Below are 111,735 nucleotides of genomic sequence, written 5' to 3' on the forward strand. Positions count from 1 at the left end.
GGCGATTGGCTTAATTGTGATAATTACCTTGGAAACAGTGATGGGAAACGCAGCCCGGCCCTGGCAGGGGGTTGTGCTAGCGGGCATGCTGGCCACGGCATTATCGATTGCGCTAATGCGCGTTTACCGCCGCAAACGTCACCAAAAACAGCTTGCTGAACGCAGGCGTAAGGCAGAGGAAGACGACGAGCGTTAGAAAGCGTTGCTTGTGTTTTTGCCGTTCCAGTTCCAGATTAATAGCAACCTTAGCGATTGATCGCTGGGGCAAACTAAAAAAATGCACAATTTCTTATGACACTGGGAGCGACAAATAACATGATCAATAAGCGCGCATTAGCCACCGCTGTGGCGGCCTCAACCCTGGCATTGAGCGGAGTAGCGCAGGCAGAGGTCAAAGTTGGCTTCTTGGGCGGCTTTACCGGGGGTATTGAAAGTTTAACACCCCCAATTTTTGAAGGGGCGCAACTGGCTGTTGAGCAAATCAATGAGCAGGGCGGCATCCTAGATGGCCAAACATTGGTGATGCCGACGGGGGATACTACCTGTTCCGATGCATCAGCTGCTTCTAACGCCGCTGATCGCATGGTTAACTCTGAGAATGTTACAGCGATTGTAGGGGCGCTGTGTACCGGTGCCACCATTGCCGCGGCTAACAACGCCGCCATTCCCGGTGGCGTATTGATGGTATCCCCTGCCTCTACGGCACCGGCGGTATCTGAGCTGGATGATAATGATCTTGTCTTCCGCACCGTACCGTCAGATGCTTTCCAAGGTGAAATGCTTGCCAAGCTGCTGCTCGAAAAAGGCATTGATGCGGTCGCGGTCACCTACGTGAACAACGATTATGGTCAAGGGCTTTCAGATGCCTTCAGCGCTGCGTTTGAAGCGGGCGGTGGTGAGATTACTGAGAACCTGGCCCACGAAGATAACCGCGCGGATTATCGCTCTGAGTTAGGCTCGCTCTCAGTGAGTGGTGTGGATACCCTCGTTGTATTGGCCTATGCCGATACCTCAGGTCAAACGGTACTGCGCCAAGCCTACGAAAGTGGCATGTTTAACCAATACGTGGGTGCTGACGGCATGGTCGGCGATAGCCTTGTCGAGGCGATTGGCGCTGACGTGCTGGATGGCATGATCGCCACGCGCCCTGGCAGCCCTGATCTGCCCGGCACCGATATTTTTATCGAAGCCGCCGAAGCTGCTGAGCTGGATCCAAGTGCAGTGTTTGCTGCCCAGGCTTACGATGCTGCCTTCCTGATCGCGTTGGCGATTGAACAAAACGGTAGCGCTGAGCGCGAAGGCCTTTCCGAAGCACTGCGCAGTGTTTCCAGCGCCCCTGGCGAGGTTATTCTGCCTGGCGAGTGGGAAAAAGCGGTTGAGCTGATTGCCGAAGGCACCGAGATTAACTATGAAGGCGCGTCCGGCTCGCATGAGTTTGATGATAACGGCGACGTACCTGGCGTGGTGGTAGAAATGGTCGTCGAAGATGGCAGCTTTACCAGTAAAGGTCAGGTCGATCTTTAAGCTTTCAACGCTTATTTAAAACCATAAAAAATGCCCGGCAGTTGACCCGCCGGGCATTTTTACTGGGGTAGCTTGTGTCGATCAGCTATGGCTTTTGATCTTCTCGGGAAACAGGCCTTTAGGCGCGAAGCGCAACACCATGGTGATCAATAAGCCAATCACCAGCACCCGTGCCTGCAAGGCGCGGCTATCCATATTACCAGGAGCATCCCAGCCAAAAGCGCCTTCCCCAAAGGCCACCGCTAGCTGCATTAAGAACAGCGCCAGGGGCTCAGACATAATCCAGATGATATACACCGCCACAGCGCCAAAAATGGTGCCCAGGTTATTGCCCGGTCCGCCAAGTATCACCATCACCAGCACCAGGAACGTATGGTTCAGCGGCAAATAGCCTTGAGGGTCGAAGAGGCTGTTGAAGGTGCCCAATATACCGCCGCCTAAGCCCATCAGAATGCAGCCCAGCACGAAGATTTCCAGACGCCGTTTATTGATATCCTTACCCATCGCCGCAGCCGAGACTTCATTGTCGCGAATCGCCCGAATCATACGGCCCCACGGCGCGTTGTAGGCTCGATTGAGCAGAAAGAAGATCACCGCAATGATGACCGCGGTAAACGAAAGATAGATGACTCGGGAAAGCGTGAAGCCCAGTTCAGCAGGCCCCGGCGTTGGCCAGGGGAGCGGAGACACGGTGGCAGTGCCGCGGGTAAGCCAATCAGAGTTTTTTAAGAACGCCTTAATGATTTCGGCGATGCCCAGGGTGGCAATGGCCAGGTAATCGCTGCGCAAGCCCAGGCATATATGACCGATAAAATAGCCGACGCCCCCTGCCAGCGCGCCCCCTACTATCCAACCGGTCCAAGGGGGTAAGCCTAGTCCACCGACAAAACCTGCCTGGCTTTCAATCGCTTCCGTTACCTCACGTAGCTGGCTAATCACCACGAGGTAAAGTATGACGCCCAGTACCAACGTAATACACGTACGCAGAAGCTTCGGCACGCCTAAACGGTCGAGTTTGCTGGCGCCAATAATCAAGAGGATGGCAGCAGCGCCATACAGCAGCACGCGGCCAAATTCACCGGGCAGCGCGGTGCCCCAAAAAGCATCGTTGACCGGGACGCTAAAGAACATGGCACAGAAGCCGCCCAGGGCAACAAAGCCCATTACCCCAGCGTTAAACTGGCCTGCGTAGCCCCATTGAATGGTTAATCCCAGTGCCAGGATGGCGTAGCAGGCAGCCTCTACCAGCATGCGAGTGCTGTAGGCGGCGCCCATGATGGCATAAACCGCCAAAATAGCCACGAGCAGCACACCGAACAGAATCAACTCGCGCAGCGGAAAGCGACGGGTAGGCGTGGCGTCTTGAGGAACGTAGGCAGAGTTACGTGTTTTGGCTGAATGGCTCATTAGATCACCTTGCCCTTAAAGAGTCCGGTGGGACGCCACACCAGAATGGCTATCAGAATGAAAAACGGTACGACAATTTTGTACTCGGTACCTACGAAGGCCAGATTCGACGGTAGCTCCAGCCAGGCTGGTAGGCTATCGCGGAAGGGGCGCAGCAGCACATTCCAGTTAAACACCGCCAGCGTTTCGGCAAAGCCGACTACAAAGCCCCCGGCGATGGCGCCGTAAGGGTGGCCGACACCACCGACAATGGCAGCGGCAAAAATGGGCAGCAGCAGGAAGAAGCTCAAGTCGGGCTTAAAGGTGACATCCAGGGAGAGCAACGTGCCGGCAATAGCCGCCAGCGCTCCGGCAATAATCCAGGTCACCGCCACAATGGTATTGGTATTAATACCCGATGCTTGAGCAAGCTCCGGATTATCCGACATTGCGCGCATGGCTTTACCTAACCGCGAACGGTTAAGGAAAAGATGCAGCGCGACGACCGCAACGATGGTAATCACGAACAGATAAATCTGCGGCTCGGTAACCACAATAGGTGCCCGGGCACCCTCGAAGGGCAGCGCAAGGCGGAAGATCTCCTTGCGGTCATCAACATATAAACTCTGCCCGCCGGTGCCCGAAAAGAGCCGAATCAGCCCCTGCAGAATCAACGTCACGCCTAGCGAGCCAATCACCAGCACAATGGGTTTAACACCATGAGCACGCAGCGGTTTATAAAAGGTCTTGTCGATGCCTACGGCCAAGGCAGCAGTTAGCAGCATCGCTAGCGGCAGCATCAAAACCGCTGTGGGCACACCAACGCTGGCGCCTGCCGCCGGGAAAAGCGTGGTCAGCAGTAGCACCATAAAGGCGCCAAAGGTCATCATGTCGGCATGGGCAAAGTGGGCAAAGCGCATAATGCTGAAAATTAGCGTTACCCCAATCGCCCCAATGGCGTAAATAGAGCCACTCACGCTGCCTGCAATGACCACGTTATTAATGAAAAAAGCCAGTTCGTTCACGCATTTCTCCCTGGGGCTAGCCGCCCAAAAAGCTTTTGGCGACATCGGGGTCGGCAAGTAATGCAGCCCCAGTGTCGGTAAAGCGGTTTTGGCCAGCAGCCAGCACAAAGCCCTTATCGGCTATCGCGAGTGCCTGTTTGGCGTTCTGTTCCACCATCAAAATACCCACGCCAGCGGCGTTGATCTGTTTGACGCGGTCGAAAATCTCATTCATATACAGCGGCGACAGCCCCGCGGTGGGTTCGTCCAGCAACAGCAGGCTAGGTTCGGCCATCAAAGCACGCCCCATGGCGACCATTTGACGCTGGCCACCGGAAAGCTCACCGGCAGGTTGGCGACGTTTTTCATACAGCGGTGGGAAAAACTCATACACCTGGGCCAGCATGCGTTTGACGTTTTGCGGCTTTAAAAACGCACCCATTTCCAGGTTTTCCTGCACTGAAAGGCTCGGGAAAACGTTTTTCTCCTGGGGTACAAAGCCCATGCCGCGCTGCACTAACTGGTTTGGGGGTAAGTTCTGGATCGGCTGGCCATTAAGCAATATCTCACCCTGACTGACGTTCAGCAGACCAAAGACCGCTTTGAGCATGGTCGATTTGCCCGCCCCGTTAGGGCCGACGATAACCCCGACCTCGTCGGCTTCCAGCGTCATGTTTATCCCGTTAAGGATATTCATGCCGCCATAGCCGCCGTGCACGTCGTGCGCCTCGAGTAATGGCCTGGTTGTTGATGGCATAAGAAAATATCTCAGCAAGGTCGCTTCGCAGCGACATTATCGTAATCATTGGTGGGTAGAGAAAGCATCATATTTAAGCAGCATCAGTGCCGAAGTAGGCCTCGATCACTTCAGGGTTGTTCTGGATGTCGTTGATATGCCCTTCGACCATCACGCTGCCTTGGGCGAGCACAATGACCGGGTCGCAGAGGCGGGCGATCATCTCCATATCATGCTCAATGACCAGAAATGTGTAGCCCATCTCACGGTTGAGCCGCTCAATATTGCCAATCAAATCGCCCAGCAAGGTGCGGTTCACTCCGGCTGCGATCTCATCAAGGAGCACGACCTTGGCATCGGTCATCATGGTTCGGCCAAGCTCTAATAGTTTCTTCTGCCCCCCAGATAAGTTGCCCGCCAGCTCATTGCGCACATGATGCAGGCCAACGAAGTCGATAACTTCAAGCGCGCGACGGCGCACCTCAGCTTCCTCCCGCCGCACCTTGCCAGGCTTTAACCAAGCGCTGAAAAGGTCTTCACCGGCTTGCTTGGGCGGTACCATCATGAGGTTTTCCAGCGCACTCATCTGACTGAACTCGTGGGCGATCTGAAAAGTACGCAGCAGCCCACGATGAAAGCGCTGGTCGGCGCTAAGCTCGCTAATGTCTTCGCCATTGAGCAGAATGCGACCGCTATCGGGGGCCAAGGCGCCAGCAATTAAATTAAACAGGGTCGATTTGCCCGCACCATTGGGGCCTATCATGCCGGTAATGGAGCCTTTTTCTACTTGAATAGAGCAGTCGTTAATCACCTGTAAGCCGCCGAATGCTTTGTTAACGCGTTGTACATCAATAAGGGGGGTCATGGTGTCTCCACGCGATACAGGCGGCTAATCAGCCGCCTGCGCACTGTTATTAAGTTGTTTGTCGTGGTTTTTTGAGCCACCGCTGACTGGCAGCAAAAGCGCCGACAATTAGCAGCGCGCCAAGGGTAGGGATGAGATAACCATCCACCTGAGGAATGGTGCGTAAAAAGACAAAGGCGACGGCGGCAGGAGCCACAAAGCGTACTAGAAAACGCCAGCACTTAAACCAAGAGACACTGGCACCCAGTTCTTTCATTACTTCGCTTTGTGTCAGCGCCCAGCCGGCAAATAGCGCAATTAATAAGCCGCCAACCGGCATAAAGATATTAGTGAGTAGCTCAATAAAATCGAAGGCGCTACGACCAAATAGGCTATGGAATATCGTCCCCTCGGCCCATACGTTAAAGCTGACGACCGTCAATAGGCCCATCGCCCAGGCGGCAATCACCATAATAATAACGGCCTGAGGACGCGTCATATCAAAGCGCTCTACGAGGAAAGCAGCGACGGGTTCGATCAGCGAAATAGAGGAGCTGATAGCGGCGCCAAGCACCAGAATAAAGAATACCCCGCCGACTAGAGCGCCAAACGGCATTTCGGCAAATGCCAGCGGCAGGGTGACAAACATCAGCCCAGGGCCTTGACCTGTTTCTAGGCCCGCCCCAAACACCAGGGCAAAAATAGCCAGGCCCGCCACCATCGCCACGGCGGTATCGACGATGGCGACCGCAAAGGCGGTGCGGGTCAGCGACACGTTGCTGGGCATATAGGCGCCGTAAGCCATAATGGCCCCCATGCCTAAGCTCAGGGTAAAGAACGACTGCCCCATGGCCTGTAGCCAACCCTCAAGGCTAAGGTCGGCGATATTAAAGGTAAACAGGAAATTGGCGGCGGCACCCATATCACCATTAATTGCGCCGTAAGCCAGTACTACCAGCAGGATGATAAACAGTGCAGGCATCATAATTCGTAGTCCAGACTCGATGCCTTTATGGATACCCATACCCACGATCAGCGCTGATGCTGCAATGAAAAGTGTGTGATAGAGCGTCATCAAGCCAGGGGCAGCCAGTAAGGCATCGAAGCCATCACTAATCGTTTGGGCATCGGCCCCCATTAGCGAGCCGGTAAGCATTAGCCAGGTATAGTGGATCGCCCAGCCGGCAATCACCGAATAGAAGCTTAAAATCAAAAATGCCGAGGCGGCGCCCAGCCAGCCAATGGTTTCCCACGCGCGTGAGGTGCCATGGGTTTTAGTGAGGTGCCGCATGCCCATAATCGGGCTTTGTCGGCTGTTGCGCCCGAGCAGAATCTCAGCAATCAGAATGGGAATGCCGACCGCAAAGATGGTGAGTGCGTACACTAAAATAAACGCACCGCCGCCATTCTCACCGGCGAGATAGGGAAATCGCCACAGATTGCCTAAGCCGACCGCTGAGCCAACTGCTGCTAGAAGAAAGGTTCCTTTATGCGTCCAGACGTTATGACCGCTCATGGGAAAAGTGTCCGTGTTTGGGGGTCAGGATAGGGAAATATCCAAACACCTGTATGAATATGGCGACGACAGCGTGCCTGGGACGCGCTGAACTAGCGTTACTTTGCGATAGAACGCGCTACCTTTCCAGCGTAATAGCGTTTAGGCTGCGTTTAGGGAACTATCTTGGCAATTGGGTGGAGCGAGCTGAGGCGCTGAAAATCGCGGCGTCTAAGTATAAAAAGAGCATAAAAAAACCCGCTTGCGCGGGTTTTTTTGGATGTTAACTGCTTCGAGTGTGTTACTTCTTGCTGTAACGCTTGCGCTCGGTCTCTTTCAGCAGCTTTTTGCGCAGGCGGATATGCGCCGGCGTGACTTCGACGAGCTCGTCGGAGTCAAGAAACTCGATGGCCTGCTCCAGGGAGAACTTAACCGGTGGGGTTAGTACGATGTTTTCATCGTTACCGGTGGAGCGCATGTTGTCGAGCTTCTTGCCTTTAGTGGGGTTAACCACCATGTCGTTAGCGCGATTGTTGATGCCGATCAGCATGCCTTCGTAAACTTCCGTGGCGTGATCGATGATCAGCTTGCCGCGCTCTTGTAGCGCATACAGCGCATAGGCAAGGGCTTTACCGTCGACCATCGAAACCAGCACGCCGTTACGACGCTCGATAGAGGCTTCTGGCTTCAGCGGGCCGTAGTGATCAAAGCGGCTGGTCAGGATGCCGGTGCCCGAGGTCAGGGTCAAAAACTGGCCACGGAAGCCGATCAAGCCGCGCGCAGGGATGATGAAGTCCAGGCGAACCCGTCCTTTACCGTCCGGCAGCATGTTGGTCATCTCGCCTTTACGGTAGCCCAGCTCTTCCATGATCGAGCCCTGGTGCTGCTCTTCACAGTCGATGATGACTTCTTCGTAAGGCTCCTGCTTCTCACCGTCAATCTCTTTGATGATGACTTCGGGGCGGCCAACGGCTAGCTCAAAGCCTTCACGGCGCATGGTTTCGATCAACACCGACAGGTGCAGTTCGCCACGGCCAGACACCTTGAACTTCTCAGGAGTTTCGCCCTGTTCAACGCGTAGCGCCACGTTGTGAATCAGCTCTTGATCAAGACGGTCCTTGATATTACGGCTGGTCACGAACTTGCCGTCTTTACCGGCGAAAGGTGAGTCGTTGACCTGGAAGGTCATCGACACGGTCGGTTCGTCAACGGACAGCGGGGGGAGCGCTGCAACATTGGCCGGATCGCACAGCGTATCGGAAATCGCCAGATCGTCGATGCCGGTAATGCAGACGATATCGCCAGCGGTCGCTTCGTTGGTCTGAACGCGCTCCAGGCCCATGTGGGTCATGACCTGACCGATTTTGCCTTTACGCACATTACCGTCAACGCCGATCACAGAGATCTGCTGGTTCGGTTTTACCGAGCCGCGTTTGATGCGACCCAGACCGATAACGCCCACGTAGCTGTTGTAATCCAGTGCCGAAATCTGCATCTGGAAAGGGCCGTCGAGTTCCACCTTGGGTGGCTCGACAATATCGACGATGGCCTGGAACATGGGATCCATGTTATCCGCCAGCTCTTCAGGATCCATACCGGCAATGCCGTTCAAGGCAGAGCAGTAGATGATCGGAAAGTCGAGCTGTTCGTCAGACGCGCCGAGGTTATCAAACAGATCAAAAATCTGGTCGATAACCCAGTCAGGGCGCGCACCGGGACGGTCAATTTTGTTGACCACCACGATCGGCTTCAAGCCTTGGGCGAATGCTTTCTGGGTCACGAAGCGCGTTTGCGGCATCGGGCCATCAACGGCGTCTACGAGCAGTAGCACCGAATCAACCATCGACATGACGCGCTCAACTTCACCGCCGAAATCGGCGTGTCCAGGCGTATCCACAATGTTGATGTGGTAGCCGTTACCTTGGCTGTCTTGCCATTGGATGGCCGTATTCTTGGCCAAAATGGTAATGCCACGTTCTTTTTCCTGATCGTTCGAGTCCATGATGCGCTCTTGACCTTCTGCTTTACGGTCAAGGGTGCCGGACTGGCTCAGGAGTTTGTCGACCAGAGTGGTTTTACCATGGTCAACGTGGGCAATGATCGCGACGTTGCGCAGGTTATTAACCGCGCTGGAGTTTTGCTGGTTTTGCATGCTGAGAGAGAACTCTTGTGAACACCCGTTCGTCCACGGGTCGGAAAATGCGGGTCGCAAGGGCTGGCAATTTGCCGACCATCTTGGCTCAGGGCTTGCGTCCAAGGGGTATTCTACCATGACGAAGGCTTCGCTGATATTACTGGCGTGTTTATCGACCTTGGTCGCCCTCAGGAAAGTTTTCGCCCTGATCCTCCATCCGCTAGAATAGCGCTTTTCCCATTGGGGCAGGAGCATGACCATCGGCAATCTGATGCGTTTGTTAAGCGATGGCGAGGTTCACTCAGGCGAGCAGCTGGGTGAAACGCTGGGTATTTCTCGTGCTGCGGTGTGGAAGCAGTTAAAAAAGCTTGAGGCACTTGGGGTTGAGCTGGTGGCTGTCAAAGGGCGTGGCTATCGGTTGGCTCAGCCGCTAGAACCATTGGAAGGCGCCAAGATCGTCGAACGCCTGCCTGCCCAGGCGCGTCATCACTTGGCGCGACTATTTGTCGAAGACCAGTTACCCTCCAGTAACGAGTACTTGCGTCAACGCTTTGAGCAGGGCGCGGGGCATGGTGAGGTGTGCCTGGTTGAACTGCAAACGGCGGGGCGTGGGCGGCGTGGTCGTGTCTGGTCGACACCCTGGGGGCAGAGTTTAATGCTCTCGTTAGGCTGGCGCTTTGAATCAGGTATCGCAGTGCTGGAGGGATTGAGTCTGGCCGTGGGGGTCGTCGTCGCTCAGGTGCTAGAGCAGCATGGCGTAGCGCCTAAGCTAAAATGGCCAAACGATATCTTACTCTCCGAACAAGGTGATGCAGCGAGCGACGAGCTCGGCAAGCTGGCCGGCATTCTTATCGAAGTCACCGGTGATGCGGCAGGCCCCTGTGAAGTCGTCATTGGTATGGGAATGAATTTATGGTTGCCTGCCGCTCAGCGGGCAGCGATCGACCAGCCTGTTGCGGCGCTTTTCGAGCGGCTGCCGAATATCTCGCGGAATCAATTGGCATCGGAAGTGGTAGCAGGCCTATTGGCCATGCTGGCTGACTTTGAGCGAGTCGGCTTTAGCGCCTGGCAGGATGCGTGGAATCAGCGTCATGCCTATGCGGGGCTACCCATTCGGGTGATTCAGGGGCAGCAGACCGGCGACGCTGTCGCCGGGGAAGTAGATGAGAGTGGCAACTTATGGGTTGCCGAAAATGGTCACTCGCGACGCCTAGCCGGCGGTGAGATTAGCGTACGCAGGCGTTTATGATTCTGGATCTGGATATCGGCAACACGCTGTCAAAATGGCGGCTTAAGGATTCCGAGAGTAGTGAGATACGTTCACGTGGCGCGGTCTGGACCCGTGAGGAGTGGCGGCCTGGGGCCGATATTCCCGATCTTGACGTGGTCGAAGCGGTGCGCATATCGAGTGTAGCCAGGGCCGCCGTGCTGGAAGAAACCGTCGCTTTACTGCGTAGCCGGGTGCGCCATGTGCATGTGGCACACTCTACCCATGAGGCGCTGGGCGTCGTTAATGGCTATGAGGAGCCAGGGCGATTAGGTGTTGATCGCTGGATGGGCGCACTGGCGGGCTATCAGTTAGCGGGTGGCTGCTGCGCAGTGGATTGTGGAAGTGCGATTACTATCGACTTTGTACTGCCTGGCGGCACTCATCTCGGCGGCTTTATTATCCCGGGTCTCCGCCTTATGAAGGAGAGCTTAAAGCTTGGTACCCGCAACGTGGCTATCGACCCGGACAGTGAAGCGGATGCCTTGCTGGAGCCAGGGCGGCGGACCGTTGATGCAGTGAATCACGGTATTTACATGGCGGCAGTGAGTGCTATTAACCGCATTTACAGCGAAGTGTGCGACCAGGAGGGTGTGGCATTGCCAATGCTGCTGACGGGTGGCGATGCGCGTGTGGTATCACGGGGCGTGCAGGTGCCTCATGCGGTGTGGCCGGATATGGTATATGGCGGATTAGAGGCGTGTTTTCCAATGACCTTCGCCGAGCGTGCAGGGAAAATGTCGGGCGCGCCGCGGGTGCCTGAGCCTGTGGCGCTAGAAAAGATTCGCGCCGGACTTGCATTCTCAATGTTGCTTTGACAAAATGCAGCGCGTTCCAAGGCAGGCAGCCGGTGCTTAAACATCGCAAGCTACGATAAATTAAGTAAATATCTAGCTTGACACCGCTTTGGAGGCTGGCATAATGTGCCGCCACAGCTGGAGAGGTTCCCGAGTGGCCAAAGGGAGCAGACTGTAAATCTGCCGCGAAAGCTTCGAAGGTTCGAATCCTTCCCTCTCCACCAGAATTAAGCAGCGTCGATGCGGTCGGTGTTGCTGGATGAAAAGCCGGTAACGGGCATGGTCTACGATTTATAACTTCTTTAGTTTAGAAGGTAAGGCTATAAATCAGCGCGTAGCGGATTGTCATTCTAAGACAGGTTCTGCGGGCGTAGTTCAATGGTAGAACCTCAGCCTTCCAAGCTGATGGTGCGGGTTCGATTCCCGCCGCCCGCTCCAGTTGATGTGTTTAGCTCATGTAGCTCAGGGGTAGAGCACACCCTTGGTAAGGGTGAGGTCGACGGTTCAATTCCGTCCATGAGCTCCATATTTTGCAAGAAGAGAGTTGCAGATTAAGCGAGCGCAGCTCGCTTTTTTTGTCTTTGTGCGCAAGTGACGTTTTGCAAGGCTTGGGCGTAAGGAGGGGTTGTCAGGAGTGGATTTCTCCGCTACCATGGCGCCCGCTGTTGTATAGGCGATTGAAAAGGCGCTTATCGATAGGTGTAGATAGTCTATGTGACTGATGATCGAAGCAGAAAATCAGTACGATGATACAGGCCAGTAGCTCAATTGGCAGAGCAGCGGTCTCCAAAACCGCAGGTTGGGGGTTCGATTCCCTCCTGGCCTGCCAACCTTCCCCAGGTTGGTATGTCTTTTTTCCAAAATTCTTTTACCGTTCGCCGCACCCTGAGGAGTCTCGTTTTTATGAAGCCTGGTTCTGTAAAGCATGGCGCCGAGGTGCAACAGAAACGCCATGACGGGCTCAAGTGGGCGGCGGTCGTAGCGCTGCTTGTCGTTGCTGTCATTGGTAATACCTATTTCGCCGATATTGGCCTGCTCTACCGCGTTCTAGGCGTGGTGGTGTTGTGTGTGATTGCGGGTTTGATCGCGCTGACCACTACAAAAGGTCGTGATTTAGTGGAGCTTGCCAGAAGCGCCAAGAAAGAGATTCAGCGCGTTGTATGGCCGACCCGTGCCGAAACCATTCAAACCACAGCTATTGTGCTAGTGGCGGTTCTGGTGGTGGGGCTTATGCTGTGGTTGATCGATACTCTTCTTGGCTGGGCGATGTCCGGCGTCATTGGTTAGGAGTTTTCATGTCCAAACGTTGGTACGTCGTTCACGCTTATTCTGGGTTTGAAAAGCACGTTATGCGCTCATTGATTGAGCGCGTAAAGATGTATGGTATGGAAGATCGTTTTGGCGAGATTCTAGTGCCGACAGAAGAAGTTGTCGAAATGCGTGACGGCAAGCGCCGCAAGAGTGAGCGTAAGTTCTATCCCGGCTATGTGTTGGTCGAGATGGAGATGGCCGACGAAACATGGCATCTCGTCAATGAGACGCCCCGTGTGATGGGCTTTATTGGCGGTACCAAAGAAAAGCCAGCGCCGATTACTTCTCGTGAGGCGGACGCTATTTTGATGCGTGTTAAAGACGGCACCGATAAGCCACGGCCTAAAACCATGTTCGAGCCGGGTCAGTCAGTGCGTGTCGTCGATGGGCCGTTTGCCGATTTCAACGGCGTTGTCGAAGAAGTTAATTATGAGAAGAGCCGCCTGCACGTCAGCGTGCTGATATTTGGGCGCTCAACGCCTGTTGAGCTTGAGTTCTCACAGGTAGAGAAAGAGTAAAGTCTTCGTAAGAGGCAGTGATTAGCTGTCTCGCTAGTCCCGGGGAGCCGCAAGGCGCTATTACCCAAATGGAGTAACTACCATGGCCAAGAAAGTACAGGCTTATATCAAACTGCAGGTTGCTGCAGGTAAAGCCAATCCAAGTCCGCCGGTAGGCCCAGCACTGGGTCAGCACGGCGTGAACATCATGGAATTCTGTAAGGCGTTCAATGCCGCGACTCAAGAAATTGAGCCGGGCCTGCCGACGCCAGTCGTGATCACTGTCTACTCTGACCGTAGCTTCACGTTTGTCACCAAAACACCGCCTGCTGCCGTGCTGCTGAAAAAAGCCGCGGGTATCAAGTCCGGTTCTGGTGAGCCGAACAAGAAGAAGGTGGGTACCGTGACGCGCGAGCAGCTTGAAGAGATCGCCAAAACGAAAGAGCCTGACTTGACGGCTGCGAATCTTGATGCCGCTGTGCGCACCATTGCGGGCAGCGCTCGTAGCATGGGCCTAAACGTGGAGGGTCTCTGATCATGGCTAAACTGTCTAAGCGTGCGAAAGTAATTCGCGAGAAAGTAGACACCCGCAAGGCTTACTCTATTGAAGAGGCGGTAGCACTGCTCTCCGAGCTGTCTACGGTTAAGTTCAAAGAGTCTGTTGATGTCGCTATCAACCTTGGCGTTGACCCGCGTAAATCTGACCAGGTTGTGCGTGGCGCTACCGTCATGCCTAACGGTACTGGTAAAGACGTACGCGTTGCAGTCTTCACCCAGGGTGCCAATGCCGATGCCGCTAAAGAAGCGGGTGCGGACATCGTCGGTATGGACGACTTGGCTGAGCAAGTGAAAAAAGGCGTGATGGATTTTGACGTCGTTATCGCTTCGCCAGATGCCATGCGCGTTGTGGGTCAGCTGGGCCAGATTCTAGGTCCGCGTGGCCTGATGCCTAACCCGAAAGTAGGCACCGTGACGCCCGATGTGGCGACAGCGGTTAAAAATGCCAAAGCGGGTCAGGTACGTTTCCGTACCGACAAAAACGGCATTATTCACACTACCCTGGGTAAAGTGGATTTTGACGTCACAGCGATTAACGGCAACCTGGAAGCGCTGGTTGCTGACTTGAAGCGTCTCAAGCCGAGCTCTTCTAAAGGCATTTACTTCAAAAAAATGACCTTGTCCACTACCATGGGCCCGGGTTTAACAATCGATCATTCTGCTTTCGCGTAAAGCAGGCTATCGTTGGTTTTTTTGTAGGAACCGAGCAAGAACTTTGCGGTCCCCCGTTTGGTTATTAACACTGGCCGGGGCATCGTCAAAGACCGCAGGTGCCGCTTAGCGTTTTAATAGCGGCTTAATTGCCCTAAAAGCGCCTGCGCAGATGGTGTGGCCGCCAGTTGGTTAAGCTTAAAGGCTTTCTGGTGAGCACCATCCCCAAGGCTTCCCGTTTAGCGCTGCTGTTATTGACAAGCAGTACAAGACGGGAAGAGATGGTAACCACCGGAACCTTCTTGGGTTCCGGCACGAAGGAGTGATCACTGTGCCACTAGCACTTGAAGGCAAGAAAGCGATTGTTGCCGAGGTCAGTGAAGCGGCCAAGGGCGCACTCTCCGTCGTAGTTGCTGATTCTCGCGGCGTTACGGTTGGCAAAATGACCGATCTGCGTAAGCAGGCGCGTGAGAATGGTGTAGAGCTGCGTGTAGTTCGTAACACGCTGGCTCGCCGCGCTCTCGAGGGCACTCAGTGGGAGTGTCTGAACGATAGCTTCGTTGGTCCGACGTTATTGGCTTTCTCTACTGATCATCCGGGCGCTGCCGCTCGTCTGTTCAAAGAGTTTGCAAAAGCGGACAAGAACTTCGAAGTAAAAGCGTTGGCCTACGAAGGTGAGCTGATTCCGGCTGCTGACATCGACCGTCTGGCAACCCTACCGACACACGACGAGGCAATTGCCAAGTTGATGTCGGTAATGAAAGAAGCCTCCGCTGGCAAGCTGGTTCGTACTCTGGCCGCCCTGCGCGACCAGAAGCAAGAAGCCGAAGCTGCTTAAACAGCGCTTCTTGCAGGTGGCGTGAAGGGTTTTCCCCGTCCGCTGCCTGAGCCGAGCAATGAATCCTGAGCCCTCGGTCGACCGAGGCTCCCGCAAAGTTAGGAATGAAACAATGGCACTGTCTAAAGACGATATCATCAATGCTGTAGCCGACATGACCGTAATGGAAGTTGTCGAGCTGATCGAAGCAATGGAAGAGAAATTCGGCGTTTCTGCAGCGGCTGCAGTTGCAGCTGGTCCGGCTGCTGGCGGCGAAGTGGCTGAAGAGCAGACTGAGTTCGACGTAGTTCTGACCTCTGCTGGCGACAAGAAAGTTAACGTGATCAAGGCAGTTCGCGAGATCACCGGCCTTGGCTTGAAAGAAGCTAAAGGTGCTGTTGACGGCGCTCCGGCGACCATCAAAGAAGGTCTGTCTAAAGACGACGCTGAAGCAGCTAAAGCTAAGCTGGAAGAAGCGGGCGCAACCGTCGAGCTCAAGTAATTCTTGTGCGGACGGCTTTACGCGCTGCGTAAGCTTCCACGGCTGGCGGCGGGATATCCCGCTGCCGGCCTTTTTCTGTTGTAGCTGATGTTGAAAAGCAGCAGTTCTGCCCAGTATGAGAGCAGTCACGACAGAAACGTAAAAGCGTTATTGAAGATAGCGTATTAAAGATAGTGTTATCGACTACAGTGTTATCGACGACTGAGTTATCGAACTAGATTTTCGACGGCGAGCTACCGATTTAGGAGCTTGCTGTCTGTGTCTGACGAAGCTCGAAGGGCAGATGACCACGCATCGGTCACCCATGGTGAACAAGCTGGGGAATACAGATGGCTTACTCATATACTGAGAAAAAACGCATCCGCAAGGATTTCGGCAAACTGCCCCAAGTGATGGATGTGCCTTACTTGCTGGCGATCCAGCTTGATTCCTATTACGACTTCCTCCAGCAAGATCGTTCGCCCGACGAGCGTCACGAAGTCGGTTTGCACGCGGCTTTTAAGTCCGTGTTTCCGATTGAGAGCTTCTCCGGCAATGCAGCGCTTGAGTATGTCAGCTACCGCTTCGGCACGCCGGCGTTCGATGTTAAGGAGTGCCAGCTGCGCGGCGTGACTTACTCCGCCCCGCTGCGCGTCAAGGTTCGCTTGATCATCTATGATCGCGATTCCTCAAATAAAGCAATCAAAGATATTAAAGAGCAGGAAGTCTACATGGGGGAAATCCCCCTGATGACCGAGAACGGTACCTTTGTCATCAATGGTACTGAGCGGGTTATCGTTTCCCAGCTCCACCGGTCACCCGGTGTGTTCTTTGATCACGATAAAGGTAAGAGCCACTCTTCAGGCAAGCTGCTCTACTCAGCTCGCGTGATTCCTTACCGTGGCTCATGGTTAGACTTCGAATTCGATCCTAAAGACAATGTCTTTGTACGTATTGACCGTCGCCGCAAACTGCCGGCTTCGGTTCTTATGCGTGCCTTAGGCATGAGCACCGAAGAGATCCTGGCCGAGTTCTTTGAAACCAGCGTCTTCCACATTGAGAAATCCGGTTTCTCTGTGGAGCTGGTACCGTCGCGCCTGCGCGGCGAAACGGCGACTTTCGACATTAAAGATGGCGAAGGTAATGTAATCGTTGAAGAGGGTCGCCGGATTACCCAGAAGCACATTCGTCAGCTTGAAAAAGCCGGCCTTGAGCGCCTGGATGTGCCGATGGAGTACTTGTTCGGCAAAACCCTGGCCAAAGATCAAATCGATGCCAAAACGGGCGAGTTGATCTGCCCGTGTAACACCGAGATCACGCCAGAAGTGCTTGAGCGCATGGCGCAGGGTGGTATTACCCTGGTCGAAACGCTCTACACCAACGATCTTGACTGCGGTTCCTTTATTTCCGACACCTTGAAGTTGGATGCGACGAATTCAGCACTCGAGGCGCTGGTCGAAATTTACCGTATGATGCGCCCCGGCGAGCCGCCCACCAAAGAGTCTGCCGAGACGCTGTTTAACAATCTGTTCTTCTCTGAGGATCGCTACGACCTCTCTGGCGTTGGCCGCATGAAGTTCAACCGTCGCCTGCGTCGTGATACTGACACCGGCTCCGGCGTACTGGATCGCAAAGACATCCTGGATGTGTTGCGTGAGCTGATCAGTATTCGTAACGGCTTCGGTGATGTCGACGATATCGATCACCTGGGTAACCGCCGTATTCGCTGTGTGGGCGAAATGGCTGAGAACCAGTTCCGCGTTGGCTTGGTGCGTGTTGAGCGCGCCGTTAAAGAGCGTCTTTCCATGGCGGAAAGCGAAGGCCTGATGCCGCAAGACTTGATCAACGCCAAGCCGGTTGCGGCCGCGGTGAAAGAGTTCTTCGGTTCCAGTCAGCTTTCGCAGTTTATGGATCAGAACAACCCGCTCTCGGAAGTTACCCACAAGCGTCGTGTATCTGCACTCGGCCCCGGTGGTTTGACTCGTGAGCGCGCTGGCTTCGAAGTTCGTGACGTACACGCCACGCACTACGGCCGTCTTTGCCCGATCGAAACGCCGGAAGGCCCGAACATCGGTCTGATCAACTCGCTGGCGACTTATAGTCACACTAACAGCTACGGCTTCCTCGAAACGCCGTACCGTAAAGTGGTTGACCGTCAGTTGACCGACGACATTGTTCACCTCTCAGCGATCGAAGAGGGCGATTTCGTTATCGCTCAGGCATCGGCAGCGGTGGATGAATCCAACAAGCTAAGCGATGACCTGGTACAGGTACGTCACCGCGGTGAAACGACCTTTATGCGTCCTGAGCAAGTGACGCTGATGGACGTATCACCTCGTCAGGTTGTCTCGGTTGCCGCAGCATTGATTCCGTTCCTGGAGCACGATGACGCCAACCGCGCCTTGATGGGTTCGAACATGCAGCGTCAGGCGGTGCCGACCCTGCGTGCCGATAAGCCGCTGGTAGGTACCGGCATGGAGCGCTTTGTTGCACGTGACTCCGGTGTCTGTGCGGTGGCCAATCGCGGCGGCGTGATTGATTCCGTCGATGCGCGTCGTGTGGTGGTACGGGTCAATGAAGATGAAATTATCGGCGGTGAAGCCGGTGTTGATATCTACAACCTGACCAAATACACCCGCTCGAACCAGAACACCTGTATGAACCAGCGCCCCATCGTGCGGCCTGGCGACAACGTGGCGCGTGGCGATATTCTCGCCGACGGCCCGTCAGTCGATATGGGCGATCTGGCCCTGGGCCAGAACATGCGCATCGCGTTCATGCCCTGGAACGGTTACAACTTCGAAGACTCGATCCTGCTTTCCGAACGAGTCGTTCAAGAAGACCGTTTCACCACGATTCACATTCAAGAACTGACCTGTGTGTCTCGTGACACCAAGTTGGGCTCGGAAGAGATTACCTCCGATATTCCCAACGTGGGTGAGTCGGCGCTCTCCAAACTGGATGAGGCTGGCGTTGTTTACATCGGTGCTGAAGTTGGCCCCGGCGACATTCTGGTCGGCAAGGTAACGCCGAAAGGTGAAACCCAGCTGACGCCAGAAGAGAAGCTGCTGCGTGCCATCTTCGGTGAGAAAGCGTCAGACGTTAAAGATACTTCTCTGCGTGCCCCCACCGGCATGAAGGGAACGGTCATCGACGTTCAGGTGTTTACCCGCGACGGCGTCGATAAAGATTCCCGTGCACTTTCCATTGAGCGTACGCAGCTCGATGAAGTACGTAAGGATCTGCAAGAGACCTATCGTATCGCTGAAGACGCCACGTTTGAGCGTCTCAAGCGTACCCTTGACGGCCAAGCCGTTAACGGTGGTCCGAACCTTAAGAAAGGCGACGTGCTCGACGAAGCGTACCTTGACGAGCTGCCGCGTCAGCAGTGGTTCAAACTGCGCATGCAGGATGAATCCTACAACGAGCTGCTGGCCCAGGCTGACGAGCAGCTTGAAAACCGTCGTAAAGAGATGGACGAGCGCTTTGAAGATAAGAAGCGCAAGCTGACCCAGGGCGATGATCTCGCGCCGGGCGTGCTGAAAATCGTCAAGGTTTACATGGCGGTCAAGCGTCGCATCCAGCCAGGCGACAAGATGGCCGGTCGTCACGGTAACAAGGGTGTTATCTCCGCGATCATGCCGATCGAAGACATGCCGTTCGACGAGAAGGGTGAACCGGTCGACGTGGTACTGAACCCGCTGGGTGTTCCGTCGCGCATGAACGTCGGTCAGATTTTGGAAACCCACCTGGGCATGGCCGCCCGTGGTCTAGGGGTCAAAATCGACGCCATGCTGCGCGATGCACGCGGACAGCAGGTTGCTGAGATTCGCGACTTCTTGGGGCAGATCTACAACACGCAAGGTACGCGCGTTGAAGACCTCGATTCCCTGACTGACGATGAGGTCATTGCCCTGGCGAAGAACCTCAAAGGGGGTGTGCCGATGGCTACGCCGGTGTTTGACGGTGCCAAAGAGCACGAAATCAAACATCTGCTGAAGCTGGCGGACATTCCTGAATCGGGCCAGATGGCCCTGTTCGATGGCCGTACCGGTGACGCTTTTGACCGTCCGGTTACCGTCGGCTACATGTACATGCTGAAGCTTAACCACTTGGTAGACGACAAGATGCACGCGCGTTCTACCGGTTCTTACTCGCTGGTTACCCAGCAGCCCTTGGGTGGTAAGGCACAATTCGGTGGTCAGCGCTTCGGTGAGATGGAAGTGTGGGCGTTGGAAGCATACGGCGCCGCGTACACGCTACAAGAGATGCTCACCGTCAAGTCGGACGACGTCGAAGGCCGCACCAAGATGTACAAAAACATCGTGGATGGCGACCACACCATGCAGGCAGGCATGCCGGAATCCTTCAACGTACTCGTGAAGGAAATCCGCTCGCTGGGCATCGATATCGAGTTAGAGAGCTAGGAGCCGTCACATGAAAGATTTGGTGAAAGTACTCAAATCGCAGTCTCAGTCCGAAGAGTTCGACGCGATCAAGATTACCCTGGCGTCGCCGGACATGATTCGCTCCTGGTCGTTTGGCGAGGTGAAGAAGCCTGAGACCATTAACTACCGCACCTTTAAGCCGGAGCGGGACGGCTTGTTCTGCGCCAAGATTTTTGGCCCGGTAAAGGACTATGAGTGCTTATGCGGCAAGTATAAGCGCATGAAGCACCGCGGTATTATCTGCGAAAAGTGTGGCGTTGAAGTCACTAAAGCTGCCGTGCGCCGTGAGCGCATGGGGCATATCGAATTGGCTTCTCCGGTCGCTCACATTTGGTTCCTGAAGTCGCTGCCGTCACGGATCGGCATGTTCCTTGATATGACCCTGCGTGATATCGAGCGGGTACTGTATTTCGAAAGCTTTGTCGTTATCGATCCAGGCATGACCACGCTTGAGCGTGGTCAGCTGTTGAACGATGAGCAGTACTTTGAAGCGCTGGAAGAGTTCGGCGACGACTTCGATGCCCGTATGGGTGCCGAAGCGGTACAGGAACTGCTTAAAGACATCGATCTGGAAGAAGAGATCAATACGCTGCGTGAAGAAATTCCGCAGACCAACTCTGAAACCAAGATCAAGAAGCTTTCCAAGCGTCTGAAACTACTTGAGGCGTTCTATCACTCCGGTAACGCGCCGGCGTGGATGGTCATGGAAGTGCTGCCCGTGTTGCCGCCGGACCTTCGTCCGCTGGTACCGCTGGATGGCGGCCGCTTCGCGACCTCTGATCTCAACGACCTTTACCGTCGGGTGATCAACCGTAACAACCGCCTGAAGCGTCTGCTCGACCTCAATGCGCCGGATATCATCGTGCGCAACGAGAAGCGCATGCTGCAGGAAGCGGTCGATGCACTGCTGGATAACGGTCGTCGTGGCCGCGCGATCACGGGCTCTAACAAGCGTCCGCTGAAGTCGCTCGCCGACATGATCAAAGGTAAGCAGGGTCGTTTCCGTCAGAACCTGCTGGGTAAGCGTGTCGACTACTCGGGCCGTTCGGTGATTACCGTGGGTCCGACCCTGCGCCTGCACCAGTGTGGTCTGCCGAAGAAAATGGCGCTGGAGCTGTTCAAGCCGTTTATCTACTCCAAGCTGCAGTCGCTGGGCTACGCCTCAACGATCAAAGCCGCCAAGAAGATGGTCGAGCGCGAGCTGCCGGAAGTGTGGGACATCCTCGCCGATGTTATCCGCGAACACCCGGTGCTGCTTAACCGTGCACCGACGCTTCACCGTCTGGGTATCCAGGCCTTTGAACCGCTGCTGATCGAAGGTAAAGCGATCCAGCTGCACCCGTTGGTGTGTGCCGCTTACAACGCCGACTTCGACGGTGACCAGATGGCGGTCCACGTACCGCTAACCCTGGAAGCTCAGCTTGAAGCGCGTGCGCTGATGATGGCCACCAACAACGTGCTCTCGCCCGCTAATGGCGAGCCGATCATCGTACCGTCGCAGGACGTTGTTCTGGGTCTTTATTACATGACCCGCGAAAAGATCAATGCCAAGGGCGAAGGCATGGTGTTCTCTGACCTCAACGAGGTAGAGCGCGCGTTTGGTACTCAGTCAGTATCGCTACACGCCCGTGTCAAAGTGCGTCTGGACGAAGTGGATGTCGATGAAGAGAGCGGCGAGCGTAGCTTCCACCGCCGTATTTACGATACGACGGTAGGCCGTGCACTGCTGTTCCGCATTCTGCCCGAAGGCGTGCCCTTCGAGCTGATCGATCAGCCGATGAAGAAGAAAGCGATCTCCAGCCTGATCAACGAAGTTTATCGTCGTGCCGGCCTCAAGCCGACCGTCATCTTCGCTGACCAGCTGATGTACACCGGTTTCCGCTTGGCGACTTGGTCAGGTGCCTCTATCGGTGTTAACGACTTCGTTATCCCCGAAGCCAAAACCGAGATCGTCGATGCGGCGGAAGCCGAAGTTAAAGAGATCGAAGACCAGTTCTCTTCTGGCCTGGTAACAGCGGGTGAGAAGTACAACAAGGTTATCGATATCTGGTCAAAGGCCAACGACAAGGTCGCCAAGGCGATGATGGTCGGTATCTCGAAAGAGACGGTTGTTGATCGTGATGGCAACGAGGTTGAACAAGATTCGTTCAACAGCGTCTTCATCATGGCCGACTCCGGTGCCCGTGGTAGTGCTGCACAGATTCGTCAGCTTGCCGGTATGCGTGGCCTGATGGCCAAGCCGGATGGCTCGATCATCGAAACACCGATCGTCGCCAACTTCCGTGAAGGCCTGAACGTACTGCAGTACTTCATCTCGACCCACGGTGCACGTAAAGGTCTGGCGGATACGGCCCTGAAAACGGCCAACTCCGGTTACTTGACGCGTCGCTTGGTCGACGTAGCGCAAGACTTGGTGATCACCGAAGTCGACTGTGGTACCGAAAATGGCTTGACCCTGCACCCGATTATCGAAGGCGGCGACATCATCGTACCGCTTTCCCAGCGCGTGCTGGGCCGTGTAGTCGCTCAGGATGTGGTTCATCCGGGCAGCGGTGAAGTACTAATCGCTAAAGGTACCTTGCTCGACGAGAAATGGTGTGCCGCGCTCGACACCATGGGTGTCGACGAGATCATCGTACGCTCTACGATTACCTGTGAAACGCCGCACGGCGTGTGTGCCTCCTGTTACGGCCGTGACTTGGCCCGTGGCCATCAGGTCAACATCGGTGAAGCTGTCGGCGTTATCGCTGCACAGTCCATCGGTGAGCCGGGCACCCAGCTGACCATGCGTACCTTCCACATCGGTGGCGCAGCATCGCGTTCATCGGCCGTGGACAGTGTTCAAGTGAAGCACGGTGGTAAGGTGCGTCTGCACAACATCAAGCACGTTGAGCGCGCCGACGGCAAACTGGTAGTGGTCTCGCGTTCTAGCGCCTTGGCTGTTGCAGATGATCATGGTCGTGAGCGTGAGTACTACAAACTGCCCTACGGTGCCGAACTCTCGGTACGTGATGGTGATGTGGTTGATGCCGGTACGACAGTTGCCAAATGGGATCCGCACACTCATCCGATCGTGGCTGAAGTAGAAGGTAAGGCCCAGTTCATCGATCTTGACGAAGGTGTCACCATGCACCGCAGCGTCGATGAAATGACCGGCCTGTCTTCTATCGAGGTGATTGAGTCGGCAGCACGGCCAATGGCGGGTCGCGATAAGCGTCCGATGGTCATGCTGCAAGACAGCGCGGGTGAGTATGTTTCAGTGTCCGGTTCAAATACACCGGTCCAATACTTACTGCCGGGCAACTCGATTATTTCAGTCGATGATGGTGCCACTATTGGGGTGGGCGAAGTGGTTGCCCGTATCCCCGTTGAGGCATCGGCGAACAAAGATATCACCGGTGGTTTGCCACGGGTTGCGGACTTGTTTGAAGCGCGTAAGCCGAAAGAGTCCTCGATCCTGGCCGAGATCAGCGGTGTGATCAGCTTTGGTAAAGAGACCAAAGGTAAGCGTCGCCTGACCATTACGCCGGAGTCTGGCGATCCGTTTGAGGCGCTGATTCCGAAATGGCGCCAAATCGCGGTCTTCGAAGGTGAAACTGTCGAGAAGGGCGAAGTGATTTCCGATGGCCCGAGCAACCCGCACGACATCCTGCGCTTGCTGGGTGTTGAGGAACTCGCCAAGTACATCACTGCCGAAGTACAGGACGTTTATCGTCTGCAAGGCGTAGGCATTAACGACAAGCATATCGAAGTGATTGTGCGTCAGATGCTGCGCAAGGTGGAGATTACCGATTCGGGCGACTCTGATTTCATCACGGGCGACCAGGCAGAACTGGTTCGCGTGTTGGAACAGAACGAGCGACTTGAAAAAGAGAAGAAATTCCCAGCCAAGTATCAACGTATGTTGCTGGGTATCACGAAGGCCAGCTTGGCCACCGAGTCGTTCATCTCTGCGGCCTCCTTCCAGGAGACAACCCGCGTACTGACCGAAGCGGCGGTGACAGGCAAGCGCGATTATCTGCGCGGCCTGAAAGAAAACGTGGTAGTGGGGCGTTTGATCCCGGCAGGTACGGGCTTGACTCACCACGCAGAGCGTCGTCGCAAGCGCGAAGACGTTGAGCAACTGTTCAATCCTTCGGCAACTGAGGTAGAGCAGGAGCTAGGCGCCCAGTTGACCGCTCTCGATTCTGACGACGAGCTGTAAACAGGTGCATAAGTAAGTAAGAAAGTGAACGTAAAACGAATAGCTGATCCGAAAAGCGCTTCCTTGCCGGTAAAACCGCCGGCAAGGCTTGACGTAACCTAGGATCAGCCTTTAGAATGCGCAGCCTTTAACAGTGGGGTGGGTGCGCCCGCATCCGCTGCTTGTATTTGTTAAAAGGCTAAGGCAACCATTGGAGTCAGCTAAACACCATGGCAACGATTAATCAGCTAGTGCGCAAGCCGCGCAAGCGCCCCGTCACTAAAAGTGACGTGCCAGCGCTGCAGGCCTGTCCGCAAAAACGTGGCGTTTGTACGCGCGTTTACACCACCACCCCGAAGAAGCCTAACTCGGCCCTGCGTAAGGTTTGCCGTGTGCGCCTGACCAACGGCTTTGAAGTGTCTTCTTACATCGGTGGTGAAGGTCACAACCTTCAAGAACACTCTGTCGTTTTGATTCGTGGCGGTCGTGTAAAGGATTTGCCAGGTGTGCGTTATCACACCGTACGTGGCGCCCTTGACACCTCTGGCGTTCAAAATCGTCGTCAGGGTCGTTCTAAATACGGTACTAAGCGTCCTAAGTCCTAAGACTGGATGGCTTTACAGCGCAACCGCCATGTCGGTGTGCTGAGTAACGATTATTACGAATTTGACGGTCTGATAAGAGTAAGGTCGGACAGCGCTGGGTACCCCGTACCTATGACCAGTTCCGGGTTTACCTGAAAGATCCTTAATTGAGGGCTTATCATGCCTAGAAGAAGAGTAGTAGCTAAACGCGAAATCCTGCCGGATCCTAAGTTCGGAAGTGAGCGTCTGGCGAAGTTCATGAACCACCTGATGGTCAGCGGCAAGAAGTCCATAGCTGAGCGTATCGTCTACGGTGCGTTGGACAAGGTTGCCGAGCGTAGTAAAGAAGATCCGCTGGAGATCTTCGACAAGGCGCTGGAAGCCATCCAGCCAATGGTCGAAGTGAAGTCGCGCCGTGTTGGTGGTGCGACCTATCAGGTGCCGGTTGAAGTACGTCCGTCTCGCCGTCAAGCGCTAGCCATGCGCTGGCTGGTGGACGCGGCGCGTCGTCGCGGTGAGAAAACCATGGTGCAGCGTCTTGCGGGTGAAATGCTGGATGCCGCTGAAGGTAAAGGTTCAGCCGTTAAGAAGCGCGAAGACGTGCATCGCATGGCAGAAGCCAACAAGGCCTTCTCGCACTACCGTTTCTAAGATCAGCGTTTCTAAGATCGGCGTTTCTGAGTACGGCGTTTTTAAGTACGGCTTTATGGTTTTTATATGCACGTTGTTCAGCATGGCGAAGTGTTTGCTGAGTCGCGTCGTTGCAACAGATTAGTTGTAATACCTAACCGCTACCCTGCAAGGGTGGCGGCGGTCGCATAAGCCTCGCTTCCATACGCCGCTAAATTAACGAGCATCGCCAACAAACGGGAGTTTCACCGTGGCACGCAAGACTCCACTAAATCGATACCGCAATATTGGTATCGTCGCTCACGTTGACGCGGGTAAAACCACGACAACCGAGCGTGTATTGTTCTACACCGGCCTCTCCCATAAAGTGGGTGAGGTGCATGACGGTGCTGCGACAATGGACTGGATGGAGCAGGAGCAGGAGCGTGGTATTACTATCACCTCAGCTGCTACGACCTGTTTCTGGCAGGGCATGAGTAAACAGTTCCCTGAGCACCGCATCAATATTATCGACACGCCAGGGCACGTTGACTTCACGATCGAAGTTGAGCGTTCCTTGCGCGTACTTGACGGCGCGGTCGTTGTTCTGTGCGGTTCTTCCGGCGTTCAGCCGCAGACCGAAACAGTATGGCGCCAGGCCAACAAGTACGAAGTGCCACGTATGGTTTTCGTCAACAAGATGGACCGTACCGGTGCTGACTTCTTCATGGTTGTTAACCAGTTGAAGGAGCGTTTAGGTGCCAACGCCGTGCCGATCCAGATTAACTGGGGTACGGAAGAGGACTTTAAAGGCGTTATCGACCTGATTCAGATGAAGGCTATCCTGTGGGATGAGGAAAGCCTGGGTATGAATTATGACCTCGTGGATATTCCTGCTGATCTGCAAGAAACAGCAGAAAAATACCGCGAAGAGATGGTCGAAGCGGCTGCCGAAGGCTCTGACGAGCTGATGGAGAAGTATCTCGAAGGCGGTGAGCTGTCGATTGAAGAGATCAAGGCTGGCTTGCGTGCGCGCACCCTGGCTAACGATATCGTTCTGGTGACCTGTGGTTCGGCCTTTAAGAACAAAGGCGTTCAGGCCGTGCTGGATGGCGTTATCGAATATATGCCTTCGCCGACTGAAGTTAAGGCGATCGAAGGTGAGCTTGACGACAAAGACGGCACCGTCGATACCCGTGAGGCTGATGACAGTGCACCGTTTGCGGCGCTGGCGTTTAAAATCGCTACCGACCCCTTCGTTGGTACGCTGACCTTTATCCGTGTCTACTCGGGCGTTCTGAAATCTGGTGACGGTGTGTATAACTCCGTTAAACAGAAGAAAGAGCGCGTTGGCCGTATCGTACAGATGCACGCCAACTCCCGCGAAGAGATCAAGGAAGTTCTGGCCGGCGATATCGCGGCTTGTATCGGCCTGAAAGACGTCACTACCGGTGATACCCTGTGCGATATCGATAACAAAATTGTTCTCGAGCGCATGGAGTTCCCGGATCCGGTTATCTCGGTTGCTGTAGAGCCTAAGTCTAAAGCTGACCAAGAGAAAATGGGTGTCGCCCTGGGCAAGCTTGCTCAAGAAGATCCCTCGTTCCAGGTTAAAACCGACGAAGAAACCGGCCAGACGATCATCTCTGGTATGGGTGAGCTTCACTTGGATATCCTCGTTGACCGTATGCGTCGCGAGTTCAAGGTTGAAGCCAACATCGGTAAGCCGCAGGTGGCCTACCGCGAAACGATTCGCGGCAGCATTGAGCAGGAAGGCAAGTTTGTACGTCAGTCCGGTGGTCGTGGTCAGTACGGTCACGTTTGGCTACGTATCGAGCCGCTGACCGCAGAAGAGAAGGGTGAAGGCGAAGACGAATTGTTCTTCAAGTTCAACTCAGAGATCGTGGGTGGCACGGTTCCCAAGGAATACGTACCTGCGGTTGAGAAGGGTGCTTTTGAGCAGCTCAAAAACGGCGTCATCGCGGGTTACCCGATGATCGACGTTAAAGTAACGCTGTTTGATGGCTCCTTCCACGACGTGGACTCCAACGAGACTGCGTTTAAGATTGCTTCTTCTATGGCAGTAAAAGAAGGTGCCAGGAAGGCCAAGGCCGTGCTGCTGGAGCCGGTGATGAAGGTCGAAATCGTGACCCCCGAAGAATTTATGGGTGACGTCATGGGTGACCTGAGCCGTCGTCGCGGCCTGGTGCAGGGTATGGATGACTCCTCTTCTGGTAAAGTCATTCGTGCGACGGTGCCACTGGGCGAGATGTTCGGTTATGCAACCGATCTGCGCTCACAAACCCAGGGCCGTGCGAGCTACTCTATGGAGTTCTCGAAGTACGACGAGGCGCCCTCCAGCGTCGTTGAAGCCGTCATCAATCAAAACGGTTAACCGTTAGCTAACGTAAAGAGGTTATAGCAGTGGCTAAGGAAAAATTTGAACGTTCCAAACCGCACGTCAACGTCGGCACCATTGGTCACGTCGACCACGGTAAAACGACTCTGACGGCGGCCCTGACCCGCGTGTCTGCTGAGGTTTTCGGCGGCGACTGGCGTGAGTTTGATACCATCGATAACGCTCCTGAAGAGCGCGAGCGCGGTATCACGATCGCTACTTCTCACGTGGAATATCAGTCTGAAGAGCGTCACTACGCTCACGTTGACTGCCCAGGACACGCTGACTACGTCAAGAACATGATCACCGGTGCTGCGCAGATGGACGGCGCGATTCTGGTATGTTCTGCCGCAGACGGCCCGATGCCGCAAACGCGCGAGCACATCCTGCTGTCTCGTCAGGTTGGCGTACCGTTCATCGTTGTGTTCCTGAACAAAGCGGACATGGTCGATGACGAAGAGCTGCTTGAGCTGGTAGAGATGGAAGTTCGCGAACTCCTCGACCAGTACGACTTCCCGGGTGACGACACACCGATCATCACTGGTTCTGCGCTGATGGCGTTGAACGGCGAAGATGAGAACGGCATGGGCACCACCGCCGTTGCTAATCTGATCAAAGCTCTGGATGAGTACATCCCTGAGCCGGAGCGCGCTATCGATCAGCCGTTCCTGATGCCGATCGAAGACGTGTTCTCTATCTCTGGTCGCGGTACTGTTGTTACCGGTCGTGTAGAGCGCGGTATCGTGAAAGCGGGCGAAGAAGTGGAAATCGTGGGTATCCGCGACACCACCAAAACGATCGTTACCGGTGTTGAAATGTTCCGTAAACTGCTCGACGAAGGTCGTGCTGGTGAGAACGTTGGCGCCCTGTTGCGTGGTACTAAGCGTGATGACGTCGAGCGTGGTCAAGTATTGGCCAAGCCGGGCACCATCAACCCGCACACTACCTTCGAAGCAGAAGTTTACGTACTGTCCAAAGAAGAAGGTGGTCGTCACACGCCTTTCTTCAAGGGCTACCGTCCTCAGTTCTACTTCCGTACCACCGATGTAACCGGTACTTGTGAACTGCCGGAAGGCGTTGAAATGGTCATGCCGGGTGACAACGTTCAAATGGTTGTTACCTTGATCGCTCCGATCGCAATGGACGAAGGCTTGCGCTTCGCTATTCGTGAAGGCGGCCGTACTGTCGGTGCTGGCGTTGTGGCCAAGATCGTCAAGTAAGCATCATGCTTGAATGATGAAGGGGGCTCTGTTGAGCCCCCTTTTCTGCGCACCAACAGCAAATGTTTGACATGGGCTTTTGGCGTGCCTATAATGCGCATCCTTTGAATGCGTGGGTAGACGGCTCGCGCCGTCGACATCCATTGGAGTTTAGGGCAAATGCAGAACCAAAAGATTCGCATTCGGTTGAAAGCGTTCGACCATCGCCTGATCGACCAGTCTACAGCGGAGATTGTTGAAACCGCTAAGCGTACTGGTGCTCAGGTTCGTGGGCCGATCCCGCTGCCAACCAACCGCGAGCGTTACACCATTCTGATCTCGCCGCACGTCAACAAAGATGCGCGTGACCAGTATGAGATTCGTACGCACAAGCGTGTGCTCGACATCGTTGAGCCGACTGAAAAAACTGTTGATGCACTGATGAAGCTCGATCTCGCCGCCGGCGTTGACGTGCAAATCAAGCTCAACTAATAACACTAGTCACTTGCGGCCCAGCGCTCATCATTGTTTCGCATGAGCAGCAGCCGCCGCGCCGTGAGGCGCCATACAATGTGCTAGTGGAATGCTCTGGAAAGGGCAGCCATAGCGGGTGATAGCCCCGTACACTATAGGAGACTGAGTATGACTATCGGTTTAGTCGGTAAAAAGGCCGGGATGACCCGTGTCTTTACCGAAGACGGCGCGTCTGTGCCCGTAACCGTTATTGAAGTTGATCCTAATCGTGTTACGCGCGTTAAGTCCGTCGAGTCTGACGGTTACGCAGCGATTCAGGTCACATCTGGTTCTCGTAAAGCGAAGCACCTCACCAAAGCGCAAGCTGGACAGTTTGCCAAGGCGGGTGTTGAAGCTGGTCGTGCACTGATGGAGTTCCGTCTTGCAGAAGGCGAAGAAATTCCTGAGGTGGGCGGCGAAATCACCGTATCCCTCTTCGAAGCTGGTCAAATGGTTGACGTGACTGGCACCTCTAAGGGTAAAGGCTTCCAGGGTGCAGTTAAGCGCTGGAACTTCCGTACCCAAGACATGACTCACGGTAACTCTCTGTCGCATCGCGCGCCGGGTTCTATCGGCATGTGTCAGACGCCGGGTCGCGTTTTCAAAGGCAAAAAGATGGCCGGTCAAATGGGTAACGCCCGTTGCACCGTGCAGAGCCTTGAAATCGTCCGTGTCGACGCCGAGCGTAACCTGCTGCTGATTAAAGGCGCCGTACCGGGTGCTCCCGGTAGTGACGTTATCGTTCGCAGCGCCGTGAAAGCAGGCTGAAGGGGATAATTACCAATGAATCTGAATCTTGCTGCAGGCGCGGGTACCGTTGAAGTAGCCGACGCCACTTTTGGCAAAGAATTCAACGAAGCGCTCGTTCACCAGGTTGTCACTGCCTATTTGGCGGCTGGTCGTCAGGGAACTCGCGCACAAAAGAGTCGTTCCGACGTTCGTGGCGGTGGTAAGAAGCCGTGGCGTCAGAAAGGCACCGGTCGTGCACGTGCCGGTACCATCCGCTCTCCGCTATGGCGTAGTGGTGGCGTAACCTTCGCGGCGCGTCCGCAAGACTACACCCAGAAGGTTAACCGCAAGATGTATCGTGCAGCGATGCGCTCCATCTTGTCAGAGCTGGTACGTCAAGAGCGTTTAGTCGCGATTGAAGAATTCGTTGTCGATGCGCCTAAGACCAAGCAGGTAGCTGCCAAGCTGAAAGAGCTCAACCTTGAGAAAGTGTTGATCGTCACTGAAGAAATCGACGAGAAGCTCTATTTGGCCGCACGCAACCTTCCCCACGTTGACGTGGTGGATGTCGCGGCAGCTGACCCGGTAAGCCTGGTAGCCTTTGATAAGGTGCTGATTACCGTCTCCGCCCTGCGTAAATTCGAGGAGAAGCTGGCATGAACCAGGAACGCGTATTTAAGGTTCTGCTTGGGCCGCACGTGACCGAAAAGGCCGCAATGGCAGCCGAGCGCAACCAGTACGTTTTCAAGGTGGCATCTGATGCTACCAAGCCCGAGATCAAAAAGGCCGTTGAAGCACTCTTCGGCAAAAAGGTCGGCAGTGTTCAGGTACTGAACATGAAGGGTAAAACAAAGCGTACTGCGAACGGCGTTGGCCTGCGTAAGGGTTACCGCAAAGCGTATGTGACCCTGGCTGCGGGTGAAACGCTCGAAGACTTCTCTGGCGCCGAATAAGGGCAGGAGTACGGATAATGGCAATCGTCAAGACCAAACCCACTTCCGCCGGTCGTCGCCACGTCGTCAAGATCGTTGGCGAGGAACTGTTTAAAGGCCGTGCCTATGCACCGCTTTTGGAAAAACAGTCCAAGTCCGGCGGCCGTAACAACTACGGTCGTATCACCACCCGCCACGTGGGCGGTGGTCATCGTCACCACTATCGGTTGATCGATTTCAAACGCACCAAGGATGGCATTCCTGCCACCGTTGAGCGCCTTGAGCACGATCCCAACCGCAGTGCGCACATTGCACTGCTGAAGTATGCCGATGGTGAGCGTCGTTACATCATTGCACCGAAAGGTGTCAGCGCGGGTGACGTGCTGGAATCTGGTGTTAACGCGTCAATCAAAAAAGGCAATGCCTTGCCGCTGCGTAACGTCCCGTTGGGTTCTACGGTGCACTGCATCGAACTCAAGCCGGGTAAAGGTGCGCAGATTGCTCGCAGTGCCGGTACAAGCGCCCAGTTGGTTGCTCGTGAAGGAAACTATGCCACCCTGCGTCTTCGCTCCGGCGAAATGCGTAAAGTGTTGGCCGAGTGCCGCGCGACCTTGGGTGAAGTGAGCAACTCTGAGCACAGCCTGCGTCAACTTGGCAAGGCCGGTGCGAAGCGCTGGAGAGGCGTGCGTCCGACTGTTCGCGGTGTCGCGATGAACCCAGTCGATCACCCGCACGGTGGTGGCGAAGGCCGCACCAGTGGTGGTCGTCACCCGGTATCCCCATGGGGTGTGCCGACTAAGGGTCACAAGACGCGTAAGAACAAGCGCACCGACAAGCTGATTATTCGTCGTCGTAACAAGACGCGTTAATCGAAATTGCCAAGACATTAAGAGGTAACGGCTGTGCCACGTTCACTAAAGAAAGGTCCCTTCATTGACCTTCATCTTTTGAAGAAGGTAGAGGCTGCAGTGGAGAAGAACGATCGCAAACCGATCAAGACTTGGTCGCGTCGTTCTATGATCCTGCCCAATATGGTAGGCCTCACTATCGCGGTCCATAACGGTCGCCAACACGTCCCGGTGCATGTTTCCGAGGAAATGGTTGGCCACAAATTGGGCGAATTCGCTGCTACCCGCACTTACCGTGGGCATGCGGCGGATAAAAAAGCCAAACGGTAAGCCAGAGAGGATTGAGAGATGGAAGTCACAGCTAAGCTGCTTGGCGCTCGTTTATCCGCCCAGAAGGCCCGTTTGGTGGCTGACCAGGTGCGCGGTAAACCTGTCGCCGAGGCACTCGACCTGCTGACCTTCTCACCGAAGAAGGCTGCCAAGCTGGTTAAGAAGGTGCTGCAATCCGCGATTGCGAATGCGGAAGAAAATAACGGCATGGATATTGACGAGCTGCGTGTCTCGACCATCTGCGTCGATGAGGGCATGACGCTCAAGCGTATCAAGCCGCGTGCCAAGGGGCGTGCGGATCGTATCTTGAAGCGCACGTGCCACATCACCGTCAAGGTAGCCGAGAAGTAGGAGTCGACCGATGGGTCAGAAAGTCAATCCAACAGGCATTCGACTGGGCATCGTCAAAGACCATGCTTCTGTCTGGTATGCTGAGCGCGGCGCTTACGCCGATAAGCTCAATAACGATCTCGAAGTGCGTAGCTTCCTGGAAGAGCGTCTTAAAAGCGCCTCTGTTAGCCGCATCCACATCGAGCGTCCGGCGAACAACGCCCGCATCACCATTCACACTGCCCGTCCGGGTATCGTGATTGGTAAGAAAGGTGAAGATGTCGACCGTTTGCGTCGCGATCTCACCCAGATGATGGGTGTCCCCGTGCATGTGAACATCGAAGAAGTTCGCAAGCCGGAGCTGGATGCCAAGCTAGTCGCTGCTAACGTAGCGGGTCAGCTTGAGCGTCGCGTCATGTTCCGTCGTGCGATGAAGCGCGCGGTACAGAACGCAATGCGTCTTGGCGCTGGTGGCATCAAGATTCAGCTGTCAGGTCGTCTTGGTGGCGCTGAAATCGCACGTACCGAATGGTACCGCGAAGGTCGCGTTCCGCTGCACACGTTGCGTGCGGATATCGACTACGCCACTTACGAAGCTCACACCACCTATGGCGTTATCGGCGTCAAAGTGTGGATCTTCAAGGGTGAAATCCTCGGCGGTATCGAGGAAGTACGTGCCAAGGCTAAGCAACAGCAGCCTGCCGGCAACGCGCCCAAGAAGAAAGGTTCCAGGTAAGGGGAGAGCGAGTCGATGTTACAGCCCAAGCGTATGAAATTCCGCAAGATGATGAAAGGCCGCAACCGTGGCCTGGCGCATCGCGGAAGCAAGATCAGCTTCGGGGAATACGGCCTTAAAGCTACCGGTCGCGGCCGCATCACTGCGCGTCAGATCGAGGCAGGCCGTCGTGCGATCACACGTCACGTAAAACGTGGCGGTAAAATCTGGATCCGCGTCTTCCCTGATAAGCCGATCTCTAAGAAGCCACTCGAAGTTCGTATGGGTAAAGGTAAAGGTTCAGTTGAGTACTGGGTTGCCCAGATCCAACCGGGTCGGGTCCTGTATGAAATTGAAGGCGTGTCGGAAGAGCTTGCTCGCGAAGCGTTTGAGCTTGCCGCACAGAAAATGCCCTTATCCACCACCTTTGCGAAACGGACGGTGATGTGATGAAAGCCCAGGAAATTCGTGAAAAGTCCGCAGGAGAGCTCCAGGAGCAACTCCTCGAACTCCTCCGCGAGCAGTTTAACCTGCGCATGCAGAAGGCCACTGGCCAACTGAGCCAGACTCATCTGCTCAAGCAGGTCCGTCGGGATATCGCCCGCGTTAAGACTTTGCTCAACGAGAAGGCAGGTGATTGAGATGGCCGAAGAGAAAACAACGCGTACGCTTACCGGTAAAGTGGTGAGCGATAAGATGGACAAGTCCATCGTCGTCATGATCGAGCGGCGCGAGCGTCACCCGATCTACGGAAAATACGTTAAGCGCTCCACCAAGCTGCACGCCCATGATGAGGCGAATCAGGCGAAGGCAGGCGATACGGTTTCCATTCAGGAGTGCCGTCCGCTTTCCAAGAAGAAAGCCTGGACGCTGGTCGAGGTGGTTGAACACGCCAAGGGTTAATCCCAAGGTTTGTCAATCAGTGCAGTCAGATTAGGTTTGGAGAAAACCGATGATTCAGACTCAGACAATGCTGGATGTCGCCGACAACAGCGGAGCGCGCCGGGTGCAGTGCATCAAGGTGTTAGGCGGTTCACACCGTCGCTATGCTCGTGTTGGTGATATCATCAAGGTCACGGTTAAGGAAGCGATTCCGCGTGGCAAGGTCAAAAAAGGCCAGGTGCTAAAAGCGGTCGTGGTCCGGACCCGTAGTGGCGTCCGTCGTCCCGACGGTTCGCTCATCCGTTTCGATGGAAATGCGGCAGTTTTGTTGAATAACACCAACGAACAGCCCATCGGTACCCGTATTTTTGGGCCGGTGACTCGTGAACTTCGTAATGAAAAGTTCATGAAGATCATTTCCTTAGCGCCTGAAGTGCTGTAAGGAGCGAGGCGGATATGCAAAAGATCAAACGTGACGATGAAGTCATCGTCATCGCCGGGAAGGATAAAGGCAAACGTGGCACCGTTAAGCGGGTATTAGAAAACCGCTTTTTGGTGTCCGGTGTGAACATGATTAAACGTCACACCAAGCCAAATCCCATGGCGGGTAATCAGGGCGGTATCGTCGAGCGTGAGGCTCCGATTCACGCGTCCAACGTAGCCATCTTCAATTCGGAGACCGGTAAGGCGGATCGCGTCGGCTTCCAAGTGAAGGAAGACGGTACCAAGGTACGTATCTACAAGTCGACGCAGACGCAGATCGACGCCTAACGCGAGTCGGGTAGCACAATGGCGAACTTGAAAGAACGTTATCAAAACGAGGTAGCAGCTCAACTCAAAGAAGAGTTCAGCTATGCCAACGTTATGCAGGTACCCCGGATCACGAAAGTGACTCTGAATATGGGTATCGGCGAAGCAGTCAACGATAAAAAGTTGATTGACAATGCCATCGGCGACCTAGAGAAACTCTCTGGTCAAAAACCGTTGGTGACCAAAGCACGTAAGTCCATCGCGGGCTTCAAGGTGCGCGAAGGTTGGCCAATCGGCATCAAGGTAACGCTGCGCGCTGAGCGCATGTGGGACTTCTTGGACCGTTTGGTTTACATCGCGATTCCCCGCGTGCGTGACTTCCGTGGTCTCAACCCGAAGTCTTTCGACGGTCGTGGCAACTACTCCATGGGTGTGCGTGAGCAGATCATCTTCCCGGAGATCGAGTATGATAAAATCGATCGCATCCGGGGGTTGGACGTCACTATCACTACGACCGCCAAAACCGACGAGGAAGGTCGTGCGCTACTAACCGCACTGAACTTCCCGTTCAAGAAATAGGGGCGAGATCATGGCTAAGAAAAGTATGGTAGAGCGTGAGCTTAAGCGTACTCAGCTGGTCGCGAAGTATGCGGCCAAGCGCGCTGAACTCAAGAAGATCATCTCAGACGTGAACACGTCTGAGGAAGACCGCTTCGAGGCGACGCTGAAGCTGCAGCAACTGCCGCGCGACTCAAGCCCGGTGCGTCAGCGTAACCGCTGCCGTATCACCGGTCGTCCGCACGGTTTTTACAACAAGTTCGGTCTAGGCCGTAACAAGCTGCGTGAAGCCGCCATGCGTGGCGACGTTCCTGGACTCAAAAAGTCCAGTTGGTAACGCCACGTAGAATCATCAGGAGCGCACATTAAATGAGCATGCAAGACACTCTGGCGGATATGTTTACCCGTATCCGCAATGCGCAGATGGCCACCAAGGAGACGGCAACCATGCCGTCCTCCAAGCTGAAAGTGCAAGTGGCCCGAGTGCTAAAGGAAGAAGGCTACATTACCGACTTTACAGTGGCGGAGGGTGTTAAGCCTGAGTTGACTGTGACTCTCAAGTACTTTGAGGGTAAGCCGGTTATTGAGCACATTCAGCGGGTTTCCAAGCCGTCTTTGCGTCAATACAAAGGCAAGGACAACCTGCCTAAGGTTGCCGATGGTCTGGGCATCGCGATTGTCACCACATCCAATGGTGTCATGACCGATCGTGCCGCGCGCCAAGCGGGTGTTGGTGGCGAAGTCATCTGCACCGTATTCTAGGAGGCTGGAATGTCCCGCATAGCGAAATATCCGGTTAAAGTGCCTGCCGGCGTTGATATCAAAATCAATGCCGACCAGCTGACCGCCAAAGGCGGCCAGGGCACGCTATCTATGACGATCCACTCTGATGTAGTGGTGAATCAGGAAGATGGCCAGCTGACCTTCGCCCCGAGTGAGTCAGCCAAGAGCTGGGCAATGGCCGGTACTACCCGCGCCTTAGTTCAGAACCTGGTAACGGGCGTATCCGAGGGGTTCACACGAACTCTCGAAATTGTTGGCGTCGGTTATCGTGCCCAAGCTAAGGGCCAGACGCTCAATCTTTCACTGGGCTTCTCGCACCCGGTCGACTACGAACTGCCGAAAGGTGTTACAGCGGAAACGCCGAAAAACACCGTGATCGTGCTGAAAAGCGCGGACAAGCAGCAGCTCGGTCAGTGCGCCGCGGAAATCCGCGCTTTCCGTCCGCCCGAGCCGTATAAAGGCAAGGGTGTCCGGTACGCCGACGAGCAGGTGCGTCGCAAAGAAGCCAAGAAGAAGTAAGGCAGGGTTATGAACGCGAAGAAAGAATCTCGTCTCCGTCGTGCCCGCCGCGCTCGCGCCAAGATCCGCGAGCTGGGCGTGTATCGCCTGTGCGTCAACCGTACCCCGCGTCACATCTATGCGCAGATTATCTCGCCGGATGGTGGCAAAGTGCTAGCCAGTGCTTCTACGCTGGACAAAGCACTGCGTGAGGGTGCGACCGGTAACTCAGATGCCGCCTCTAAAGTAGGTGCACTGATTGCCGAACGCGCTAAAGAAGCAGGCATCACCCAGGTGGCCTTCGACCGTGCTGGCTTTAAGTATCACGGCCGCGTCAAGGCGCTGGCCGACGCCGCACGTGAAGGCGGCCTGGAATTCTAAAGGGTTTTACGATGGCGAAGAACGAACAGCAAAGCGGTGATCTGCAAGAGAAGTTAGTGCAGGTCAACCGCGTCGCCAAGGTGGTCAAGGGTGGTCGTATTTTCGGCTTCACCGCACTGACCGTCGTTGGTGATGGTAAAGGTCGTGTCGGTTTCGGACGTGGCAAGGCGCGTGAAGTGCCGGTCGCAATCCAGAAAGCGATGGATCAAGCTCGTCGCAACATGGTCAAGGTGAACCTTGCTGGCCATACGCTGCAGTACCCGGTCAAAGCCCGTCACGGTGCTTCCAAGGTGTACATGCAGCCGGCTTCCGAAGGTACCGGTATCATCGCCGGTGGCGCCATGCGCTCTGTACTAGAGCTCGCCGGTGTCCACGACGTACTGGCCAAGTGCTACGGTTCCACCAACCCGGTTAACGTGGTACGGGCGACTGTGAAAGGTCTCTCCTCCATGCAAGCACCGGAAGACGTGGCCGCTAAGCGCGGTCTGTCTGTCGAAGCGATCACGGGGTAAGGCACCATGGCAGCAACGATCAAGGTTACCCAGATCCGCAGCACCATCGGCATTATGCCCAAGCACAAGGCTACTATGAAAGGCTTGGGCCTGCGTCGCATCGGTCATACGGTTGAACTGGAAGACACCCCTGCCGTACGCGGCATGATCCACAAGGTTAATTACCTTGTGCGCGTTGAGGGAGAGTAATCCATGAAACTCAATAACCTAAGCCCGGCTCCGGGCTCCAAACACGCTGCAAAGCGCGTTGGTCGTGGCATCGGTTCCGGTCTTGGTAAGACCGGTGGCCGTGGTCACAAAGGTCAGAAAGCACGTAGTGGCGGCAGTGTTAAGCCCGGTTTCGAAGGCGGTCAGATGCCTTTGCAGCGTCGTTTGCCGAAATTCGGCTTTACGTCTGCAAAGTCGCTGGTCTCTGAAGAAGTACGCCTGGCAGAACTTGCTAAAGTTGCCGGTGGCGAAGTCACCATGGCTTCTTTGAAAGAAGCCAATGTGCTGAAGGATTCTACGCTACACGCGAAGATCATCCTTTCTGGCGAACTAAAAACAGCGGTTACCGTTCGCGGAATCAAGGTCACCAAAGGTGCCCGTGAAGCGATCGAAGCCGCTGGCGGCAAGGTAGAGGACTAAATGGCCAAGTCAGGAAAAATGCCGTCGATGGGCAGCGGTCTGAGTGAACTGTGGGCGCGTTTGCGCTTCGTGCTCCTCGCCATCGTGGTGTACCGTATTGGTGCCCACATTCCCGTTCCCGGTATCAATCCTGACCAGCTTGCTGCCTTGTTTAGGGAGCAACAGGGTACCATCCTAGGCATGTTTAACATGTTCTCGGGTGGCGCTCTGGAGCGCATGAGTGTCCTCGCCCTGGGTATCATGCCCTATATATCGGCGTCGATTATCATGCAGCTCATGACTGCGGTCTCCCCTCATCTTGAGCAGCTCAAGAAAGAGGGTGAGGCTGGCCGCCGCAAGATTAGCCAGTACACCCGCTACGGCACGGTGATACTGGCGTTTGTCCAGGCAACCGGTATGTCCGTCGGCCTGGCTAGCCAAGGCATCGCGTACAGTGCTGACTTCAGCTTCTACTTCACCGCCGTGATCACGTTCGTGTCGGGTGCGGTGTTTATGATGTGGCTAGGTGAGCAGATTACCGAGAAGGGCATTGGCAACGGTATTTCGTTGCTAATCTTTGCCGGTATTGTCGCTGGACTACCCAGTGCCGTGGGCCAAGCTTTCGAGCTTGCCCGTAATGAAGGGGCCTGGAATGTTCTGCCACTGTTAGCGTTGTCAGCGTTAGGTATTGCGACTGTCGCCTTCGTTGTTTTCATTGAACGTGGCCAACGCCGCCTCAAGGTGAACTACCCTCGGCGTCAAGTGGGCAATAAGATGTATGCAGGGCAAAGTAGCTACCTGCCTTTGAAGGTCAACATGGCCGGTGTTATTCCGGCGATTTTTGCCTCCAGTATTCTACTCTTCCCGGCCTCTATTGGTCAGTGGGTAGGTGCCGGTGAAGGTATGGAGTGGTTGCAGCGTGCATCTCAGGCATTAGGCCCAGGTCAACCGCTTTACATCTTGCTTTTCGCGGCGGCAGTGGTATTCTTCTGCTTCTTTTACACAGCGCTGGTCTTCAACCCCAAGGATGTGGCTGACAATCTTAAAAAGTCAGGCGCTTTCCTGCCGGGCATTCGCCCCGGCGAGCAGACCGCTCGCTATATCGACAAGGTCATGACACGCTTGACCCTGTTCGGTGCCTTGTATATCACTGCGGTTTCCTTGATGCCCCAGTTCTTGATTGTGGCGTGGAACGTGCCGTTTTTCTTCGGCGGTACCTCGTTGTTAATCGTAGTCGTGGTCATCATGGACTTCATGGCCCAGGTGCAGTCGCATCTCATGTCGCATCAGTATGACTCAGTGATGAAGAAGTCCAACCTGAAAGGCTACGGTAGCGGCGGTATCATGCGCTGAGGCGCCGTCCCCCCTGTTAAGTTAGAGAGGGCGCGCCGCGAGCCGGTTTTTGGAGAAAGATCGATGAAAGTTCGAGCTTCCGTAAAGAAAATGTGCCGTAACTGCAAGATCATTCGTCGCAATGGCGCTGTCCGCGTCATTTGCAGCGAGCCACGGCACAAACAGCGCCAGGGTTAATCCCCCTGGGTTGTATTAAGCGGGTGCCAGCATACCCCTTGCCTTAGGGCACTCAAAGGGGTATGCTGTTGCGCCTTTTGTAGATGAATAAACGAGCAAGCCGCTCAAATTTCGGAGTAAGCTGATGGCCCGTATTGCAGGCGTCAATATCCCGGACAACAAGCATGCGGCGATCTCGCTGACCTATATCTTCGGGATTGGCCGTACCCGTGCTGAGCACATCTGTGCAGCAGCCGGTATCGCGCCTACTGCCAAGATCCAGGACCTGTCTTCTGAAGAAGTCGACACCCTGCGTTCTGAAGTTGGCAAGTACACCGTAGAAGGCGACCTTCGTCGTGATGTCACGCTTAACATTAAGCGTCTCATGGACTTAGGCTGCTACCGTGGTCTGCGTCATCGTCGTAGTCTTCCGCTGCGTGGTCAGCGGACTAAGACTAATGCGCGCACCCGTAAGGGCCCGCGTAAGCCGATCCGCAAATAATACGCAGGCTCTTTAATAGAGAGCCGGCGTAACGACAGGAATAGACATCAACATGGCTAACCCGCGTAGTAACCGTAAAAAGGTTAAAAAGCAGGTAGTGGACGCAATTGCGCATATCCATGCCTCTTTTAACAACACGATCGTGACGATCACAGACCGCCAGGGCAATGCTCTTTCTTGGGCAACTGCCGGTGGTTCGGGTTTTCGTGGTTCTCGCAAGAGCACCCCGTTCGCTGCTCAAGTGGCAAGCGAACGTGCAGCAACTGCTGCAGCCGAGTATGGTGTGAAAAACGTAGACGTACTGGTTAAAGGCCCAGGTCCCGGTCGTGAATCCGCCGTGCGCGCATTGAATGCCGCAGGCTTCCGCGTGCAAAGCATCGTAGACGCGACGCCCATTCCCCATAATGGCTGCCGTCCGCCGAAGAAACGCCGCGTTTAAGGAGACAGATTCATGGCTCGTTATATTGGACCGAAGTGCAAACTGTCTCGTCGTGAAGGCACAGACCTCTTTTTGAAGAGCGGTGTGACTCCCTTCGAGAAAAAGTGTAAATCCGAGCAAATCCCGGGTGTACACGGCCAGCGTCGTCAACGTCTTTCAGACTACGGCTTGCAGCTTCGCGAGAAGCAAAAAGTACGCCGCATGTATGGCGTACTCGAAAAACAGTTCCGTAACTACTACAAAGAAGCTGCTCGCCTGAAAGGTGCGACCGGTGAGGTATTGTTGCAGTTGCTCGAATCCCGACTGGATAATGTCGTCTACCGCATGGGCTTTGGCTCGACTCGCTCTGAAGCGCGTCAGCTGGTCAGCCACAAGGCGATTTCCGTGAACGGCCGCACCGTTAACGTAGCTTCCTACCAAGTGAAGCCGGGTGACGTTGTTGCCATTCGCGAAAAGGCGAAAAACCAAGCACGTATTCAAAGCGCGTTGTCCATTGCGGCCAACCGTGGCGATATCGCTTGGATCGAAATCGACGCCAAGAAGATGGAAGGCACTTTCAAGGCTCTGCCTGAACGCGGTGACCTGACTGCCGACATCAACGAAAACCTGATCGTCGAGCTGTACTCCAAGTAAGCAGTGTTCTGTTTCTTGTCAATCTGGTGTGGGTATAACGCCCGCGCCAGGTCGTACCGAGTACCAAGTATCCGTTTGGCAGCCTGAAAGGTGTTCATATGCAGCGTTCAGTGACAGAGTTTCTCCGTCCTCGCGACATCAAGGTCGAAGAAATCAGCGCACATCACGCCAAGATCGTACTCGAACCGTTCGAGCGTGGTTTTGGTCACACCCTGGGGAATGCACTGCGTCGCATTCTGCTTTCGTCTATGCCCGGCTGTGCCGTGGTAGAGGCTGAAATTGCCGGCGTTGAGCATGAATACAGTGCGCTTGAAGGGGTGCAGGAAGATGTCATTGAAATCCTCCTGAACTTGAAAGATGTTGCGATCAAGATGCACAGCCGCGATGAGGCGGTGCTCACGCTGAACAAGCAGGGCCCAGCCGTCGTCACCGCTGGCGACATTGCGCTTGATCATAGCGTCGAAATTGTCAACCCGGACCACATCATTGCTCATGTCAATGAAGGTGCCGAGCTGAAAATTCAGCTTAAGGTAGCGCTGGGTCGTGGCTACGAACCGGCTGACGCACGCGGCTCTGATGAAGAGTCACGGGCTATTGGCCGCCTGCAGCTGGATGCCACCTTCAGCCCTGTCCGCCGTGTTTCCTATTCGGTTGAAGCCGCTCGTGTTGAGCAGCGCACCGACCTCGATAAGCTAATTATCGATCTGGAAACCGACGGTACCCTGGATCCGGAAGAGGCTATCCGTCGCAGTGCGACCATCCTGCAAGAGCAGCTGGCCGCCTTCGTCGACCTGGAAGCTGATAAAGAACAGGAAGTCGAAGAGGAAGAGGATCATGTCGATCCTATTCTATTGCGCCCCGTAGACGATCTTGAGTTGACCGTTCGCAGCGCGAACTGCCTAAAAGCCGAGAATATTTATTACATCGGTGATCTTATTCAGCGCACAGAAGTTGAGCTGTTGAAGACACCGAATCTCGGTAAAAAGTCTTTGAATGAAATCAAAGATGTATTGGCGGCGCGCGGCTTGTCCCTCGGCATGCGGTTGGAAAATTGGCCACCGGCAAGCCTGAAGGACGACAAGGCCTCCGCGTGAGCGTCGACTTGAGTCCCAGTTTGGTAAGGAATTACAACCATGCGTCATCGTAAGAGTGGTCGTCATCTGAATCGTACCAGCTCGCATCGTCAGGCCATGTTCAAGAACATGTCTGTCTCGCTGGTCGAGCATGAAGTCATTAAGACAACCCTGCCGAAAGCCAAGGAGCTGCGTCGTGTTATCGAGCCGCTGATCACCTTGTCTAAGCAGGATAGCGTTGCAAACCGTCGTTTGGCATTTGCCCGTACGCGCTCTAAAGAAGCCGTCGGCAAATTGTTCAACGAACTAGGTCCGCGTTATGCCGAGCGTCCGGGCGGTTACGTCCGTATTCTTAAGTGCGGTTTCCGCACCGGCGACAACGCCCCTATGGCGTTCGTTGAGCTAGTTGATCGTCCGGTTGTTGAAGAAGCCGCTGCAGAAGAGTAATTCTCTGCGCTAAGTTTCTTTACCAGCAAATGAAAACCGACCCTTCGTGGTCGGTTTTTTTATATCACTCATTTATCTTCTCTTTTCTATGCTTAACTGCGTATATACTCTGTTTATTATTCGCATATACTCAATTTTTATTTGATTGAGACAAGCATTGCTACGCTGAGCGGGGGAAAGCCTTGCGTTGCACTTTGAGTGTGGCAAGGTAGTTTGGCGGTAGGCTAGTCACAGCGCGTTGATAACCAGGTTAAGGGGCATGTATGTGTGCGAGGGTAAAACAAGGCGCTAGTGGAGCGTCAGCGGTATGGTCACTGAGTATGCTATTGCTACTCATGTTATCGATGATCACCAGTGCCCACGCCGAGAACCCACGCTATGCTGGTATTGTGGTAGACCTGGATAATGGCGAAGTCCTCTACGCCGAGAATATCGACGATCAGCGCTATCCCGCATCGCTGACTAAAATGATGACGCTGTACTTAACCTTTGAGGCGCTTGAAGAGGGTGAGTTGCGCCTTGATCAACCGCTACCTGTTTCCCCTTACGCAGCTGCCAAGCCCGCTGTGAAACTATGGCTTGCAGCGGGTAGTTCTATTCCTGTCGATACGGCGATACGCGCACTCGCCGTTCGCTCGGCCAATGATGTTGCCGCCGTCGTCGCCGAAGCATTAGGGGGGACGGAAGCGCGTTTTGCGCAAATGATGACCACCAAGGCACGCGAGTTAGGCATGCACGCGACGACCTTTCGCAATGCGTCAGGCTTGCCGGATGCGGGCCAGATCACCACTGCGCGGGATATGCTGACCCTCTCGGTACGCGTGATGCAGGATTTTCCACAGTACTATCACTACTTTGGCCTGCAAGAATTCACCTATCGCGGTACACGGCACACCAGCCATAATCGCTTAGTGCGTGACTATCCCGGTGCCGATGGGTTGAAAACCGGTTTTATTCGCGCATCCGGCTTTAACGTAGCGACGACAGCTATGCGTGGTAATCGACGTTTGGTCGGGGTGGTCATGGGTGGTTTTTCATCCCAGTCGCGTGATACTCATATGGCTAACTTGTTAGACCGCAGTTTCCTGCGTGCGTCGCTGCGTGATCAGCGCAGTTGGATGGCGGATACCAACTTTTCACGCGAATTTATGGCCTTTGCCCCCCCTGCTCAGCCGATTGCTCCAACCACGCCTGAAACTCGTCAGCCTGTCGTGGCAGTGGTAGAAACAACTGCACTGTCGCCGCAGGTCGCGTCAGCGGCAGCCGCAGCTGCAGATCTGGAAGAGCAATTGGCCGATTTAGCTAGCGTTCATCGCCCCGCACCCGAGGAGGAGCTGCCTCAACCAGATCCACTTCAAGCCTTTATTGAGCATGAGCAGCAGTTGGCATCGGCGAATGAAACAGTGGCAGTTTGGGGAATTCAAGTAGGCGCCTTTAGCCAAGAAATGCAGGCGCGGCAACTTGCCCAGCAGGCATCTCAACGTCTCGCGCAAAATTTAGGTGGTCGCGTAGCTATTGATACTGTCGAGGGCCAGAATCCGGTTTACCGTGCTCGCTTAATGGCATTGGACGAGCAGCGCGCTCGTCAAGCTTGCCGCCAACTGAACTCCCAAGGTATGGATTGCATGGTCGTCAACGCCAGCTTGTAGGGGGTGTGGCCTGTCATCACCCCGCCAATGGCTAATTGGCGGGGTTTTTCTTTTTTGGCACTTTCATTGACCAGTTAACAGGGAGATTGCGGTGACCACCTCGCTGAAAGGCATACTCTGCATGTGTTTGGGCGTGCTTTTTCTCGCCCTAGGCGACGCCGTTTCCAAATGGTTAGGCGAAGTGCATTCGCCGCTGCAGATTATTTTCTTCCGCGCTTTAGTCTCACTGCCATTGATTGCGCTGCTTGCCCATTTTGCCGGCGGTTTGCGTAAACTGCGTACCAAGCGGCCGGGGGTGCACCTTCTGCGCGGCTTAATCTACACCGCTACCATGGTCTGCTTCGTATTAGGGTTAACGCTTTTACCGCTAGCAGAAGCCACGGCCATTGCCTTTGTAGCACCGCTGTTTGTTACCCTGCTATCGGTACCATTATTAGGTGAGCGTATTGATCCCCCCGTGCTGATCGCTTCGTTAGTCGGGTTTGTTGGGGTGTTGATCGTCGTCCGTCCTAATGGCGATGCGCTTCAAGTTGGCGCATTGGTGTTAGTGGGGGCCGCACTGTTTTATGCACTGATGATGATTACCGCCCGTCGTTATGGCGCTCGTGAGCATCTATGGGCAATGCTGTTTTACATGACCTGTGTGCCGCTTGTCGTGACGGCCGTAACGTTGCCTTGGGTGTGGCAGGCCCCTCAGCCTTGGCATTGGGTGGGGTTTTTCGCCTCCGGGGTGCTGGGCGTTGCTGCCACCGCCTTTATTACCTTGGCTTTTCGGTTTGCGCCCGCGGCCATCGCCGCGCCGTTTGATTACACCGCCATGCTCTGGGCGGTGCTGCTGGGCTGGTGGTTCTGGGGCGAAATGCCGGATCTCTGGGTCTGGGTAGGCAGCGCCTTGATAATGGGCAGCGGGCTAGCGGTGGCATACCACGATCGAAGAACGACCCTCAAGCGTCGTCCGACGGCTTAACAAACGCCACCGAACGATTACTTTTTGATCTACGTCATCGAATTGGTCAGCTGGCCCGGACAGCGAGCTTGGGCTGGTTATAATCCAACCTTTTCGTCGCAGCACGCTGCGTACCATCGTCCTGATAACGGTGACTGTTGATGCAAGCCCCCGAACGACTCAAGCAAGCTCCCGAACTGCTTTCCCCTGCGGGTACCTTCAAGAACATGCGTTACGCGTTTGCCTATGGCGCCGATGCGGTGTATGCGGGGCAGCCGCGCTATTCTCTCCGGGTGCGCAACAACGATTTTAAAATTGATAACCTGCATCGGGGTATTGACTACGCCCATACGCGAGGCAAGCAGTTTTACGTTGCATCCAACATTGCCCCGCATAACAGCAAGCTAAAAACGTACCTACAAGATATGGAACCGGTGATTGAAGCCGGCCCCGATGCGCTGATCATGTCAGATCCAGGTTTGATAATGATGGTGCGTGACCGCTGGCCGGATCAAGTGATCCATCTGTCGGTACAGTCAAACGTCGTTAACTGGGCCGCTGCCAGGTTCTGGCAGCGCCAGGGCATTAGCCGCATTATTTTATCCCGGGAGTTATCGTTGAACGAGATCGGCGAAATACGCGCCGAGTGCCCCGATCTGGAAATTGAAACCTTTGTCCATGGTGCGCTGTGTATCGCCTATTCGGGGCGCTGTCTGCTATCGGGGTATTTCAATCATCGTGACCCCAATCAGGGCACCTGCACCAATGCTTGTCGCTGGAAGTACAACACAGTGGCCGCCAGCCACGATGATAAAGGCGACTTAATACCTGCTCAGGGTAGCGGCCCGGCTTTTGCCGCCGATCAAAACGAGCTCTCGGCGCTGATTGAAGATGTTTCCCGCCCTGGCAAGCTGATGCCCGTGTATGAAGACGAACACGGTACCTACATCATGAATTCCAAGGACCTGCGCGCGGTGCAGCACGTGGCTCGGTTGACGGAAATAGGGGTAGCATCGCTAAAGATCGAGGGGCGCACGAAATCCCATTATTACGTCGCGCGTACCGCGCAAGTTTACCGGCAAGCCATTGATGATGCGGTTGCGGGGCGTCCTTTTAATCGGGGGCTAATGGATGAGCTTGAGAACTTGGCCAATAGGGGATACACCGAAGGCTTCTACCAACGCCATGTCCATGGTGAATTCCAAAATTACGAGCAGGGGCATTCTATTGGTGTGCATCAACAGTTCGTCGGTGAAGTGTTGGGGTACGACTCGGCGCGTGGAACTTTGGAAATAGAGGTTAAAAATCGCTTCGAGGTGGGAGATAGCATGGAGCTGATGCTACCCGGGGGTAATCACCGTTTTGTGCTCACCCATATCGAGAACCAGCGGGGCGAAGCCCTATCCGCGGCACCGGGCTCTGGGCACCGTGTGCAAATCCCCGTGCTCGGTGCCAGCATTACCCCTGAACAGCTTGAGTTTGCGCTGTTAATGCGTGATCTCGCGCCTTCCAACGCAGCACACCCTGAATCGTTAGGGGTAGCGATTAGCTAAACGCATAAACGTCCATCGCAAGCACGCCGTGCTCTACGCTGTGATGCAGTTGTTTGGCGCCGTCTCCTGCCCCCATGGCCACCAGCAACGGCTGGAAGTGTTCTGGTGTCGGATGGTTTTTCTGCGCTTGTGGTGCGTTCTCCCAGTTAAGAAGCGCTTCACGGTCATTGGCGATAAGGCGGTCACTCACCCAAGTGGCAAATTCATCTACCCAGGCGGGCATAGGGCTCTCCTGGGGCATGATTTCATAAAGATTATGAGTCAGGCTGCCCGAGCCGATAATCAAGATACCCTCTTCCCTTAGCGCTGCTATTTGTTCACCCAGCGCTACAAGCTCCGCATTGCTCCAGCGGACGGGAAGTGACAGAGAAACGACCGGTACATCGGCATCAGGAAACATCAAGGAAAGAGGCACCCAAGCGCCGTGATCAAGGCCGCGCTCTACACCTTCGGCGCCCAGTAGTCCGGCTAGTCGTTCAGCCAGGTCTGGGTCCCCAGGGGCGGGGTACTGGCACTCAAACAGCGCCCGTGGGAAGCCACCAAAATCATGGATCGTTTCTGGCTTGGCACTGGCACTGACCTTGAGCGTGAGGCTCTCCCAGTGCGCCGAGACCACGACCACCGCTTTGGGTGAAAGCTGTCTGCCCAGTTCGCGTAGAAAGGCATGAGCCGGGGTTTTATTGAGTGCCAGCATGGGCGAACCATGGGAAATAAAAAGGCTGGGTAACATGGAAGTCTCCACCGCGGTGCCAGTGTTTGATAGGTTATTTATACTCTCATCTAGTGGGAGGGTGAACGGTTACCTGGGTCGGAAAAGTCCTGGTTCGAAAAAGCCTGAAAAGCGCGCGCTGCCTGGTAAGGGCTAGGTTGACCACAAATGGCCGAAATTACCGCTAAGCCCTGCGCGCCAGCCGTTCTGACGCGCTCGGCGTGCTCGGCTTTCAAGCCGCCGATAGCCACACTAGGCAGCGGGCAGGCGTTGGCTAATTGCGCGAGTCCATCAAAGCCAATGGGTTGAGCGTGGTCTTGTTTGCTAACGGTGGCGAAGACCGGGCCAAGCCCCACGTAATTCAGTAGCTCTACCGGGGCGGCTTGTAACTGGGCGAGGGTGTTTATCGATAGGCCGATAATGGCATCCTTGCCCATCGCGATGCGGGCTTCATGCACGGCAGCGTCGCTCTGGCCGACGTGCAGGCCGTCTGCTTGGCTTTCCAGCGCTACCTGCAAACGGTCGTTAATGATCAGTGGCACACCGGTGCCCGCCAATAGCGTTTTTAGCCGCTTGGCTTGAGCAGTCATGTGCTCATCACTGGCATGCTTATCACGTAGTTGGACGATGGTGACACCGCCGCTTACCGCTGCTTCTACCGTTTGCTCTAGGCCATAAGCGTCGCAAAGCGCAGCGTCGGTCACCAAATAAAGCGAGAGATCAAACGCCATGAATTGCCTCCCACTGCGCATGGGTAGTGAGGTCGTTAGGGGTCAGTTGATAAAGCGCATCCAGCAGAGCGACTTGAAAACTGCCTGGGCCCTGCGCTGTTTTACCCGCCCGCTCACCAGCAACGGCAAAGCAGCCGAGCGCTGTGGCGGCGGCTTCCAGCGGGGCTTCACGGTTGGCCGCTACAAATGCAGTGACCAGCGCGCTTAGGCCGCAGCCTAACGTTGTTACCTGGGGCATTAAGGGGTGGCCACCGTGAATACGGTAGTGCTGTGTGCCATTCGTCACCCAGTCGCTTTCGCCGGTCATCGCCACAATACAGTCGTGATGCTTTGCCAGCGCTATCGCTGCGTTGATAGCTTGCTCGGTGGGAGCCGTTGAATCCACACCACGCCCCTGGTCAGCTAAGCCGTGAAGGGCAAGAATTTCAGACGCATTGCCACGAATGACACTTGGTTTAGAGGCAAGCAGCTTCGCGCAGAGCATTTGACGATAGCGGGTAGCGCCAACGGCAACGGGATCTAACACCCAGGGGATAGCGTGCTGGTCAGCGGTTGCCGTGGCGGTCAGCATGGCATCGGCCCAGTGGGAAGAAATCGTGCCGATGTTAATCGATAGCCCCGACGCAATAGCGGTGAACTCAGCCACCTCTTCTGGGGCATGTAGCATGGCGGGTGACGCGCCAGTGGCTAGCAGCAGGTTGGCCGTACTGTTCATGGCGACATAATTGGTCATGCAATGGACTAGCGGTGTCGCTGTGCGTAACGTCGCAAGATAATCGCCAAGCGGAGGTAGGGTCATAGTATCCTCCCGGCGGGGAGGTGGTAAGCGGTACCACGACTCCCTACGCCGGTATTATCCGGTTCAGGTTCAAAGGGTTCTTCTCAGCTCGCTAATAACGGCGAGCGCCCCTGCCGAACGATCACTATCCTTGGCTGTGTTGGCCCTGTAAAGCCCAGGGAGAGGGAAGTGGGTGGAAATATGGCGCCTCAGCCCCCATGTTAAGCGGTATAAGCCGTTAACGATCCACATCAGCGACAGGAGAGCGTGATGAGTTTTCAAGGTGAGCAGCATCCTGGTGTCGTCGATACGCCCCCGCAAACCCAAGGGTTTCGTTTAAACCACACCATGCTGCGGGTAAAAGATCCCGAGCAAGCATTGGCGTTCTACTCAAAAGTATTTGGAATGCAGGTAATGCGGCGGCTGGATTTCGAAGAGATGCAGTTCTCGCTCTATTCTTTATCCAACCTAGAGCCAAGCGATAACGTGCCAGATGATGCACAAGCGCGCACGGCCTGGACCTTTAGCCAGAAAGGGCTGCTAGAGTTGACCCACAACTGGGGAACCGAAAGCCAGGACGATTTCGCCTATCACGATGGCAATGCAGAACCGCAAGGCTTTGGGCATATCTGTTTTAACGTGCCGGATTTAACGGCGGCCCAGGCGTGGTTCGACGAGCACGATGTTACCTTCGTCAAGCGCGCCGACCAGGGCAAGATGAAAGACGTTATCTTTGTTAAAGACCCGGATGGCTACTGGATCGAAGTGATTCAAGCGGACTTGATGGTGGCGAAGAGCGATTCATGAGGCCTATCAATGGCTAAACTACTGTTCCGGCTGCGCCATGTAACTGACGAAGAAGCCATGGAAGTGCGCGACCTGCTCGCCGCCCATGGCTTTGATACCTATGAAACCCAGGCGGGCTTTTTCCGCTTGGGGGTCGATGCTATCTGGCTGCGCAACCCACACCAGCACGACGCTGCCATCGCGGTGTTAGACGCCTACCAAGCTGAGCGCCTGGAACGCGCTCAGCGTGAGCATCAAGCAGCGGTAGAACGGGGCGAGGCAGAAACCTTGTGGCGTCGTCTAGCCGCTCATCCGCTGCAGGTGTTACTGGTGCTGTTGGCCGTAGGACTTATTGCGGCCCTCACACTTCTGCCATTTTTGGGCCTGTCGCGAGCCTAAGCCGCTGGTAGATGGCCGCGTTTGAGGTACATCATGACGCCCTGCTCACCGGCCGTTAATGCCGGTGCTGAGCCGCTCGGGTAGCGGCACCAGGTGCCTGCCGTGTAGCTTTGCTCACTATCGCTAAGCGTGCCTTCCAGAATCAAAAATTCCAGGCCGCCCAGCAACGTGGGGTAGGAAATAGAGGTCCCCTCCGACCAGCGTTCCAGGCTAGTGCGCTCTTGCTTGTAGGTGTGCAGCATCTTGTAGGCAATGCGCGGGCGCCGATCCGGCTGCCAGGGAAGCCGATGAGCAGGCACCGCCAGCTGTAGCGTGTCGTTGGGGTCAAACTGATGTAGTTTGACAAAAATCAGCGCGCCTTCCTCGCCAATCTGGGGTGTATGGCCGGTACCAATGGGGTTTCGTAAGTAGCTGCCCGCCGCGTAGCGCCCATGTTCATCGGCGAATACACCTTCCAGCACCAGAATCTCCTCGCCACCGCCATGGGTATGGCGATCAAACTGCGTATTGGGCGCATAGCGGACGAGGCTGGTGGCGCGGGCTACTTCATCACCAATGCGGTCAAACATCATGCGCTCAACCCCAGCGCTGGGGGAATCGACCCACTGATACTCTTCGGGGGTAACACAGGCAAAGTGGCTAAAATCGGCGTTTAGACGCATGGGAAAGGGCTCTTCGCAGTGAAGGTAAGTATCGGGGAGGAGTAATAGTCTCCTTATTGACAGCAAGAAATGCAACTTTCGGTTGTATTGGTAGCATTACAGAAATGAAAAGATGCCGCCAATGGCGGCACTAGGCTGCGTTAAACGAGAGAGGCTTAGAGAGTTTCCGTCAGCGCGCTAAGGAGTTGGTGCGCTGCCTCTATGCGGGCACCATTGGGATAGTTATGGTTAGCCAGCATCACAATACCGATCTGCTCGCTGGGCACAAAGGCCACATAGCCGCCAAAGCCATTGGTTGAGCCGGTTTTGTTATAAAGCGCCTCTTGCCTAGGGGCCAAGGGGGGCGTTAAGCGGTTGGCAGGGTTGGGCTCTAAAATCATCTCAAGCGAATTGCCCTTCAGTAACTGCTCAAGCGCCACCGGGTAGGCGTAGCTTTCCCAGCCCAGGCCCTGGGTCATCTTGCCAATGCTAAAGTATCCTGTGCGCGACGCGGCCAAGGCTTGCCGTAGGGTTTCGTCCTGTACCGTATCATTCAGGTGAGCTTCCACAAAAGAGAGCACGTCAGCAGCTGTCGATTTCAAACCGTAGGCTTGGGCATCCAGCATGCCAGGGTTTACCCGAATGGGCTCGTCCTCTTTTGAGTAACCGTAGGCATATTGCACCTGCTGCGCTTCGGGCACCTGAAAGTAGCTATGCTCAAGCCCTAGCGGGGTGAACAGCGCCTCTTCCATCACCCTCTCATAGGGCTGACCAAGGCTTTGTGCAGCGAGATAACCGAGCAGGCCCAAACTCGGGTTGGAATAGAGCCGGTGGCTGCCAGGGGCGGATTCAGGTTGCCATTGGCGGTAATAGTCAATCATTGCCTCTTCGCTTTGCACCGCTTCTGGGAACTGCAGCGGAAGCTCGCCCGCGGTGTAAGTGCCCAGTTCCAGCAGCGTGATTTTATCGAAGGCGCTGCCTTCAAGTTCCGGTAGGTAGCGACTGGCCGGGTCGGAAAGCGCGAGCGCGCCGTTAGCCTGGGCATAGCCAGCGAGTGCTGCTGTGAAAATCTTGCTGACAGAACCTAGTTCGAACAGTGTCTCATCGGTGACCGGAATCCCCGCTTCTTGATTGGCTAGGCCATAATTAAAGTAGTGCTGCTGGCCGTTGATACTCAGTGCAATCGCCATGCCTGGAATACGATACTCGGCCATCAAAGGCGCGATAGTATCGTTCACCCGCGCCTCAATATCGGTGCTTTCAGGCGTGCCGGATGCCCATAAAGAGCCGTTGAGTAAAAGCGAACCTGTCATGATAAGGCCGCAGTTTGCTGCTAACATCTTACGCATACCGGAATCCCGTTGTGATTAATGCCGAAAGAAAGCTAGGCGTTATTCCCAGCTGCAAAGCGCGTGACAGTGGCTAACTTACGGCGCGCTGCGGCAATTCACAAACAGCGATATTTTGCATAAGCCATTAGAAAAATTTGGGGGTAAGGTGGTGCGTCCCTATCTGCCGTTGAAGGCCCTGCGAGCTTTTGAGGCGTCGGCCAGGCATTTGAGCTTTACCCGAGCGGCAGAAGAGCTTCATGTGACCCAGGCAGCAGTTAGCCATCAGGTTAAGCTGCTCGAAACCCAGCTGAAGGTATCGCTATTCACCCGCTTGCCGCGAGGGTTAATGCTTACCCAAGAGGGTGAGCTGCTGCTGCCGGTATTGAAGAGTTCTTTTGACCAGATATCGCACACGCTGGGTCGAGTGGGCGAGAGCAGCTACCGAGAAATACTAAACGTCGGCGTAGTAGGGACCTTTGCCGTTGGCTGGCTACTACCGAGGTTAGGCGATTTTCAGCAGCAGTACCCGTTTGTCGACTTACGACTTTCCACCCATAACAACCGCGCGGATATTGCTGCTGAAGGGCTCGACTTTGCTATCCGCTTTGGGACGGGTGCCTGGCACGCTACCGCAGCCCAGCCACTGTTACCGGCGGCGCTCTCAGTGATGTGCACACCCGATATCGCTGTGCGGCTCAACACCCCGGCCGACGTGCTGGGTGAAACTTGGCTGCGCTCTTATCGCGCCGATGAGTGGACCGAGTGGCTATTGGCGGCGGGGTTGCCACGCAGCTTTCCGATGACGAAAAGCATTGTGTTTGACTCTTCCATCGCCATGGTGGAAGCGGCCATGCAGGGTGCAGGTGTCGCGCTGGCGCCACCGCTGATGTTCTCAAGGCAACTGAGCAGCGGTGCGCTGGTACAACCTTTCGACACCGCTGTCAGTCTGGGAGGCTATTGGCTAACGCGGCTGCAAACACGCCCAGAAACCCACGCCATGGCGTCTTTCCGGGAGTGGCTGCTCACGGCCATCAATACCTGAGCAGCGCTATTGACGTTAACGGCTAGTGGCTATGACTATGATCGTCGTGGTCGTGGTCGTGGTCGTGGTCGTGGTCGTGGTCGTGGTCGTGGTCGTGGTCGTGGTCGTGGTCGTGGTCGTGGTCGTGGTCGTGGTCGTGAGAATGATCGTGATCGTTATGGCCCGGCTCTGCCAGCGCATCATGCAGCACCTGCGCATTGTGGCGCATCATGCCCAGATAGGTGCTTGCCTCGTCTTCGCTTGCCAAGGCATCCGCGTAGAGCGTACCGGCAATTGGCAGGCCGGTCTCTTCGGCTAGCTGGGTGATGATCGACTGGTTGGTCATGTTCTCATGGAACAGTGCTTCGACATTTTCCTGCTCAATCACATCCACTAGCGCAGCCATGCTGGCGCCACTTGGGTCGGCTTCCGTCGAAAGCCCTACCGGGGAGAGGAAGTTCACGCCGTAAGCGCTTGAGAAGTAGCCAAAGGAGTCGTGACCGGTAATCACGCTTGTTGAAGCCGGAATCTCTTCAATCAACGCTCGAATCTCAGCGTCTACCTCGGCCATCTCCTGTAAGTACTGCTCCGCATTGGCGCGATAGGCATCAGCGTTTTCGGCATCCGCGGCGATTAACCCATCGCGGATATTGGTCACATACACCTTGGCTTGCTGCATATCCTGCCAGGCATGAGGATCTTCATCGCCATGGTCATGTCCGGCATGTTCTTCGTGGTCATGATCATCATGCCCGTGCTCATCATGCCCGTGTTCTTCGTGATCGTGGCCGTCATGTTCGGCGAAAGAGAGCGGTTTGATGCCATCGGTTGCGGTCACCAAGGCACCTGAGTAGTCGCTGGCGCTAATCAAGCGCTCCATCCAGCCCTCAAACAGCAGGCCGTTGAACACCACTAAATCAGCGTTTGCCAATGAACGTGCATCACCGGGGCTCGGGGAGTAAACATGCGCATCGCCATCGGCAGCCACCAATGAGGTCACGTCGACATGCTCGCCGCCTACGTTTTCTACCATATCCGCCAGGATAGAGAAGCTGGTAACAACCTGAACACGTTCATTAGCAATAGCGGCAGGTAGCGCCAACATCGCGGAAACACCCACTAACCAGCGCGATGACCGAGATGATAAATAGGCAAGCGGCATACAACACTCCTTACGGTAAATAGAAAGACGACGATTAAAGCCCTTGCTCTGCGGCCAACGGCGTTGTTTTACGCCGCAGTTTGGCGGCCAAGCTGTGGTAGCGACCAAACAGGGCCGAAAAGAGATACCCAAACCCGGCCAGCAAAATGATGCTGGGGCCTGAAGGGATATCCAGATGGAAAGAGAGCAGCAGGCCGCCGGTGCTCGACACCATGGCCAGCACAATCGCGATGCCGATCAACCCCTCCAAGCGTTTACTCCAAAAGCGTGCCGAGGTGGCGGGCAGCATCATTAACCCCACTGCCATCAGCGTACCCAGGGTTTGAAAGCCGGCGGTTAAATTCAGCACTAACAGCCCCAAAAAAACGCTGTGTACCCATCCACTACGGCGGCTCTGGCCGCGTAAAAACAGCGGGTCCAAGCACTCAACCACCAGGGCGCGAAACACTATGGCCAGCGTCACCACAATCAGCGTACTGATGCCCGCGATCAGCAGTAGCGCGGTGGAGTTAATCGCCAATATCGAGCCAAACAGCACGTGGGTAAGATCAACACTGCTGCCACCTAATGAAATCAGCATAACGCCGGCGGCCAGCGAAATAATAAAAAAGCTCGCCATGGCGGCATCTTCGCGTTGACCGCCCATTTTCGACACCGCCCCCGCTAGCAGCGCGACCATCAAGCCAAACAGCACCCCACCAATACTCATGATGGGTAGCGAGAAGCCTGCCAGCAGGAAACCCAGTGCGACGCCGGGCAGAATCGCGTGGGCCATGGCGTCGCCAATCAGGCTCATGCCGCGCAGCACCAAAAAGACCCCTAGCGGCGGCGCGGCTAACGAAAGTGCCAAACCACCCACCACCGCGCGGCGCATAAAGCCGTAATCGAACGGGCTAATCAACCAAGCATTAAGCAGGTCCAACATGACGACCTCCTGCATTAAACGGCACCACTTGGGCAGGGGCGTGTTGATGAGAGAGGGCACTGGGCGCGACCCAGCGGCCGTGGCCACCGTTAAGCATCAGCACTTCGTCGGCCAAGCGTTGCAGGTGATCCATATCGTGCAGTACGACAACAATCGTCGCGCCGTCATCCGCCATCTGACGCAAAATGCGGATTAAAATATCCACGGTTTCGCTATCCACGTTGGCAAACGGCTCATCAAGCAGTAGTAGTTCAGCTTCTTGCATCAGGGTACGGCCAATCAGCGCGCGTTGGCGCTGGCCGCCGGAAAGCTCGCCTAACGGGCGGTGGGCCAAGTGCGAAATACCCAGGCGTGCCATGATCTCGCGCCCCTTGCGGTAATGGCCCGCACAGTAGCCGGTTAGCGCCCCGTGGCTAGGCCAACTGCCGGTCATTACCAACTCTTCCACACTCATCGGGAAGGTCAGGTCCAACGCTAACTGCTGGGGTAGCCACGCCCGGCGCTCTTTGGGCACCGTACACACCACTTCGCCGTTAATAGGACGAAGTTCACCCATAATCGCTTGAATCAAGGTGCTTTTGCCGGCCCCGTTAGCACCAATCAGTGCAGTAATCGCGCCCGGTTGAAAGTCGCCTTCAAGGTGTTCAAGCACCGTGCGGCGCGCTTGAGCCAGGTGCAGGTCATGTAACTGTAAGCGTGATAAAGAGCGTTGACTCATCCTAGCCACCCGCCTGCCCAAGTCACCAAACCCCAAAGCACTAACAGCGGCACAGCAACAAACAATAACCGTTTAACAGCCGACAGCGACATCAAGGAAAAGTGACAAGGACCTTCCTTGTTATGGCGATGTGTATGCTCACTCATGAGAGAGCCCTCGTTCAATATAAATAGGTTATAACATAACATTTGGCAAAGCCAAAAAAATTGCTGGATATTTTACCCGTTAACACCGAGCTGGCAAAGATAAAGCGCTGGCAGCAAACCGCCGCCAGCGCTTTAGAGGAAAACCAGAGAGGATGGCGTGAATCAGTAACGCCAGGTAGCGCCCAGCTGCTGTGGCCCCACGTTCAGTGCGTATTCACCAGGAATAGTGATCAGCCCCAGCGATAGATTAGCGGGTTGGAAGCGGTTAATCGCTGACGATGCCTGATTCGGCTGCGTCCAAATCTGCAGCTCATTGACCAGCATGCCAGTCGCAAAGTTGATAGCGCCATCGCTTTCACGGCCATCGGCGGCAATCACCGCGCCCGCCACGCCATTGACCACCAGTGAACCAACACGAGCACCCCAGCCGCGCCGCTCGCGCTCAGCTTGCGCAAGCTGTAACCCCAGCGCCTGCACGCCACTTAAATCACCGCTGGCTTTTAAGCGCTCATATTCGGCCAAAGCCGCCGGGTGCGGCTGGCGATCCGTGAACATGCCGCCCAACGCCAGGGCGGATTTCACCACACCCACCCGCGCATCAAAACGGTCATCGTCATCGCTCGCTTCACTCGATTGGTAAGCGTTCACCGCCAAGCTAGTGCCGTAAATGCCCGTCCAGCCCCATTGCCAAACATTGGCATGGCGAGCGCCGTCCTCAAAGACCCCATCGTATTCATTCCATTGCCCGCCCGTTTGTGCCTGGGCTTGAAAAGAGACGGGCAGAGCGATCAACACGGTGGTAACCAACGCGGCGAAAAGACGAAAAGCATGCATGGTGAAGAGCCTATATAAAGAGAACATTAGCGATAAGCGTAGCACGCAAATCAAATAAGAAGAGGGTAGATTCAGGCAAGGACAAGGGGGTTGGATCAGTAGCGCTAAAGCATAATGTTGTTTAACAACGCTTGTGCACACTTCAAGCTCACAGAACAGCCACCGCGTTGGGTGGCTGTATCAGCTTAATTAGCCAAAACGCTAGGCTTTAATCTTCTTTGGGCGGTGTTTCCATCGCCCGTTTATCGTCGGGTACCCTGACGATGTGGCCGACTTCCAGCTTGTTATGGCTTTGGTGACGCTTGCCGTGAGAATCGATGATCGCGGCGACTTCGCCGATGCTGACAGCGTCGTCTTCCCGGTACGCTTCAACTTTGACCCGTACCATGGCGCCTTGGTAGCGGGCGGAAATAATGTCGCCAGGGTCGGGTTGGCCATTGTGATCAGGGTGTTTTTTAAAGTAGTCAATAACACTGGCGCTGCCGGGTTCATCCCATTCGATATGTTGATGCATCGTTGTCTTCCTTGTCGTGTTAAGTGTTGCTGGTGTGACTTTAGTGTAGTGCCTTCAACCGCTTACTTCCTCAATGCTCTCGGTGCTTTCTTCCGCTGGGGGTTCTGCCGTAGCTTGCTCGTCTTCTACCGCTACGCTATCTGTCTGCCCCACGTACTGGAACAGGAAATTGAGCGCTGCTGGCAGGCTGGCACGCCAAACTTGCCAGGTGTGGCCGCCGGGGTAAAGGTCGAGTCGCACGTCGTTGGGCTGAATGCGCTCCATGGCTTGGCGCAGTAAGCGGGCGTGGAATTCTGCGTCGTAGACATCGCTGCGTCCTGCGCTGATATACAGTGGTACGGGGGAAAGGTCGCCCTCATCTTCGATACCGCGGGGGGTTACCTGCAAGCGGTACTCTTCGAGATGGGCGGTGTAGTTAAGCGTTTCCCAAAGCGTTTGATCAAATTGCCCCTGGTCATTGCGAAACGCCGGGTGGCGCCAGGCAGAGGAGTTGCGTGGTGGCAGGGGAACGTAGCTGGCGGGGCTTAACGCGGCTACTGCGGCAAACAGCTCCGGCCGCTCCAGGGCAAAGTTGAGCGCGCCATAGCCACCGGCGGAAAGCCCTGCTATTCCTCGCAGTCGGCGTTCTTGACCCACGCGGTAGGTCGCTTCGATATGCGGCATCAGGTCGTTAAAAAATGCGCTACGGGCGGGTTCGTTGTGGCCATCCACCCACCAACTACGGCTACCGGGCATAATGAAAACGGTCGGTGGAATATGCCCGGCGCGAATAAGCCTGTCTGCCACCTGCTGCAAGTTGCCACGTGCTACCCAGTCGCGGTCAGTGCCAAAAGAGCCGTGCAGCATATAAACGATCGGATAAGCGGCTGTCGCTTGGGCGTCATAATTGTCGGGTAAATAAACGCTGTAAGGGTAATCGTAGCCTAGCGTAGACGAATAAAAATGATGGTGCTCAACCTCGCTGGCTAAACTATGACCACTGAAGGTTAGCCACCCAATCAATGTAGTGAATAGGGCGTTTAACCGGTATGAGGAGAGGGGTGGCTTATGGGTAAACACGTTTCCTCCGGGGAATTAAAACGCTTCAATGAGATCGGACAGCATGGCGACACGACTTATTCATCATAGCCATTTAGGTTGTTCATCATAGACATTCAGGACAGTTAAGCAGTTTAGTTGTTCATAATAATCCCTAATAATAGCAACGTAAGGCTAGCTGGCGGCGGGAGGGCTGATGCAGAAAGTTGAAGAAATTTATTGGTTACGTGCGTACGGCTGTATAGCCGTTTTTTTGTTTCACTTATTAGATCACGTCAATCAACGTCTCGATAATGTAGCTACCGATTTAATGCGCCTACCGCTGGTGCTAGGTACGCCGATCTTCTTGTTTATCTCGGTTTTTGTGTTCGCAGTTCGTTACGCTAAGTCCGTGCCGGCGGGGTTTCTTGCCCAGCGCGTGAAGTATGTGATGGTGCCTTACTTTGTATATGGCTTTATTTATTCGACTGCTGAATGGTTAAGACGACTGAGATCCGACGAGCCGGTAGGGTTCTTGGCCAATGCAATTGAATATTACGTATACGCGGGGTGGCATGGTTATTTCTTAATCATTGCCATGCAGTTTTACGTCGCTTATTGGTTATTTACTCGCTGGCAGCTATGGCGCTTGAACCCTGTACCGTGGCTGTGGGCCGCCTGTGTCATCAGCATGGCTTATTGGGGGCTTGCTTACTGGTTTAACGTTGACTGGCCAGGCTATCTGTTGTGGATCGCGCCGCTAGGGTGGCTCTATGTATTTTTCCTGGCGTTGGTGCTGGTGCAACACTACCCACTAGCCCCTGAGAGCGTGCTAGTGGAGCGCCCAGCCTGGATGCAGCAGATGGCCCGCCCGGTGTGGCTGGCACTTTTCGTGGCGCTGATTATTGCAGCTACCTTTGAGGGTTGGCTGGAGTTTTCCTCCAAAGAGGTGTGGGTAATCCCTTTCTTTGTGCTGTTTACGCTCTGTGCCATGCGTTATCTGGCCGGGCGGCCTGCGCCTTTGTGGGTGCGCCACATTAACGTTTATTCGTTTGGCATTTACTTGGCACACCCGATGTTCTTTGTGCTTACCGATCTGGTTGTTGAGCCCTTGTCGCTGCCTATTGGGGTGTATGCGCTGGTGCTTATCGTGGTAGGCGGCGTGGGATCCGTTGCCCTTAATAAGCTAGCCAATATCACTACGCTCGGTTCCATGCTATTCGGCAAGCAGTTGAAGGTAAGTTATTAAAATAGCTAGATAAGCTAGGCGTTAAGAGGCTAGTAGCAGAAGGCAAATAAAGAGAGTAATAAGATTCATCAGGGTAAAGCGAGCATTACGACCATGGTGTGAAAGCGGGTTCAGGGGCTTTTGGCAGCGAGGAGGTGCCTGGCTCGTCCGCCTGGCTAAGCAAGTGGCCACTGTAAGTTTTAAAGCGGGTGGGGCAGGCATGTAAGCGTTGCAAAAAGTCCTCTATTGCACTGTCTTCATCCAGCTCAGGGTCGAACCCACCTAAACGTTCAAACCATGCACGCCTCACGGCAATATAGGGTGGCATTATCAGTGCGCTTGCCAATAAACGCCTCAATAACCGCTCTGATAGCGATGGCTGGGTAAGGCTAACGATTAACGCATCAAGGGTGTAGGTGTTTAATTGCGGGTAGAGTGCGTCCCATAAACTGGCAGGCAGTGGTTTTCTTTGCAGCGCAATGATTAGCCACGCCGCTTGGCTTGTAAATGCGGCTTTATTGAGGCGAGCCCCCAGTGGTTGCGCAGGGGTGATCAGGCAGTGAGTGTGATAACGCTGCCCGATAGAGGTTAGACGCGCATTCGCTTGAGTGCCCGTCACCAAAATGGGCAACAAGTGGTCGGCGACACCGGATTCACGTATGGATTGTAAATGGCGTGGTAACTGCGCGCCCGTTACCATTGCATCAACAATAAAGCAGACCGACCTCATTATTTGCCGACTCCGATTGTGAGCAAATCTCTCAAATTGTAATTTATTGTAGTATCTGCTTCATTTGAGTAGCAAGTAAAAAAGCTTGCGGGCCAAAAAAGGGTGCTCAGTATTTTTAGTGCACATTTTGGTGCATTGGCGGTTATTTTTGTTCTATTTTGGTGCGTCAAAGGTTGTTAAAGAGGCTTGTTAGCAGCTCTTTGGACTTTATGCGTCATCAGGATGCATCAGAATCTATTTTTAAATATTTAAGAAACAGTTGCTTACGTTTTTTCTATGCCATATTGGTGCACATTTGGCATGCTCTCTGCATTGTATTTTGTAGCGGCTAGCGGGTCGTAGGCATAAGCCTTGCGGCGTGCTAAAACGATAGCCGGTCTGAAATGCTCGCTGAACGGTTTTGTATTTCAATGCAGGCAAACGTTGAGTGAACAAGAATGACAAACGTGCGGTTTAGCACGTATTTTGTCGAACAACACTTTTATCGGTAGCTTACTGTCGTTAGCTTTAAGCCACGCTCATACCGGAGGACACTATGTCAGCCAAGACTCTCGCGCTAATTGAAGAACATGATGTTAAATGGGTAGATCTGCGTTTCACCGACACGCGCGGTAAAGAGCAGCACGTGACTGTGCCTGCCCGTGATGTGAACGAAGAGTTTTTTGAGAATGGCCAAATGTTTGATGGCTCTTCTATTGAAGGCTGGAAGGGTATTAACGAATCAGACATGATTCTGAGCCCGGAAGACGGTACTGGTTACCTTGACCCCTTCACCGAAGATGCCACACTCGTACTTCGCTGCGACATCATCGAGCCGGCCACTATGCAAGGCTACGATCGTGACCCGCGCTCTATTGCTAAGCGTGCAGAAGCTTACCTGCAGTCGACTGGCTTGGGCGACACCGCCTTCTTTGGTCCTGAGCCTGAATTCTTTATCTTTGACGAAGTGCATTGGAAGTCTGACATTCAGGGTTCCATGTATAAAATCACGTCTGACGAAGGTGCTTGGGCGACCAGTAATCAAGTAGAAGGCGGCAACTTAGGCCACCGTCCGCGCGTTAAAGGCGGCTACTTCCCGGTTCCCCCGGTTGATAGCTTCCACGATATCCGTGGTGCGATGTGTAACACGCTGGAAGCCATTGGCCAGACGGTTGAGGTTCACCACCACGAAGTTGCTAACGCAGGTCAGAACGAAATCGGCGTTAAATTCAACACGTTGGTGAAGAAAGCTGACGAAGTTCAGGAAATGAAGTATGTGATCCACAACGTGGCACATGCTTACGGCAAAACCGCCACTTTCATGCCTAAGCCGCTGGTGGGTGACAACGGTTCTGGTATGCACGTCCACCAGTCGTTCTGGAAAGATGGTCAAAACCAGTTCGCCGGTGACGAGTACGCGGGTTTGTCTGAAATGGCACTTTTCTACATTGGCGGTATCATCAAGCACGCTCGTGCCCTGAACGCGTTCACTAACGCGTCTACCAACTCGTACAAGCGTCTCGTGCCAGGTTTTGAAGCACCCGTTATGTTGGCTTACAGCGCGCGTAACCGCTCTGCTTCCATCCGTATTCCGTATACCGCTAGCCCGAAAGGCAAACGCGTTGAAACTCGTTTCCCTGACCCGACCGCTAACCCCTACCTGGCGTTTTCTGCCATGTTGATGGCCGGTATCGACGGTATTAAGAACAAGATTCATCCTGGCGATGCCATGGATAAAAACCTGTACGACCTGCCGCCAGAAGAAGGCAAGTCCGTACCGACTGTAGCGCATAGCCTGGACCAAGCGTTGGAAGCACTCGATGCTGACCGCGCGTTCTTGACCGAGGGTGGCGTGTTCACCGACGAAATGATCGATGCCTACATCGACCTCAAGATGGAAGAAGTGGAGCGTATTCGTATGACCACGCACCCCATCGAGTTTGATATGTACTATAGCTGTTAAGTACAGCTGTTAAGTACAGCTGCTAATCAGCGTTACTCGACACTGGCTGTTACTATCAGCTAGGTGGTGGTAACAATGATGGCTAATAGAACCCCGCTACGGCGGGGTTTTTTTGTTACTGGGGACTGAGAAGCGTTGCAAGGGGAGGCTATGAACAAGGTCAATGCAGTCGTGATGAGCGGTGTGCTGATCACTTTTTTAGGCGTGGGGGGAATGGGCGGTACGGTGTTCGGGCAAACGGTTTACCGGGTCACCGATGAGCATGGCAACATTACGTTTACCGATAACCCTGGCCGTGGCGGCGAGGCATTAGAACTGACGCCATTGCCTAGCCTGCCGCCAGCATTAAAGTCAGCGATGTCCTCTTCCAGTGAAACCACGCCCGCTGCTATGCGCCCACGTGGCAAACCAGGGCAGCCCTTTATGCCCTATGACCACTTTTCTATTGCGCTGCCCCAGCAAGGCGCACGCCTGACGGAGCGAAGCACCGCGGTGGAGGTGGCAATTGCGCCACCGCTGCGTGAAGACCACCAAGTGCGGCTGTTAGTGAATGGAGAGATTAGCCAAACCGCGCTGCACAGTGATGTTTTCTGGTTAACGGGGCTGCCTGCGGGGCAGCACGAACTTCAAGCAGAGTTACTGGACAGCAGCCAGCGGTTACAGCACCGCACCCCGGCGGTGACGATTACGGTTCCTTAAAAGGGCCATTAAAAGTCTCAGTGCACTAAAATAGTGCAATCGTGGGCGCATTTAATGTCGCGATTGCGCTAAAACGATTCATCTATCCCCGCCGCTTTGCCCGCAAGCCGTGCAACTAGGCATAAAGGAATAATTGGCGCGCTTTTTGCAGTTCCCACATTGATCATCCACCTGTAGGTCTATCACCGCGATGGAAGACGCAATTTCTCAGGACACCACCATGCATCAGCGTTTGCTTGAACATCTCACCACGGCGGTATTGCTGTTAGACGGCGAGCTGCGTGTGCGCTGGATGAACCCTGCCGCTGAAGCTTTATTGGCGGTCAGCCTTAGCCGAGTTCACGGGATCAGCCTGGATACGCTACTCGGCGGTGATGAAAGTATTGATGATGTGTTAGCCAAAGCACGGGATGCTTTTCACCCTTATACTCAGCGCGAAGCGCGTATTACGCCCCTGAATAGTGAACCACTCACCGTCGACTATACGGTGACACCATTATCTGACGATGAACTGCTGTTAGAAGTTGAGCCGCGGGACCGGCTAATGCAAATCTCCCGAGAAGAAGCGCTCACTACCCGCCAAGAGACGATCAAGGTGTTGGCCCGCGGGCTTGCCCATGAAGTCAAAAATCCGCTTGGCGGCATTCGCGGTGCTGCGCAACTGTTAGAGCGGGATTTAGACAACCCGACGCTGCGCGAATATACCCATATTATTGTGGAAGAGGTGGATCGTCTGCGCGATCTGGTCGACTCCATGCTCGGCCCTAACCGAATACTCAAGCACGAACCGGTTAATATTCACAAAGTGCTCGAACGGGTGCGGTCGCTGTTGATTGCCGAGCATCCCAGCGTTGAAATCAGTCGTGATTATGATCCGAGCTTGCCTGACCTTTCCGGCGATGAATCGCAAATGATTCAAGCGGTGCTTAATGTCGCGCGCAACGCCGTGCAGGCCATGAGCGATGCGCAAACGCCGGCGCCTACCCTAATACTGCGCACCCGCGCCCGTCGTCAATTTACCCTCGGCGCTGAACGGCATCGTTTAGTCAGCGAAGTAGCGGTCATTGATAACGGTCCCGGCATTCCAGATGCGCTACAGGAAACGTTGTTTTATCCCATGGTGTCAGGGCGAGCAGAAGGCAGTGGCCTTGGGCTTTCTATCGCCCAGTCGATTTTGCACCAACATCAAGGATTGATTGAATGCGACTCACGAGCGGGTCACACCGAATTTCGTTTACTGATTCCAATGATTATTAACTTCACCGGAGAAGCGTCATGACTGAGGCTGCACGTAATGATGTTGCGCGGGTGGTCATTGTCGATGATGACCGCGCTATCCGCTGGGTGCTGGAACGCGCATTGGCGCAACCCGATCTTGACGTTGAGTGTATTGAGCGCGCCGACGTGGCACTGACACGCTTATTGGAAAGCCCGCCGGACGTGCTGGTGACCGATATACGCATGCCCGGTATCGACGGTCTGGATTTAATGGCACGCGTGCGGGAAGCACACCCCGACCTGCCGGTGATTGTGATGACCGCGCATTCTGATCTAGATAGTGCCGTTGCTTCTTATCAGGGCGGGGCCTTTGAATACCTGCCCAAGCCGTTCGATGTTGACGAAGCGCTGGCACTGGTACGTCGTGCTGTCGCACATGCCCGTGAACGCCAACGCCCGGTCACTGTACCTGAAGGTTTGAACGCCGAGATTATAGGTGAAGCCCCTGCAATGCAGGAGGTGTTCCGTGCCATTGGCCGCCTTTCTCACTCGCATATCACCGTATTGATTAATGGCGAGTCGGGTACGGGGAAGGAGCGCGTTGCCCAGGCGCTTCATCAGCATAGCCCGCGCGCGGGTAAGCCGTTTATTGCGTTAAACATGGCGGCGATTCCCCGCGACTTGATCGAATCGGAGCTGTTTGGCCATGAGAAGGGCGCCTTCACCGGGGCGGCGCAGCAGCGCCAGGGGCGGTTTGAACAAGCCAATGGCGGCACGCTGTTTTTAGATGAAATCGGTGACATGCCGTCGGAAACTCAAACGCGTCTGCTGCGAGTGCTGGCTGACGGTGAATTCTATCGCGTCGGCGGGCATACACCGGTCAAAGTAGACGTGCGTATCATCGCTGCCACGCACCAAAACCTAGAGGTGTTGGTAGAAGATGGCCGGTTTCGGGAGGATTTGTTCCATCGGCTGAATGTGATTCGTATTCATTTGCCCAAGCTTGCTGAACGGCGCGAAGACATTCCCCGCTTAACGCGACATTTTTTAGCCGAAGCGGCGAAAGAACTCGCCACCGATATTAAGGTGTTAACCAGCGAAGCGGAGGCCCACCTAACGCGTTTACCATGGCCCGGCAACGTTCGGCAGTTGGAAAACAGCTGCCGCTGGCTCACGGTAATGGCGTCGGGGCGAGAAATTCTCGTTGAGGACCTGCCACCGGAGCTGCGTTCGCCGAGTGCCTCAGAAAGCAGCGCCCACGGTGACTGGCGCACGGCGTTTCGTGACTGGGCGGATCATGCCCTGGCCGAAGGCCATACGCATCTACTGGAAGAAGCGGTGCCTGATTTTGAGCGGATTCTGATTGAGACAGCGCTTAAACATACTGGCGGGCGCAAGGGCGAAGCCGCTGAACTGCTAGGCTGGGGACGTAATACACTCACCCGAAAACTAAAAACCCTGCTGCCAGCGTTGGCCGATGAATAAAGACTACTCGTTGGCGAGGATATAGACCGCGTCGGCATAGGTGGTTGCGGGAAGCTCGCATTGGTTCGTTTGCCAGGGCAGCAGGCTTAGCGTGTCGTTAATGCCCAAGGCGTTTAGTTGATAGGCGACGCCTTCGTTATACGTAACATGGCCCAAACCCATTAAGCCGACGGCCAGGGCGCCGCTCTCTGCGGCCTCGGCCAAACGTTGGGCCATGGCGACATCCCAGGTCAACTGTGCCTGAATAAAACGCTCAAGTGCTGCAGGCGTGTCATCCATGGCATGCTGATTAAAGACCTCTGTCAGCCGTGCGCGATAGTGGGCGCTGGCAGGTTGCGGCGGTGGGATGGCATAGCGTTCCTCAGCAGGCACGTTCTCCCAGCCATCGTTGACGAGTCGATGGCGCAGGGAGGGTTCTATATTGAGGGCGATTAGCGGAACTTGCGCCATACGGGCAAATTCCAAAATGGGCATATAGAGCGCCGCATCGAAGCCCCATGCCTCATCCCAGCGGGTTTGCGATAATAGCGTCGCGGCATCTGATTCACCGGCGATCCAGGCATCAAGGGCGGGCTGAGCGCTACGCGGTAACATTTCCAAGCCAATCACCAGTTCATCATTAAGCGCATGCAAGCCTGCCAGCGTGTGCAGCTGCCAGCGGTGATGGGATACTTCATCGTGCTGTTCGCCTAGCAACACAACTTGCTGCTGGGCCGAGGTGGATAGTGCCTGGCGTGTCGTTAGCGGCTGATCTTCCTGCCACCACTGACCCGGGCTTGGGCAGGCTGCCATTATCACACCGGGCTGTAGGCCCATCGCTAAGCAAACCATTAATGCGCTAATGCGCCATGCCCTTTGCAGAGAGTTACTGCGCTGATTCAAGGCGCTTAATCTCAGCCAGCAGTGCTTCTGCTTCTTCAGTAAGGGTGGCATTGGCGCGCATATCACCGTTGCGTGAAGCTTCCATCGCGGCTTGAAGTTTGCGCTCATACGCTTGCTGAAGCTTTTTTTTGGGGTCGCGCTTAAACATGCCTAACATGAGCAATCTCCTCGCTAACAAGGTTCGTTTGTACACTATTTGTATAGTTTTAGAGTGCTCGTGTCGAATATTTGTTTTAACTGCCTTTGTAATCGTAGTGATTAGGCGCGGCGCACTGGCGTAAAAAGCGCTCAAAATCACATAGAATCGTCTCTAGGCTCGCGTGCAGGCGGTGGTCGTCGTCAACCATCCGCAGCGATAGACGCTGAAGACGAGCGCGTTCGATCACCGGTCCCGGGGCAACTACATCATCCCGCCAACCGTGAATAATATGCGTGTGTTGTGCCTGGATAAGAGGTGATGTTTCCGGGTAGTCAGCTAAACCGAGCGCAGGGGCCAGCAAAAAACAGCCCAGTACCGGCTGCTGAGCGCTTACTGCCGCGCTCAGCCAGCCCCCCAAGCTAGAGCCTGCCAACACACAACAGGCAGGGTCATCGTTGCGTTCAGCTAATACACTCAGTAAATGCTGAAGCCGCTGCTGGGGTTGTGACATGCCACGATAGTCCATGACGACCGGCTCACAGTCATCCAGCTTTTCGGCAATACCTTTCATGGCCTGGGTTTTAAGCGCGCCTGGCCCGCTCTCTAGGCCATGAGATAGATAAACAATCATCATGGTGTTAGCTCGCTGAGCGTTGGATAGCTTCTCCACCCTGTTCGATGTCTTCACCAGCCCCACGAATGGTATTACAGCCGCTGACCACCAAAAGCGTGGTGATTAAGAGTATGCCAAGGGCAATAGCGCGTTTCATAATGCTCTCCTCAGATTTTGGGTAGAACGACTGATCACAATATTTACGATATCTTGGATTGGCGCGAAAAGTAGCGGCCAGAAAACAAAAATAATCGCTGTCGAGACATAACGCTACGGTTTTGTAGGCCATGAACAGAGAAATATGCCCTTATATCGCGTGCTTATGTCGCATGTGCCAGTTTTATACATAAAAGGCGCCGCCAAACGGTGCTCTTAGAAGTAACAGGTTCTATTTTAAGTCATTGTTATTTAAGTTTTTTTATTTTTATTGGCACGGCTTGGCTCAGCATCTGCAGGTTCTGTTTAGCAACAGAGAAATTTAATGGATTAGTTAGCCAGTTGTTTTAGTCGCTACAGAGGCAAGCATCAGAAGAAACTGAGTGAGTGGGCTGATAGGTAAAAGGGAAGGCAGGAAGCCAAAAGGCCAAAAGGCCAAAAGGCCAAAAGGCCAAAAGTTAAACAGGACGTTAATGGACACTCCGCCCACTCACTGGTTACAGCGCAAGGAGGCGCTGTTCATCAACCTAAGGGAGTGGACCGATGCAAAACGACCATCTCGTAAAAATGAGGTGGTTTTTTTGCGTGCGTGAAATTTTTTAACCCACTGTTTTAAAACTGCTTTTAAAATTTTCTATTTGCTTTGCTGTTGCGTAGATGGCTCACGTACAGATAAAAGCGGTGTTTTGGACTACTATCCCTATAATTAATCCAAAATGTAGCGGTTAGAAAACGTCAACGTAACGGCCGCACACGATCAGGGACAAAATTATGGCGATGGCATTGATGTTATGCATGTTTGTTTTGTTCTTAGGGTTTTCGGGTGTGGGGGTGTATATGATGTTTAAGACATCATTTATGGCACGCCTTGATGAACGTGAAGACCTGCCGCCCGACATGTAGATGACTGGCTGTAAAATATAAATATATCGAAAAGAAGCATTAGCGCCCGCATAAGCGGGCGTTTTTCGTTAATGCTTTAGCAGACTAAAGAGGTGACTTACCCCATCCAATAAAGGCTGAGCAAAGCAAAGGCATAGCCCATCGCCGCACCTGCCAGTACATCACTGACATAGTGCAACCCCAGGCCGACTCGGGAGATCGCAATCAGCAGGGTTAACGGCAGAATGATAGGGAGTAACCAAGGGGTGTGGGTGGCCACTAACACACTGAACATTACCGCATGCATGGTATGGCCGCTGGGGAAGCTGTAACGATCGCGTGCTGGTTCGCAGCACTGAATGCCCAATTTATAGGTGATAAAGGGCCGTTCACGGCATAAACGCGTTTTCACCAGCCGATAAACGGCAACAGCAAACAACGCGATGACACTGTACTGCATCAATCGCCAAGCACTATTCGGCTGGAGCCAAGGCTGGGCAAGAATAAGCAACACCCAAACAGGCCAATCGCCTAAACGGCTGGCGGCCTGCAAGGTGATACGCCAGGGGCGATAGATCGATAGCCGTGATATACGTTGGCAGAACTGCCACTCCAGCAGGTCAAGACGGTCGAATACGACAAGCGGACGCGGGCGCATGATGAGCCTCCAGGGCTTGGTGTAAGTAATGCAAAAACTGCTCGGCAATACCCATCCAGCTCTGCTCCAGCGCACGTAAACGTGCTACTCGACCCAGGCGAGCGTAGTCAGCCGGATGTTGGCACAGGTCTACCGCTGCCTGTTGAAAAGCAGCACTATTGCCCGCGGGTACAGTGATCCCATTGTGTCCACTGTTAATGAGTTCGGCGCTGGCCGCGTGGTCGTAAGCCACCACGGCCAAGCCGCTGGCCATGGCTTCTGCGACCACATTCCCCCAGGTCTCTGAAAGCGAGGGGAAAATAAATAGGTCCGCGCTAGCATAGTGGCGAGCAAGCGCCTCTTGTCCCACGAAACCGGTGAAATGCGCGTCGGGTAGCGCCTTCTCTAACTGTGCCCGCCCGGGGCCATCACCTACGATCACCTGAGCGATATCGGGACGCACCTCGCGCATCGCTTGGAAACTCTCGTGCAGCAACGTGAGGTTTTTTTCCGCTGCTAATCGACCAACGTACAGGGCGACCGGCTGATGCTCGCTAACCCCCCATCGCTGACGCAGCTGAGTATCGCGATAGGCAGGAGAGAAGCGTTCGCCATCCAGCCCACGTGACAGGACATGGACGCCCCGAATGCCTTGTTGCTTAAGCGATTTAGCTTGCAGATGGGTAGGCACCAACGTCAGTGCACAGCCGTTATGAAAGTAGCGCAGGTAACGTCGAGCCGTCGAAGCTAGCCACGTAACGCCATAATCTTCGCAATAATGGTCAAAGTTGGTATGCCAGCCAGCCACCAACGGAATATTAAGCTGTCGGGCCGCTTGACGAGCCGCCCAGCCAAGTGGGCCTTGGGTCGCTAGGTAGATAACGGCAGGACGATGTTGCTGCCAAAAGCGGCGCAGGGTGGCAGGCTTCACCAATCCCACTTGTACATCGGAGTAACCGGGCAAGGCTAAGCGCTGAACCTGCAACTCGCGGTTAACCCCAGTGGCGCTAGCGTCGATTTGGGGGCGGGGTCGAATAACGTCAACCGGCACTCCTTGGCGGTTGAGTTCATAGCTTAACCGGCTCAGCGTATGGGCGACGCCATTGATATCTGGAGACCATGTTTCACTAACGATGCACAGTCGCATGAGCGATTCATCCCTTTATCACGTTTAAAGGCAGTGTGGGCGCAGAGAATGACAATGCAGAGTCAAGCAAATGAATAAGCGATGACATCCTGGTGAGTAGACCCCATCGGCATTCAGGCATGAGGGGCGGTTTGCTCAACGGTAGGTGACGGTATATGAACGCTTACGCACGCCTCTTATTGGCAGAGTGTAAAAGCTGAACTAGCCTCAAAGAGAGCAGAGCGGTGATCGGTTGAAAAAGGGGAGCGACTCAGGAAGAGGCTAAGGCAAGGGGTTTACAATGGATGTAGCAATGAACATGCACGAATACGGTGATATGCATTTGGATATCTTCACCTTGGATACCCAAGGTATCACTGTAAGAGAAGACGCGTTGGCCATCGAAGAGGCGTTAGAAATCCGTTTGGCGGGGGCCGAGCCAGTTATCACTATGCGAACGCCAGGCCACGACCGGGAACTGACGGCTGGGCTGATGCTGAGTGAGGGACTGGCGCGAACGAAAGATGATTTTGAGGTTATCGACCATCTCGTCGGGCAGCCCAATGTTGTACAAGTAGTGCTAAAACGCTTTAGTGCCACTAAGGCCGAGCAACTGGAGCGGTCATCGCTCTCCAACAGTGCTTGCGGCGTGTGCGGCAAGAAAAAGCTGAACTTGGAGATAATGCAGGGGCTGAACCCCCTGACATTTTCGACGCCACTACATCGCCAACTGTTGTCGTCTTTACCAGCAGAACTATACAAGCACCAAAAGCTCTTCGAGCAAACCGGCGGGTTACATGCCGCTGCATTGTTTGATGCCAGTGGACAGCTACTGGCATTAAGAGAGGATGTTGGGCGCCACAATGCGGTGGATAAGTTAAATGGATGGGCATTATTGAACGGCCAACTACCCCTCGACGACCGCATTATCCTGCTAAGTGGGCGCGCCAGTTTTGAACTCATTCAGAAATGCATCATGGCGCGTGTGTCGGTTGTCTGTGCTATCTCCGCCCCTAGTAGTTACGCGGTGCGCCTAGCGAGAGAGTTCGGCATAACGTTGGTGGGCTTCCTGCGAGAGGGGCGCTTTAATATTTACTCAGGCGCGGAGCGCATCCTGGGTCCCTCTTATGCGTTGCCTAATGAGGCAGAGAACAAGCGTCCCGCTTAGTCACGTTCAGCTTAGTCTGGAAGGACGTTTCACTTCACGCACATGGCATCGCCGCACGGTTATCATTTAAGCATGGCAAGGGCCACAAGTAATGGCAGTAGGACAACCAACATGACATCGACAGTTATTATTACCGGGGCCAACCGCGGCGTCGGTTTGGCGCTGGCAGCGCACTACTTTGATGCCGGCTGGCAGGTAGTCGGCGTTTGTCGGCAGACGTCTGAAGAATTAGCGCGTGTGGCCCATCAGGTGATTGAGGACATTGATGTTACTCAGCCTGATGATGTCGACCGGCTAGTCAAAGCGCTTAATGGACAAGCAATCGCTTTGTTAATTAACAATGCCGGACTGCTACGTGATGAGTCGCTGGGTGATATTGATTTCGACAGTATTCGCGAGCAGATGGAAATCAACGCTTATGCACCGTTGCGGGTCGCTGAAGCTTTGCTTCCCAATCTCGAAAAAGGCAGCAAAATCGCCAATATTACCAGCCGAATGGGCTCCATCGCCGATAACGACTCAGGTGGGCGTTATGGTTACCGTGCTTCTAAAGCGGCGCTTAACGCGTTTGGTAAATCGCTGGCAATGGATTTAAAGCCCAAAGGTATAGCGGTAGCCCAGCTTCACCCTGGCTATGTGCAAACACGCATGGTTAATTTTGGTGGTTTGATTAGTCCGCAAGAAGCGGCTTTAGGTATTGCTGCGCGTATCGAAGCACTGACGTTGGATAACAGTGGTGGGTTTTGGCATAGCAATGGCGAAGCACTTCCCTGGTGATGGCAGTATGGGCATGAATGTCGGCCAATAATTGATTCAAGGAGGAAGTCGATGAAAATGTATGTACGTTTCGGCGCCATGATTGTGACGGCCACCGTGATCATGCTGGGATTGATGTATCTGAACACTTATCAGCTAGACCATGTCACTTTCAGTGAAACCCGTACCTACATGGCTATCGTCATGGGTGCCACGATGGCGGTAGTCATGCTGGGGTTCATGCTTGATATGTACTCCAAAAAAGGCGTGAACGTGGCCATTTTGCTGGGCAGTATCGTGGTGTTTGCCGGAGCGCTGTGGCTGGTGCGTAGCCAGCAGACGGTGGATGACGTTTCTTATATGAAAGCGATGATTCCTCACCACTCCATCGCCATTCTGACCAGTGAGCGTGCCCAGATATCCGATCCCCGCGTACGCGAACTTGCCGATACAATTATCGAGACGCAACGGGAAGAAATCGCAGAGATGAAGGCCCTAATAGCGGACCTTGAGGATGAGTAAAAAAGTTTATTAGCACCATTCTACTGGGGTAAAGTCGCTCTACCTGGACAAAGTCGATACGGCTAGATCGTGTTAGTTCTCTTTCCCGTAACACTATTGAAAGGATGCAGGGCGTTGCGGGTCACGTAGAAACGCAAGGTTTCACCTTCGGCGACCGGTGGTTGGCCCGACACACGAATCACGGTGGGCTGGTCGCTGTCGGCGAGACGTACATACAGGTGGCTTTCGGCACCGGCGGCTTCAAAGAGCTCCAGGGTTGATTCTACGATGAGATTTGGTTCGTCCGGCGGGGTTAAGAGCATGTCATCCGGGCGTATGCCGACAATATCCGTGTTCGCTGGCAGGTTATCCAGTATGCCGTTGGCACCCCGCGCATGTAAGTACTCAACCGGGAGCATATTCATGGCGGGAGAGCCGATAAAACCGGCGACGAACATGGTTGCCGGGTAGGCGTAAATCTCCATGGGCGTGCCCACCTGCTCAATCTGCCCATCGTTCAGTACCACCAAGCGGTCGCCCAGGGTCATGGCTTCCAGCTGGTCGTGGGTCACATATAAGCTGGTGGTTTTAAGGCGTCGCTGTAGCTGCTTGATCTCTACCCGCATCTGTACGCGCAGTTTGGCATCCAGGTTGGAAAGCGGCTCGTCAAACAGAAACGCGGCGGGGTCGCGTACCAAGGCGCGACCCATGGCTACCCGCTGGCGCTGGCCGCCGGAAAGCTTGCGCGGTTTGCGCTCTAAAAACTCTTCGATCTCAAGCATTTTGGCGGCAATGCTTACGCGTTTTTCAATCTCCTCTTTATTAAAGCCGCGGTTCTTCAGCCCATAGGCGAGGTTGTTGTACACCGTCATGTGCGGGTAAAGGGCGTAATTTTGGAACACCATGGCGATGTCACGCTCGGCGGGTTCGAGATTATTCACCACCCGCTCGCCGATTTTGAGCGTGCCTTCGGTAATGGTTTCAAGCCCCGCCACCATGCGCAGCAGGGTAGATTTGCCGCAGCCGGAAGGCCCCACCAGCACCACAAACTCGCCATCCTCGATCTGTAAATCGATGCCTTTGACGGCGTGAACATTGCCGGTATACGTTTTTTTCAGCCCTTCCAAGGTAATGCTGGCCATCTTATTTCTCCGTCTCGGTCAGGCCTTTCACAAATAGGCGTTGCATAAACAGAATCACCAATACCGGCGGCAACGCTGCCATGACGACCGCCGCCATTACTAGGTGCCACTGGGGGTTCTCTTCTGAGGTCATACGCTGGATACCCATCACAATGGTGGTGTAGTCGGGATCGGTGGTGATCAGTAGCGGCCAAAGGTACTGGTTCCAACCGTAGATAAACATGATCACAAACAGCGCGGCGATATTGGTCACGGAAAGCGGCATTAAGATGTCCTTAAAGAACTTCATCGGCCCGGCGCCGTCTACCCGCGCGGCTTCCAGCATCTCTTCGGGAATAGTCATAAAAAACTGGCGGAACAAAAAGGTCGCCGTGGCCGAGGCAATCAACGGTATCGACAGCCCGGCAAAGCTATTGAGCATGTTGAGATCGGCGACCACCTGAAAGGTAGGAATAATGCGTACTTCGACCGGTAACATCAGAGTGACGAATATCAGCCAGAAAAAAAACATCCGGAAACGAAAGCGGAAGTAGACAATGGCAAAGGCGGACAGCAGCGAAATGGACAGCTTACCCACGGTGATCGCCATGGCCATGATAAAACTGTTCCAGAGCATCTGGGCGGCGGGCGGTGAATTAGCTGTCGATACGCCGGATTTCCACATCAACGTATAATTTTCAATCCCGTGGCTGCCGGGCAGTAACGGTATCGTGCCGCGCAGTAGCTCATCAGGGGCCTGTGTCGACGCCACCAGAGCGATATAAACCGGGAATATCACCAGCGCCACGCCAATAATTAACACGGCATGGGCGAAAAAATTGGCCCAGGGTCGGTTTTCAACCATTTTGTCACTCTCTCCGTCACTCTTTCCACAAGGCCCGACAACAAGGCCTGTTAAATGGGCTTGTTAATAATTAACGCGCCGCTCGATAAAGCGGAATTGAATCACTGTCAGTGCCACCACAATCACCATGAGAATTACCGACTGAGCCGCTGAAGAGCCTAAGTTGAGCCCCACAAAGCCATCGGCGTAGACCTTATAAACCAAGATATTGGTCGACTGAGCCGGCCCGCCCTGGGTGGTGGTGTGGATAATGCCGAAGGTATCGAACATGGCGTACACTACGTTGACCACCATCAGGAAGAAGGTGGTGGGTGAGAGCAGCGGAAAAATAATTGTCCAGAAGCGCTTAATGGGGCTGGCGCCATCAATCGAGGCGGCTTCAATTAGCGATTGTGGAATGGATTGTAAGCCCGCCAGAAAGAACAAAAAGTTATAGGAGATCTGCTTCCAGGCGGCGGCGAGAATCACCAGCAGCATGGCATCGCTACCCGAATTGCGGTGGTTCCACTGATAACCCAGCATTTCCAGCATATAGGGCACGATGCCGATGGAGGGGTTGAAGATAAACCACCACAATACGCCGGCAAGGGCAGGGGCAATGGCGTAGGGCCACACCAGCAGCGTGGTGTAGGTGCTGCGCGAACGAATCATCCGGTTCACGGTGCTGGCTAGCAATAGCGCCACTGACATTGACACCAGCGTGGTGCCCACCGCAAACACCACCGTGACCGATAGTGAATTGAGATAGCTGCCGTCACGGAATAGCCGAGCAAAGTTCTCAAGGCCTACAAAGGTTGAACGCAGCCCAAAGGCATCTTCGCGCAATAACGACTGATACAGCGCCTGGCCCGCCGGCCAGATAAAAAAGATCAGGGTAATGATCACCTGGGGTGCCAGCAGGGCGAAAGGCAGCCAACGCCCCGGAAAGGTCATGCGTTTAGTTTGCATGGGCAACTCTGCAAATTATGGGCAAACATAAGAAACATAAGCATCAATAAACGAAAGCGCCGCCTACCCTGTGGGCAAGCGGCGAAGTGAGTGCTTGTTTATTGATTGGCGGATTCGAAGTCACGCAGTAGCGCATTGCCGCGCTCAACCGCGTCGTCCGCCGCTTCCTGCCCGGTTTTTCCACCGGTCATCACGGCTTCCATCTCTTCAGAGATAATGTCGCGAATCTGTACGAAGTTACCAAAGCGCAGGCCTTTCGAATTTTCGGTTGGCTCGTTGAGGGTCATCTGTTTCAACGAAATATCCGCACCAGGGTTCTCATCGTAGTAGCCCTGTTCTTTGCTTAAATCCCAAGCGGCTTGGGTGATGGGCAAGTAGCCGGTTTGCTGGTGCCACTGCGCCTGCACTTCGGGCTGGGAGAGGTACTCAAAAAATGCCGCAACCGCTTCGTACTCTTCCTCGCTATGGCCTTGCAGTGTCCAAAGTGTCGCGCCGCCGATAATTGAGTTCTGGGGGGCGTCTTCTACGTCGGCGTAGTAGGGCTGCATGCCGAAGCCTACTTCAAAGTCTGAATTGGCGGCTACATCGGCGCGGGAGGCTGAAGAACCAAAGAAAACGGCGCAATCCTGAGAATAGAACATTGGCTCGGAGTCTGGTCCGGTACCGGGGCCAGCCCAGCGGTATACGCCTTCCTCTTGCCAGTCGTGCAGGTTATCCCAGTGACGGGCGACCAGCTCATTGTTGAAATTAAACTCGGTTTCCAGCCCGCCAAAGCCGTTTTCCAGCGTGCCCAGCGGTGAGTTATGCATGGCGGAGAAGTTTTCCAGCATCACCCAGCTAGGCCAAGAGGAAGTAAACCCACAGCTGGCCGCACCGGATTCGACGATCTGGCGAGACGCCTCGGCCAGCTCTTCCCACGTTTCGGGGGGTTGTTCAGGGTCTAGGCCCGCTTCCTCGAACATGTCGCGGTTGTAATACATGATCGGCGTGGAGGAGTTGAACGGAAACGACAGCATGTTGCCATTGGTGTCGGTGTAATAACCCACTACCGCAGGCAAAAAAGCGTCGTTATCGAAAGCGCGACCATGCTCTTCCATCAGCTCATACACCGGGTAGATGGCGCCTTCGGCGTTCATCATGGTGCCGGTGCCGACTTCAAACACCTGCAGAATGTGCGGCTGCTCATTAGCGCGGAAGGCCGCAATGGCTCCGGTCATGGTTTCGGCATAGGTGCCGCGATAGCTGGGCGTGACCCGGTACTCACCCTGGGATTGGTTAAAATCTTCAGTGATGCCTTCAAGAATTTCACCCAGTTGACCGCCCATGGCGTGCCACCAGCTAATGTCAGTGGCGGCGTGGGCAGATAGGCTCAGGCTGGCAGTAGCGACACCAACGGCAAGCGCATGCAGTGTAAAACGAGACATGACAGCTCCTTGTGGGCCTGAATTTGATCAGGCGTGCAATGCGTTTATTAAGTTTTTTGGATGCACTGAACAATAGAAAGTGTAGATGACGTTTTGATGAATGCGTGATGAACTCGCAATTAAATTTAGCCTGAACAGGTTGAGTAGGCGTAGCACCATGCCAGTGGTAGGGTTAGCGGTAAGCCACTTTAGAAAGAGAGCGTAATGTCCCAAGCCATCGCCTTGCTCGAAAAACTAGTCGCCTTTGACACCACCTCTAGCGAATCCAATTTAGCGCTAATTGAGTACGTTGAAGGCTATTTGGCTGAGGTCGGCGTTAGCGCCGAGCGGGTAATGAGCCCCTGCGGCACCAAAGCCAATTTGATTGCAAAAATCGGCCCGGATGCGCCGGGCGGGGTAATGCTTTCCGGCCATACCGATGTGGTGCCGGTGGCGGGGCAGCCATGGTCCAGTGACCCCTTTACGCTGCGCGATGGCAACGACGGCCGACTTTATGGGCGCGGCACTTGCGATATGAAAGGGTTTATTGCCTGTGTTCTTTCCATGGTGCCCGCCTGGGTGAAAGCACCTTTGCAGCAGCCTATCTATCTTGGCTTTTCATACGATGAAGAGATCGGCTGCGTCGGCGCGCCAAGCCTCATTAAGCGCTTTTATGAACGCTACTCCAGCACCGCCCATGTGATCGTCGGTGAACCGACCAGCATGCAGCCGGTGGTGGCGCAGAAAGGGGCGACAAATCTGCGCACCACGGTAATTGGCCGCGAAGCCCACAGCAGCCAAGTTAACCAGGGCACCTCTGCCATCCATGTAGCGGCCAGACTCGTCACTTTTATTGAAGACACCATGGCGGCGTTAGTTGAAGAGGGCCGGGTCGATGAAGCGTTTAACGTGCCGCATACCAGCCTACATGTCGGCAAAATCAAAGGCGGTACGGCGATCAATATCATGGCGCGGGAATGCCAGTTTGAGTGGGAAATTCGCCACCTGCCAACAGATACCTTCGACGAAATATACGCGCGCTATGAAGCGTTTTGTGAACAGTTAAGCGCTGAGCTGCAGGCCAAAGGCAAGCACGTTGACATCATTACCGAGCCCCTTAACGTGACGGTGCCGGGGCTGGCCGACCGCGATAATGACCAGGTGCTGCGCCTAGCCAAAGACCATTTGCCCGCCGCCTGCTGTAACCACGCAGTGGCTTATGCCACGGAAGCAGGGCAGTTCCAAGGGCAAGGGCTACAAACGATTATTCTTGGCCCCGGTAGTATTGCCCAAGCGCACCAACCCGATGAGTATATTGATGTTGAACAGCTCGAAGCGTGCCAGGATTTTCTAGCTAAAATGGGCAAGGCACTCGAAAGGCCTGCTTAACGCTGAACTATGGCTGAGCTATGGATAAATAAAAATCCCACCCGGTTTAAAGGGGTGGGATTTTTTGATCTACCAAGTCAGTGCTGAGGGTGTTCTTCAAACAACTCCGCTTTGGCATGGCGCATCACATCTTCGCACGCCTGCTGTTGGGCTAACTGCGTTAGCAGGCGCTGAGTTACTTCGAAGCCCTTGCCTAAGCAAGTATCCACTTCGTGCTGGCTAACCGCAGGCGTCACTCGGTAGTCAATTTTAACCGTGCGCCCGCCACCTTCTAGCCGATCAGCAACTCCCCTGAGCCGCCACGCGATTTTCTCTTTCCAAGTTGCTGATTCTTCCGCGCCTTCGTTTACGCTAAACGTGCACTGCCATTCCGGTTTAAAGACCTTCATAGGAGAACCTCCAAAAAAATTTGGAAAGAATGATCAATCGTGATTCGTACTCCATCGTCTGAATATGTTGCCCCACCACTATATACCTAACGCAGCGCGAATATCGAAACAATAGTGATACACCTCGGGCGACGCGCATAAGACGAATCGGTTAATCTATAAAAGACGTGGCTAAAGAGCTTAAGTTATGACCCGTACGACTGAGGTAAGTTGCCACTGCGGTAGCGAATTAACGCTTGATAAATGTTGTGGCCGTTATCATCAGGGCGAGGTGGCGCCGACCCCTGAAGCGCTAATGCGCTCTCGCTATTCGGCGTTTGTGTTAGGGCTTTGCGATTATCTATTGGCAACATGGCATCCCACCACACGGCCTGCAGAACTTACACCTGATCCTCAAACTGAGTGGAAGTCACTGGTTATTATGAGCGCAGAGCCAGCGCTTGGGGACAGCGGCCAGGTGCATTTTCGTGCCTATTTCTATGACAGTGGGCGTGGGCGAAAAGGTTGGCATGTATTGGAAGAGGTCTCTCGCTTCGTTAAAGAACAGCAGCGCTGGTGGTACGTTGATGGCGCCCCTACGCTTACCCGCTTAAAACCGCGCCGAAATGACTCATGCTTATGTGGTAGTGGCCGTAAATTAAAGGTATGTTGCGGTGAGTAGGCGCACAGCGCTAAGCGAAGTGAGGCGTTGAGTCTTCTGCTGGGATTAGCATAAGACTGGAATTAGCATAAAAAAGCAGTCGGAGAATAAGAACTTGCGAAAAGGCTCAAGGAGTACGCTTAAAGGGTGGTTGGGAATCTGGCTATGCGCCTGGAGCCTGACTACGCTGGCTGATAAACCTTTCCCTACATCCGACATTACCCTTGTCGTGCCGTTTGGCCCAGGCGGAGCCACGGATGTGCTGTTTCGTGCGATAGCCGCTGAAGCACAAAACTATTTAGGCACGCCTATCGAGGTCGTCAACATCGCGGGCAGTGCTGCCACGCGCGGTTCGCAAGTTGTTAAAGATGCCGCTGCGGATGGGTATACGCTATTGGGCAGTCATCAAACCATTGATTTAGCTTACCTCGCAGGGGCATCTGCCTATTCGCATCATGCCTTTGCACCCGTTGCCTTAATAACACGAACAGTAAACATACCCGCAACCTATGCAGGCCATCCCATTCTACGAGCCAGTGACATTCCTGAACTGGTTGCTAAGCAGACCCAGCCGTTGCTGTTTGGCGTCATTCCTCAATCCACTGATCACTTTTTTTGGCTGCATTTTTTTCATCAAACCGGTATTGCTACAGAGGCAGTCGAGTTTGTGCATTACCCGGATACCGGGGCTCAGGTGGCAGCCTTGCTCGCCCATGAAATTGATTTTGCGATGCTCAACTTGCCCTCAGCGGGTAGCCTGTTCGCCGCCAATGCGCTCACACCATTGGGTGTGGCTGGTGAAACCAGATTAACCGGTTTGCCTGAGGTCGCCACCTTAAAAGAGCAAGGGATCGAAATGGTAAATACGACTGACCGGGGCGTTTTTGTACCGTTGACGACTGCTCCAGAAAGATTAGCTATATTGGCGAATGCATTTGAGCAGGCTCTGGCTCAGCCAGCCTTGGCACACACTATCGAGCATGTTCATGGTTCTCTGATCGATTACCGTCCGCTTAGTAGCTATGCCGACTACCTCAATCAACAGTACGCGTTGTTACAGTCTCTGTCGGAAAGCGTCGCGTTTAAACGTTAGCCATCAGTGACGTGCTAAGTAGGGGCTTCATTACACATGCCGATAAATACCCGTGATTTGGCGTTGGAAACGCTGCTGTTAATGGTGGCAGCCACGCTACTTTTTATGGGTGTGGCAGGGCTCTTATTTAGTATCGGTGCTCAGTACCCCTTGTTTACCGTGACGTTGGTGCCTGACGCTGCGCTGATAACACTGCTATTAGGTGTGGGACTTTTGGCAGCGTTGCAATATTGGCGAAGGTTGCAGCGTTTTAGTGCTTGCCTGTTAATGTTGGTACTGGTTTACACCGTTGTGCACAATCAATGGGCGGGCGGGCAGGAAGGTTCGTGGTTAACCGGTCATCTTAGGATTACCTCAATTGCCGCTGTCATGTTGATGGCGGTAGCACTCTGCTTATATATAGGGTTTGCTACTCCCCGCCGCCGCTTAAGTTGGTTGGCCACTGGGGTCGCCCTGTGGCTCTTTGCAGGTCTCGTGATAGTCCGCTTATGGAGCGGAGTCGAAGTAGACAACCCGCTTTTCTCATCATCGCCTGTCGCTGTCTTGGTTTTCGCTGTGCTGTTGGGAAGCGCTTTGATTGCTCTAGGCATACGTCGCCAATCGCAACGTCTTAATTTAGAGCGTTGGGCGACAGTAGCGGCTTTGAGCGGCGTAGCGGTCAGCAGTCTCGTATGGCTACTGTTGAGTATGCAGCAGCATGCGACCACCCAGCAGCAGGCCATTTATTTACTCGATAATGTGCAGCTCAATGCCGAGCAGGCGATGCGTGTTCGCCTGCATCAAATGCAGCGCATGGCTGAGCGCCTGGAAGCAGCAGGAGGGGACGTTGAGACAGCTTTATTAGTAATAGATGCGCAGCACTATCTTCGTGATATGCCAAGCTTAAAGGCTGTGGCGCTAATCAATGAAGCGAATCAGTCTTTGTGGTCGACAGCCCGCATGGTGAGTGAGCAGGCGTGGCTTCAACAACAAATAACCAAGCCACGCGTAAGCGAATGGTTGGGGTTCCCGCTTGGCCGCCCGCGCCTGATGGTTCCTGAGGAGGAACAGCCCCAGCGGGTGTTGCTGACGATTCCAACGCTCAGCAACGGCCAACAATTGCTAGCAACGTTTGATATTGCTGAATTATTCAATAATGAGCTGAGAATGGCGTTAGGGCCCTTTCAAGTGAGTCTGAATCGTGGGGAGAAACCATTACTTGTACTACATCCTGCTGGGTTTAATGCTGATTCTGTTTTAACCCCTGACATGGCGTTAGTATCGCGTCGTGCAGGCTTGCCGGGCGGCGTCAATCTTACCCTGTTTGCCTATCCTGGCGCCCATTATAACTGGTACATGATGAGCTTTATGCCAGTCACCGTTGCCATGGGTGGGCTGTTGCTCAGTTGGTTGCTGGCATTTTGCTTGGGCTTGGTGGGGATGAGTACTGCGCGTACCCGCGAGTTATCAGCAGCGCAGCTCTCACTCGCCGACAGTGAACAGCGTTATCGTTCGCTTTTTATCCATCATCCCGATGCGGTATTTTCACTCGATACTCAGGGTCGTTTTGTTACGGCGAATGCGAGCTGCACTACCATCACCGGCTACACGAACAGTGAAATTTTAGAACAGCACTTTACACACTTTATTAATACCGACGAGTTAGCGAATGTGGGTCAGCACTTTGAAAGTGCTATGCAGGGCAAGATTACACGCTTTGAACTCTCTATCTATGACCGTGACGGGCAACAGCACCTGTTAGATTTGATCGCCTTGCCTATCAACATTAATAACAACGTTGCAGGCATCTATGGCATTGCCCAGGATGTCACCACCAGTCGCGCGCAGCAAACTCAGTTAAGGACCTTAGAGCGCAGTGTTGAGGCAAGTGTTAACGGCGTGTTGATTGCTGACGCAAATCTGCCTGATATGCCAATTGTGTATGCCAATAGAGCGTTTAGCGTCATGACTGGCTATACACAGGAAGACGTTATCGGGAAAAACTGCCGCTTTCTGCAGGGGCGTGATAGCGATCCCGCTATCGTCGCGCAAATTCGTCGCCATCTTGAAGAGCAGCGTGATGTCCATGTCACACTGTGCAACTATCGTAAAGACGGTACGCCGTTTTGGAACGACCTTTATGTATCCCCCGTACGTGACCAGGAGGGCCACGTTACCCATTTTGTTGGCGTTCAACACGATATTTCCAAACATAAAGCATACGAAGCACGATTGGCTTATCACGCAAGTCACGATGATTTAACACGGCTACCTAATCGTGCGCTCTTTGAAGACAAGCTAGTCGAGCAATTTACGCTTGCTCAGCAGCATGGAAAGCAAATAGCGGTGCTGTTTGTGGACTTAGATGACTTCAAACCTATCAATGATAATCTCGGGCACGCCGTGGGTGACCGAGTATTGCAAGAGGTGGCTAAACGGTTATCCGCGGCTGTTCGATCAGATGATATTGTGGCGCGCTTAGGGGGCGATGAGTTTGTTATTCTGCAGGCGACTGTCGATGATAACGCGGGTATTTTGGAAGTAGTAAAGCGAATACTTGCATCGCTAGCACGTCCTTACTGCATTGATGACCAAGAACTGTATTTAACCGCCAGTATTGGGATTTCGCTCAGTCAAGAAGACACGCAGCAGGCGCAAATGCTGCTTCAGCAAGCTGATATGGCGATGTACAAAGCCAAGCAGCAGGGACGTAATGCTTACGAGTGGTATACCCATGCCTTTACCGATACGGTGAGCGAACGCATGGTGCTGCGTAACGACCTACAAGAAGCCATTGAGCGCGAAGAGTTTGAGCTTTATTACCAACCCTTGTTGAACCGTTTTGGCCAACTGGCGAGTGTAGAAGCGCTCATACGTTGGCATCATCCTACCAAGGGCTGGATTTCGCCGGCCCGTTTTATTCCACTCGCGGAAACCACCGGCCAAATCATGCCGATAAGTGAGTGGGTACTTAATCGTGCTTGCTTGGATATGCAATCACTAATTCATCAAGGCTCAGAGCCAGTGCGTGTGGCAGTGAACCTGTCGCCATTACAGTTCCACCGTGCCAATTTTCTCGCTACCCTTCGTCAAACATTGCTGGCCACCGGGCTGGCGCCGGAATTGCTATCTTTAGAGCTGACGGAAGGTGTTTTAATGAACAATACGCAAGCGGCGATCGATACACTCCAAGCGTTGCGTGATATGCGAATAGGCGTCTCTATTGATGATTTTGGCACGGGCTTTTCAAGTTTAAGTTATTTAAAAGATTTGCCCATTAGCACGGTTAAAATAGATCGTAGCTTTATTCATGAGATAACGCATAGCCGCGATGATATGGCTATTGTGCAAGGGATTATCTCTATGGCGCACCACCTTGGGTTAAATGTGGTAGCAGAAGGGGTTGAAACGGAGGAGCAGCATCGTCGTCTGATGGACTATCAATGTGATATTTTTCAGGGCTTCGGTCTGGCGAAACCCATGCCCCTTAACGCGCTGAAAGTCTTTGTGGCATCCTTGGCTGCTACCCATGAGACGACCGAATGAATAGCGCACAAGGCACAAGTCAGCCTAACACCAACCGCTGGTATGTTTATTTGCTTGAGTGCCAGCGCGGTACGTATACGGGCATTACCAACAATCTCGCAAAGCGCTATCAAGCGCATTGCATGGGCAAAGGCGCGCGCTATACCCGTGCTAACCCGCCCGTTGCGTTGTTGGGAGCTGAACCGTTTGAAGACCGTAGCGCCGCTAGCCGAGCTGAATATCAATTAAAGCAACAGACAGCGAGCCAGAAACGTCGCTGGGCCAAGCAGAGGCCTTATCAGTTAGAGCCAACGTAACTATTACCCGCTAACGCGGTGGGTTGAGATCAAGGAGCCAGCATGCTGACATTCTACTCAGAAGAGAGCCGCTTACGCCAAGCGCGTACGGAGTTGCATGACGGTGCGTTGGTTACCCCGTTTGAGTGCCCTGAACGTCTCGATTTGGTGCTCAAGCAACTTCGCCAGTCCGGGCTTGGTGATATTTGCGCTCCAAAAGCCTATGGGCTCGAACCGGTAATGGCGGTGCATGATGCTGACTACGTCACGTTTTTAGCCAACTGCTGGAAGCAGTGGGTTGCGGCCGGGCACAACGGCGAAGCGATTCCCAATATTTGGCCAGCGCGAACGATGCGCGGCGACCGTATTCCGCGCTCTATCAGCGGGCAGTTGGGCTACTACGCATTGGCGGCGGAAACGTCGATTTCAGAAGGCACTTTTGAAGCCGCCATGGCGAGCAAAGATGTAGCGTTAGGCGCGCTAGAGCATACGTTAAAAACTGGCGAGCCCAGCTTTGGCCTGTGTCGACCCCCAGGCCACCATGCCGCGTTTGATCAATTCGGCGGGTACTGCTTTTTTAATAATGCCGCAGTTGCCGCCCAACGCGCTTTAGATGCTGGTAAGCGCAGAGTGGCTATTCTTGATGTCGACTTCCACCATGGCAACGGGACTCAGCAGATTTTCTATGGTCGTGACGATGTCCTGTTCGTCTCATTACACGGCGATCCCGAGGTAACCTTTCCCTACTATTTGGGCTACGCTGATGAGGGTGGCGAAGGCAAGGGTGAGGGGTTTAATTTCAATTACCCCCTGCCGCCGGGCACCAGTGTCGCTACCTGGTTGGCGACACTTGATCAGGCATTAGCGCAGATTAAAGCAGTTAATTGCGACTGTTTAATCGTATCGCTAGGGGTCGATATCTTCGAAGGTGACCCCATAAGCGCCTTCACCTTTACCAGCGCAGATTTCACCGTATTAGGTGAGCGCTTAGCTCAAGTAGGGCTGCCTAGCGTGTTTTTAATGGAAGGGGGCTATGCGGTGGATGCAATCGGTGTCAATGTAGTCAATGTGTTACAAGGTTTTGAACAGGCCCGAGAAAAAGGCCTGGAATTGCATCTAAACAAGGGTAAAGGTTAACCGTGACAGCAGCCCGTAAATCGGGCAGGCTAATGCCCTTTCAACGGGGCAGGGAGCTAAAGCGTGGCAGTGTATGGTGGAATTCAGGCACATGAACTAGAGCGTTGGCTTAATGCGTTAACCAACGCCTCCTATGACCGACGCTGTCCCCTGGCAAAAGTACACGGTGGCACTGCCCGTGCGCGTACCGCTCGTCAAGATCTCCTCCACTTAGCAAACGACTACCGCTGCGGTGAAGTTAGCCGCGAAGAGAGCGCCGCCGCCCTGGGCCGCTGGTGCCAAACCTTCCTCTCCGAGGCGGAGTGGTACGTACTGGTCGGCACACGCCAAGCGCCCACTCAATTGCAAAGCGAAGAAGCATTAAGTGAAGAAGATCGCAGCCTTGCTGTGCTTAAGCAGCACCGGGTGGGGTAAGTTAAGTTTGACGATATAAATTAATTGAAAGTGCCAAAAACTCCCGCTCGGGAGTTTTTTTATGTCATGTAAATTTAGTGCCAGGTAAAACTGGCGTGTGTCAGAGGCGTTCTTAACGATAATTTAGTTAGCAAATACTTAAAAAGGATAAGTTGACAAACGTTTGTCAGGGTAAGTAGTTTGAAGTGACTTGCAATACACGACTAATGTTTAAGAAAAGCGCTGAGCCTGTTCGCTATCCAAGGGGAAGGGGTATAACAAATTGTGACGACACCACCCACGCTATCGGTTCGCTCGCTGAGCGTCAATTTCGGCTCTAATCGCGTTGTCAGAAACCTGAGTTTTGATGTTTATCCTGGCAAAACAACGGCCATTGTCGGTGAGTCTGGCTCCGGTAAATCAGTGACTTCACTGGCTATTATGCGCTTGGTGGAATACATGAACGCTGAGATTACCAGCGGTACGATAATGTTTCACCGTGACGCCAATGGTTCTCAGCCACAAGACCTTACCCAACTCTCCGATAAGGCGATGCGTAAGATACGTGGTAAGGATATCGCCATGATCTTTCAGGAGCCGATGACCTCTCTAAATCCCGTCTATACCATCGGTGATCAAATTACCGAAGTGCTGATGCTGCATGAAAACCATACCAAGACATCAGCACGTGCTGAGGCGGTAAAACTGCTTAAGCTGGTGCGCTTGTCCGATGCTGAAGCAATGTTGAAACGCTACCCTCATCAGCTATCCGGCGGCATGCGTCAACGGGTGATGATAGCGATGGCGCTGGCCTGTCGACCCAAGGTATTGGTAGCAGACGAACCGACCACTGCATTGGACGTTACTATCCAAGCGCAAATTCTTACCATCATGCGCGACCTGCAGCAGGAGCTAGGGATGGCCGTCATCTTTATCACTCACGATATGGGGGTGGTGGCGGAAATGGCCGACCAGGTAGTGGTCATGCGCCATGGTGAAAAAGTTGAGGAAGCGTCGGTGGAAGAGATATTCGCCCAACCTCAGCATCCCTACACACAAGCCCTGCTAGCGGCGGTTCCCAAGCTGGGTAGCATGCGGGGCGAAGACCTGCCCCGCATGGATCCGCTGGTCGAATTAGAGGGGGATATTGCTCTAACGCGTGGAGAAAGCCTTAAGCAGGATACCGCCCGCACTGATACCGTTCCTGTAGTGGCAGTGGAAAACCTAGTTACGCGTTTTGATATTCGGAAAGGCTTTTTGGGCGGTGTCAGCCATCGTGTACACGCGGTGGAAAATGTCAGCTTTACCATTTTTCCCGGTGAAACCCTGGCATTGGTCGGTGAGTCTGGTTCTGGAAAATCGACCATCGGGCGCACCATACAACAGTTACAAGAAAGCACCAGCGGTACGATACGCTTTGGTGGCAAGGCCGTAGCCGATATGTCCCGGGCAGAAAAAATGCGCCTGCGCCAAGAAGTGCAGTACATTTTTCAAGACCCGTTTGCCTCTTTGGACCCCCGCAAAACCGTGGGCTTTTCGATAGCCGAACCCATCCTTACGCACGGTTTATTGCACGGTACTAAAGCGATACGTCAACGCGTTAACCAGTTACTGGAAAGAGTTGGTTTGAGCGCTGACCAGGCAGAGCGCTATCCTCATGAATTTTCCGGCGGCCAGCGCCAACGAATTTGTATTGCCCGCGCCTTAGCTTCCAAGCCTAAGTTGATCATTGCAGATGAAGCGCTATCCGCCCTCGATGTGTCTATTCAAGCGCAGATCATTCATTTGCTCATGGAGCTACAGCAAGACGAAGGCTTGGCCTATTTGTTCATTAGCCACGATATGGCCGTGGTGGAAAAAATGAGCCATCGCGTGGCGGTATTACACCTGGGTCAAGTTGTCGAGCTAGGCGAGCGCCGAGCGGTGTTTGATTCGCCTCAGCACTCCTATACCCGCAAGCTCTTGAGCGCTGTACCAGTGGCCGACCCTGCGCAGAGGCGGGAGCGTACATTGCTGCAGGGCGATATTCTTAGTCCCATCCGTAAGGTGGGTGATGAGCCAGAACATTTGCCATTAGTGCAGGTGGCTACCGGTCATTTCGTTGCCCAGGAAGTAGGCAGCGCCGAGCGTTTGGCGTCATAGTCAGTTTCCTGATGATAAGAAAACTTTGAGACAACAACAGGAGTACTCCCATGAAGAAAAACAAACGCGTTCTCAATGGCGCAATCGCCGGTATGGCACTGAGCGTTGCCTTCTCTGCCTCTGCACAAGCTGGTTCATTGACGATTGCTTCGCCGCAAGATCCCGGTAGCTGGGATCCCATCGATACTTTTTTGGTGAATTGGGCCTCGGTCGCCACCAATATTTTCGATGGATTGACCTATCGAGGCCCTGATTTAGAGCTGGTGCCTGGCTTGGCAACCGAATGGGAAGAGCTGGATGATGGTACCCGTATCCGTTTCACTCTACGTGAAGGCGTTACCTTCCATAATGGCGAACCCTTCAATGCTGAAGCGGTAAAGTTCACCTTTGATCGCTTATTAGGCGAGGAAGGCGGTCAGGGGCCACAGCGTTCCAACTATACGGCGATTGAAAGCGTGGAAGTGATCGATGACTACACCGTCGACTTCCATCTCAATGAACCCGACCCAGTGCTGCTCACCAAGCTAGCGGGTTACGGCGCAATGATCGTACCTCCAGAATACCTGGCCGAGCATGGCGACGACCATTTCAATACCCATCCGGTAGGCACCGGGCCGTTTAAAGTAGTGGAATATAATCCCCGTGAAGACGTTCAGCTTGAGGCCTTTGCCGATCACTGGGGCGGCGCGCCGAAACTTGACGAAGTGACTTACCGCTTTATCTCCGAGCCCTCCACCGCCGTGGCTGAACTGCAGGCTGGGCGGGTCGATATCGTCATTCCGCCGACGATTCCTATCGGTATGATCGATACGATCAATAACCACGACGGGGCCAGCATCGTCAGTGTGCCTTCGCCGACCGTGGAAGCGATACGCTTCAACACCCAATCAGGTATTACCGCCGACGAACGCGTGCGTAAAGCCATGATCATGGCCGTGGATCGTCAGGCGATTATCGACGCCATCCTGGCTGGCGAGGGCGAAATGATTGCCAGCTTCCAGGGCGCTCAGTCCTTCGGTAACGACCCTGATATGGAGCCCCTGCCGTATGATCCGCAGCAGGCACGCGAATTGCTGGATGAAGCGGGCGTAGAGCAAGGCGCAACGGTACAGATTGATGTGCGCGGTAACGACGCAACCTTTGGTGAGGTGGCCCAGGTGGTAGCGTCGTATCTTCAAGGGGTGGGTATTACCGCGTCGATCCAGCCATATGAAACCAATGTGCTACTTAACGACATTATTCCTGCAGGCCGCACTGGTGAGATGTTCCAGCAGAAATGGGGCGGTTGGACCTTTGACTTCGACAATACCGCTTACCTGATGTACCACACTGGCGAACGCTGGAATCCTTATGACAGCGACGCTGAGTTAGATGAAATGCTCGAAGCCCAGCGCAGCATTACCGACCAGGAAGAGCGTGAAACGCTACTCCAGGCGATTGCGCAGTATACCCAGGATCGCGCTTTGGAAATGCCGCTCTATAGCATCAATGCCCTCTACGGTGTCAGTGACCGGGTGGAGAATTTTGAGCCCGCCCCTGATAACCGTATGCGTTTAACCGACGTGGACGTTAGTGAATAAACGTAACGCCATCCGGCCACTTGAAAGGGTGGTCGGTCCTTCACACTGACACTTCACAAAAGCTTCATGTAAGCGTTACGGGCTTGGGGTCATAGTGGCAAAATTTCTTCTTTATCGAATACTGCAGGCCGTCTTTGTAGTGATCGCCGTGACGCTGATCGTCTCTTTTGCGATCAGGTTAACCGGTGACCCGGCGGTGATGCTTGCCCAAGGGGCGGGTAGTATTACCGAGGCGGATCTGGAAAGAATTCGTGAAGCCTTGGGTTTGAATCAATCCTTCCTGGCCCAGTACATCGGTTTCCTGCGTGGTCTGGTGGTGGGTGATTTTGGGCGTAGCTTTATGGGCGGCACCCCGGTGAGTGACCTGATCGGTCGCGCGCTACCCGCCACCTTGGCGCTGGCTTTTGCCTCGCTGTTTGTATCTATCGTGGTATCGATACCGCTGGGTATTAAAGCAGCGGTATCGCGAGGAAGGTGGCCCGATCAGATGATCAGGATTTTTTCCCTGATCGGGCTCTCTTTTCCTAACTTCTGGCTGGCCATCATGCTGGTGCTGCTGCTCTCTATCACTTTTAACCTGCTGCCGCCCAGTGGCATGGAGGGCTTCTCCAGCTTCATTATGCCCGCAGCGACAATGGGGATCATCCTAATCGCTACCAACGTGCGCCTAGTGCGAACCACTATGCTGGATACCCTCCGCTCTCAATACATCATGGTGGCGCGGGCAAAAGGCCTTTCCAACACGGTCGTACTCTACAAACATGCGCTGCGTAACTGCTCCATTCCGCTGATCACCTATTTTGGCTTGCAGTTCGGCGGGCTGTTGGGCGGTATCGTGGTTGTCGAGCGTGTCTTTAACTGGCCGGGATTAGGCACCTTGGCTTTCGAAGCCGTATCGGCCCGGGACTACCCCGTCTTACAAGGCGTTATTACCGTGCTCTCGTTAATGATCATCTCCATTAACCTTCTCGTTGATATCGCCTATGGCTTGGTCGACCCCAGGGTGCGCAAGGAATAACCATGACCGCAGCTATTAAAACCGACAAATTGAAACGCTTTAAGAACCTTGAGTTTATCCTTGGCGTGCTGCTTGTGGGCGGTATCGGTTTAGCGGTGATCTTCTCCGGCTGGCTGTTTCCCGGAGGAGGTTCAGAGCTGAACTTGGCCTACCGCTTAACGCCCCCGCTTGTGGAGCCTGGCTTTCCACTGGGCACGGATCCATTAGGCCGGGACGTGCTCGCGCGGGTGATTATCGGCGGTGAAATATCGCTAAAAGTCGGGGTCTACTCAGCCCTCGGGGCGGTGGTGATCGGCATCATTATGGGGTTGGTATCCGGCTACTATGGTGGGTTCCTGGATATGATCGTGATGCGCTTTGCCGACGTGCAACTCGCGCTACCTTTTATCCTGCTGGCGATTACCTTTATCGCCGTGATTGGTGGCGGGTTAACCAATATGATTATTCTGCTGATTATCTCCCAGTGGGTGCAGTACGCACGCTTGGTGCGCGGCTCGGTGCTATCGCTGCGCGACCGCGAATTTATTCTGGCGGCCAAAGCGATTGGGGTGAAAGATATCCGCATTTTGTTCCAGCATCTGCTGCCCAATTTGATTGGCCCGGTTATCGTGCTGATGACACTTAATGTGGCCAATAATATTTTGCTGGAAAGCAGCCTGACCTTTTTAGGCTTGGGCGTGGACCCGGTGATTCCTAGCTGGGGCGGCATGCTGGCTGAAGGGCGCACTTACCTGCAAACGGCGTGGTGGGTTAGTGTGTTCCCCGGCTTGGCTATTCTGTTAACCGTGCTGGGGCTGAACCTGCTGGGTGACTGGCTCCGGGATGCCCTGGATCCCACTGGACGCACCTCCTTATGACCAACGATCCCCGTATCGAGATCTTGTTAGAGCGCTCGTTTCCACGCACCGCGCGATCTTTGCTTGATGAGTACGCCACGCCTGCCTATCAAGGTTATCAGTTGGAGGCGTGGGTCTTCGATGATGAAGCTGAGCGCCAGGCAACGGAAACGGCCTTCAACGACGCAGGGATTAATGCGCGTCTACGTAGTGCCTATAAACCCTTGGTGCATTTCTTTTTGGAAACATTTTCATGGGCGTCAGTGCAATCGGTGGTGATTGAGTATCCCGTGCTTGCGCAAGCGCCGCGGCGCTTTTTGCTCGAAGCCTATCCGCTGGCAGCCCTGTTACCGCAAGGAGTGTCGCTTCGTTGGGAAGGGGTTGAAACGACGCCTGCCTCAACGGCCCCCGTCCACTATCGCGTGCAAGTGGAGCGAAGGGGCGAAGGGTGGGAGACCCACGTTGTGACAGCGCCCAACCGCCATCATCAGGATCATGTGGGTGAGGCGCAGTACTCGCCCTGTGGCTGGCTGAGGTTGACTTCGCCTCAAGGGGAAGTCAGTGAATCACGCCTGGAAACCGATTATGAGGCGCTGTTCCAAGCGGCGATGACGACGTTGGCTTCCACCCAATGGCAGCCCGTGTCGCCTTACTTTGAAGAGCTCAATTTCACTGTACATTGGCCGAGCAGAGACCGCCGATTAGCCTGGGATGACGAACATATCAGCCTCAGCGAGGCGATGCATGAAGAGCTCTACTTTTCCACATTGGAATATTTTCAACGTCATGCAGGCCTTGCGCTGTGTGATCGTTCTATTCAGCCGGGCCAGATTGTGCCGGAAGTATCCACTCAGGGGGAAACCGCCTATCTGCAGATAAGCCTGCGCCCCTTGGCGGTCTTTTCTGCCGAGCGCGATGAGGTCACGCTGGAGAACGCTCAGCAAGCCATTGGCACTACCCAGACCAAGCCGGTCATGGCAGCCCTTGGTGGTCAGGCGCTCTATGCCACCACTCGAGCAGGCCGTGCAGTGGAGGCGCGCTATCTTCTCGGTAGTGACCGCGCCGTGATGATCAGTGCAGGTCAGCACGCCAACGAAACCTCCGGCGTGGTGGGGGCGTTGCGTGCTGCCCAACAATTGTACAGGGAGCCTGGGGCTCACTTTGTCATCTCGCCGCTAGAAAACCCTGACGGTTACGCGTTGCAAGGCCGGCTCATCGCCACTCAGCCACGTCATATGCACCACGCGGCGCGCTACACGGCCTTTGGTAATGACCTCCAGAGCCAGCCGCTTGGGCAGCCATTTGAACATGCTATTCGTGAACAGGCATTCGCTCTCAGTAATGCCGGACTGCATATCAATCTGCACGGCTACCCGGCCCATGAGTGGACGCGGCCGTTAAGCGGTTACGTGCCGCGCGGCTTTGAGATGTGGACGATTCCCAAGGGCTTCTTTTTGATCTTGCGCCATCAGCCAGGCTACGAAACAGCCGCCGAGCAGTTGGTGGAAGCCGTTACCCAGCAGCTTGCGCAAGTGCCTGGGCTGGTGGAGTTTAATAACGCGCAAATTGCGTTATTTGAGACCCATGCGGGAGCGTTAACTTTCCCGGTGTTGAACGGCTTCCCCTACTTAATCTCGGAAGATGGCGATCAATTAACACCGTTGATGCTGATCACTGAATACCCTGATGAAACCCTAACCGGCGAGCCCTTTGTGCAGGCGCATACCGCTCAAATGGAGACAGTCGTGGCGGCCTATCACGCCTTTCAAACGCTCTCATTGAATCGTTGATCTTCATGACGACAAAACGATTGCACTGTTATAATGGATAAATGAACAGTGCCTTCGTTACGCCAACCGCCTCTCTCGATGACCCCTTTTACTACCTGACGAACTTTCGCTTCGTCCTGACCTGGGTAGGGGAGCGTCACGCCGATCTGCTTTCAGTCGATGAGCGCGACTTCATTGATCAATTCGATAGCTTGCCACGCGAATCGCAGGCGCTTTTAGTGCGCATGGTGATGCGCAAAGGCGAGTTGTTTCGGCTCAGTAAGCTTCGCTATGCTGAAATTGGTGACAGCTCCGACGCAATGGCACCGCTGATCGCGCTGGGGTGGGTGGATAGCGACCCGGTGATCAATATTGATGAGCTTTTTAACCAACTGCGCCTGGCCGAGCTACGCAAGATATTAGCAGAAGAGATACGTACCGCTGGGCTTAGTGCATCCAGCGCTAAAGCCGTGCTCTACGAGACGTTAACGAGCCACCCCATCGCCTCCAAGCCACTATGCCAATGGTGGCCTGACGCTACTGATCCAATCATGCGTCTGCAAAGGATGGAGACCTGCGACCGTTTGCGGCTGATGTTCTTTGGCAATCTACGCCAGGACTGGGCCGAGTTCGTGCTCACGGCGCTGGGGCTGCAGCGTTTTGAGACGGTACCTTTCACCCTTCAATCGCGCGCCTTTCAAGCGCGCCACGAGGTGGACGCCTACCTGGCCTTGCATCGGCTGCGCGAGCGCCTGGATACCGGCGAGCTACCTAGCGAGCTCTGCAGAGAGGTTCCTCCGCGCTCTGATAACCGCTGGCTGGATACGCGCCGTGCGCGGCTGCTGCTTCAACTGGGCCGCGATGCCGAGCGGCGCGGTGAGTCAGCGCTGGCGCTGGGGCTCTATGCCGAGGCCGGCAGCAGCGAGGCGCGCATTCGCCACTGGCGGTTGTTAGAGCGGCAGGGTGAACATCAGGCCGCCTTCCGGTTGGCGACTCAGGCACTGGAAAGCCACCCCAATGAAACGGAGCACCAGGCGCTAGCTCGGCTGCTGCCGCGGCTACGCCGACGGCTTAAGCTGCCGCCTGAACCGAGCGCCTCCGAACCGCCCCATGAGCGCTGGAACCTACAGCTTCCTGGCCCGCAGGGCGTTGAGCGCGCGGTGGTAGAGGCAATGAGTGAGCGCGAAGCACCGGTCTGCTTCGTGGAAAACAGCCTGCTGACAGGGCTGTTTGGCTTGCTTTGCTGGTCAGCTATTTTCGCCCCACTGCCGGGTGCCTTCTTCCACCCCTTCCACAATGGCCCGGCGGATTTATACCGCGATGATTTCGTGGCCCGGCGACGAGAGGCTTTTAACGCCTGCTTAGCGCACTTGGATAACGGCAGCTACTGTGAGGTCATTCGGGCAACCTGGCGGGAGAAGTTTGGCCTGACGTCTCCCTTTGTGCACTGGGCAATTGTCGATGAGGCGCTGGTGGAGCTGGCGCTAACGTGTATTCCCGCCGAGCACTTGCGGCGCTGCTTCGAGCGGCTGCTGGAGGATCTAAAAGCCAATCGGGCCGGGCTGCCGGATCTGATTCAGTTCCTGCCCAACGCGCCCGCAGGAGAGCCGCGCTATCGGATGATCGAAGTCAAAGGCCCAGGCGATCGCTTGCAGGATAATCAGCGCCGCTGGCTAACGTTTTTCCATCGCCATGGGATGCCCGTCGCGGTGTGTTACGTACGCTGGGCGGACAACGGCGAGCCTGGCGTATGAGCGCGAACTACCGGGTGGCGGTGCGCGCACTGTGCGATTTCACCGCCCGCGAGGGAGATCTTGATCACCGCTTTACGCCTGCCCCCAGTGCCCGGGAAGGTATGCAAGGGCATGCCCTCGTCGCTAGTCGACGCGGGGAAGACTACCTCGCTGAACTGCCCCTCTCCGGTGACGTTGAAGGGCTGACCGTTACCGGGCGCGCCGATGGTTATGACCCGGTGACCAACCGCCTGGAAGAGGTGAAGACCCACCGTGGCAGCCTAGAACGCATGGCGGATAACCAGCGTGCGCTCCATTGGGCGCAGGTAAAAGTGTACGGCGCGTTGCTGTGCGCCGAGCGCGGCCTGGAGAGTGTCACCTTGACGCTCGTGTATCTGGAGATTGCCAGCGGCAAAGAGACCCTGCTCACCCAAGATGCCACTGCCGACGAACTTCAGGCGTTCTTTGCCGAGCAGTGCCAACGCTTCCTTGCCTGGGCAGAACAGGAGGCCGACCACCGCCAGCGCCGTGACGGTGCCCTTTACCACTTGCGTTTTCCCCACGCCACGTTTCGCCCCGGCCAGCGTGAACTCGCTGAGGATGTTTATAAGGCGGCCAGCACCGGGCGTTGCCTGCTCGCCCAGGCGCCCACCGGGATCGGAAAAACCCTCGCTACGCTGTTTCCCATGCTCTCGGCGATGCCGCGCCAGCAGCTCGATCGCATCGCCTTTCTCACCATGAAAACCCCGGGGCGCCGGTTGGCGCTAGACGCCCTGGCCACCCTGCGTATGGGTGATAAAGACGAAACTCTGCCGCTGCGTGTGCTGGAATTGGTGGCGCGGGAAAAGGCCTGCGAATATCCCGACCGCGCCTGTCATGGCGAGTCCTGCCCATTGGCCGCCGGCTTTTACGATCGCTTGACCGCCGCCCGACAGGCAGCCGTCGAGCAGGGGTGGCTCGATCGCCAAGCACTACGCGAGGTGGCGTTGGCCCATGATGTTTGCCCCTATTATCTCGGCCAGGAGCTGGCGCGCTGGGCGGATGTGATCGTCGGGGACGTTAACCACTGGTTTGATAGCCACGCTCTGCTCCACGGCTTGGCGCAGGCCAACGAGTGGCGGGCTGGGGTGCTGGTGGATGAAGCGCATAACTTGGTGGAGCGTGCCCGCGGAATGTATAGCGCTGAACTCGATCAGCAGCGCCTCAATCGACTACGGCGTGTCGCGCCCAGTCCCATCGCGGGCCCGTTAGGACGCTTGGCTCGCCAGTGGCAGACGGTGATTAAAGCGGCAGGCCTTGAGGCGGCGGGCGATAAAGGGCCGCCGGGCTATGCGCTACTCGAGACGCTGCCCGATAAGCTGGTGGGTGCCGTGCAACAGGTGGGGGCAGCGATCACTGATTACCTGGGTGAGCACCCGGATCAGTCCAGCCTTGAACTGCAAGAGCTACTGTTCGAAGCCTTGGCGTTCTGCCGTTTGGCAGAGCACTTTGGCGAACACTCGCTGTGTGACCTTACCCGCCATGGGCGCGGCCGGGCGGTGCTAGGGTTACGCAACTTGATACCCGCGGACTTTCTGACCGCGCGGTTCAATGCTGCGCACGCGGTGGTGCTGTTTTCCGCCACCCTGAACCCTGCGCATTACTACCGGGATCTGCTTGGGCTGCCAACGACGACTGCCTGGCGCGAAGTGGCCTCTCCCTTTGCGGCGCGTCAGTTGGAGGTGCGTATACACCGCGATATCTCGACGCGCTTTCGCGACCGCGATGCCTCCATCGAGCCGCTAGTGGCCGCCATGGCGCAGCAGTATCAGCGCAGGCCCGGCCACTATTTGGCTTTCTTCAGCAGCTTTGCCTACCTGGAGGCCGCGTTGGCGCGTTTTCGTGAGGCGCATCCTGATGTGCCGGTCTTCAGCCAAACCCGTGGCATGCCGGAGGCGCAGCGCGATGCCTTTTTAGCCCGCTTTTCCCCCGGCGGAAGGGGCATCGGTTTCGCCGTGCTGGGCGGCGCCTTCGCCGAGGGGATCGACTTGCCCGGTGACCGCTTGATAGGTGCGTTTATCGCTACGCTGGGCCTGCCGCCGTTTAACGAATTCAATGAAGCGCTCAAGGCGCGTTTGGGCGCCCGGTTTGGCCAGGGCGATGATTACACCTACCAAATTCCCGGCATGATCAAGGTCGTGCAGGCGGCCGGGCGGGTGATTCGCAGTCCAGAAGATGAAGGGGTTGTGGTATTAATGGATGATCGTTTTGCCCAGCCTAAAGTAAGCGCGCTGCTGCCAAGCTGGTGGCAACTGGGCAATCACTCATCTTATTAAGGACACTGCACGCGCAATGGCGGATCTACTCTGGTACCAGTATCTACTGATCGGGCTCATCTTTGCCTGGAGCGGTTTTGTTAGAACCAGCCTAGGGTTTGGCGGCGCTGTGCTGGCGCTACCTTTCCTGCTCCTAGTGGTCAACGAACCGCTGGTGTTCCTGCCGATTATTGCCATTCATCTGCTGATTTTCTCCAGTTGGATTGCCTGGAGCGGGCATCGCCAACTGCAGCAAGCGGAAGTGGCAGGCGCTTCGCCGGAGAGCAATATCGATTGGGGCTACCTGTTCAAGGCCCTAAAAATCATGATCATTCCCAAGCTGATTGGGGTGGTGGGGCTGCTGACACTGCCCGCTGATGTGATGACCAGCATCATTTTCGGCATCGTCTTCATCTATGCCATTGGTTATGTGCTAAATAAGCCGTTCAAGAGCAAGAATAAGTACGTGGATTACGTGCTGCTGGCACTCGGGGGCTATGTCAGTGGTACGTCGCTGATTGGTGCACCGCTAATTGTGGCGGTGTTCGCGACGCATGTGGCCAAAGCACAGTTGCGGGATACCATGTTCGTGCTGTGGTTTATTCTGGTGGTCATCAAGATGGTCTCGTTCCTGATTGCAGGTGTAGACCTTCAACTTATCCACCAGCTGTGGCTGCTGCCCTGTGCGTTCATCGGCCACTTGGCGGGCGAGAAAGCCCACCGCTATATGCTCAAAGCGGATACCGGTCTGTTCTTCCGCGTGCTGGGGGCCGTGCTGATTTTGGTTAGCGTTGTGGGATTAATTTATCCACCCGCGTAAGCGCTGATGCTTAAAGTTGGCTGTCTGCCTTAAGCGTCGTCTTACTCAATATGATCAACACGACGGCCAGCAGGCCGCACACCACCGCCATGCCGGTAAACACATTACGCAGCGACTCCAGCCAGATGACGGCCGGAGCGACCACCACCGGGGAGGCGAACTGGCCGAAAAAGAAGGTCGAGGTAAAACCGCCAAATACCCGGCCGCGCACGCGCTGAGGCGTGATCCGCATCAGCCACGTGGTGGTATTCGGCATGAAAGCCCCCAGGCCAAACCCGGAGATCGCCGCGCCCACAATGGCCATGGCGTAACTTTGGGTGAAGCCCACCACTAAAAAACCGGCGGCCGCTAGGAAAAAACCGAGCACATAGATCGTCATCACCGACAGGAACGGCTTGTAGTAGCCATAGCAAAACGCCACGATACTGGCCGTTAGCGCTGACATGGAGAGCGCCACGCCAATGGCCATGCCGCTAATCTGGCCCTGTTGAGAAAGCAGAAAGGGCAACTGGGCAGGAAACATATAAAACATCGCCATGCTGATCATGGCGATCAGATAGGCAAGGCCGGTGCGCCCGATATCTACTTTGACCGGCGCATTGCTAGAATCATGGCTGTTGCCATCACTGGGTTTGGGTTCTTGCAGAATTGCCCAAGCATAAGGGAGTAAAAGCACGCCGGTCATGTAAAGCAAGAACGGGCCGCGCCAACTCCAGTCGGAGAGCAGCCCGCCCAGATTAATAAAGATCACCCCGCCCAACGCCATGCAGCTACTCTGCAGCCCCAGAAAACGGGCGCGTTCGGCACTATCAAAATAATCGCCTACCAGTGTAGTGCTAATGCTAAGAATGCCAGCCACCGCGATTCCCATCAGCGCCCGGGAGCTCAACAGCAGATCCACGCGATCAATGAAAAAGCCAGAAACACCGGCAAAGCCATAAATGAACAGCATCGCCAGCAGTAGTTTCTTGCGCCCAAACCGGTCAGCCAGATACCCCATTAGTGGGCTGAACAGAGTAATCATCAGCGCCGGAATGGTCAGGATCAGTTGTATCAATACCTGGGGCTGATCAGGGAAGTGGCGGCTAATGCCCGGCAGCGCAGGCGCAATAATTGCCCCCGACATCACGGTCATGGTGCTGGCAAACAGCAGTACGGCCTTAATATGCGTTAACTGGCGAATGGTCTTGGCCCACTTAGAAAGAGAAAGAAAGGGTTCAAAGCAACCACTAATCTTAGCATAGTTGTTAGCAGGCTATTTTATTTTTGAGCAGTGCTTTTAATAGCAAGTAGCAGCGAGTATCACTTATTTGACGCCTAATTTTTAGGCAACAAAAAACGGCCACTTGCTGTGTTAGCTAAGTGGCCGTTTTGTCTGAATTCTTTGGTCGGAATAGCAGGATTCGAACCTACGACCTCTGCCTCCCGAAGGCAGCGCTCTACCAAGCTGAGCTATATTCCGAAGTGTTGAAAAAAGCTTATAAGCTAAAAAGCTGGGCTCAACAACGGGGAAGAATAATACGTAGCCGAGTGCTTTTTTTCAAGCCCCAGGCGGTGTGATGCATCAATTTTTATGCTTGACGATCGACCGCTAAACGAGCCAGCTGGGCCATGCTGTCGCGGTAGGCGCTGGGCGGCAAGGAGTCTAGTTGCTGCAGGGCTTTACCGGCCATCTCTTCGGCCCGCTGGCGGGTGTAGTCGAGCGCACCGGTGGCGTGAACAATTTCGAGCACGGCGTCGAGCTGCTCAAGCCCACCATCACGGATCACCTGACGGATTAGCTTGGCTTGCTCCGGTGTGCCCTGTTCCATGGCGTGGATCAGCGGCAGTGTCGGTTTGCCTTCGGCGAGGTCGTCGCCCACGTTTTTGCCCATGGCATCGGCGTCGCCTTGGTAATCCAGCAGGTCATCAATAAGCTGGAAGGCGAGGCCCAGGTAGCGGCCATAATACTGGAGGGCCTGCTCTTGCGCCGGCGTTGCTTCCGCCAGCACCGCACCGCTATGGGAAGCCGCTTCAAACAGCATGGCGGTTTTGCCCAAAATGGTCTCGAAGTAATCTTCTTCAGAGATGCTGGGGTTGCCGATATTAGTCAACTGCAGCACTTCGCCTTCGGCAATGATGCAGGTGGCGCCGGAAAGAATCGCCATGATCCGCATCGAGCCGACATCGACCATCATTTGAAACGAGCGGGCGTACAGGAAGTCCCCCACCAGCACGGAAGGCGCATTGCCCCAAGCGTCATTGGCGGTTTTCTTGCCTCGGCGCATATGTGATTCATCCACCACATCGTCATGCAGTAGCGTGGAGGTGTGCATGAACTCAATCAGCGTGGCCAGCGGTATATGTTTATCACCGGTGTAGTTGAGAGAGCGGGCGGCGAGTAGCGCCAGTAAAGGGCGCAACCGTTTGCCGCCGCTTTCGGTAATGTACTGACCGATGGTTTCGACCAGCGGTACTTTGGAATTGAGCTGCTCGACAATCGTCCGGTTGACGGCTGCGAAGTCATCGGCCACTACGGCGTGCAGCGGTGAAGGCGTTGGGCTGTCAGGCTGGGCTGAGGAGACGTTGGCGGTCATGGGATCCGTTCATCGCGGCAGATGGAGGCGGTAAGAGCCGCCCCTATTTGTGGTGTAGTTGGGGTCATGTGTTGATGTCATGCTATGGGGCTGCCTGTTGGGCGTCAAGATACGCGCTATGGTTACGGCGTGGTAGCGGAAGCTGGCGACAATTGGCAAATGCCCGTGGTCTTGTGGTATGCATCGATAGTCGTTATAATCCGCGACCCACTCATCATGCTCCCTGTCAGATGGCTGCCAAAAGGGGCGCCACTCGCAGCAGGTCGATAAGAGCGTAAGGCGATGAGCGCTGCCGAAAGCGGCATTAACGACAAGTCCGGAGAGCGACATGTACGCAATTATTAAAAGCGGTGGCAAGCAGTACCGCGTTCAAGAAGGTCAAACGCTCAAGCTCGAGAAAATCGAAGTCGCCACCGGCGAAACGATCGAGTTTGACGAAGTGCTGATGGTCGCAGACGGCGACGACTTCAACATCGGCGCGCCGATGGTCAGTGGTGCCAAGGTGTCCGCGGAAATCGTTTCTCATGGCCGCGGTGACAAGGTGACGATCATCAAGTTCCGTCGTCGTAAGCACAGCATGAAGCGTCAGGGCCACCGCCAGTGGTTCACTGAAGTCAAAATTACCGGAATTTCTGCGTAAGCGGTCAATTCCCCTAGGAGGATTTTGCAATGGCACATAAAAAGGCAGCCGGCTCCACGCGTAACGGTCGCGATTCCGAGTCCAAACGCTTAGGTGTAAAACTCTTCGGTGGCCAAGCGGCAACTGCGGGTAACATCATCGTGCGTCAGCGCGGCACGCGTTTCCACGCGGGCACAGGCGTAGGCCTAGGTCGTGACCACACACTGTTCGCCCTGAGCGACGGTTTTGTGAAGTTTGAGACCAAAGGTCCCAAAAACCGCAAGTTTGTTAGCATCGTTTCTGCCTAAACGGCTCGCGTTGCGCTCGTAATTGTGGAAATAGTTACGAGTAAAAAAGGCCCCGCTATGGCGGGGCTTTTTTGTCGGTTAAATCTCTTTTCCAATACACTTGACCATGGTTCTTGACCAGCATGCTGGTGGGAACAAAGGGTTGGGAAAAAAGGTTGGAAAAAAAGTAGTGCATATTAGGGCGGCGGAAGCGGCCGGGAGAATCCAATGCAGTTCGTCGATGAAGCCTCGATTATTGTTGAGGCGGGCAAAGGCGGCAATGGCTGTCTGAGCTTTCGCCGCGAAAAATATGTGCCCAGGGGCGGTCCCGATGGGGGTGATGGCGGCCATGGAGGCAGCGTCTACCTCATTGGTGACGATGCCCTTAATACCCTGATCGATTTTAAATACCAGCGCTTTTATAAAGCCCAAAACGGCCAGGGTGGCATGGGCCGCCAAATGAGCGGCAAGGCAGGGGAAGACCTACACGTCAAAGTACCGGTGGGCACCACGGTGATTGATGAAGACACCCTGGAAGTGATCGCGGATGTGACCGAAATTGGTCAAGTGGTATTGGTAGGCGAAGGCGGCCGACGTGGACTGGGGAATATCCACTTCAAGTCCTCGACCAATCGTGCACCGCGCCGCACGACGCCGGGCACCGAAGGCGATCGCCGCAACCTGCGCCTGGAAATGAAAGTCATGGCCGATGTGGGTCTGCTGGGCATGCCCAACGCCGGTAAATCCACGCTGATTCGCTCGGTGTCAGCCGCCAAGCCCAAGGTCGCCAACTACCCGTTCACGACGTTGGTGCCTAACTTGGGCGTCGTAAAACTGGGGATGCATGAGCACTTCGTGATGGCCGATGTACCGGGCTTGATCGAAGGGGCGTCTGATGGGGCGGGTTTAGGGCTGCGTTTTCTGAAGCACCTGACGCGCACGCGGCTACTATTTCATGTGGTCGATGTCGCGCCGTTTGATGAGTCCGACCCGGTCGAGGCCGCCAAGGCGATTGTCCATGAGTTGGGGCAGTTCTCGCCAGCACTTTCCGAGCGCCCGCGCTGGTTGGTGTTGAATAAGTTTGATCTGCTGCCGGAAGATGAGCGCGAAGCACGTGCTCAAGAAATTATCCAGGCGCTCAACTGGGAAGGCCCGGTGTTCCGCATTTCTGCGATCAGCAGTGACGGCACTGATAAGCTGGTACAGGCGGCCTACCGCTGGTTGACTGAACAGCGTCGTCTTGAGAACGAAGACGAAGAAGCATTGGCTCGTGAACAAGAGATGCGCCGCCGCATGGAAGAAGAGTCGGTTGCGCGTACCGAAGCACGCCTGGGTCGTCGCCGTAAGCGTGACGATGAGGATGATGAAGACTTCGACGACGATGACTACGATGTTGAAGTCGAGTATGCGCCTTAGTATCAGTGCCTGATGAAGGTGGGGTGGCATGGAAAGTAACGAGCAAATACTAGGGCGTAACGCACTGAGCCGTGCGCGACGGGTCGTGGTGAAGATCGGCAGTGCGCTCCTCACCAATGATGGCCGCGGCCTGGATGAAGCCGCCATTGGCGGTTGGGTCGATCAAATTGCTGCCTTGCATCAACAAGGCATTGAAGTGGTGCTGGTCTCATCCGGTGCCGTTGCTGCCGGTATGGTGCGCCTTGGCTGGCAGGTACGCCCTAGCGCCGTGCATGAACTTCAAGCCGCCGCTGCCGTTGGCCAAAACGGCCTGACCCAGTGCTATGAGCAGCACTTTGCCCGCCATGGCATGCTCACCGCGCAAATTTTGCTCACCCACGACGACCTTTCCAATCGCAAGCGTTACCTCAACGCCCTTTCAGCGTTGCGCACGTTGGTTGAGATGCGCGTGGTGCCGGTGATTAATGAAAACGACACCGTCGTTACCGACGAGATTCGCTTTGGCGATAACGACACGCTAGGCGCATTGGTCGCTAATTTGCTGGAAGCCGATGCACTACTGCTGTTGACCGACCAGGAAGGCCTGTTTGACGCCGACCCCCGCCATAACCCTAACGCTCAGATGATTGCCGAAGGGCGCGCCGACGACCCGCGGTTAGCCGCCGTGGCCGGCAGTGGTGGAGCGCTGGGGCGTGGCGGCATGAGCACCAAGGTGCGCGCGGCGCAGTTGGCGGCACGCTCTGGGGCGGTCACGGTGATAGCCAGTGGTCGCCAGCCTGACGTTATCAGCCGGATAATGGCGGGTGAGACACTGGGCACGCTGCTGCGTCCTGACCAAGTGCCCATGGCGGCGCGCAAACGCTGGCTGGCGGGTCAATTGCAGGTGCGCGGTACGCTGGTGCTGGATGCGGGGGCTGTCAAAGTGCTACGTGATAAAGGCTCTAGCTTATTGGCGGTCGGTGTGCGTGATGTGCAGGGCGGTTTTAAACGTGGCGATATGGTGGTATGCGTAGATGAGCAAGGCGCGTCAGTGGCCAAAGGCCTGGTTAACTACGGCGCCGATGAAGCGCGACAGTTGGCGGGCCAGCCCAGCCACCAGATTGAGGCGATTCTCGGCTATGTAGAAGCCCATGAGCTGATACACCGCGATAACCTAGTTGTTGTATAAACGTTATATATTTATCAGCGTATGAGTTAGCCCTCCACTGGCGGTAGAGGCACCTGACGCGGCCAGTCGTCGGGTACTAAAAAAAGCCGCTCATAGCGCTGTTGCTCCGGGTAATACAGCATCACTTGCTGGGGGGAGCGCCAAGCGTGCATCTTTTCAATAACAGCGGGCAGCAACGCCCCCGCCGGGCGAAAGGCGCTGAGTGGCGGTGGCGCCATCCAGTGCGGTTTTTCCAGCCATGCCATCTTAGGCATTTCGGTTAAACAAGCCGCCAGCGCAGGCCAGTCACGACAATAACACCATACCCCTCGACGATGGTTTGGCGTCGCTCCTTCCGGTGCGGGCAATGAGGCGTGCCAGGGGTAGTAAAGCACACCTGGCATCGCCAGCCGCTGGGTTAGCTGGGTGGTTAACTCCCGCCCAGAAACGCCAATGTCCCTGGGGGCTAGCCAATGCGCAAGCGTTTCCAGCGCGGGCGCGGTAGTAGAAAGCGGTAGTTGATGGCGGCGTAGATGGGCGCATTTAATCGCAAGGCTGTCTAACCCACCGGGGCCAATCCAGCGGCTTTGACTAGTGGGCGCTCCAGGCCCTTCCGGTAGGCCCAGGTAAAACTTAATAGCGACTTCCAAATGCACTGGCGCCGGGTTATCGCGGGTGCGATAAAGCATATCCAGCTCGCCTAGGGTCGTGCGTTGTCGGGTAATGCGCACATTCCGGGCTAACAGCCGCATATTCGGCGCGTGATCTAACAGCATATGCCATAGGCGTTCGTGATAATGCCCCATACGTGAAACACGCTGACCGTTCAAGGCCGCTAATGTCGGTCGGCCAAGCTGATGCAGCCATGGCAATAGCGTGCGCTTTAACCCTAGCTCTTTCAGTGTAGGGCGTCCTGCGCAGGGAATCGGTGGCGGCAGCTCCACGAGGTCCGGCGTGGCGGCCAGCCACGCTAAATCGCGCAATACTGGATCACCTAGCACGGGATCACCTAGTGCTGAATCATCAAGTTCTGAATCACCTCGCCCCGTGGTGTCGAACTCTTCAACATCCAACGCACCATAAACGCCTTCATTAAACACGCGATACCCCCCAGCACATTGATAAGGTTGACGCTATGACTTGGCCGCCAACTGCTACGCTGTAGACACGTTATAACGATCATCGCTTGAAGTCCTACTCTGGCTATGGAAAGGAGCGTATTGAATGGGTAATGCTAAGACGAAAAAGGCGAAGTCAAAAAACCAAACGTCCAAAGCGACGACCAGCCAGGTGCCCCAACCACAAGCCGAAAAAACGGCTCCTCAAGCGCTAACCCCAGAAATTGGCGCGGCGCTGTTCGAGGATGCCCGCTCAAGGCTTGAAGATGTATTCAAGGTGCTCGACATTCACCCTGATGCGCAGGCGCGACTGATGCAGCCCAGTCTCTCGCTGCAGGTGAGCATTCCCGTGCGAATGGACGACGGCAGCTTAAAAGCCTTTCCTGCCTGGCGGGTACACTACGATACCAGCCTGGGGCCTGCTAAAGGCGGTGTGCGTTTTCACCCCAAGGTCAATCAGCACGAAGTCACCACATTGAGCTTCTGGATGGCTGTTAAGTGCGCTGTTGTTGGCTTGCCTTATGGCGGTGGGAAAGGCGGCGTGCAGGTCGATGCCAAAGCGCTCTCATCACTGGAACGAGAACGTTTAGCGCGTGGTTATATTCGCGCCATAGCCGATATTATGGGGCCAGACCGGGATATTCCAGCGCCCGATGTGAATACCGATGCCACGGTCATGGGCTGGATGATTGATGAGTATGAGCAAATTGTAAGGGCTAAAGTGCCCGCGGCGATTACCGGAAAACCATTACCGTTAGGCGGTTCGCCCGGACGCGTGGCCGCCACAGGGCGAGGCGCACTAAAAGTACTCGATTTGTGGGCCGAGCGCGAAGAACGCAAGGCCGAAGAGACCACTGTGGCGGTGCAGGGATTCGGCAATGCGGCTTATCATTTTGCCCGTTTGGCCAGCGAGCGTGGTTACCGCATCGTGGCGGTATCTGATTCAAGCGGTGCCTGCTATAACGCTGATGGCTTGGATATTGAAGCCGTTAAACAGGCTAAGTCGAAAAGCGGCAAGGTGGCTGACAGTAAAGCGGGTAAAGCGATGGCGGGTGCTGAACTGCTCGCGCTCGACGTAGATGTGTTGGCATTGGCGGCATTGGAGAATCAAATTCATTGCGACAACGTGAATGAGGTGAAAGCCGGGGCTATCTTAGAAATCGCCAACGGACCTTTGACCAGCGATGCTGACCAATCCCTTGCGCAGCGCGATGTGCCGATACTTCCGGATGTGCTTGCCAATACAGGCGGTGTGATCGTCAGTTATTTCGAGTGGCTGCAAAATCGGGCTGGCGAAAGATGGAGTGAAGCGCAGGTGAATGATCGCTTGGACGCGCTGTTAAGTGAAGAGGCCAGGAGGGTACTCATCCGAGCAGAAGAGGAGAGCATCACTTACCGTCATGCAGCTTATCGCCAAGGCGTTGAGCGTATTGCCGATGCTATCATGGCGCGAGGGAACTGCCAGGACCGTCGTTGATTTTCTTGCAAACGCAGCGGGCTCCCCATAGGGAGCCCGCTGCAAGGTTAAAGAAAATTAATCACGGTCAATTTGGGTAACTTCGTAGGAGCCTTGGCGCAGGCTAATTTCCAGCTCACGGCCGTTTTCATCGCGGCCTTCAATGTCGATAATACCGCTCTTGTCGATTTCCAGGTCTTCAAACTCAGTCATACCTTCTTGACTGGCAACGTCCAGGGCTTGGCGAATATCGTCTTCGCTCATTCCCCAGGCGCCGGTAATAAGGCGTTCGCGTTTCTCTTCCAGTGTTTCACCGTTATCTAAAGAGAAGTCCACATCGGCGTACCACTCATCGTCTAACCAGCCCTCAACCTCTGCACGGCCACGGCCTTTAATGCTAAGTTCTTCGTAATGCGTGAAGCCGTAGTCATTGGCGTGGGTTAATACGTCATCAATGCGATCCATCGGCAGCGAATCGGCTTGGGCACTGCCCGCCGCCGCGGCCAGCAGTAGCGCAGAGGTCGGGATCAGCAGCATTTTTTTCATGGCATTCATAGCAAATTCCTTCTTTACGTATTTAAACGTGAATGAGTGACTGGCATTCAGCGAATGCGACAGGGAATTTATATCACCCTATACTTTCCTTAAGCTGACAAAACCATTCATCTAGCGTTCATGTTGCCTTTGGCATGCTTGCCCTATGTGTAAACGCCGATACCCTCTTATCAAGCCGCTGCGCTGCGTCCCGGGACGCACTCGTCGCAATGTGACTGGTTTAGCTTTAATGCTATTACTGGTGGGTAGCGCTGTGGGCGACCAGCCTTGGGAGTCGCTGCACGGCGAAGTCCGCCGTGGTGAAGTCGTACCACTAGACACCATTTTGGACTGGCTCGAAGCGCACTATATAGGCGACGTGCTGGAGGTTGAGGTCGAGCGTGAAGACGGATATGTGGAGTATGAAATCAAGTTGCTTGGCCCTCAGGGCCAGGTCGTTGAGTTTGAATTTGATGGTCATAATGGCCAGTTAATGGCCATCGAAGGCGTGCGTATTAATGATATGCGCCGCTAGCGCCGTGGCAACATTGCTAAATAGGTTGTTAATAACGTTGCCGAAAAGGGTAGTTATCAATGAAGTGTTTGCTGGTAGAGGACGACCAAGCGCTAGCGCGTGAGCTGAGCCAAGCATTGCGCGACGGCGATTGGCTGGTAGAGCACGCGGCCAATGGCCAGGACGCTGATTTTTTAGTCCGCACCGAAGCTTATGACACGCTGATTTTGGATGTCGGGCTGCCCGATGGTGACGGTACTCGCTGGCTTTCCGCGTGGCGAGAAGATGGCATCAATATTCCGGTACTGATTCTTACCGCTCGAGAGCGCTGGGCTGATAAAGCCGCGGGATTTTCCGCCGGCGCAGATGACTATGTCACTAAGCCGTTCGAGCCAGCGGAAGTGCTGTTTCGCCTGCGTGCGCTTGTTCGCCGCAGCCACGGTCATGCTCACCCGGTATTGAAAGTGGGAGAATTGAGTTTAGACACCCATACCCAGCACGTGACGTTGGCAGGGCGTCCGGTTGGGTTAACTGCCCAAGAGACACGGCTACTGGGTTACTTGATGCATGCCGCACCGCGGGTGGTGAGTCGTACCGAGCTTTCAGAGCACGTTTACGACCGCGACCACGAGCCAGACTCGAATGTGATTGATGTTCAGGTTAGTCGTCTACGTCGCAAGTTGGGCAGTTGGCGAATTGCCACCCAGCGTGGTCAAGGCTACCGATTATTAGAAGAAGAGCCCGCCACCGAATGAGTCAAACCAAGTCGGCGTGGCGTAAACAATGGATAAGGCGCTGGGCAAGGCGCTCGATTAGTATGCGGCTATTGCTGGCCGCGCTCGTCATGGTAGGAGTGGCCTTGCCGCTTGCAGGCACACTGCTTTCTCATCACTACCATGCATCGGCCACCCAGGCTTTTGACGAGCGTTTGGCAGCCACACTTAATGTCATCATCGCCAGTGTTACGTATGATCGTTTAACGCAGCAGCTGGTCCACGACCGAGCGCTGGGCGACCCGCGTTTTGAGAGTGTCTACTCCGGCTGGTACTGGCAAATTACCGATGGTGATCAACATACCTTGGCTTCGCGCTCGCTGTGGGACCAACGTCTACCAGTGATTGATAACGAAAATCTTAATGCGCGCTCGCTAGACGGCCCGCGGGGTCAATCGCTTCGCGTAGTGGAGCGCGATATCATTCTGGCGCCATTAGACGCGCCGCTACATATTAGCGTGGCTGCCCAGGACGATACGTTAGTCCGTGATATCCGGAAATTCCGCCATCTGCTGTGGGGCGGTTTAACAGGGTTGGGCGTAGTGCTACTCGGCGTATTAGCGCTGCAAGTCCGTTGGGGATTAGCGCCGCTACGCCGTATGCACGCTAACCTTCATGACGTAGAGCAGGGGCGCGCCGAACAGTTGGATACCCGCTTGCCGGAAGAGCTGGCGACACTGGCCGCCTCGATGAATGCGGTGCTGGCACGTGATCAGCGTTTAATTGAACGCGGCCGCCATACCGCGGGCAATCTCGCCCATGCACTAAAAACGCCGCTGAGTGTCATGCGTCTTCAATTACGCCAGTTGCCCGAAGCGAATCGTCGCGATTGGGAGGTTGAGTTGGCACGTGTGGATAGCGCAGTACGCCACCATTTGGCGCGTGCCTCTGCGGCGGGCGAAGGCGTGCGTTTTGCACCTATTAATCTACACACTACGCTAACACCGCTGATTAATGGACTGGCCAGGCTTGCCCAGCGGCGCGGCATTGTGTTGCGCCAAGCCTGGGATCAGAAAATCAGAGTGCACATGGATGAGCAAGATATCCAAGAGCTGGTGGGTAACTTAATGGATAATGCGCTGCGCTGGGCACACAGCGAGGTACAGCTCAACGTAAAGGTTAACGAGCAGCAGTTGACCTTAACCATTAGTGATAATGGCCCTGGCATGTCGGAGGTGGAATGCCAGCAGGCGGTTCAGCGTGGTAGACGGTTGGACGAACAGCGCTCGGGCAGTGGTCTTGGGCTCGCTATCGTCACTGATCTTGTCGCCCTGTATAACGGCCAAATGCAGCTTACTCGCGCCAGCACCGGCGGGTTAAAGGTGGTCGTCGAACTGCCCGTGGTGGCGCATGGATAACGGAGACTTCATTGGATGAATAGCACTGATACGCTGCCTGATATTTTAGTTGGCCCCTTATTAAGGCGTATCAGCCCTACCCGGCTGGTATTCTGGATGGTCGCCACTCGGCGACTGAATATGGCTCTGGTGCTGCGACCAGGGCAGAGCGAGGCCGAATCAATCGATCTGGTACACCACCGGCAGTGTATCGCTATCGGTCAGCGCGCCTTTATGTATCTTATTGATGTTGAGCTGGATTCGCCGCTGCCCTGCGACGAGCGCATCGAGTATGACCTGCAAGTTGAAACGCTAAACGGCGATTGGCGTTCATTGCCTGAGTGGGCGCCCTGGTTATGTTATGACGGCGCCGCTTATCCCGCCTTTGTGATTGCATCGCGGCATCATCGGCTCATGCATGGCTCTTGCCGTAAACCTCATCATGATAGTGCCGATGGCTTGGTGCGCGCCGATAGCTGGCTCGCCGAGCAGCAGGCAGCGCCCAACGAATGGCCCGCTTGGCTGCTGATGACCGGTGATCAAATTTACGCTGACGATGTTGCCGGGCCCATGTTACGCGCTGTGCATGCGCTCATCGAACGGCTAGGGTTGGTGGATGAGTGGCTGGAAGGTGCCACGGTGGAAGACAGCCAAGCCCTCTATAATTCACCCGATAGTTACTATCGGCGCGCAGATTTGCTGCCTGATGTGACCAGCAATGTGGCGCTGCGCCAACGTTTTTTTAGTGGCGTCAAGAAGCCGGTCTTTACATCGGCGAATGCGCAGAACCATTTAATGACACTGGCTGAAATGCTCGCCATGTATTGCCTGGTATGGTCCCCCGTGCCCTGGCAAGTGATTACTTTTGACGCGCCGACATTAGATGAAAAAAACGCCGAGCTCTATCGCCAGGAGCAGGCGGTGATCGATACCTTCGTTGCCGGCTTGCCTCAGTGCGCGCGGCTGATGGCGCACTTGCCCAGCCTGATGATCTTCGATGACCACGATGTGACCGACGATTGGAACCTTTCCGCTGACTGGGAGCTCGCCGCCTACGGCCACCCGTTCTCGAAGCGCATTATCGGTAACGCCCTAGTGGCGTACCTGCTCTGCCAGGCCTGGGGTAACGATCCGGATAAGCTCAACCCACTCATCCATCACGCCTCGACACTGCTGCATGACGGCAGTCAACCGCTGATGTGTGCGGAACAAGATGGCTTCATCGATCGGCTACTGCGTTTTCAAGGCTGGGAGTTTCAGGTGTCGGGTACGCCTAAATTGATAGTGCTGGATACCCGAACCCGGCGTTGGCGCAGCGAGGGAAAACTCAATCATCCCTCTGGATTGATGGATTGGGAGGCGCTGATGGAGATGCAGCAAGCGCTGATGGGCGCCAAAAGTGCAGTGATTATCTCGCCCGCGCCCATGTTTGGCGTGAAGTTAATTGAGAGCATTCAAAAAGTTTTCACCGCCGTGGGTAAGCCGCTGGTCGTGGATGCTGAGAACTGGATGGCTCATCGCGGGGCGGCCAATACGTTGCTGCAAATATGGCAACACTCCAAAACCCCCGGCAACTATGTGATCTTGTCAGGCGATGTGCATTACTCCTTTGTCTACGACATTGTAGTGCGCCATCAGCGACGCTCCCCCCACCTATGGCAAATTACCTCCAG

Annotated in this window: 116 protein-coding genes, 5 tRNA genes and 1 riboswitch (2 of these 122 running past the window's edge); of the genes, 86 read left to right on the forward strand and 35 right to left on the reverse strand. The window is 54.8% G+C overall.

The features are described 5' to 3' along the window. Both ACW44H_RS00775 and ACW44H_RS00780 read left to right on the forward strand, forming a co-directional pair. Positions 1-196: the 3' portion of a hypothetical protein gene (locus ACW44H_RS00775; protein ID WP_113269855.1), read on the forward strand. It extends 50 nt beyond the left edge of the window; only the last 196 of its 246 coding nucleotides appear in the window; the start codon falls outside the window, past its left edge; it ends in the stop codon at positions 194-196. 119 nt (positions 197-315) lie between these two features. Next, positions 316-1,524 (forward strand): ABC transporter substrate-binding protein, encoded by a 1,209-nt coding sequence (locus ACW44H_RS00780; RefSeq protein WP_457506226.1) that lies wholly within the window; start codon positions 316-318, stop codon positions 1,522-1,524. Positions 1,525-1,605: 81 nt separating this feature from the next. On the opposite strand, the gene ACW44H_RS00785 is transcribed toward ACW44H_RS00780, so the two are convergent. From ACW44H_RS00785 to typA, 6 genes are all read right to left on the reverse strand, one after another. Further along, the gene (locus tag ACW44H_RS00785) at positions 1,606-2,931 is read right to left on the reverse strand and encodes a branched-chain amino acid ABC transporter permease (RefSeq protein WP_457506227.1); all 1,326 of its coding nucleotides are present in this window, start codon (positions 2,929-2,931) and stop codon (positions 1,606-1,608) included. Further along, positions 2,931-3,935, reverse strand: a complete 1,005-nt coding sequence (locus tag ACW44H_RS00790; protein WP_457506228.1) for a branched-chain amino acid ABC transporter permease — start codon at positions 3,933-3,935, stop codon at positions 2,931-2,933. Before ACW44H_RS00790 ends, ACW44H_RS00785 begins: the two co-directional genes overlap by 1 nt. Positions 3,936-3,951: 16 nt before the next feature. After that, positions 3,952-4,671 carry an ABC transporter ATP-binding protein gene (locus ACW44H_RS00795; protein WP_113269851.1) on the reverse strand — a complete coding sequence of 240 codons (720 nt, stop codon included), beginning with the start codon at positions 4,669-4,671 and terminating at the stop codon, positions 3,952-3,954. 73 nt (positions 4,672-4,744) lie between these two features. Then, complete coding sequence (locus tag ACW44H_RS00800; RefSeq protein ID WP_457506229.1) at positions 4,745-5,515, reverse strand: ABC transporter ATP-binding protein; 771 nt, start codon at positions 5,513-5,515, stop codon at positions 4,745-4,747. 49 nt (positions 5,516-5,564) lie between these two features. Further along, a complete protein-coding gene (locus tag ACW44H_RS00805) occupies positions 5,565-7,010 on the reverse strand; it encodes a sodium-dependent transporter (RefSeq protein ID WP_457506230.1) in 1,446 nt (481 codons plus the stop codon). Positions 7,011-7,290: 280 nt separating this feature from the next. Beyond that, positions 7,291-9,141, reverse strand: coding sequence for a translational GTPase TypA (typA, locus tag ACW44H_RS00810; RefSeq protein WP_113269848.1), 1,851 nt, complete (start codon positions 9,139-9,141; stop codon positions 7,291-7,293). 235 nt (positions 9,142-9,376) lie between these two features. Here typA and ACW44H_RS00815 point away from each other — a divergent pair, with 235 nt between their 5' ends. The 16 genes from ACW44H_RS00815 (at position 9,377) to rpsG (ending at position 25,368) form a co-directional block, all read left to right on the forward strand. After that, positions 9,377-10,372, forward strand: a complete 996-nt coding sequence (locus ACW44H_RS00815; RefSeq protein ID WP_113269846.1) for a biotin--[acetyl-CoA-carboxylase] ligase — start codon at positions 9,377-9,379, stop codon at positions 10,370-10,372. Then, positions 10,369-11,208 carry a type III pantothenate kinase gene (locus ACW44H_RS00820; RefSeq protein WP_113269845.1) on the forward strand — a complete coding sequence of 280 codons (840 nt, stop codon included), beginning with the start codon at positions 10,369-10,371 and terminating at the stop codon, positions 11,206-11,208. The genes ACW44H_RS00815 and ACW44H_RS00820 overlap by 4 nt, the downstream gene beginning before the upstream one ends. Before the next feature lie 119 nt (positions 11,209-11,327). Further along, positions 11,328-11,411 (forward strand) — tRNA-Tyr (locus ACW44H_RS00825). A 140-nt stretch (positions 11,412-11,551) separates the two neighbouring features. Continuing rightward, positions 11,552-11,625 (forward strand) — tRNA-Gly (locus ACW44H_RS00830). Between the two features lie 13 nt (positions 11,626-11,638). Beyond that, positions 11,639-11,713, forward strand: a tRNA-Thr gene (locus ACW44H_RS00835). 227 nt (positions 11,714-11,940) lie between these two features. Continuing rightward, positions 11,941-12,016: transfer RNA gene (locus tag ACW44H_RS00840), tRNA-Trp, on the forward strand. Between the two features lie 74 nt (positions 12,017-12,090). After that, complete coding sequence (gene secE, locus ACW44H_RS00845; RefSeq protein WP_167408796.1) at positions 12,091-12,474, forward strand: preprotein translocase subunit SecE; 384 nt, start codon at positions 12,091-12,093, stop codon at positions 12,472-12,474. Between the two features lie 8 nt (positions 12,475-12,482). Then, the gene (gene nusG / locus ACW44H_RS00850) at positions 12,483-13,016 is read left to right on the forward strand and encodes a transcription termination/antitermination protein NusG (RefSeq protein WP_113269843.1); all 534 of its coding nucleotides are present in this window, start codon (positions 12,483-12,485) and stop codon (positions 13,014-13,016) included. Positions 13,017-13,098: 82 nt separating this feature from the next. After that, entirely contained in the window at positions 13,099-13,530 is a 432-nt protein-coding gene (gene rplK, locus ACW44H_RS00855) for a 50S ribosomal protein L11 (protein WP_007112017.1), read from the forward strand. A 2-nt stretch (positions 13,531-13,532) separates the two neighbouring features. Beyond that, positions 13,533-14,225: a 50S ribosomal protein L1 gene (rplA, locus tag ACW44H_RS00860; protein ID WP_457506231.1), complete on the forward strand. Its 693-nt coding sequence runs from the start codon at positions 13,533-13,535 to the stop codon at positions 14,223-14,225. Positions 14,226-14,535: 310 nt separating this feature from the next. After that, a complete protein-coding gene (gene rplJ / locus ACW44H_RS00865; protein ID WP_113269841.1) occupies positions 14,536-15,042 on the forward strand; it encodes a 50S ribosomal protein L10 in 507 nt (168 codons plus the stop codon). A gap of 112 nt (positions 15,043-15,154) precedes the next feature. Then, a complete protein-coding gene (gene rplL, locus ACW44H_RS00870; protein WP_457506232.1) occupies positions 15,155-15,523 on the forward strand; it encodes a 50S ribosomal protein L7/L12 in 369 nt (122 codons plus the stop codon). A 329-nt stretch (positions 15,524-15,852) separates the two neighbouring features. Further along, entirely contained in the window at positions 15,853-19,929 is a 4,077-nt protein-coding gene (gene rpoB, locus ACW44H_RS00875) for a DNA-directed RNA polymerase subunit beta (protein WP_457506233.1), read from the forward strand. 10 nt (positions 19,930-19,939) lie between these two features. Continuing rightward, positions 19,940-24,154: a DNA-directed RNA polymerase subunit beta' gene (gene rpoC / locus ACW44H_RS00880; RefSeq protein WP_457506234.1), complete on the forward strand. Its 4,215-nt coding sequence runs from the start codon at positions 19,940-19,942 to the stop codon at positions 24,152-24,154. 209 nt (positions 24,155-24,363) lie between these two features. Next, entirely contained in the window at positions 24,364-24,738 is a 375-nt protein-coding gene (gene rpsL, locus ACW44H_RS00885; protein WP_008959173.1) for a 30S ribosomal protein S12, read from the forward strand. A gap of 159 nt (positions 24,739-24,897) precedes the next feature. After that, a complete protein-coding gene (gene rpsG / locus ACW44H_RS00890; protein WP_009288145.1) occupies positions 24,898-25,368 on the forward strand; it encodes a 30S ribosomal protein S7 in 471 nt (156 codons plus the stop codon). Here the strand turns inward: rpsG and ACW44H_RS00895 are convergent. After that, positions 25,301-25,489 carry a pentapeptide repeat-containing protein gene (locus ACW44H_RS00895; RefSeq protein WP_113269888.1) on the reverse strand — a complete coding sequence of 63 codons (189 nt, stop codon included), beginning with the start codon at positions 25,487-25,489 and terminating at the stop codon, positions 25,301-25,303. The two genes, rpsG and ACW44H_RS00895, sit on opposite strands and share 68 nt — an antisense overlap. A gap of 108 nt (positions 25,490-25,597) precedes the next feature. Here ACW44H_RS00895 and fusA point away from each other — a divergent pair, with 108 nt between their 5' ends. From fusA to trhP, 33 genes are all read left to right on the forward strand, one after another. Next, positions 25,598-27,721, forward strand: a complete 2,124-nt coding sequence (gene fusA / locus ACW44H_RS00900) for an elongation factor G (RefSeq protein ID WP_447045234.1) — start codon at positions 25,598-25,600, stop codon at positions 27,719-27,721. Between the two features lie 29 nt (positions 27,722-27,750). Then, the gene (gene tuf / locus ACW44H_RS00905) at positions 27,751-28,944 is read left to right on the forward strand and encodes an elongation factor Tu (RefSeq protein ID WP_101147113.1); all 1,194 of its coding nucleotides are present in this window, start codon (positions 27,751-27,753) and stop codon (positions 28,942-28,944) included. Positions 28,945-29,103: 159 nt separating this feature from the next. After that, a complete protein-coding gene (gene rpsJ / locus ACW44H_RS00910; protein WP_007112007.1) occupies positions 29,104-29,415 on the forward strand; it encodes a 30S ribosomal protein S10 in 312 nt (103 codons plus the stop codon). Positions 29,416-29,565: 150 nt separating this feature from the next. Then, complete coding sequence (gene rplC / locus ACW44H_RS00915) at positions 29,566-30,204, forward strand: 50S ribosomal protein L3 (RefSeq protein WP_035582685.1); 639 nt, start codon at positions 29,566-29,568, stop codon at positions 30,202-30,204. Positions 30,205-30,219: 15 nt separating this feature from the next. Continuing rightward, entirely contained in the window at positions 30,220-30,825 is a 606-nt protein-coding gene (gene rplD / locus ACW44H_RS00920; protein WP_008959168.1) for a 50S ribosomal protein L4, read from the forward strand. Continuing rightward, complete coding sequence (gene rplW, locus ACW44H_RS00925) at positions 30,822-31,118, forward strand: 50S ribosomal protein L23 (RefSeq protein WP_008959167.1); 297 nt, start codon at positions 30,822-30,824, stop codon at positions 31,116-31,118. Before rplD ends, rplW begins: the two co-directional genes overlap by 4 nt. A 17-nt stretch (positions 31,119-31,135) precedes the next feature. Then, on the forward strand, positions 31,136-31,966 hold the full coding sequence (rplB, locus tag ACW44H_RS00930) for a 50S ribosomal protein L2 (RefSeq protein WP_008959166.1): 831 nt from the start codon (positions 31,136-31,138) through the stop codon (positions 31,964-31,966). Between the two features lie 33 nt (positions 31,967-31,999). Next, entirely contained in the window at positions 32,000-32,275 is a 276-nt protein-coding gene (rpsS, locus tag ACW44H_RS00935) for a 30S ribosomal protein S19 (RefSeq protein ID WP_009098993.1), read from the forward strand. Between the two features lie 18 nt (positions 32,276-32,293). After that, on the forward strand, positions 32,294-32,626 hold the full coding sequence (gene rplV, locus ACW44H_RS00940) for a 50S ribosomal protein L22 (protein WP_007112002.1): 333 nt from the start codon (positions 32,294-32,296) through the stop codon (positions 32,624-32,626). 10 nt (positions 32,627-32,636) lie between these two features. Next, positions 32,637-33,341: a 30S ribosomal protein S3 gene (rpsC, locus tag ACW44H_RS00945; protein ID WP_088702074.1), complete on the forward strand. Its 705-nt coding sequence runs from the start codon at positions 32,637-32,639 to the stop codon at positions 33,339-33,341. Between the two features lie 15 nt (positions 33,342-33,356). Further along, entirely contained in the window at positions 33,357-33,770 is a 414-nt protein-coding gene (gene rplP, locus ACW44H_RS00950; RefSeq protein WP_007112000.1) for a 50S ribosomal protein L16, read from the forward strand. Continuing rightward, positions 33,770-33,961: a 50S ribosomal protein L29 gene (gene rpmC / locus ACW44H_RS00955; RefSeq protein WP_007111999.1), complete on the forward strand. Its 192-nt coding sequence runs from the start codon at positions 33,770-33,772 to the stop codon at positions 33,959-33,961. Before rplP ends, rpmC begins: the two co-directional genes overlap by 1 nt. 1 nt (position 33,962) lies before the next feature. After that, complete coding sequence (rpsQ, locus tag ACW44H_RS00960) at positions 33,963-34,223, forward strand: 30S ribosomal protein S17 (RefSeq protein ID WP_096276515.1); 261 nt, start codon at positions 33,963-33,965, stop codon at positions 34,221-34,223. A gap of 49 nt (positions 34,224-34,272) precedes the next feature. Continuing rightward, positions 34,273-34,644 carry a 50S ribosomal protein L14 gene (rplN, locus tag ACW44H_RS00965; RefSeq protein ID WP_008959163.1) on the forward strand — a complete coding sequence of 124 codons (372 nt, stop codon included), beginning with the start codon at positions 34,273-34,275 and terminating at the stop codon, positions 34,642-34,644. Between the two features lie 14 nt (positions 34,645-34,658). Continuing rightward, on the forward strand, positions 34,659-34,973 hold the full coding sequence (gene rplX / locus ACW44H_RS00970; protein ID WP_007111996.1) for a 50S ribosomal protein L24: 315 nt from the start codon (positions 34,659-34,661) through the stop codon (positions 34,971-34,973). 18 nt (positions 34,974-34,991) lie between these two features. Beyond that, the gene (gene rplE, locus ACW44H_RS00975) at positions 34,992-35,531 is read left to right on the forward strand and encodes a 50S ribosomal protein L5 (RefSeq protein ID WP_007111995.1); all 540 of its coding nucleotides are present in this window, start codon (positions 34,992-34,994) and stop codon (positions 35,529-35,531) included. Positions 35,532-35,541: 10 nt separating this feature from the next. Then, positions 35,542-35,847 carry a 30S ribosomal protein S14 gene (rpsN, locus tag ACW44H_RS00980; protein WP_113269837.1) on the forward strand — a complete coding sequence of 102 codons (306 nt, stop codon included), beginning with the start codon at positions 35,542-35,544 and terminating at the stop codon, positions 35,845-35,847. A gap of 32 nt (positions 35,848-35,879) precedes the next feature. Next, positions 35,880-36,272, forward strand: a complete 393-nt coding sequence (gene rpsH, locus ACW44H_RS00985) for a 30S ribosomal protein S8 (protein WP_113269836.1) — start codon at positions 35,880-35,882, stop codon at positions 36,270-36,272. A gap of 9 nt (positions 36,273-36,281) precedes the next feature. Continuing rightward, positions 36,282-36,812, forward strand: a complete 531-nt coding sequence (gene rplF / locus ACW44H_RS00990; protein WP_113269835.1) for a 50S ribosomal protein L6 — start codon at positions 36,282-36,284, stop codon at positions 36,810-36,812. Between the two features lie 9 nt (positions 36,813-36,821). Further along, entirely contained in the window at positions 36,822-37,172 is a 351-nt protein-coding gene (gene rplR / locus ACW44H_RS00995) for a 50S ribosomal protein L18 (protein WP_008959159.1), read from the forward strand. Positions 37,173-37,183: 11 nt separating this feature from the next. After that, positions 37,184-37,684, forward strand: a complete 501-nt coding sequence (rpsE, locus tag ACW44H_RS01000; RefSeq protein ID WP_007111990.1) for a 30S ribosomal protein S5 — start codon at positions 37,184-37,186, stop codon at positions 37,682-37,684. A 6-nt stretch (positions 37,685-37,690) separates the two neighbouring features. After that, on the forward strand, positions 37,691-37,873 hold the full coding sequence (rpmD, locus tag ACW44H_RS01005; protein ID WP_022520864.1) for a 50S ribosomal protein L30: 183 nt from the start codon (positions 37,691-37,693) through the stop codon (positions 37,871-37,873). Between the two features lie 3 nt (positions 37,874-37,876). Beyond that, positions 37,877-38,311: a 50S ribosomal protein L15 gene (gene rplO / locus ACW44H_RS01010; RefSeq protein ID WP_457506235.1), complete on the forward strand. Its 435-nt coding sequence runs from the start codon at positions 37,877-37,879 to the stop codon at positions 38,309-38,311. Beyond that, entirely contained in the window at positions 38,312-39,643 is a 1,332-nt protein-coding gene (secY, locus tag ACW44H_RS01015; RefSeq protein WP_457506236.1) for a preprotein translocase subunit SecY, read from the forward strand. 63 nt (positions 39,644-39,706) lie between these two features. Next, on the forward strand, positions 39,707-39,820 hold the full coding sequence (rpmJ, locus tag ACW44H_RS01020) for a 50S ribosomal protein L36 (RefSeq protein WP_008959154.1): 114 nt from the start codon (positions 39,707-39,709) through the stop codon (positions 39,818-39,820). A 124-nt stretch (positions 39,821-39,944) separates the two neighbouring features. Continuing rightward, positions 39,945-40,301, forward strand: a complete 357-nt coding sequence (gene rpsM, locus ACW44H_RS01025; protein WP_022520863.1) for a 30S ribosomal protein S13 — start codon at positions 39,945-39,947, stop codon at positions 40,299-40,301. A 52-nt stretch (positions 40,302-40,353) separates the two neighbouring features. Further along, on the forward strand, positions 40,354-40,740 hold the full coding sequence (gene rpsK / locus ACW44H_RS01030) for a 30S ribosomal protein S11 (protein WP_007111985.1): 387 nt from the start codon (positions 40,354-40,356) through the stop codon (positions 40,738-40,740). A 12-nt stretch (positions 40,741-40,752) separates the two neighbouring features. Then, positions 40,753-41,373: a 30S ribosomal protein S4 gene (gene rpsD, locus ACW44H_RS01035; RefSeq protein WP_113269834.1), complete on the forward strand. Its 621-nt coding sequence runs from the start codon at positions 40,753-40,755 to the stop codon at positions 41,371-41,373. Between the two features lie 98 nt (positions 41,374-41,471). Further along, entirely contained in the window at positions 41,472-42,467 is a 996-nt protein-coding gene (locus tag ACW44H_RS01040) for a DNA-directed RNA polymerase subunit alpha (protein ID WP_113269833.1), read from the forward strand. 39 nt (positions 42,468-42,506) lie between these two features. Continuing rightward, positions 42,507-42,893 carry a 50S ribosomal protein L17 gene (gene rplQ / locus ACW44H_RS01045; RefSeq protein WP_008959150.1) on the forward strand — a complete coding sequence of 129 codons (387 nt, stop codon included), beginning with the start codon at positions 42,507-42,509 and terminating at the stop codon, positions 42,891-42,893. Positions 42,894-43,213: 320 nt separating this feature from the next. Continuing rightward, positions 43,214-44,542 carry a D-alanyl-D-alanine carboxypeptidase gene (locus ACW44H_RS01050; protein WP_457506237.1) on the forward strand — a complete coding sequence of 443 codons (1,329 nt, stop codon included), beginning with the start codon at positions 43,214-43,216 and terminating at the stop codon, positions 44,540-44,542. A 91-nt stretch (positions 44,543-44,633) separates the two neighbouring features. Continuing rightward, positions 44,634-45,509 (forward strand): DMT family transporter, encoded by an 876-nt coding sequence (locus ACW44H_RS01055; protein WP_457506238.1) that lies wholly within the window; start codon positions 44,634-44,636, stop codon positions 45,507-45,509. A 140-nt stretch (positions 45,510-45,649) separates the two neighbouring features. Further along, positions 45,650-47,041 (forward strand): prephenate-dependent tRNA uridine(34) hydroxylase TrhP, encoded by a 1,392-nt coding sequence (trhP, locus tag ACW44H_RS01060; protein WP_457506239.1) that lies wholly within the window; start codon positions 45,650-45,652, stop codon positions 47,039-47,041. On the opposite strand, the gene ACW44H_RS01065 is transcribed toward trhP, so the two are convergent. Genes ACW44H_RS01065 through thiM form a run of 3 tightly spaced genes read right to left on the reverse strand, consistent with a single transcriptional unit; the run spans position 47,034 to position 49,280 of the window. Continuing rightward, positions 47,034-47,771: a DODA-type extradiol aromatic ring-opening family dioxygenase gene (locus ACW44H_RS01065; protein WP_457506240.1), complete on the reverse strand. Its 738-nt coding sequence runs from the start codon at positions 47,769-47,771 to the stop codon at positions 47,034-47,036. The two genes, trhP and ACW44H_RS01065, sit on opposite strands and share 8 nt — an antisense overlap. Positions 47,772-47,821: 50 nt before the next feature. After that, the gene (gene thiE / locus ACW44H_RS01070) at positions 47,822-48,481 is read right to left on the reverse strand and encodes a thiamine phosphate synthase (protein ID WP_457506241.1); all 660 of its coding nucleotides are present in this window, start codon (positions 48,479-48,481) and stop codon (positions 47,822-47,824) included. Beyond that, the gene (gene thiM / locus ACW44H_RS01075; RefSeq protein ID WP_457506242.1) at positions 48,471-49,280 is read right to left on the reverse strand and encodes a hydroxyethylthiazole kinase; all 810 of its coding nucleotides are present in this window, start codon (positions 49,278-49,280) and stop codon (positions 48,471-48,473) included. The genes thiE and thiM overlap by 11 nt, the downstream gene beginning before the upstream one ends. A gap of 23 nt (positions 49,281-49,303) precedes the next feature. Then, a riboswitch (TPP riboswitch) is annotated at positions 49,304-49,402 on the reverse strand. 127 nt (positions 49,403-49,529) lie between these two features. Between thiM and gloA the strand changes: the two genes are divergently transcribed. Together gloA and ACW44H_RS01085 are read left to right on the forward strand one after the other, a co-directional pair. Continuing rightward, the gene (gloA, locus tag ACW44H_RS01080; protein WP_457506243.1) at positions 49,530-50,066 is read left to right on the forward strand and encodes a lactoylglutathione lyase; all 537 of its coding nucleotides are present in this window, start codon (positions 49,530-49,532) and stop codon (positions 50,064-50,066) included. 9 nt (positions 50,067-50,075) lie between these two features. Beyond that, a complete protein-coding gene (locus tag ACW44H_RS01085) occupies positions 50,076-50,444 on the forward strand; it encodes a DUF6164 family protein (protein ID WP_457506244.1) in 369 nt (122 codons plus the stop codon). On the opposite strand, the gene ACW44H_RS01090 is transcribed toward ACW44H_RS01085, so the two are convergent. Further along, a complete protein-coding gene (locus tag ACW44H_RS01090; RefSeq protein ID WP_457506245.1) occupies positions 50,441-51,106 on the reverse strand; it encodes a cupin domain-containing protein in 666 nt (221 codons plus the stop codon). The genes ACW44H_RS01085 and ACW44H_RS01090 overlap by 4 nt on opposite strands. Before the next feature lie 155 nt (positions 51,107-51,261). Further along, positions 51,262-52,425 (reverse strand): class C beta-lactamase, encoded by a 1,164-nt coding sequence (ampC, locus tag ACW44H_RS01095; protein WP_457508885.1) that lies wholly within the window; start codon positions 52,423-52,425, stop codon positions 51,262-51,264. 160 nt (positions 52,426-52,585) lie between these two features. Between ampC and ACW44H_RS01100 the strand changes: the two genes are divergently transcribed. Then, positions 52,586-53,458, forward strand: coding sequence for a LysR family transcriptional regulator (locus ACW44H_RS01100; RefSeq protein WP_457506246.1), 873 nt, complete (start codon positions 52,586-52,588; stop codon positions 53,456-53,458). 22 nt (positions 53,459-53,480) lie between these two features. On the opposite strand, the gene ACW44H_RS01105 is transcribed toward ACW44H_RS01100, so the two are convergent. From ACW44H_RS01105 to ACW44H_RS01130, 6 genes are all read right to left on the reverse strand, one after another. Next, positions 53,481-54,599 (reverse strand): metal ABC transporter solute-binding protein, Zn/Mn family, encoded by a 1,119-nt coding sequence (locus tag ACW44H_RS01105; RefSeq protein ID WP_457506247.1) that lies wholly within the window; start codon positions 54,597-54,599, stop codon positions 53,481-53,483. A 34-nt stretch (positions 54,600-54,633) separates the two neighbouring features. Beyond that, positions 54,634-55,524 carry a metal ABC transporter permease gene (locus ACW44H_RS01110; RefSeq protein ID WP_457506248.1) on the reverse strand — a complete coding sequence of 297 codons (891 nt, stop codon included), beginning with the start codon at positions 55,522-55,524 and terminating at the stop codon, positions 54,634-54,636. Further along, complete coding sequence (locus ACW44H_RS01115; RefSeq protein ID WP_457506250.1) at positions 55,508-56,242, reverse strand: metal ABC transporter ATP-binding protein; 735 nt, start codon at positions 56,240-56,242, stop codon at positions 55,508-55,510. The genes ACW44H_RS01110 and ACW44H_RS01115 overlap by 17 nt, the downstream gene beginning before the upstream one ends. 308 nt (positions 56,243-56,550) lie before the next feature. After that, a complete protein-coding gene (locus ACW44H_RS01120; protein WP_457506252.1) occupies positions 56,551-57,222 on the reverse strand; it encodes a hypothetical protein in 672 nt (223 codons plus the stop codon). A 208-nt stretch (positions 57,223-57,430) separates the two neighbouring features. Further along, positions 57,431-57,736: a hypothetical protein gene (locus ACW44H_RS01125; protein ID WP_457506254.1), complete on the reverse strand. Its 306-nt coding sequence runs from the start codon at positions 57,734-57,736 to the stop codon at positions 57,431-57,433. Positions 57,737-57,790: 54 nt separating this feature from the next. Beyond that, positions 57,791-58,795, reverse strand: coding sequence for an alpha/beta hydrolase (locus ACW44H_RS01130; RefSeq protein WP_457506256.1), 1,005 nt, complete (start codon positions 58,793-58,795; stop codon positions 57,791-57,793). A gap of 175 nt (positions 58,796-58,970) precedes the next feature. On the opposite strand from ACW44H_RS01130, the gene ACW44H_RS01135 reads away from it, so the two are divergent. Then, a complete protein-coding gene (locus ACW44H_RS01135) occupies positions 58,971-60,002 on the forward strand; it encodes an acyltransferase family protein (RefSeq protein ID WP_457506257.1) in 1,032 nt (343 codons plus the stop codon). 85 nt (positions 60,003-60,087) lie between these two features. Here ACW44H_RS01135 and ACW44H_RS01140 read toward each other — a convergent pair whose 3' ends face one another. Further along, positions 60,088-60,711, reverse strand: coding sequence for a hypothetical protein (locus ACW44H_RS01140; RefSeq protein ID WP_457506259.1), 624 nt, complete (start codon positions 60,709-60,711; stop codon positions 60,088-60,090). A gap of 535 nt (positions 60,712-61,246) precedes the next feature. Between ACW44H_RS01140 and glnA the strand changes: the two genes are divergently transcribed. The 4 genes from glnA (at position 61,247) to ntrC (ending at position 66,055) form a co-directional block, all read left to right on the forward strand. Further along, positions 61,247-62,653, forward strand: coding sequence for a glutamate--ammonia ligase (gene glnA, locus ACW44H_RS01145; protein ID WP_113269815.1), 1,407 nt, complete (start codon positions 61,247-61,249; stop codon positions 62,651-62,653). A gap of 150 nt (positions 62,654-62,803) precedes the next feature. Continuing rightward, the gene (locus ACW44H_RS01150) at positions 62,804-63,352 is read left to right on the forward strand and encodes a DUF4124 domain-containing protein (RefSeq protein WP_457506261.1); all 549 of its coding nucleotides are present in this window, start codon (positions 62,804-62,806) and stop codon (positions 63,350-63,352) included. A gap of 220 nt (positions 63,353-63,572) precedes the next feature. Then, the gene (glnL, locus tag ACW44H_RS01155) at positions 63,573-64,631 is read left to right on the forward strand and encodes a nitrogen regulation protein NR(II) (RefSeq protein WP_457506263.1); all 1,059 of its coding nucleotides are present in this window, start codon (positions 63,573-63,575) and stop codon (positions 64,629-64,631) included. Then, complete coding sequence (ntrC, locus tag ACW44H_RS01160; RefSeq protein ID WP_457506265.1) at positions 64,628-66,055, forward strand: nitrogen regulation protein NR(I); 1,428 nt, start codon at positions 64,628-64,630, stop codon at positions 66,053-66,055. The genes glnL and ntrC overlap by 4 nt, the downstream gene beginning before the upstream one ends. 3 nt (positions 66,056-66,058) lie before the next feature. Here the strand turns inward: ntrC and ACW44H_RS01165 are convergent, their stop codons facing one another. From ACW44H_RS01165 to ACW44H_RS01190, 6 genes are all read right to left on the reverse strand, one after another. Continuing rightward, on the reverse strand, positions 66,059-66,847 hold the full coding sequence (locus ACW44H_RS01165; RefSeq protein WP_457506267.1) for a ChaN family lipoprotein: 789 nt from the start codon (positions 66,845-66,847) through the stop codon (positions 66,059-66,061). Between the two features lie 73 nt (positions 66,848-66,920). Beyond that, positions 66,921-67,094: a DUF6435 family protein gene (locus ACW44H_RS01170; protein WP_457506268.1), complete on the reverse strand. Its 174-nt coding sequence runs from the start codon at positions 67,092-67,094 to the stop codon at positions 66,921-66,923. Positions 67,095-67,170: 76 nt separating this feature from the next. Beyond that, positions 67,171-67,710: a YqiA/YcfP family alpha/beta fold hydrolase gene (locus ACW44H_RS01175; protein WP_457506270.1), complete on the reverse strand. Its 540-nt coding sequence runs from the start codon at positions 67,708-67,710 to the stop codon at positions 67,171-67,173. 4 nt (positions 67,711-67,714) lie between these two features. Then, positions 67,715-67,846, reverse strand: coding sequence for an entericidin A/B family lipoprotein (locus ACW44H_RS01180; protein WP_113269809.1), 132 nt, complete (start codon positions 67,844-67,846; stop codon positions 67,715-67,717). A 999-nt stretch (positions 67,847-68,845) separates the two neighbouring features. After that, positions 68,846-69,385: a phosphatase PAP2 family protein gene (locus ACW44H_RS01185; RefSeq protein ID WP_457506272.1), complete on the reverse strand. Its 540-nt coding sequence runs from the start codon at positions 69,383-69,385 to the stop codon at positions 68,846-68,848. Further along, positions 69,348-70,511: a glycosyltransferase family 4 protein gene (locus ACW44H_RS01190; RefSeq protein ID WP_457506274.1), complete on the reverse strand. Its 1,164-nt coding sequence runs from the start codon at positions 70,509-70,511 to the stop codon at positions 69,348-69,350. The genes ACW44H_RS01185 and ACW44H_RS01190 overlap by 38 nt, the downstream gene beginning before the upstream one ends. A 280-nt stretch (positions 70,512-70,791) precedes the next feature. Between ACW44H_RS01190 and fdhD the strand changes: the two genes are divergently transcribed. From fdhD to ACW44H_RS01205, 3 genes are all read left to right on the forward strand, one after another. Next, positions 70,792-71,658 carry a formate dehydrogenase accessory sulfurtransferase FdhD gene (gene fdhD, locus ACW44H_RS01195; protein WP_457506276.1) on the forward strand — a complete coding sequence of 289 codons (867 nt, stop codon included), beginning with the start codon at positions 70,792-70,794 and terminating at the stop codon, positions 71,656-71,658. 111 nt (positions 71,659-71,769) lie between these two features. Continuing rightward, entirely contained in the window at positions 71,770-72,435 is a 666-nt protein-coding gene (locus ACW44H_RS01200; protein WP_457506278.1) for an SDR family oxidoreductase, read from the forward strand. A 51-nt stretch (positions 72,436-72,486) separates the two neighbouring features. Then, a complete protein-coding gene (locus tag ACW44H_RS01205; protein WP_457506280.1) occupies positions 72,487-72,936 on the forward strand; it encodes a DUF305 domain-containing protein in 450 nt (149 codons plus the stop codon). A 62-nt stretch (positions 72,937-72,998) separates the two neighbouring features. On the opposite strand, the gene ACW44H_RS01210 is transcribed toward ACW44H_RS01205, so the two are convergent. From ACW44H_RS01210 to ugpB, 4 genes are all read right to left on the reverse strand, one after another. Then, positions 72,999-74,057 carry a sn-glycerol-3-phosphate import ATP-binding protein UgpC gene (locus ACW44H_RS01210; protein ID WP_457506282.1) on the reverse strand — a complete coding sequence of 353 codons (1,059 nt, stop codon included), beginning with the start codon at positions 74,055-74,057 and terminating at the stop codon, positions 72,999-73,001. Position 74,058: 1 nt separating this feature from the next. After that, entirely contained in the window at positions 74,059-74,901 is an 843-nt protein-coding gene (ugpE, locus tag ACW44H_RS01215) for a sn-glycerol-3-phosphate ABC transporter permease UgpE (RefSeq protein WP_457506284.1), read from the reverse strand. A gap of 63 nt (positions 74,902-74,964) precedes the next feature. After that, entirely contained in the window at positions 74,965-75,849 is an 885-nt protein-coding gene (gene ugpA, locus ACW44H_RS01220) for a sn-glycerol-3-phosphate ABC transporter permease UgpA (protein ID WP_447045289.1), read from the reverse strand. Between the two features lie 98 nt (positions 75,850-75,947). Then, positions 75,948-77,273, reverse strand: coding sequence for a sn-glycerol-3-phosphate ABC transporter substrate-binding protein UgpB (gene ugpB / locus ACW44H_RS01225; protein ID WP_457506286.1), 1,326 nt, complete (start codon positions 77,271-77,273; stop codon positions 75,948-75,950). Positions 77,274-77,477: 204 nt separating this feature from the next. On the opposite strand from ugpB, the gene argE reads away from it, so the two are divergent. Then, positions 77,478-78,641, forward strand: coding sequence for an acetylornithine deacetylase (argE, locus tag ACW44H_RS01230; RefSeq protein ID WP_457506288.1), 1,164 nt, complete (start codon positions 77,478-77,480; stop codon positions 78,639-78,641). A gap of 77 nt (positions 78,642-78,718) precedes the next feature. Here the strand turns inward: argE and ACW44H_RS01235 are convergent, their stop codons facing one another. Then, positions 78,719-79,030 carry a hypothetical protein gene (locus ACW44H_RS01235; protein WP_064235036.1) on the reverse strand — a complete coding sequence of 104 codons (312 nt, stop codon included), beginning with the start codon at positions 79,028-79,030 and terminating at the stop codon, positions 78,719-78,721. A 187-nt stretch (positions 79,031-79,217) separates the two neighbouring features. Here ACW44H_RS01235 and ACW44H_RS01240 point away from each other — a divergent pair, with 187 nt between their 5' ends. The 14 genes from ACW44H_RS01240 (at position 79,218) to ACW44H_RS01305 (ending at position 98,285) form a co-directional block, all read left to right on the forward strand. After that, positions 79,218-79,691: a YchJ family protein gene (locus ACW44H_RS01240; protein ID WP_457506291.1), complete on the forward strand. Its 474-nt coding sequence runs from the start codon at positions 79,218-79,220 to the stop codon at positions 79,689-79,691. A gap of 94 nt (positions 79,692-79,785) precedes the next feature. Further along, a complete protein-coding gene (locus ACW44H_RS01245; protein WP_457506293.1) occupies positions 79,786-80,763 on the forward strand; it encodes a tripartite tricarboxylate transporter substrate binding protein in 978 nt (325 codons plus the stop codon). A 36-nt stretch (positions 80,764-80,799) separates the two neighbouring features. After that, a complete protein-coding gene (locus ACW44H_RS01250) occupies positions 80,800-84,288 on the forward strand; it encodes an EAL domain-containing protein (RefSeq protein ID WP_457506295.1) in 3,489 nt (1,162 codons plus the stop codon). Next, positions 84,285-84,584, forward strand: coding sequence for a GIY-YIG nuclease family protein (locus ACW44H_RS01255; protein WP_113269796.1), 300 nt, complete (start codon positions 84,285-84,287; stop codon positions 84,582-84,584). The genes ACW44H_RS01250 and ACW44H_RS01255 overlap by 4 nt, the downstream gene beginning before the upstream one ends. 42 nt (positions 84,585-84,626) lie before the next feature. Next, a complete protein-coding gene (locus ACW44H_RS01260) occupies positions 84,627-85,700 on the forward strand; it encodes a histone deacetylase family protein (protein ID WP_457506298.1) in 1,074 nt (357 codons plus the stop codon). Between the two features lie 63 nt (positions 85,701-85,763). Beyond that, a complete protein-coding gene (locus ACW44H_RS01265) occupies positions 85,764-86,114 on the forward strand; it encodes a hypothetical protein (protein WP_457506300.1) in 351 nt (116 codons plus the stop codon). A 264-nt stretch (positions 86,115-86,378) separates the two neighbouring features. Then, positions 86,379-88,235: an ABC transporter ATP-binding protein gene (locus tag ACW44H_RS01270; protein ID WP_457506302.1), complete on the forward strand. Its 1,857-nt coding sequence runs from the start codon at positions 86,379-86,381 to the stop codon at positions 88,233-88,235. A 50-nt stretch (positions 88,236-88,285) separates the two neighbouring features. Then, entirely contained in the window at positions 88,286-89,815 is a 1,530-nt protein-coding gene (locus ACW44H_RS01275; protein WP_457506304.1) for an ABC transporter substrate-binding protein, read from the forward strand. A gap of 94 nt (positions 89,816-89,909) precedes the next feature. Next, the gene (locus tag ACW44H_RS01280) at positions 89,910-90,833 is read left to right on the forward strand and encodes an ABC transporter permease (protein WP_457506306.1); all 924 of its coding nucleotides are present in this window, start codon (positions 89,910-89,912) and stop codon (positions 90,831-90,833) included. A gap of 2 nt (positions 90,834-90,835) precedes the next feature. Further along, positions 90,836-91,690: an ABC transporter permease gene (locus ACW44H_RS01285; RefSeq protein WP_009287872.1), complete on the forward strand. Its 855-nt coding sequence runs from the start codon at positions 90,836-90,838 to the stop codon at positions 91,688-91,690. After that, the gene (locus ACW44H_RS01290; RefSeq protein ID WP_457506309.1) at positions 91,687-93,459 is read left to right on the forward strand and encodes a peptidase M14; all 1,773 of its coding nucleotides are present in this window, start codon (positions 91,687-91,689) and stop codon (positions 93,457-93,459) included. Before ACW44H_RS01285 ends, ACW44H_RS01290 begins: the two co-directional genes overlap by 4 nt. Positions 93,460-93,500: 41 nt before the next feature. Further along, a complete protein-coding gene (locus ACW44H_RS01295; protein ID WP_457506311.1) occupies positions 93,501-95,192 on the forward strand; it encodes a VRR-NUC domain-containing protein in 1,692 nt (563 codons plus the stop codon). Continuing rightward, complete coding sequence (locus ACW44H_RS01300) at positions 95,189-97,486, forward strand: ATP-dependent DNA helicase (RefSeq protein ID WP_457506313.1); 2,298 nt, start codon at positions 95,189-95,191, stop codon at positions 97,484-97,486. Before ACW44H_RS01295 ends, ACW44H_RS01300 begins: the two co-directional genes overlap by 4 nt. 16 nt (positions 97,487-97,502) lie before the next feature. Continuing rightward, complete coding sequence (locus tag ACW44H_RS01305) at positions 97,503-98,285, forward strand: TSUP family transporter (protein WP_457506315.1); 783 nt, start codon at positions 97,503-97,505, stop codon at positions 98,283-98,285. 10 nt (positions 98,286-98,295) lie between these two features. Here ACW44H_RS01305 and ACW44H_RS01310 read toward each other — a convergent pair whose 3' ends face one another. The 3 genes from ACW44H_RS01310 to ispB form a co-directional block, all read right to left on the reverse strand. Further along, positions 98,296-99,420, reverse strand: coding sequence for an MFS transporter (locus tag ACW44H_RS01310; protein ID WP_457506317.1), 1,125 nt, complete (start codon positions 99,418-99,420; stop codon positions 98,296-98,298). A 250-nt stretch (positions 99,421-99,670) separates the two neighbouring features. Then, a tRNA-Pro gene (locus tag ACW44H_RS01315) sits at positions 99,671-99,747 on the reverse strand. A gap of 109 nt (positions 99,748-99,856) precedes the next feature. After that, positions 99,857-100,861, reverse strand: a complete 1,005-nt coding sequence (ispB, locus tag ACW44H_RS01320) for an octaprenyl diphosphate synthase (RefSeq protein ID WP_457506319.1) — start codon at positions 100,859-100,861, stop codon at positions 99,857-99,859. Positions 100,862-101,189: 328 nt separating this feature from the next. On the opposite strand from ispB, the gene rplU reads away from it, so the two are divergent. From rplU to proB, 4 genes are all read left to right on the forward strand, one after another. Next, positions 101,190-101,501 carry a 50S ribosomal protein L21 gene (gene rplU / locus ACW44H_RS01325; RefSeq protein ID WP_457506321.1) on the forward strand — a complete coding sequence of 104 codons (312 nt, stop codon included), beginning with the start codon at positions 101,190-101,192 and terminating at the stop codon, positions 101,499-101,501. A gap of 29 nt (positions 101,502-101,530) precedes the next feature. Next, positions 101,531-101,788: a 50S ribosomal protein L27 gene (gene rpmA / locus ACW44H_RS01330; protein ID WP_008957069.1), complete on the forward strand. Its 258-nt coding sequence runs from the start codon at positions 101,531-101,533 to the stop codon at positions 101,786-101,788. Between the two features lie 207 nt (positions 101,789-101,995). Further along, a complete protein-coding gene (gene cgtA / locus ACW44H_RS01335; protein WP_113269787.1) occupies positions 101,996-103,183 on the forward strand; it encodes an Obg family GTPase CgtA in 1,188 nt (395 codons plus the stop codon). 28 nt (positions 103,184-103,211) lie between these two features. Then, on the forward strand, positions 103,212-104,351 hold the full coding sequence (gene proB, locus ACW44H_RS01340; protein WP_457506325.1) for a glutamate 5-kinase: 1,140 nt from the start codon (positions 103,212-103,214) through the stop codon (positions 104,349-104,351). A gap of 26 nt (positions 104,352-104,377) precedes the next feature. Here the strand turns inward: proB and ACW44H_RS01345 are convergent, their stop codons facing one another. Then, positions 104,378-105,430: a DUF1853 family protein gene (locus ACW44H_RS01345; protein ID WP_457506327.1), complete on the reverse strand. Its 1,053-nt coding sequence runs from the start codon at positions 105,428-105,430 to the stop codon at positions 104,378-104,380. A gap of 124 nt (positions 105,431-105,554) precedes the next feature. Here ACW44H_RS01345 and ACW44H_RS01350 point away from each other — a divergent pair, with 124 nt between their 5' ends. Then, positions 105,555-106,925: a Glu/Leu/Phe/Val family dehydrogenase gene (locus ACW44H_RS01350; protein WP_457506329.1), complete on the forward strand. Its 1,371-nt coding sequence runs from the start codon at positions 105,555-105,557 to the stop codon at positions 106,923-106,925. A 57-nt stretch (positions 106,926-106,982) separates the two neighbouring features. On the opposite strand, the gene ACW44H_RS01355 is transcribed toward ACW44H_RS01350, so the two are convergent. Beyond that, positions 106,983-107,459 carry a PepSY domain-containing protein gene (locus ACW44H_RS01355; protein ID WP_447045363.1) on the reverse strand — a complete coding sequence of 159 codons (477 nt, stop codon included), beginning with the start codon at positions 107,457-107,459 and terminating at the stop codon, positions 106,983-106,985. A 229-nt stretch (positions 107,460-107,688) separates the two neighbouring features. Here ACW44H_RS01355 and ACW44H_RS01360 point away from each other — a divergent pair, with 229 nt between their 5' ends. The 4 genes in view from ACW44H_RS01360 to ACW44H_RS01375 are tightly spaced (at most 59 nt apart) and all read left to right on the forward strand, a layout consistent with a single transcriptional unit that may run on beyond the window. After that, positions 107,689-107,973: a PepSY domain-containing protein gene (locus ACW44H_RS01360; RefSeq protein ID WP_457506331.1), complete on the forward strand. Its 285-nt coding sequence runs from the start codon at positions 107,689-107,691 to the stop codon at positions 107,971-107,973. Between the two features lie 59 nt (positions 107,974-108,032). Next, complete coding sequence (locus ACW44H_RS01365; RefSeq protein ID WP_457506333.1) at positions 108,033-108,707, forward strand: response regulator transcription factor; 675 nt, start codon at positions 108,033-108,035, stop codon at positions 108,705-108,707. Beyond that, the gene (locus tag ACW44H_RS01370; protein ID WP_457506335.1) at positions 108,704-110,083 is read left to right on the forward strand and encodes a sensor histidine kinase; all 1,380 of its coding nucleotides are present in this window, start codon (positions 108,704-108,706) and stop codon (positions 110,081-110,083) included. The genes ACW44H_RS01365 and ACW44H_RS01370 overlap by 4 nt, the downstream gene beginning before the upstream one ends. A 15-nt stretch (positions 110,084-110,098) precedes the next feature. Then, on the forward strand, positions 110,099-111,735 hold the 5' portion of the coding sequence (locus tag ACW44H_RS01375; RefSeq protein ID WP_457506337.1) for an alkaline phosphatase D family protein. 283 nt of this gene lie beyond the right edge of the window; only the first 1,637 of its 1,920 coding nucleotides appear in the window; the start codon lies at positions 110,099-110,101; its stop codon lies beyond the right edge, outside the window.

The sequence above is a fragment of the Vreelandella sulfidaeris Esulfide1 genome (assembly GCF_054072535.1).

What these genes read in the sequence shown, in the direction of transcription:
- ACW44H_RS00780 (WP_457506226.1), top strand. Translation starts at nt 316, where the DNA reads ATGATCAATAAGCGCGCATTAGCCACCGCTGTGGCGGCCTCAACCCTG.
- ACW44H_RS00785 (WP_457506227.1), bottom strand. Translation starts at nt 2,931, where the DNA reads ATGAGCCATTCAGCCAAAACACGTAACTCTGCCTACGTTCCTCAAGAC.
- ACW44H_RS00795 (WP_113269851.1), bottom strand. Translation starts at nt 4,671, where the DNA reads ATGCCATCAACAACCAGGCCATTACTCGAGGCGCACGACGTGCACGGC.
- ACW44H_RS00800 (WP_457506229.1), bottom strand. Translation starts at nt 5,515, where the DNA reads ATGACCCCCCTTATTGATGTACAACGCGTTAACAAAGCATTCGGCGGC.
- ACW44H_RS00805 (WP_457506230.1), bottom strand. Translation starts at nt 7,010, where the DNA reads ATGAGCGGTCATAACGTCTGGACGCATAAAGGAACCTTTCTTCTAGCA.
- typA (WP_113269848.1), bottom strand. Translation starts at nt 9,141, where the DNA reads ATGCAAAACCAGCAAAACTCCAGCGCGGTTAATAACCTGCGCAACGTC.
- ACW44H_RS00815 (WP_113269846.1), top strand. Translation starts at nt 9,377, where the DNA reads ATGACCATCGGCAATCTGATGCGTTTGTTAAGCGATGGCGAGGTTCAC.
- ACW44H_RS00820 (WP_113269845.1), top strand. Translation starts at nt 10,369, where the DNA reads ATGATTCTGGATCTGGATATCGGCAACACGCTGTCAAAATGGCGGCTT.
- secE (WP_167408796.1), top strand. Translation starts at nt 12,091, where the DNA reads ATGAAGCCTGGTTCTGTAAAGCATGGCGCCGAGGTGCAACAGAAACGC.
- nusG (WP_113269843.1), top strand. Translation starts at nt 12,483, where the DNA reads ATGTCCAAACGTTGGTACGTCGTTCACGCTTATTCTGGGTTTGAAAAG.
- rplK (WP_007112017.1), top strand. Translation starts at nt 13,099, where the DNA reads ATGGCCAAGAAAGTACAGGCTTATATCAAACTGCAGGTTGCTGCAGGT.
- rplA (WP_457506231.1), top strand. Translation starts at nt 13,533, where the DNA reads ATGGCTAAACTGTCTAAGCGTGCGAAAGTAATTCGCGAGAAAGTAGAC.
- rplL (WP_457506232.1), top strand. Translation starts at nt 15,155, where the DNA reads ATGGCACTGTCTAAAGACGATATCATCAATGCTGTAGCCGACATGACC.
- rpoB (WP_457506233.1), top strand. Translation starts at nt 15,853, where the DNA reads ATGGCTTACTCATATACTGAGAAAAAACGCATCCGCAAGGATTTCGGC.
- rpoC (WP_457506234.1), top strand. Translation starts at nt 19,940, where the DNA reads ATGAAAGATTTGGTGAAAGTACTCAAATCGCAGTCTCAGTCCGAAGAG.
- rpsL (WP_008959173.1), top strand. Translation starts at nt 24,364, where the DNA reads ATGGCAACGATTAATCAGCTAGTGCGCAAGCCGCGCAAGCGCCCCGTC.
- rpsG (WP_009288145.1), top strand. Translation starts at nt 24,898, where the DNA reads ATGCCTAGAAGAAGAGTAGTAGCTAAACGCGAAATCCTGCCGGATCCT.
- rpsJ (WP_007112007.1), top strand. Translation starts at nt 29,104, where the DNA reads ATGCAGAACCAAAAGATTCGCATTCGGTTGAAAGCGTTCGACCATCGC.
- rplC (WP_035582685.1), top strand. Translation starts at nt 29,566, where the DNA reads ATGACTATCGGTTTAGTCGGTAAAAAGGCCGGGATGACCCGTGTCTTT.
- rplD (WP_008959168.1), top strand. Translation starts at nt 30,220, where the DNA reads ATGAATCTGAATCTTGCTGCAGGCGCGGGTACCGTTGAAGTAGCCGAC.
- rplW (WP_008959167.1), top strand. Translation starts at nt 30,822, where the DNA reads ATGAACCAGGAACGCGTATTTAAGGTTCTGCTTGGGCCGCACGTGACC.
- rplB (WP_008959166.1), top strand. Translation starts at nt 31,136, where the DNA reads ATGGCAATCGTCAAGACCAAACCCACTTCCGCCGGTCGTCGCCACGTC.
- rplV (WP_007112002.1), top strand. Translation starts at nt 32,294, where the DNA reads ATGGAAGTCACAGCTAAGCTGCTTGGCGCTCGTTTATCCGCCCAGAAG.
- rpsC (WP_088702074.1), top strand. Translation starts at nt 32,637, where the DNA reads ATGGGTCAGAAAGTCAATCCAACAGGCATTCGACTGGGCATCGTCAAA.
- rplP (WP_007112000.1), top strand. Translation starts at nt 33,357, where the DNA reads ATGTTACAGCCCAAGCGTATGAAATTCCGCAAGATGATGAAAGGCCGC.
- rpmC (WP_007111999.1), top strand. Translation starts at nt 33,770, where the DNA reads ATGAAAGCCCAGGAAATTCGTGAAAAGTCCGCAGGAGAGCTCCAGGAG.
- rpsQ (WP_096276515.1), top strand. Translation starts at nt 33,963, where the DNA reads ATGGCCGAAGAGAAAACAACGCGTACGCTTACCGGTAAAGTGGTGAGC.
- rplN (WP_008959163.1), top strand. Translation starts at nt 34,273, where the DNA reads ATGATTCAGACTCAGACAATGCTGGATGTCGCCGACAACAGCGGAGCG.
- rplX (WP_007111996.1), top strand. Translation starts at nt 34,659, where the DNA reads ATGCAAAAGATCAAACGTGACGATGAAGTCATCGTCATCGCCGGGAAG.
- rplE (WP_007111995.1), top strand. Translation starts at nt 34,992, where the DNA reads ATGGCGAACTTGAAAGAACGTTATCAAAACGAGGTAGCAGCTCAACTC.
- rpsN (WP_113269837.1), top strand. Translation starts at nt 35,542, where the DNA reads ATGGCTAAGAAAAGTATGGTAGAGCGTGAGCTTAAGCGTACTCAGCTG.
- rpsH (WP_113269836.1), top strand. Translation starts at nt 35,880, where the DNA reads ATGAGCATGCAAGACACTCTGGCGGATATGTTTACCCGTATCCGCAAT.
- rplF (WP_113269835.1), top strand. Translation starts at nt 36,282, where the DNA reads ATGTCCCGCATAGCGAAATATCCGGTTAAAGTGCCTGCCGGCGTTGAT.
- rplR (WP_008959159.1), top strand. Translation starts at nt 36,822, where the DNA reads ATGAACGCGAAGAAAGAATCTCGTCTCCGTCGTGCCCGCCGCGCTCGC.
- rpsE (WP_007111990.1), top strand. Translation starts at nt 37,184, where the DNA reads ATGGCGAAGAACGAACAGCAAAGCGGTGATCTGCAAGAGAAGTTAGTG.
- rpmD (WP_022520864.1), top strand. Translation starts at nt 37,691, where the DNA reads ATGGCAGCAACGATCAAGGTTACCCAGATCCGCAGCACCATCGGCATT.
- rplO (WP_457506235.1), top strand. Translation starts at nt 37,877, where the DNA reads ATGAAACTCAATAACCTAAGCCCGGCTCCGGGCTCCAAACACGCTGCA.
- secY (WP_457506236.1), top strand. Translation starts at nt 38,312, where the DNA reads ATGGCCAAGTCAGGAAAAATGCCGTCGATGGGCAGCGGTCTGAGTGAA.
- rpmJ (WP_008959154.1), top strand. Translation starts at nt 39,707, where the DNA reads ATGAAAGTTCGAGCTTCCGTAAAGAAAATGTGCCGTAACTGCAAGATC.
- rpsM (WP_022520863.1), top strand. Translation starts at nt 39,945, where the DNA reads ATGGCCCGTATTGCAGGCGTCAATATCCCGGACAACAAGCATGCGGCG.
- rpsK (WP_007111985.1), top strand. Translation starts at nt 40,354, where the DNA reads ATGGCTAACCCGCGTAGTAACCGTAAAAAGGTTAAAAAGCAGGTAGTG.
- rpsD (WP_113269834.1), top strand. Translation starts at nt 40,753, where the DNA reads ATGGCTCGTTATATTGGACCGAAGTGCAAACTGTCTCGTCGTGAAGGC.
- ACW44H_RS01040 (WP_113269833.1), top strand. Translation starts at nt 41,472, where the DNA reads ATGCAGCGTTCAGTGACAGAGTTTCTCCGTCCTCGCGACATCAAGGTC.
- rplQ (WP_008959150.1), top strand. Translation starts at nt 42,507, where the DNA reads ATGCGTCATCGTAAGAGTGGTCGTCATCTGAATCGTACCAGCTCGCAT.
- ACW44H_RS01050 (WP_457506237.1), top strand. Translation starts at nt 43,214, where the DNA reads ATGCTATTGCTACTCATGTTATCGATGATCACCAGTGCCCACGCCGAG.
- trhP (WP_457506239.1), top strand. Translation starts at nt 45,650, where the DNA reads ATGCAAGCCCCCGAACGACTCAAGCAAGCTCCCGAACTGCTTTCCCCT.
- ACW44H_RS01065 (WP_457506240.1), bottom strand. Translation starts at nt 47,771, where the DNA reads ATGTTACCCAGCCTTTTTATTTCCCATGGTTCGCCCATGCTGGCACTC.
- thiE (WP_457506241.1), bottom strand. Translation starts at nt 48,481, where the DNA reads ATGGCGTTTGATCTCTCGCTTTATTTGGTGACCGACGCTGCGCTTTGC.
- thiM (WP_457506242.1), bottom strand. Translation starts at nt 49,280, where the DNA reads ATGACCCTACCTCCGCTTGGCGATTATCTTGCGACGTTACGCACAGCG.
- gloA (WP_457506243.1), top strand. Translation starts at nt 49,530, where the DNA reads ATGAGTTTTCAAGGTGAGCAGCATCCTGGTGTCGTCGATACGCCCCCG.
- ACW44H_RS01085 (WP_457506244.1), top strand. Translation starts at nt 50,076, where the DNA reads ATGGCTAAACTACTGTTCCGGCTGCGCCATGTAACTGACGAAGAAGCC.
- ACW44H_RS01090 (WP_457506245.1), bottom strand. Translation starts at nt 51,106, where the DNA reads ATGCGTCTAAACGCCGATTTTAGCCACTTTGCCTGTGTTACCCCCGAA.
- ampC (WP_457508885.1), bottom strand. Translation starts at nt 52,425, where the DNA reads ATGTTAGCAGCAAACTGCGGCCTTATCATGACAGGTTCGCTTTTACTC.
- ACW44H_RS01105 (WP_457506247.1), bottom strand. Translation starts at nt 54,599, where the DNA reads ATGCCGCTTGCCTATTTATCATCTCGGTCATCGCGCTGGTTAGTGGGT.
- ACW44H_RS01110 (WP_457506248.1), bottom strand. Translation starts at nt 55,524, where the DNA reads ATGTTGGACCTGCTTAATGCTTGGTTGATTAGCCCGTTCGATTACGGC.
- ACW44H_RS01115 (WP_457506250.1), bottom strand. Translation starts at nt 56,242, where the DNA reads ATGAGTCAACGCTCTTTATCACGCTTACAGTTACATGACCTGCACCTG.
- ACW44H_RS01120 (WP_457506252.1), bottom strand. Translation starts at nt 57,222, where the DNA reads ATGCATGCTTTTCGTCTTTTCGCCGCGTTGGTTACCACCGTGTTGATC.
- ACW44H_RS01125 (WP_457506254.1), bottom strand. Translation starts at nt 57,736, where the DNA reads ATGCATCAACATATCGAATGGGATGAACCCGGCAGCGCCAGTGTTATT.
- ACW44H_RS01135 (WP_457506257.1), top strand. Translation starts at nt 58,971, where the DNA reads ATGCAGAAAGTTGAAGAAATTTATTGGTTACGTGCGTACGGCTGTATA.
- ACW44H_RS01140 (WP_457506259.1), bottom strand. Translation starts at nt 60,711, where the DNA reads ATGAGGTCGGTCTGCTTTATTGTTGATGCAATGGTAACGGGCGCGCAG.
- glnA (WP_113269815.1), top strand. Translation starts at nt 61,247, where the DNA reads ATGTCAGCCAAGACTCTCGCGCTAATTGAAGAACATGATGTTAAATGG.
- ACW44H_RS01150 (WP_457506261.1), top strand. Translation starts at nt 62,804, where the DNA reads ATGAACAAGGTCAATGCAGTCGTGATGAGCGGTGTGCTGATCACTTTT.
- glnL (WP_457506263.1), top strand. Translation starts at nt 63,573, where the DNA reads ATGCATCAGCGTTTGCTTGAACATCTCACCACGGCGGTATTGCTGTTA.
- ntrC (WP_457506265.1), top strand. Translation starts at nt 64,628, where the DNA reads ATGACTGAGGCTGCACGTAATGATGTTGCGCGGGTGGTCATTGTCGAT.
- ACW44H_RS01165 (WP_457506267.1), bottom strand. Translation starts at nt 66,847, where the DNA reads ATGGCAGCCTGCCCAAGCCCGGGTCAGTGGTGGCAGGAAGATCAGCCG.
- ACW44H_RS01170 (WP_457506268.1), bottom strand. Translation starts at nt 67,094, where the DNA reads ATGTTAGGCATGTTTAAGCGCGACCCCAAAAAAAAGCTTCAGCAAGCG.
- ACW44H_RS01175 (WP_457506270.1), bottom strand. Translation starts at nt 67,710, where the DNA reads ATGATGATTGTTTATCTATCTCATGGCCTAGAGAGCGGGCCAGGCGCG.
- ACW44H_RS01180 (WP_113269809.1), bottom strand. Translation starts at nt 67,846, where the DNA reads ATGAAACGCGCTATTGCCCTTGGCATACTCTTAATCACCACGCTTTTG.
- ACW44H_RS01185 (WP_457506272.1), bottom strand. Translation starts at nt 69,385, where the DNA reads ATGCGCCCGCGTCCGCTTGTCGTATTCGACCGTCTTGACCTGCTGGAG.
- ACW44H_RS01190 (WP_457506274.1), bottom strand. Translation starts at nt 70,511, where the DNA reads ATGCGACTGTGCATCGTTAGTGAAACATGGTCTCCAGATATCAATGGC.
- fdhD (WP_457506276.1), top strand. Translation starts at nt 70,792, where the DNA reads ATGGATGTAGCAATGAACATGCACGAATACGGTGATATGCATTTGGAT.
- ACW44H_RS01200 (WP_457506278.1), top strand. Translation starts at nt 71,770, where the DNA reads ATGACATCGACAGTTATTATTACCGGGGCCAACCGCGGCGTCGGTTTG.
- ACW44H_RS01205 (WP_457506280.1), top strand. Translation starts at nt 72,487, where the DNA reads ATGAAAATGTATGTACGTTTCGGCGCCATGATTGTGACGGCCACCGTG.
- ACW44H_RS01210 (WP_457506282.1), bottom strand. Translation starts at nt 74,057, where the DNA reads ATGGCCAGCATTACCTTGGAAGGGCTGAAAAAAACGTATACCGGCAAT.
- ugpE (WP_457506284.1), bottom strand. Translation starts at nt 74,901, where the DNA reads ATGGTTGAAAACCGACCCTGGGCCAATTTTTTCGCCCATGCCGTGTTA.
- ugpA (WP_447045289.1), bottom strand. Translation starts at nt 75,849, where the DNA reads ATGCAAACTAAACGCATGACCTTTCCGGGGCGTTGGCTGCCTTTCGCC.
- ugpB (WP_457506286.1), bottom strand. Translation starts at nt 77,273, where the DNA reads ATGTCTCGTTTTACACTGCATGCGCTTGCCGTTGGTGTCGCTACTGCC.
- argE (WP_457506288.1), top strand. Translation starts at nt 77,478, where the DNA reads ATGTCCCAAGCCATCGCCTTGCTCGAAAAACTAGTCGCCTTTGACACC.
- ACW44H_RS01235 (WP_064235036.1), bottom strand. Translation starts at nt 79,030, where the DNA reads ATGAAGGTCTTTAAACCGGAATGGCAGTGCACGTTTAGCGTAAACGAA.
- ACW44H_RS01240 (WP_457506291.1), top strand. Translation starts at nt 79,218, where the DNA reads ATGACCCGTACGACTGAGGTAAGTTGCCACTGCGGTAGCGAATTAACG.
- ACW44H_RS01250 (WP_457506295.1), top strand. Translation starts at nt 80,800, where the DNA reads ATGCCGATAAATACCCGTGATTTGGCGTTGGAAACGCTGCTGTTAATG.
- ACW44H_RS01255 (WP_113269796.1), top strand. Translation starts at nt 84,285, where the DNA reads ATGAATAGCGCACAAGGCACAAGTCAGCCTAACACCAACCGCTGGTAT.
- ACW44H_RS01260 (WP_457506298.1), top strand. Translation starts at nt 84,627, where the DNA reads ATGCTGACATTCTACTCAGAAGAGAGCCGCTTACGCCAAGCGCGTACG.
- ACW44H_RS01275 (WP_457506304.1), top strand. Translation starts at nt 88,286, where the DNA reads ATGAAGAAAAACAAACGCGTTCTCAATGGCGCAATCGCCGGTATGGCA.
- ACW44H_RS01285 (WP_009287872.1), top strand. Translation starts at nt 90,836, where the DNA reads ATGACCGCAGCTATTAAAACCGACAAATTGAAACGCTTTAAGAACCTT.
- ACW44H_RS01290 (WP_457506309.1), top strand. Translation starts at nt 91,687, where the DNA reads ATGACCAACGATCCCCGTATCGAGATCTTGTTAGAGCGCTCGTTTCCA.
- ACW44H_RS01295 (WP_457506311.1), top strand. Translation starts at nt 93,501, where the DNA reads ATGAACAGTGCCTTCGTTACGCCAACCGCCTCTCTCGATGACCCCTTT.
- ACW44H_RS01300 (WP_457506313.1), top strand. Translation starts at nt 95,189, where the DNA reads ATGAGCGCGAACTACCGGGTGGCGGTGCGCGCACTGTGCGATTTCACC.
- ACW44H_RS01305 (WP_457506315.1), top strand. Translation starts at nt 97,503, where the DNA reads ATGGCGGATCTACTCTGGTACCAGTATCTACTGATCGGGCTCATCTTT.
- ACW44H_RS01310 (WP_457506317.1), bottom strand. Translation starts at nt 99,420, where the DNA reads ATGACCGTGATGTCGGGGGCAATTATTGCGCCTGCGCTGCCGGGCATT.
- ispB (WP_457506319.1), bottom strand. Translation starts at nt 100,861, where the DNA reads ATGACCGCCAACGTCTCCTCAGCCCAGCCTGACAGCCCAACGCCTTCA.
- rplU (WP_457506321.1), top strand. Translation starts at nt 101,190, where the DNA reads ATGTACGCAATTATTAAAAGCGGTGGCAAGCAGTACCGCGTTCAAGAA.
- rpmA (WP_008957069.1), top strand. Translation starts at nt 101,531, where the DNA reads ATGGCACATAAAAAGGCAGCCGGCTCCACGCGTAACGGTCGCGATTCC.
- cgtA (WP_113269787.1), top strand. Translation starts at nt 101,996, where the DNA reads ATGCAGTTCGTCGATGAAGCCTCGATTATTGTTGAGGCGGGCAAAGGC.
- proB (WP_457506325.1), top strand. Translation starts at nt 103,212, where the DNA reads ATGGAAAGTAACGAGCAAATACTAGGGCGTAACGCACTGAGCCGTGCG.
- ACW44H_RS01350 (WP_457506329.1), top strand. Translation starts at nt 105,555, where the DNA reads ATGGGTAATGCTAAGACGAAAAAGGCGAAGTCAAAAAACCAAACGTCC.
- ACW44H_RS01355 (WP_447045363.1), bottom strand. Translation starts at nt 107,459, where the DNA reads ATGAATGCCATGAAAAAAATGCTGCTGATCCCGACCTCTGCGCTACTG.
- ACW44H_RS01360 (WP_457506331.1), top strand. Translation starts at nt 107,689, where the DNA reads ATGCTATTACTGGTGGGTAGCGCTGTGGGCGACCAGCCTTGGGAGTCG.
- ACW44H_RS01365 (WP_457506333.1), top strand. Translation starts at nt 108,033, where the DNA reads ATGAAGTGTTTGCTGGTAGAGGACGACCAAGCGCTAGCGCGTGAGCTG.
- ACW44H_RS01370 (WP_457506335.1), top strand. Translation starts at nt 108,704, where the DNA reads ATGAGTCAAACCAAGTCGGCGTGGCGTAAACAATGGATAAGGCGCTGG.